Source organism: Streptomyces sp. NPDC111606 (assembly GCF_055656945.1).
This window is the reverse complement of record NZ_JBVKBY010000001.1, coordinates 903,126-1,013,494: the sequence shown is the minus strand read 5'-3', so window position 1 is coordinate 1,013,494 and position 110,369 is coordinate 903,126. Positions and strand designations below refer to the sequence as shown.

General features: G+C 70.2%; 106 protein-coding genes (2 of these 106 cut by a window edge). 54 read left to right on the top strand and 52 right to left on the bottom strand.

The window, feature by feature from the left end; genetic code table 11:
* From ACZ7M7_RS04690 to ACZ7M7_RS04675, 4 genes are all read left to right on the top strand, one after another.
* On the top strand, positions 1–77 hold the 3' portion of the coding sequence (locus tag ACZ7M7_RS04690) for a DegT/DnrJ/EryC1/StrS family aminotransferase (RefSeq protein ID WP_472112775.1). 1,027 nt of this gene lie to the left of the window's left edge; 77 of the gene's 1,104 nt are visible here — the last part of the coding sequence; the start codon falls outside the window, past its left edge; its stop codon occupies positions 75–77.
* 61 nt (positions 78–138) lie between these two features.
* Entirely contained in the window at positions 139–1,158 is a 1,020-nt protein-coding gene (locus ACZ7M7_RS04685; protein WP_472112772.1) for a methyltransferase, read from the top strand.
* Between the two features lie 35 nt (positions 1,159–1,193).
* The gene (locus ACZ7M7_RS04680; RefSeq protein ID WP_383624591.1) at positions 1,194–1,889 is read left to right on the top strand and encodes an antibiotic biosynthesis monooxygenase family protein; all 696 of its coding nucleotides are present in this window, start codon (positions 1,194–1,196) and stop codon (positions 1,887–1,889) included.
* A complete protein-coding gene (locus ACZ7M7_RS04675) occupies positions 1,886–4,210 on the top strand; it encodes a methyltransferase domain-containing protein (protein WP_472112768.1) in 2,325 nt (774 codons plus the stop codon). The genes ACZ7M7_RS04680 and ACZ7M7_RS04675 overlap by 4 nt, the downstream gene beginning before the upstream one ends.
* 126 nt (positions 4,211–4,336) lie before the next feature.
* On the opposite strand, the gene ACZ7M7_RS04670 is transcribed toward ACZ7M7_RS04675, so the two are convergent.
* Positions 4,337–6,625, bottom strand: coding sequence for an ATP-binding cassette domain-containing protein (locus ACZ7M7_RS04670; protein ID WP_472112765.1), 2,289 nt, complete (start codon positions 6,623–6,625; stop codon positions 4,337–4,339).
* Between the two features lie 167 nt (positions 6,626–6,792).
* A complete protein-coding gene (locus ACZ7M7_RS04665; RefSeq protein ID WP_472112762.1) occupies positions 6,793–7,320 on the bottom strand; it encodes a MarR family winged helix-turn-helix transcriptional regulator in 528 nt (175 codons plus the stop codon).
* Positions 7,321–7,559: 239 nt separating this feature from the next.
* On the opposite strand from ACZ7M7_RS04665, the gene ACZ7M7_RS04660 reads away from it, so the two are divergent.
* The 4 genes from ACZ7M7_RS04660 to ACZ7M7_RS04645 all read left to right on the top strand — a co-directional run bounded on the left by ACZ7M7_RS04660 (position 7,560) and on the right by ACZ7M7_RS04645 (position 11,548).
* Positions 7,560–8,627 carry a glucose-1-phosphate thymidylyltransferase gene (locus ACZ7M7_RS04660; protein WP_383610923.1) on the top strand — a complete coding sequence of 356 codons (1,068 nt, stop codon included), beginning with the start codon at positions 7,560–7,562 and terminating at the stop codon, positions 8,625–8,627.
* The gene (gene rfbB, locus ACZ7M7_RS04655; RefSeq protein WP_383610920.1) at positions 8,624–9,613 is read left to right on the top strand and encodes a dTDP-glucose 4,6-dehydratase; all 990 of its coding nucleotides are present in this window, start codon (positions 8,624–8,626) and stop codon (positions 9,611–9,613) included. The genes ACZ7M7_RS04660 and rfbB overlap by 4 nt, the downstream gene beginning before the upstream one ends.
* Positions 9,614–9,836: 223 nt before the next feature.
* Positions 9,837–10,442, top strand: a complete 606-nt coding sequence (locus tag ACZ7M7_RS04650; protein WP_383610918.1) for a response regulator transcription factor — start codon at positions 9,837–9,839, stop codon at positions 10,440–10,442.
* A 491-nt stretch (positions 10,443–10,933) separates the two neighbouring features.
* Positions 10,934–11,548 (top strand): hypothetical protein, encoded by a 615-nt coding sequence (locus ACZ7M7_RS04645; RefSeq protein WP_472112757.1) that lies wholly within the window; start codon positions 10,934–10,936, stop codon positions 11,546–11,548.
* Between the two features lie 62 nt (positions 11,549–11,610).
* Here the strand turns inward: ACZ7M7_RS04645 and ACZ7M7_RS04640 are convergent, their stop codons facing one another.
* The 15 genes from ACZ7M7_RS04640 to ACZ7M7_RS04570 all read right to left on the bottom strand — a co-directional run bounded on the left by ACZ7M7_RS04640 (position 11,611) and on the right by ACZ7M7_RS04570 (position 24,407).
* Positions 11,611–12,591 (bottom strand): acyltransferase domain-containing protein, encoded by a 981-nt coding sequence (locus ACZ7M7_RS04640; protein ID WP_472112755.1) that lies wholly within the window; start codon positions 12,589–12,591, stop codon positions 11,611–11,613.
* Positions 12,588–13,559, bottom strand: coding sequence for an ACP S-malonyltransferase (gene fabD / locus ACZ7M7_RS04635; protein WP_383610909.1), 972 nt, complete (start codon positions 13,557–13,559; stop codon positions 12,588–12,590). Before fabD ends, ACZ7M7_RS04640 begins: the two co-directional genes overlap by 4 nt.
* Before the next feature lie 36 nt (positions 13,560–13,595).
* A complete protein-coding gene (locus ACZ7M7_RS04630; protein WP_383610906.1) occupies positions 13,596–13,784 on the bottom strand; it encodes a ferredoxin in 189 nt (62 codons plus the stop codon).
* A 25-nt stretch (positions 13,785–13,809) separates the two neighbouring features.
* Positions 13,810–14,994 (bottom strand): cytochrome P450, encoded by a 1,185-nt coding sequence (locus ACZ7M7_RS04625; RefSeq protein WP_383624574.1) that lies wholly within the window; start codon positions 14,992–14,994, stop codon positions 13,810–13,812.
* 15 nt (positions 14,995–15,009) lie between these two features.
* The gene (locus ACZ7M7_RS04620) at positions 15,010–15,273 is read right to left on the bottom strand and encodes an acyl carrier protein (RefSeq protein WP_383610900.1); all 264 of its coding nucleotides are present in this window, start codon (positions 15,271–15,273) and stop codon (positions 15,010–15,012) included.
* An 85-nt stretch (positions 15,274–15,358) separates the two neighbouring features.
* Complete coding sequence (locus tag ACZ7M7_RS04615) at positions 15,359–16,567, bottom strand: ketosynthase chain-length factor (RefSeq protein WP_472112751.1); 1,209 nt, start codon at positions 16,565–16,567, stop codon at positions 15,359–15,361.
* On the bottom strand, positions 16,564–17,832 hold the full coding sequence (locus ACZ7M7_RS04610) for a beta-ketoacyl-[acyl-carrier-protein] synthase family protein (protein ID WP_383624569.1): 1,269 nt from the start codon (positions 17,830–17,832) through the stop codon (positions 16,564–16,566). The genes ACZ7M7_RS04615 and ACZ7M7_RS04610 overlap by 4 nt, the downstream gene beginning before the upstream one ends.
* Before the next feature lie 84 nt (positions 17,833–17,916).
* Positions 17,917–19,419 carry an FAD-dependent monooxygenase gene (locus tag ACZ7M7_RS04605; protein WP_472112749.1) on the bottom strand — a complete coding sequence of 501 codons (1,503 nt, stop codon included), beginning with the start codon at positions 19,417–19,419 and terminating at the stop codon, positions 17,917–17,919.
* Positions 19,420–19,450: 31 nt separating this feature from the next.
* Positions 19,451–20,395 (bottom strand): aromatase/cyclase, encoded by a 945-nt coding sequence (locus ACZ7M7_RS04600; RefSeq protein ID WP_383610888.1) that lies wholly within the window; start codon positions 20,393–20,395, stop codon positions 19,451–19,453.
* A gap of 47 nt (positions 20,396–20,442) precedes the next feature.
* On the bottom strand, positions 20,443–20,691 hold the full coding sequence (locus ACZ7M7_RS04595) for an acyl carrier protein (RefSeq protein WP_383610884.1): 249 nt from the start codon (positions 20,689–20,691) through the stop codon (positions 20,443–20,445).
* A gap of 14 nt (positions 20,692–20,705) precedes the next feature.
* Positions 20,706–21,035 carry a TcmI family type II polyketide cyclase gene (locus ACZ7M7_RS04590; protein WP_383610881.1) on the bottom strand — a complete coding sequence of 110 codons (330 nt, stop codon included), beginning with the start codon at positions 21,033–21,035 and terminating at the stop codon, positions 20,706–20,708.
* Between the two features lie 60 nt (positions 21,036–21,095).
* Positions 21,096–22,580 (bottom strand): FAD-dependent monooxygenase, encoded by a 1,485-nt coding sequence (locus tag ACZ7M7_RS04585; RefSeq protein WP_472112746.1) that lies wholly within the window; start codon positions 22,578–22,580, stop codon positions 21,096–21,098.
* Complete coding sequence (locus ACZ7M7_RS04580) at positions 22,577–23,152, bottom strand: NADPH-dependent FMN reductase (protein ID WP_472112744.1); 576 nt, start codon at positions 23,150–23,152, stop codon at positions 22,577–22,579. The genes ACZ7M7_RS04585 and ACZ7M7_RS04580 overlap by 4 nt, the downstream gene beginning before the upstream one ends.
* A gap of 37 nt (positions 23,153–23,189) precedes the next feature.
* Complete coding sequence (locus tag ACZ7M7_RS04575; protein WP_383610871.1) at positions 23,190–23,513, bottom strand: darcynin family protein; 324 nt, start codon at positions 23,511–23,513, stop codon at positions 23,190–23,192.
* 108 nt (positions 23,514–23,621) lie between these two features.
* A complete protein-coding gene (locus tag ACZ7M7_RS04570) occupies positions 23,622–24,407 on the bottom strand; it encodes an SDR family NAD(P)-dependent oxidoreductase (RefSeq protein ID WP_383610868.1) in 786 nt (261 codons plus the stop codon).
* Between the two features lie 474 nt (positions 24,408–24,881).
* Between ACZ7M7_RS04570 and ACZ7M7_RS04565 the strand changes: the two genes are divergently transcribed.
* Genes ACZ7M7_RS04565 through ACZ7M7_RS04550 form a run of 4 tightly spaced genes read left to right on the top strand, consistent with a single transcriptional unit; the run spans position 24,882 to position 30,161 of the window.
* Positions 24,882–26,981: an MMPL family transporter gene (locus ACZ7M7_RS04565; RefSeq protein ID WP_472112741.1), complete on the top strand. Its 2,100-nt coding sequence runs from the start codon at positions 24,882–24,884 to the stop codon at positions 26,979–26,981.
* A gap of 46 nt (positions 26,982–27,027) precedes the next feature.
* A complete protein-coding gene (locus tag ACZ7M7_RS04560; RefSeq protein WP_472112739.1) occupies positions 27,028–28,269 on the top strand; it encodes a sensor histidine kinase in 1,242 nt (413 codons plus the stop codon).
* Complete coding sequence (locus ACZ7M7_RS04555; RefSeq protein ID WP_383610859.1) at positions 28,266–28,925, top strand: response regulator; 660 nt, start codon at positions 28,266–28,268, stop codon at positions 28,923–28,925. Before ACZ7M7_RS04560 ends, ACZ7M7_RS04555 begins: the two co-directional genes overlap by 4 nt.
* 39 nt (positions 28,926–28,964) lie before the next feature.
* On the top strand, positions 28,965–30,161 hold the full coding sequence (locus ACZ7M7_RS04550) for a sialidase family protein (RefSeq protein ID WP_383610856.1): 1,197 nt from the start codon (positions 28,965–28,967) through the stop codon (positions 30,159–30,161).
* Positions 30,162–30,190: 29 nt separating this feature from the next.
* On the opposite strand, the gene ACZ7M7_RS04545 is transcribed toward ACZ7M7_RS04550, so the two are convergent.
* The 5 genes from ACZ7M7_RS04545 to ACZ7M7_RS04525 are packed head-to-tail and all read right to left on the bottom strand — an operon-like array spanning position 30,191 to position 36,800.
* Positions 30,191–31,126: a dihydrodipicolinate synthase family protein gene (locus ACZ7M7_RS04545; protein ID WP_383624952.1), complete on the bottom strand. Its 936-nt coding sequence runs from the start codon at positions 31,124–31,126 to the stop codon at positions 30,191–30,193.
* Positions 31,126–32,145, bottom strand: a complete 1,020-nt coding sequence (locus ACZ7M7_RS04540) for an oligopeptide/dipeptide ABC transporter ATP-binding protein (protein WP_383611156.1) — start codon at positions 32,143–32,145, stop codon at positions 31,126–31,128. The genes ACZ7M7_RS04545 and ACZ7M7_RS04540 overlap by 1 nt, the downstream gene beginning before the upstream one ends.
* Positions 32,146–32,174: 29 nt before the next feature.
* Positions 32,175–34,205 (bottom strand): dipeptide/oligopeptide/nickel ABC transporter permease/ATP-binding protein, encoded by a 2,031-nt coding sequence (locus tag ACZ7M7_RS04535; protein WP_383610853.1) that lies wholly within the window; start codon positions 34,203–34,205, stop codon positions 32,175–32,177.
* The gene (locus tag ACZ7M7_RS04530) at positions 34,202–35,161 is read right to left on the bottom strand and encodes an ABC transporter permease (RefSeq protein WP_383610850.1); all 960 of its coding nucleotides are present in this window, start codon (positions 35,159–35,161) and stop codon (positions 34,202–34,204) included. The genes ACZ7M7_RS04535 and ACZ7M7_RS04530 overlap by 4 nt, the downstream gene beginning before the upstream one ends.
* A gap of 10 nt (positions 35,162–35,171) precedes the next feature.
* The gene (locus tag ACZ7M7_RS04525; RefSeq protein ID WP_472112734.1) at positions 35,172–36,800 is read right to left on the bottom strand and encodes an ABC transporter substrate-binding protein; all 1,629 of its coding nucleotides are present in this window, start codon (positions 36,798–36,800) and stop codon (positions 35,172–35,174) included.
* Between the two features lie 218 nt (positions 36,801–37,018).
* On the opposite strand from ACZ7M7_RS04525, the gene ACZ7M7_RS04520 reads away from it, so the two are divergent.
* The 4 genes from ACZ7M7_RS04520 (at position 37,019) to ACZ7M7_RS04505 (ending at position 41,260) form a co-directional block, all read left to right on the top strand.
* Positions 37,019–37,798 carry a FadR/GntR family transcriptional regulator gene (locus ACZ7M7_RS04520; protein WP_472112731.1) on the top strand — a complete coding sequence of 260 codons (780 nt, stop codon included), beginning with the start codon at positions 37,019–37,021 and terminating at the stop codon, positions 37,796–37,798.
* Between the two features lie 53 nt (positions 37,799–37,851).
* Positions 37,852–38,262 (top strand): VOC family protein, encoded by a 411-nt coding sequence (locus tag ACZ7M7_RS04515; RefSeq protein WP_328427750.1) that lies wholly within the window; start codon positions 37,852–37,854, stop codon positions 38,260–38,262.
* A gap of 85 nt (positions 38,263–38,347) precedes the next feature.
* Complete coding sequence (locus tag ACZ7M7_RS04510) at positions 38,348–40,711, top strand: ATP-binding cassette domain-containing protein (RefSeq protein WP_453822024.1); 2,364 nt, start codon at positions 38,348–38,350, stop codon at positions 40,709–40,711.
* Positions 40,712–40,834: 123 nt separating this feature from the next.
* Positions 40,835–41,260 (top strand): helix-turn-helix transcriptional regulator, encoded by a 426-nt coding sequence (locus ACZ7M7_RS04505; RefSeq protein WP_383611153.1) that lies wholly within the window; start codon positions 40,835–40,837, stop codon positions 41,258–41,260.
* Between the two features lie 63 nt (positions 41,261–41,323).
* Here ACZ7M7_RS04505 and bla read toward each other — a convergent pair whose 3' ends face one another.
* Positions 41,324–42,205 carry a class A beta-lactamase gene (bla, locus tag ACZ7M7_RS04500; protein WP_472112728.1) on the bottom strand — a complete coding sequence of 294 codons (882 nt, stop codon included), beginning with the start codon at positions 42,203–42,205 and terminating at the stop codon, positions 41,324–41,326.
* 153 nt (positions 42,206–42,358) lie between these two features.
* Here bla and ACZ7M7_RS04495 point away from each other — a divergent pair, with 153 nt between their 5' ends.
* Positions 42,359–43,519, top strand: a complete 1,161-nt coding sequence (locus tag ACZ7M7_RS04495) for an abortive phage infection protein (RefSeq protein WP_472112725.1) — start codon at positions 42,359–42,361, stop codon at positions 43,517–43,519.
* 12 nt (positions 43,520–43,531) lie between these two features.
* A complete protein-coding gene (locus ACZ7M7_RS04490; RefSeq protein WP_383595347.1) occupies positions 43,532–43,966 on the top strand; it encodes a VOC family protein in 435 nt (144 codons plus the stop codon).
* 1 nt (position 43,967) lies between these two features.
* Here the strand turns inward: ACZ7M7_RS04490 and ACZ7M7_RS04485 are convergent, their stop codons facing one another.
* Both ACZ7M7_RS04485 and ACZ7M7_RS04480 read right to left on the bottom strand, forming a co-directional pair.
* On the bottom strand, positions 43,968–45,449 hold the full coding sequence (locus ACZ7M7_RS04485) for an alpha/beta hydrolase (protein ID WP_472112722.1): 1,482 nt from the start codon (positions 45,447–45,449) through the stop codon (positions 43,968–43,970).
* Between the two features lie 82 nt (positions 45,450–45,531).
* Positions 45,532–46,059: a GNAT family N-acetyltransferase gene (locus ACZ7M7_RS04480; RefSeq protein ID WP_472112719.1), complete on the bottom strand. Its 528-nt coding sequence runs from the start codon at positions 46,057–46,059 to the stop codon at positions 45,532–45,534.
* A 180-nt stretch (positions 46,060–46,239) separates the two neighbouring features.
* Here ACZ7M7_RS04480 and ACZ7M7_RS04475 point away from each other — a divergent pair, with 180 nt between their 5' ends.
* The 6 genes from ACZ7M7_RS04475 to ACZ7M7_RS04450 all read left to right on the top strand — a co-directional run bounded on the left by ACZ7M7_RS04475 (position 46,240) and on the right by ACZ7M7_RS04450 (position 52,805).
* Positions 46,240–47,031, top strand: a complete 792-nt coding sequence (locus tag ACZ7M7_RS04475) for an SCO2525 family SAM-dependent methyltransferase (RefSeq protein WP_472112716.1) — start codon at positions 46,240–46,242, stop codon at positions 47,029–47,031.
* Positions 47,032–47,103: 72 nt separating this feature from the next.
* A complete protein-coding gene (locus tag ACZ7M7_RS04470; protein WP_383624542.1) occupies positions 47,104–48,954 on the top strand; it encodes an SCO2524 family protein in 1,851 nt (616 codons plus the stop codon).
* A gap of 4 nt (positions 48,955–48,958) precedes the next feature.
* A complete protein-coding gene (locus ACZ7M7_RS04465; protein WP_472112713.1) occupies positions 48,959–49,876 on the top strand; it encodes an SCO2523 family variant P-loop protein in 918 nt (305 codons plus the stop codon).
* Positions 49,873–50,853, top strand: a complete 981-nt coding sequence (locus ACZ7M7_RS04460; protein ID WP_383595366.1) for an SCO2522 family protein — start codon at positions 49,873–49,875, stop codon at positions 50,851–50,853. The genes ACZ7M7_RS04465 and ACZ7M7_RS04460 overlap by 4 nt, the downstream gene beginning before the upstream one ends.
* Before the next feature lies 1 nt (position 50,854).
* Complete coding sequence (locus ACZ7M7_RS04455) at positions 50,855–51,826, top strand: SCO2521 family protein (RefSeq protein ID WP_472112710.1); 972 nt, start codon at positions 50,855–50,857, stop codon at positions 51,824–51,826.
* 106 nt (positions 51,827–51,932) lie between these two features.
* Positions 51,933–52,805 (top strand): DUF6879 family protein, encoded by an 873-nt coding sequence (locus tag ACZ7M7_RS04450; protein ID WP_383595371.1) that lies wholly within the window; start codon positions 51,933–51,935, stop codon positions 52,803–52,805.
* On the opposite strand, the gene ACZ7M7_RS04445 is transcribed toward ACZ7M7_RS04450, so the two are convergent.
* Both ACZ7M7_RS04445 and ACZ7M7_RS04440 read right to left on the bottom strand, forming a co-directional pair.
* The gene (locus tag ACZ7M7_RS04445) at positions 52,789–52,986 is read right to left on the bottom strand and encodes a DUF397 domain-containing protein (RefSeq protein ID WP_472112707.1); all 198 of its coding nucleotides are present in this window, start codon (positions 52,984–52,986) and stop codon (positions 52,789–52,791) included. The genes ACZ7M7_RS04450 and ACZ7M7_RS04445 overlap by 17 nt on opposite strands.
* Positions 52,968–53,801, bottom strand: a complete 834-nt coding sequence (locus tag ACZ7M7_RS04440; protein ID WP_472112703.1) for a helix-turn-helix domain-containing protein — start codon at positions 53,799–53,801, stop codon at positions 52,968–52,970. Before ACZ7M7_RS04440 ends, ACZ7M7_RS04445 begins: the two co-directional genes overlap by 19 nt.
* 114 nt (positions 53,802–53,915) lie before the next feature.
* Between ACZ7M7_RS04440 and ACZ7M7_RS04435 the strand changes: the two genes are divergently transcribed.
* From ACZ7M7_RS04435 to ACZ7M7_RS04415, 5 genes are all read left to right on the top strand, one after another.
* Positions 53,916–54,122, top strand: coding sequence for a hypothetical protein (locus tag ACZ7M7_RS04435; protein ID WP_472112700.1), 207 nt, complete (start codon positions 53,916–53,918; stop codon positions 54,120–54,122).
* The gene (locus ACZ7M7_RS04430; RefSeq protein WP_328427765.1) at positions 54,119–54,334 is read left to right on the top strand and encodes a hypothetical protein; all 216 of its coding nucleotides are present in this window, start codon (positions 54,119–54,121) and stop codon (positions 54,332–54,334) included. The genes ACZ7M7_RS04435 and ACZ7M7_RS04430 overlap by 4 nt, the downstream gene beginning before the upstream one ends.
* A 30-nt stretch (positions 54,335–54,364) precedes the next feature.
* Positions 54,365–54,994, top strand: a complete 630-nt coding sequence (locus ACZ7M7_RS04425; RefSeq protein WP_472112697.1) for a DUF1266 domain-containing protein — start codon at positions 54,365–54,367, stop codon at positions 54,992–54,994.
* 67 nt (positions 54,995–55,061) lie between these two features.
* Positions 55,062–55,808, top strand: coding sequence for a DNA repair protein RecO (gene recO / locus ACZ7M7_RS04420; RefSeq protein WP_369270916.1), 747 nt, complete (start codon positions 55,062–55,064; stop codon positions 55,806–55,808).
* 16 nt (positions 55,809–55,824) lie between these two features.
* Entirely contained in the window at positions 55,825–56,661 is an 837-nt protein-coding gene (locus ACZ7M7_RS04415) for an isoprenyl transferase (RefSeq protein WP_383595388.1), read from the top strand.
* Positions 56,662–56,785: 124 nt separating this feature from the next.
* Here ACZ7M7_RS04415 and ACZ7M7_RS04410 read toward each other — a convergent pair whose 3' ends face one another.
* From ACZ7M7_RS04410 to ACZ7M7_RS04395, 4 genes are all read right to left on the bottom strand, one after another.
* Positions 56,786–57,196, bottom strand: a complete 411-nt coding sequence (locus ACZ7M7_RS04410; RefSeq protein WP_093909474.1) for a Fur family transcriptional regulator — start codon at positions 57,194–57,196, stop codon at positions 56,786–56,788.
* A 148-nt stretch (positions 57,197–57,344) separates the two neighbouring features.
* Complete coding sequence (locus tag ACZ7M7_RS04405) at positions 57,345–58,247, bottom strand: metal ABC transporter permease (protein WP_383624529.1); 903 nt, start codon at positions 58,245–58,247, stop codon at positions 57,345–57,347.
* Positions 58,247–59,014, bottom strand: a complete 768-nt coding sequence (locus ACZ7M7_RS04400; protein WP_383595394.1) for a metal ABC transporter ATP-binding protein — start codon at positions 59,012–59,014, stop codon at positions 58,247–58,249. Before ACZ7M7_RS04400 ends, ACZ7M7_RS04405 begins: the two co-directional genes overlap by 1 nt.
* A 19-nt stretch (positions 59,015–59,033) precedes the next feature.
* Entirely contained in the window at positions 59,034–59,999 is a 966-nt protein-coding gene (locus ACZ7M7_RS04395) for a metal ABC transporter substrate-binding protein (protein WP_472112692.1), read from the bottom strand.
* A gap of 162 nt (positions 60,000–60,161) precedes the next feature.
* Here ACZ7M7_RS04395 and ACZ7M7_RS04390 point away from each other — a divergent pair, with 162 nt between their 5' ends.
* Positions 60,162–61,544, top strand: a complete 1,383-nt coding sequence (locus ACZ7M7_RS04390; protein WP_383595400.1) for a glycine--tRNA ligase — start codon at positions 60,162–60,164, stop codon at positions 61,542–61,544.
* Between the two features lie 208 nt (positions 61,545–61,752).
* Positions 61,753–62,364 (top strand): LysE family translocator, encoded by a 612-nt coding sequence (locus tag ACZ7M7_RS04385; protein WP_472112689.1) that lies wholly within the window; start codon positions 61,753–61,755, stop codon positions 62,362–62,364.
* A 3-nt stretch (positions 62,365–62,367) separates the two neighbouring features.
* On the opposite strand, the gene ACZ7M7_RS04380 is transcribed toward ACZ7M7_RS04385, so the two are convergent.
* Positions 62,368–63,414 carry a chitinase gene (locus ACZ7M7_RS04380; RefSeq protein ID WP_472112686.1) on the bottom strand — a complete coding sequence of 349 codons (1,047 nt, stop codon included), beginning with the start codon at positions 63,412–63,414 and terminating at the stop codon, positions 62,368–62,370.
* A 148-nt stretch (positions 63,415–63,562) separates the two neighbouring features.
* Here ACZ7M7_RS04380 and ACZ7M7_RS04375 point away from each other — a divergent pair, with 148 nt between their 5' ends.
* Genes ACZ7M7_RS04375 through ACZ7M7_RS04365 form a run of 3 tightly spaced genes read left to right on the top strand, consistent with a single transcriptional unit; the run spans position 63,563 to position 65,494 of the window.
* Positions 63,563–64,570 carry an aldo/keto reductase gene (locus ACZ7M7_RS04375; RefSeq protein ID WP_472112683.1) on the top strand — a complete coding sequence of 336 codons (1,008 nt, stop codon included), beginning with the start codon at positions 63,563–63,565 and terminating at the stop codon, positions 64,568–64,570.
* A 41-nt stretch (positions 64,571–64,611) separates the two neighbouring features.
* Positions 64,612–65,211, top strand: coding sequence for a TetR/AcrR family transcriptional regulator (locus ACZ7M7_RS04370; RefSeq protein ID WP_383624521.1), 600 nt, complete (start codon positions 64,612–64,614; stop codon positions 65,209–65,211).
* A gap of 55 nt (positions 65,212–65,266) precedes the next feature.
* On the top strand, positions 65,267–65,494 hold the full coding sequence (locus ACZ7M7_RS04365; RefSeq protein ID WP_472112680.1) for a hypothetical protein: 228 nt from the start codon (positions 65,267–65,269) through the stop codon (positions 65,492–65,494).
* Here the strand turns inward: ACZ7M7_RS04365 and ACZ7M7_RS04360 are convergent.
* From ACZ7M7_RS04360 to ACZ7M7_RS04350, 3 genes are all read right to left on the bottom strand, one after another.
* Positions 65,428–66,078, bottom strand: a complete 651-nt coding sequence (locus tag ACZ7M7_RS04360; protein ID WP_472112677.1) for a GNAT family N-acetyltransferase — start codon at positions 66,076–66,078, stop codon at positions 65,428–65,430. The genes ACZ7M7_RS04365 and ACZ7M7_RS04360 overlap by 67 nt on opposite strands.
* Before the next feature lie 10 nt (positions 66,079–66,088).
* Positions 66,089–66,307 carry a hypothetical protein gene (locus ACZ7M7_RS04355; protein WP_383595421.1) on the bottom strand — a complete coding sequence of 73 codons (219 nt, stop codon included), beginning with the start codon at positions 66,305–66,307 and terminating at the stop codon, positions 66,089–66,091.
* 158 nt (positions 66,308–66,465) lie between these two features.
* Positions 66,466–67,893, bottom strand: coding sequence for an MFS transporter (locus tag ACZ7M7_RS04350; RefSeq protein ID WP_472112674.1), 1,428 nt, complete (start codon positions 67,891–67,893; stop codon positions 66,466–66,468).
* Positions 67,894–67,994: 101 nt separating this feature from the next.
* Here ACZ7M7_RS04350 and ACZ7M7_RS04345 point away from each other — a divergent pair, with 101 nt between their 5' ends.
* Complete coding sequence (locus ACZ7M7_RS04345; RefSeq protein WP_472112672.1) at positions 67,995–68,915, top strand: helix-turn-helix transcriptional regulator; 921 nt, start codon at positions 67,995–67,997, stop codon at positions 68,913–68,915.
* Here ACZ7M7_RS04345 and ACZ7M7_RS04340 read toward each other — a convergent pair.
* On the bottom strand, positions 68,912–70,369 hold the full coding sequence (locus tag ACZ7M7_RS04340) for an MFS transporter (protein ID WP_472112669.1): 1,458 nt from the start codon (positions 70,367–70,369) through the stop codon (positions 68,912–68,914). The genes ACZ7M7_RS04345 and ACZ7M7_RS04340 overlap by 4 nt on opposite strands.
* A gap of 64 nt (positions 70,370–70,433) precedes the next feature.
* Between ACZ7M7_RS04340 and dusB the strand changes: the two genes are divergently transcribed.
* A complete protein-coding gene (gene dusB / locus ACZ7M7_RS04335; RefSeq protein WP_472112667.1) occupies positions 70,434–71,600 on the top strand; it encodes a tRNA dihydrouridine synthase DusB in 1,167 nt (388 codons plus the stop codon).
* Between the two features lie 3 nt (positions 71,601–71,603).
* Here the strand turns inward: dusB and ACZ7M7_RS04330 are convergent, their stop codons facing one another.
* The 3 genes from ACZ7M7_RS04330 to ACZ7M7_RS04320 all read right to left on the bottom strand — a co-directional run bounded on the left by ACZ7M7_RS04330 (position 71,604) and on the right by ACZ7M7_RS04320 (position 77,441).
* Entirely contained in the window at positions 71,604–73,229 is a 1,626-nt protein-coding gene (locus tag ACZ7M7_RS04330) for an alkaline phosphatase family protein (RefSeq protein WP_472113922.1), read from the bottom strand.
* An 814-nt stretch (positions 73,230–74,043) separates the two neighbouring features.
* The gene (locus ACZ7M7_RS04325; RefSeq protein WP_472112665.1) at positions 74,044–75,981 is read right to left on the bottom strand and encodes an amylo-alpha-1,6-glucosidase; all 1,938 of its coding nucleotides are present in this window, start codon (positions 75,979–75,981) and stop codon (positions 74,044–74,046) included.
* Positions 75,978–77,441: an MGH1-like glycoside hydrolase domain-containing protein gene (locus ACZ7M7_RS04320; RefSeq protein ID WP_472112663.1), complete on the bottom strand. Its 1,464-nt coding sequence runs from the start codon at positions 77,439–77,441 to the stop codon at positions 75,978–75,980. Before ACZ7M7_RS04320 ends, ACZ7M7_RS04325 begins: the two co-directional genes overlap by 4 nt.
* Positions 77,442–77,561: 120 nt before the next feature.
* Between ACZ7M7_RS04320 and ACZ7M7_RS04315 the strand changes: the two genes are divergently transcribed.
* The 4 genes from ACZ7M7_RS04315 to ACZ7M7_RS04300 all read left to right on the top strand — a co-directional run bounded on the left by ACZ7M7_RS04315 (position 77,562) and on the right by ACZ7M7_RS04300 (position 84,249).
* Positions 77,562–78,764, top strand: a complete 1,203-nt coding sequence (locus tag ACZ7M7_RS04315) for an ROK family transcriptional regulator (RefSeq protein WP_472112659.1) — start codon at positions 77,562–77,564, stop codon at positions 78,762–78,764.
* A 406-nt stretch (positions 78,765–79,170) separates the two neighbouring features.
* Positions 79,171–81,891, top strand: a complete 2,721-nt coding sequence (gene ppdK / locus ACZ7M7_RS04310; RefSeq protein WP_383595444.1) for a pyruvate, phosphate dikinase — start codon at positions 79,171–79,173, stop codon at positions 81,889–81,891.
* Between the two features lie 1,556 nt (positions 81,892–83,447).
* Positions 83,448–83,696, top strand: coding sequence for a DUF6959 family protein (locus tag ACZ7M7_RS04305; protein ID WP_472112656.1), 249 nt, complete (start codon positions 83,448–83,450; stop codon positions 83,694–83,696).
* A gap of 70 nt (positions 83,697–83,766) precedes the next feature.
* Complete coding sequence (locus tag ACZ7M7_RS04300; RefSeq protein ID WP_472112653.1) at positions 83,767–84,249, top strand: hypothetical protein; 483 nt, start codon at positions 83,767–83,769, stop codon at positions 84,247–84,249.
* Positions 84,250–84,441: 192 nt separating this feature from the next.
* On the opposite strand, the gene ACZ7M7_RS04295 is transcribed toward ACZ7M7_RS04300, so the two are convergent.
* Positions 84,442–85,008: a hypothetical protein gene (locus ACZ7M7_RS04295; RefSeq protein WP_472112650.1), complete on the bottom strand. Its 567-nt coding sequence runs from the start codon at positions 85,006–85,008 to the stop codon at positions 84,442–84,444.
* Positions 85,009–85,417: 409 nt separating this feature from the next.
* Here ACZ7M7_RS04295 and ACZ7M7_RS04290 point away from each other — a divergent pair, with 409 nt between their 5' ends.
* The 7 genes from ACZ7M7_RS04290 to ACZ7M7_RS04260 all read left to right on the top strand — a co-directional run bounded on the left by ACZ7M7_RS04290 (position 85,418) and on the right by ACZ7M7_RS04260 (position 89,801).
* Positions 85,418–85,951: a hypothetical protein gene (locus ACZ7M7_RS04290; protein ID WP_472112647.1), complete on the top strand. Its 534-nt coding sequence runs from the start codon at positions 85,418–85,420 to the stop codon at positions 85,949–85,951.
* Positions 85,952–86,086: 135 nt separating this feature from the next.
* A complete protein-coding gene (locus tag ACZ7M7_RS04285) occupies positions 86,087–86,827 on the top strand; it encodes a DUF6879 family protein (protein ID WP_472112644.1) in 741 nt (246 codons plus the stop codon).
* Positions 86,824–87,672: a helix-turn-helix domain-containing protein gene (locus ACZ7M7_RS04280; RefSeq protein ID WP_472112641.1), complete on the top strand. Its 849-nt coding sequence runs from the start codon at positions 86,824–86,826 to the stop codon at positions 87,670–87,672. Before ACZ7M7_RS04285 ends, ACZ7M7_RS04280 begins: the two co-directional genes overlap by 4 nt.
* 87 nt (positions 87,673–87,759) lie before the next feature.
* Complete coding sequence (locus tag ACZ7M7_RS04275; RefSeq protein ID WP_472112638.1) at positions 87,760–88,221, top strand: hypothetical protein; 462 nt, start codon at positions 87,760–87,762, stop codon at positions 88,219–88,221.
* Positions 88,218–88,622 carry a hypothetical protein gene (locus ACZ7M7_RS04270; protein ID WP_472112635.1) on the top strand — a complete coding sequence of 135 codons (405 nt, stop codon included), beginning with the start codon at positions 88,218–88,220 and terminating at the stop codon, positions 88,620–88,622. Before ACZ7M7_RS04275 ends, ACZ7M7_RS04270 begins: the two co-directional genes overlap by 4 nt.
* Positions 88,623–88,830: 208 nt before the next feature.
* Positions 88,831–89,403: a hypothetical protein gene (locus ACZ7M7_RS04265; protein WP_472112632.1), complete on the top strand. Its 573-nt coding sequence runs from the start codon at positions 88,831–88,833 to the stop codon at positions 89,401–89,403.
* Between the two features lie 38 nt (positions 89,404–89,441).
* A complete protein-coding gene (locus ACZ7M7_RS04260; protein WP_472112628.1) occupies positions 89,442–89,801 on the top strand; it encodes a hypothetical protein in 360 nt (119 codons plus the stop codon).
* 207 nt (positions 89,802–90,008) lie between these two features.
* Here ACZ7M7_RS04260 and ACZ7M7_RS04255 read toward each other — a convergent pair whose 3' ends face one another.
* From ACZ7M7_RS04255 to ACZ7M7_RS04245, 3 genes are all read right to left on the bottom strand, one after another.
* Complete coding sequence (locus ACZ7M7_RS04255) at positions 90,009–91,169, bottom strand: alkaline phosphatase PhoX (protein ID WP_472112625.1); 1,161 nt, start codon at positions 91,167–91,169, stop codon at positions 90,009–90,011.
* A gap of 155 nt (positions 91,170–91,324) precedes the next feature.
* Positions 91,325–92,809: a sensor histidine kinase gene (locus tag ACZ7M7_RS04250; RefSeq protein ID WP_383595453.1), complete on the bottom strand. Its 1,485-nt coding sequence runs from the start codon at positions 92,807–92,809 to the stop codon at positions 91,325–91,327.
* The gene (locus ACZ7M7_RS04245) at positions 92,806–93,735 is read right to left on the bottom strand and encodes a winged helix-turn-helix domain-containing protein (protein ID WP_472112622.1); all 930 of its coding nucleotides are present in this window, start codon (positions 93,733–93,735) and stop codon (positions 92,806–92,808) included. The genes ACZ7M7_RS04250 and ACZ7M7_RS04245 overlap by 4 nt, the downstream gene beginning before the upstream one ends.
* Positions 93,736–93,927: 192 nt before the next feature.
* Between ACZ7M7_RS04245 and ACZ7M7_RS04240 the strand changes: the two genes are divergently transcribed.
* The 4 genes from ACZ7M7_RS04240 to ACZ7M7_RS04225 all read left to right on the top strand — a co-directional run bounded on the left by ACZ7M7_RS04240 (position 93,928) and on the right by ACZ7M7_RS04225 (position 97,857).
* Positions 93,928–94,533, top strand: a complete 606-nt coding sequence (locus tag ACZ7M7_RS04240; RefSeq protein WP_472113919.1) for a carbonic anhydrase — start codon at positions 93,928–93,930, stop codon at positions 94,531–94,533.
* Positions 94,534–94,574: 41 nt separating this feature from the next.
* A complete protein-coding gene (locus tag ACZ7M7_RS04235; RefSeq protein ID WP_472112620.1) occupies positions 94,575–96,278 on the top strand; it encodes a SulP family inorganic anion transporter in 1,704 nt (567 codons plus the stop codon).
* 173 nt (positions 96,279–96,451) lie between these two features.
* Positions 96,452–96,889 (top strand): excalibur calcium-binding domain-containing protein, encoded by a 438-nt coding sequence (locus ACZ7M7_RS04230; RefSeq protein WP_472112617.1) that lies wholly within the window; start codon positions 96,452–96,454, stop codon positions 96,887–96,889.
* A gap of 38 nt (positions 96,890–96,927) precedes the next feature.
* On the top strand, positions 96,928–97,857 hold the full coding sequence (locus ACZ7M7_RS04225) for an oxidoreductase (protein ID WP_472112614.1): 930 nt from the start codon (positions 96,928–96,930) through the stop codon (positions 97,855–97,857).
* Between the two features lie 39 nt (positions 97,858–97,896).
* On the opposite strand, the gene nirD is transcribed toward ACZ7M7_RS04225, so the two are convergent.
* Genes nirD through ACZ7M7_RS04210 form a run of 3 tightly spaced genes read right to left on the bottom strand, consistent with a single transcriptional unit; the run spans position 97,897 to position 102,064 of the window.
* Positions 97,897–98,250, bottom strand: a complete 354-nt coding sequence (gene nirD / locus ACZ7M7_RS04220; protein ID WP_383595466.1) for a nitrite reductase small subunit NirD — start codon at positions 98,248–98,250, stop codon at positions 97,897–97,899.
* Positions 98,247–100,853, bottom strand: a complete 2,607-nt coding sequence (nirB, locus tag ACZ7M7_RS04215; protein WP_383624497.1) for a nitrite reductase large subunit NirB — start codon at positions 100,851–100,853, stop codon at positions 98,247–98,249. Before nirB ends, nirD begins: the two co-directional genes overlap by 4 nt.
* Positions 100,853–102,064, bottom strand: a complete 1,212-nt coding sequence (locus ACZ7M7_RS04210) for an NAD(P)/FAD-dependent oxidoreductase (RefSeq protein WP_383595472.1) — start codon at positions 102,062–102,064, stop codon at positions 100,853–100,855. Before ACZ7M7_RS04210 ends, nirB begins: the two co-directional genes overlap by 1 nt.
* Before the next feature lie 211 nt (positions 102,065–102,275).
* Between ACZ7M7_RS04210 and ACZ7M7_RS04205 the strand changes: the two genes are divergently transcribed.
* Positions 102,276–103,058 (top strand): sulfite exporter TauE/SafE family protein, encoded by a 783-nt coding sequence (locus ACZ7M7_RS04205; protein ID WP_472112610.1) that lies wholly within the window; start codon positions 102,276–102,278, stop codon positions 103,056–103,058.
* Positions 103,059–103,092: 34 nt separating this feature from the next.
* On the opposite strand, the gene ACZ7M7_RS04200 is transcribed toward ACZ7M7_RS04205, so the two are convergent.
* A complete protein-coding gene (locus ACZ7M7_RS04200; RefSeq protein ID WP_472112607.1) occupies positions 103,093–104,001 on the bottom strand; it encodes an NAD(P)-dependent oxidoreductase in 909 nt (302 codons plus the stop codon).
* A 97-nt stretch (positions 104,002–104,098) separates the two neighbouring features.
* Between ACZ7M7_RS04200 and ACZ7M7_RS04195 the strand changes: the two genes are divergently transcribed.
* The gene (locus tag ACZ7M7_RS04195; RefSeq protein WP_451166934.1) at positions 104,099–104,545 is read left to right on the top strand and encodes a winged helix-turn-helix transcriptional regulator; all 447 of its coding nucleotides are present in this window, start codon (positions 104,099–104,101) and stop codon (positions 104,543–104,545) included.
* On the opposite strand, the gene ACZ7M7_RS04190 is transcribed toward ACZ7M7_RS04195, so the two are convergent.
* From ACZ7M7_RS04190 to ACZ7M7_RS04175, 4 genes are all read right to left on the bottom strand, one after another.
* A complete protein-coding gene (locus tag ACZ7M7_RS04190) occupies positions 104,483–105,187 on the bottom strand; it encodes a class F sortase (protein WP_472112604.1) in 705 nt (234 codons plus the stop codon). The two genes, ACZ7M7_RS04195 and ACZ7M7_RS04190, sit on opposite strands and share 63 nt — an antisense overlap.
* Before the next feature lie 117 nt (positions 105,188–105,304).
* Entirely contained in the window at positions 105,305–105,823 is a 519-nt protein-coding gene (locus tag ACZ7M7_RS04185) for a hypothetical protein (RefSeq protein ID WP_472112601.1), read from the bottom strand.
* 24 nt (positions 105,824–105,847) lie between these two features.
* Positions 105,848–106,414: a phosphotransferase gene (locus ACZ7M7_RS04180; protein WP_472113916.1), complete on the bottom strand. Its 567-nt coding sequence runs from the start codon at positions 106,412–106,414 to the stop codon at positions 105,848–105,850.
* Between the two features lie 308 nt (positions 106,415–106,722).
* A complete protein-coding gene (locus tag ACZ7M7_RS04175) occupies positions 106,723–108,369 on the bottom strand; it encodes a M4 family metallopeptidase (RefSeq protein ID WP_472112598.1) in 1,647 nt (548 codons plus the stop codon).
* A gap of 283 nt (positions 108,370–108,652) precedes the next feature.
* On the opposite strand from ACZ7M7_RS04175, the gene ACZ7M7_RS04170 reads away from it, so the two are divergent.
* Positions 108,653–109,087, top strand: coding sequence for a gamma-glutamylcyclotransferase family protein (locus ACZ7M7_RS04170; protein ID WP_383595492.1), 435 nt, complete (start codon positions 108,653–108,655; stop codon positions 109,085–109,087).
* A gap of 389 nt (positions 109,088–109,476) precedes the next feature.
* On the opposite strand, the gene ACZ7M7_RS04165 is transcribed toward ACZ7M7_RS04170, so the two are convergent.
* On the bottom strand, positions 109,477–110,369 hold the 3' end of the coding sequence (locus ACZ7M7_RS04165; RefSeq protein WP_472112594.1) for a molybdopterin oxidoreductase family protein. It continues 1,306 nt past the right edge of the window; only the last 893 of its 2,199 coding nucleotides appear in the window; the start codon falls outside the window, past its right edge; it ends in the stop codon at positions 109,477–109,479.

The following is a 110,369-nucleotide window of genomic DNA, read 5'->3' as shown; positions in this document are numbered from 1 at the left end:
TCAGCCTGCCGATGGGACCGCATCTGGACGACCGGGACGTGTCCGACGTCATCGCCGCAGTTCGTGCCGCGCTCTGAGACCGGCCGCTCGTCCCCTTCGCTTCCTTCCCGTACCCCGCGACCGAAAGGTTCCGCCGTCATGCAGACCCCACCGCAGCTGCCGCCCTCCGTCCGCGTGCTGCAACTCGCCACGGCGAGCTGGATGGCCGCCGCCGTGAGCGCCCTCGCCGAACTGGGGGTCGCCGACGCACTGTCCGACGGCGCCCGACCCGTGGACGAGATCGCCGAGGCCGTCGGCGCCCACGGACCGACGCTCTACCGGCTGCTGCGCGCCGGCGCCGACTTCGGGCTGCTCGAGGAGCGCGCGGGCGAGGTGTTCGCCCTGACCGAGGTCGGGGAGGCGCTGCGCAGCGATTCACCCACCTCGATGCGGAACTTCGCCCGGTGGGTCGGGCTCGCCGCCGACCGGAACACCTGGGCCGGTCTCGCCGACAGTGTCCGGACCGGCGAACCCGCCTTCGAGCGGGTGCACGGCCAGAACGTCTGGGACTTCATGCGCGAGAGGGCGGATGTCTCCAGCGTGTTCAACAACGCCATGAGCGAGGCCTCGCGCCAGCTGATCGCCCCGGTGGTCGGTGCGTTCGACTTCAGCGGCATCGGCACCCTGGTCGACGTCGCAGGCGGCCACGGTGCGCTGCTCGCCGCGGTGCTCGCCGCCAACCCGGACGTCCGCGGCGTGCTGTACGACCAGCCGGACGTGGTCGCGGGTGCGGGCCGGGCGTTCAAGGACTCCGGCACGGACGGCCGGGCAGAGGTCGTCGGGGGCGACTTCTTCGACTCCGTACCGCCGGGCGCCGACGCGTACCTGCTCTCCAACGTCATCCACGACTGGGACGACGCGCACTCGCTCACCATCCTGCGCAACTGCCGGGAGGCGCTCGCCGAGGGCGGCCGGGTCCTGCTGGTCGAGGCGGTCATGCCGGACCGGAGCGAGCCGGCGCCGACGGTCACCCTCATGGACCTCAACATGCTCGTGCTCTGCGGCGGCCGCCAGCGCACCGAGGCCGAGTTCGCCGACCTCTTCGAGCGGGCCGGCCTCAAGCTCACCCGGATCGTCCGGGCCGGGCTGCACAGCGTCGTCGAAGCCGTCCGCGCCTGAGCCCGGACCCGAACCGAAGCGAAGGACTGGAACCCATGCCGTTCATCACACCGGACAACGGATCGCTCACGGTGTTCAACCTGTTCGACACCACGAGCCCCGATGCGCAGAAGATCCTGCTCGACACCATGGAAGGGATCATCAACGGGGCGAACTACCCGGGCTGGCGGTCCTCCACCCTGCACGGCGGGCTGGACCGGCCGTGCGCCGCGAACTACATCCAGTGGCGCAGCGTGGCGGACCTCCAGGAGCGCTACGAGGGCGAGAACTTCAAGCACAACACGGTGCCCCACTTCACCGAACTGACCACCTCGGTCCACCTGCTCAAGACGGAGGTGGTCGCCACCCGGCTGCACGCTTCGCTGGAGCACATCGAGATATCGCCCGACCGGGACGACTTCACCGTCATCGTCATCATGGGGGTCGAACCGTCGAACCAGGCCCGCCTGGTGGAGCTGTTCACGGAGCCCGACGCGTGGCTGCAGGAGGTGCCGGGCTTCCGCTCCAACTCGATCCTGCGCGGGCTGGACGGCGACTACGTCGTCAACTACGCCCAGTGGGACGACCGCGAGTCCTACGAGCGGTTCCACAAGCTGCCCGAGGAGGACCGCCCGGCACACTCCCGGGAGATGCGGGCCAAGGCCCGGCCGCTGGTGACGTCCCGGTCGTCGAACACGTACGAGGTCGTGTACTCCCGGTCGGCCTCCGACCAGCCGGCAGGTGGCCGGTGACCACCACGATCCACCCGTCCGCCCACGACGGGACCTCCGGTTCGCGGCCCGTCCCCGCCCCGGTCGTCGTCGGACCCGGGGACCACCGCTACGCGGAATTGGCGCGGGGTGACAACTACCGGTTCGTCGGGCAGCCCGACCGGGTCGAACTGGTGCGCACCACCGAGCAGGTCGTCGACGCGCTGCGGCGGGCCCGGGCGGAGGGCCTGCGGGTGGCCGTCCGCAGCGGCGGGCACTGCGGGGAGGCCTTCGTCGCCGACCCCGGCGTGCGGGTCGTCCTGGACCTGTCGCTGATGGCGGAGGTGTACCACGACCCGGACCGCGACGCCATCGCGATCGAGACGGGGGCGACCGTCGGGCACGTCTACAAGACGCTCTACCGGAACTGGGGCGTGACCCTTCCCGCCGGCGTGTGCACCGCGGTGGGTGCGGGCGGCCACATCAGCGGCGGCGGGTACGGTCCGCTGTCCCGGCTGCACGGGTTGGTCGCCGACCACCTGTACGCCGTCGAGGTCGTGCACGTCGACGCCGACGGTGACGTGGCCGTCACGGTCGCCACCCGCGAACCCGACGACCCGCACCGGGAGTTGTGGTGGGCGCACACCGGCGGGGGTGGTGGCAACTTCGGCATCGTGACGCGGTTCTGGATGCGCTCTCCCGGGGCCACCGGCACCGACCCCGCCGAGTTGCTGCCCAAGCCGCCGCCCTCGTTGCTGCTCGCGATGGTCAACTGGTCGTGGGAGCAGGTGGACCTGCCGGCGTTCACCCGGATCATCCGGAACTTCATGGCCTGGCACGTGGAGCACAGCGGCCCCGACTCGCCGTACGCGGGCCTGTTCGCCTCGCTGTGGGTCCGGCACCGGTCCGGCGGCGACCTGACGATGTTCGTCCAGATGGACCCCACGGCACCGGACGCCGATGCCGCCATGGGGTCCTTCCTCGCCGCCGTGGACGAGGGCGTCGGGGTGGAGCCGTTCGCGATCCGCTACGAGCTGCCGTGGCTGACCGCGGCCCGGCACATGGGCCAGGGCGACTCCGGTCCGGTGCTGGGCGCGCGCACCAAGTCCAAGGCCGCGTATCTGCGGGGCGTCCACACCGACGAGCAGATCGCCGGGCTCTACCGTCACTTCACCAGCGAGAGCTACTTCGGCCGTGAGTCGCTGATGATGCTCAACGGATACGGCGGCGCGATCAACACGGTGGAGCCCGGGGACACCGCGTCCGCCCAGCGCGACTCGGTGATCAAGGCCGCCTACTCGGCCGCCTGGAACGACCCGGGCGAGGACGAGCTCCACATCGCCTGGCTGCGCGGCCTGTACGGGGAGCTGTTCGGCGCCACCGGCGGCGCTCCGGTCTCCGACGAACTGAGCGACGGCTCGTACATCAACTACCCCGACATCGACCTGGCCGACCCGGAGTTCAACACCTCGGGCGTGCCGTGGCATCGGCTCTACTACAAGGACAACTACGTCCGGTTGCAGGCCGTGAAGGCCGCCTTCGACCCGCTCGACGTGTTCCACCACCAGCTGTCCGTGCGGCTCCCGTCGTCCGGCACGACGACGTCCCCGTCCACACCTCGCACGCGGGAGGACCCGATGACCTACGCCTCCGATCACATTCCCGACCGGTACGACTTCGAGGACATGTACACCGGCGCGGCGGACACTCAGCCCGTCCAGCCCTGGGACATCGGCAGGCCGCAGCCGGCCCTGGTCGCGGTCGAGGAGGCCGGGCTGATCACCGGGAGCGTCCTGGACGTCGGCTGCGGACTTGGCGACAACGCCGCGTTCCTCGCCTCCCGGGGCCATGCCGTCACCGCGGTCGACGTGTCCGCGACAGCGGTGACCGAGGCACGCCGGCGGGCCGGGGCCAAGGGCGTGGAGGTGGAGTTCGTCGTCGGGGACGCCACCCGGTTGCAGGGCTTCGAGGGCCGCTTCGACACGGTTGTCGACAGCGCGTGCTTCCACGCGTTGGCCGAGGACGAGCGGCAGCGCTATCTCACGGTGCTGCACGACGCCTGCCGACCGGGGGCCCGGTTGCACATGTTCTGCTTCGCCGAGGAACTGGACGCGCCCTTCCCCGGCCCGCACCGTCACAGTGCGGTGAACCTCCGCCGGATGGTCGGGAGCGTCTGGGACGTCGTGGCCGTCGAGGCCGTGGCGTACGCCAGCTCGCTACGGCCCGAGGACATCGCGGCCATGATCAAGGAGGAGTATCCGGACGCCGAGGTCACCGCGGACCAGCTGCAGGGTCTGGCACTGGACGAGACGGGCCGGGCGACGATGCCGGTCTGGCACGTGACGGCCGAGCGCCGGGGCTGAATCCGCCACAGGTCCCGGCTGTGCCGGGCAAGGATCCGGTCCCGGTCGAGGACGGCAGGCGAGGGCCTCCGTGCGGTGAAGACTCGGCACCTCCACCTGCACGCAGGCCCTCGCCATGCTCGCGATCTACTTCCGGGAGGCGTGCAGGAAGCGGCCGGTCATCGATTTCCCGGTCCGCGGCATCAGGCCGGGAGGACCTTCGTAGACGATGCGGCCACCCTCGTCACCGGCGCCGGGGCCCAGGTCGACGACCCAGTCGGCGCGGGCGATGACGTCCAGGTTGTGCTCGATCACGATGACCGAGGCGCCGCCGTCGACGAGCCCGTCCAGCAGCCGGATCAGGTTGTCGACATCGGCCAGGTGCAGCCCGGTGGACGGCTCGTCGAGGATGTAGGTCTTCGCGTTCTTGCGCATCTCGATGGCCAGCCGCAGGCGCTGACGTTCCCCGCCGGACAGCGTGGTGAGCGGCTGCCCGAGGCTGATGTATCCGAGGCCGACGTCCTGCAGCGCGGTGAGCACCGGGGTGACGGACTTCTCCGTGAAGAAGTCCGCCGCGGTGTCGACGGACAACGCCAGCACGTCGGCGATGCTCCTGCCGCGCAGCTCGTAGGAGAGCACCTCGTCGGTGAACCGGCGCCCCTGGCACTTCTCGCATGTGGTCGGCACAGCGGTGATGTAGCCGAGGTCCGTGTAGGTGACGCCGAGCCCCTTGCACGTCGGGCAGGCACCCTCGGAGTTCGCGCTGAAGAGCGCGGCCTTGACGCCGTTGGCGGCGGCGAAGGCTTCGCGGATGCCGTCGAGCATGCCGGTGTACGTGGCCGGGTTGGACCGGCGGGACCCCTTGATGGGCGACTGGTCGACGATCGAGGCCTCCGTCTCCTTCGGCAGGGAACCGAGGACGAGGGAGCTCTTGCCCGCCCCGGCCACCCCGGTGACCGCCGTGAGGACGCGGAGCGGGATGCTGACGCTGACGTCGCGCAGGTTGTGCAGGGACGCCGACTTGATGTCGAGCGAGCCGATGGGTTCGCGCACCTCGGTCTTGAGGGGCTGACGGACCGTGAGGTGGGCCCCGGTCGGGGTCCCCGACTTCTTCAAGCCGGCCACGTCGCCCTCGTAGACGACGTGTCCTCCGTTCAGCCCCGCGCCCGGACCGATGTCGATGATGTGGTCGGCGGCGGCGATGACCTCGGGGTTGTGCTCGACGACCAGCACGGTGTTGCCCTTGTCCCGCAGGCGCTCGAGCAGGCCGATCACGCGCTTGGTGTCATGGGCGTGCAGACCCGCGGTGGGTTCGTCGAAGACGTAGGTGAGCTCGGTGAGACTGGAGTCGAGGTGGCGGACCATCTTGATGCGTTGTGCCTCACCGCCGGACAGGGTGCCGGCGGCGCGGTCGAGACTGAGGTAGCCGAGCCCGATCTCCACCAGATTGCCGAGGATGGAGACCAGAGCGGCCTTCAGCGGGGCGATGTCGCCGGCCGGCAACGTGGCGGCCCACCGGCTCAGTTCGGTGATCTGCATGGCGTTGCAGTCGGCGATGCTCACGCCGTCGATCCGGCAGGCGCGGGCGGCCTCGTTGAGCCGGGTGCCGGAGCACCCGGAGCACGGGCCGGTGGTACCGATCGCCTCGACGGCCCGCCGTACGTGCGGGCGCAGCGAGTCGGCGTCCTTGGAGAGGTAGAGGCGCCTGATCTTGTCCAGGACGCCTTCGTACGCCATGTTGTAGCCGCCGGTTTTCACGACGTCACCGGTCCCGGTGAGCAGTTGCTCCCAGTCCGCCTCGGTGAACTTCCCCAACGGCAGGTCGTTGTCGAAGAACCCGGACTCTGTGTAGATCTTCCAGAAGACGGAGCCGACGGCGAAGTTGGGGAAGGTGATCGCCCCTTCGTTGAGTGACAGCGAACGGTCGAAGATCCCCTCGACGTCGATGGCGGAGGTGCGCCCGACGCCCCCGCACTCCGGGCACATACCGGACGGATCGTTGAACGAGAGAGCGCTGGGACTCGGCACGGCCGGAGTTCCCACCCGGGCGAAGACGATACGGAGCATCGTCCAGGTGTCGGTCACGGTCCCCACCGTGGAACGGGAGTTGGCTCCGATCCGTTCCTGGTCGACGACGATGGCGGCGTTGAGGTTCTCCAGGCTGTCGACGTTCGGGCGGGGCAGCGTCGGCATCTGCGACTGGAGGAACGCCGGGTAGGTCTCGTTGATCAGACGCTGCGACTCTGCGGCGATCGTGTCGAAGGCGAGAGAGGACTTGCCCGAGCCGGAGACTCCGGTGAAGACGACGAGGTTCCTCTTGGGGATGTCGAGGTCGACGCCGGTGAGGTTGTTCTCACGGGCTCCCCGGACCCGGATCACCTGGACTAAGTCCGCCGAGGTGCCGGCCGCGGGTGCTGATGCTTTCGATGAGCTCACTCTGTCATCCCGTTCCTCGTGCAGGTGTGTGACTCGTGCAGGTCGGTGATCGGCACGGCGCCGTTCCCGTCCCCGGGCAGGGGAGGGGAGCGCCGAGAGTGGTTCGCCCCGGGGCGCTGTGTGATGTGGCCCTGCCGCTGCGCGGGTGCGAGGGCAAGGGGCCGGGGTCAGGCCTTGCCGTGCAGGCGGGACCCGTTCGGGCGGCGCTGGTCGTACTCGTTGGCGAGCAGGTCGTCCATGGTGCCGCGGAGTTGGGCGATGAAGTCCTCGAACTGCTGGAGCTGTGCGGGGGTGTACTGCGCCATGGCCGCGGCCATGCGTTCGGCGTACGGGCCGAAGAACTCCTCGGCCCGTGGCCTGACATCGGGGCTGCTGCGCAGTGTCACGATCCGGCGGTCGGTGTGCTCCCGGGTACGGATGATGTGTCCGGCCGTCTCGAGACGGTTCAGCAGGGTCGCGGTCGCGCCGGAGGAGAGGGAGATGCGCTCGCTCAGCCGGGCGGGCGACAGCGGAGCACCCTGGTCCTCCGCATAGAGGATCTCGGTCAGGGCGGCGGCGTCGGTGGAGTAGAGCCCGAGCCAGGTCGCGAAACGCTGCGTGAACTCGGTGTAGTTCGCGCCGAACGCTCGGAGCCCGTCCATGAGGCGGTCACGCTGGGCCTCAAGGGCGCCGGACTCCGGTTCCTCCATCGACATGCTCCACTTCCCGATCTGCCTGGGTGACCCGTTCCGTCACAGGGTTTGACAACTTACCCGAGGGCGAAATATCTTCATCGTAAAGATACACCATCAGGGAGGTAGCCGGGGACCGGGTGGCCCGACTCAGGCACGTGCACTGCAAAGGTGATCGTCGCGGAGGCTGGCATCGACCGCAGCTGAAGCTTGGGGGACTGAATGTCGTTGCATACATCCGAGACACACGCAGCGGGGGCGTCATGAAGGCGCTCGTTCTGGCCGGGGGCTCCGGCACCCGCATGCTCCCGCTCACCCACACCACCGCGAAGCAGCTGGTGCCCGTCGCCAACAAGCCGGTTCTCTTCTTCGGTCTGGAGGCCATCGCCGAGGCGGGCATCAAGGAAGTCGGCGTCATCGTCGGTGACACCGCGGCCGAGATCCGCGAAGCCGTCGGCGACGGTTCGAAATTCGGCCTCGACATCACTTACATTCCCCAGCACAAACCGCTCGGCCTGGCCCACGCGGTCGTGATCGCCCGTGAATTCCTCGGCGACTCCGACTTCGTGATGTACCTCGGTGACAACTTCATCGTCGGCGGCATCACGGACCTCGTGGCGAACTTCCGCCGCGAGCGGCCGGACGCGCAGATCCTGCTGACCCGGGTCTCCGACCCCACCGTCTTCGGCGTGGCCGAGCTGGACGGGGCGGGACGCGTCGTGTCCCTGGAGGAGAAGCCGACGGTGCCCCGGAGCGACCTTGCGGTCGTCGGCGTCTACCTCTTCACACCGGCCGTCCACGAGGCCGTCCGCGCGATCGAACCGTCGGTGCGCGGGGAGTTGGAGATCACCCACGCCCTCCAGTGGCTCATCGACGAGCAGCGGGACGTGCGTTCGACGACGGTGCCCGGTTACTGGAAGGACACCGGCAACGTCATGGACATGCTGGAGGTCAACCGGTTGGTACTGGAGACCCTGGAACTCCGCATCGAGGGCGACGTCGACGAGGAGAGCCAGATCATCGGCCGGGTCCGGATCGAGGAAGGGGCGCAGGTGCGCAGGTCGCGCATCGTCGGCCCGGCCGTGATCGGTCGGTCCACGGTGATCACCGACTCCTATGTCGGCGCCTATACCTCGGTGTCGGAGGACTGCCGGATCGAGCACAGCGAGATCGAGTTCTCCATCGTGCTGCGGGGCTCGTCGATCATGGGAGTCGGACGGGTCGAGGCATCCATGATCGGACGCAACGTCACCGTCGTCCCGGCCCCGCCGGTTCCGCACGCCCACCGACTAGTCCTCGGCGACCACAGCCGAGTGCAGATCTCCTCATGAACCCCACCGAGGTCCTGGTGACCGGAGGCGCGGGCTTCATCGGCTCCCATTACGTCCGCACACTGCTGGGCGCCGGGGGGCCGGGCGATGTCACGGTGACCGTGCTGGACAAGCTGACCTACGCGGGGAACCCGGCCAACCTGCACGCGGTCCGCGACGACGCCCGCTTCTCCTTCGTCCAGGGCGACATCTGCGACGAGCAGCTCGTCGCCCGGCTGACCGAGCGGGCCGGCCATGTGGTGCACTTCGCCGCCGAGTCCCATGTGGACCGCTCCATTCTCGGGTCGGCCGCGTTCGTACGGACCAATGTGCTGGGCACTCAGGTCCTGCTCGACGCGGCACTGCGCGCCGGCACCCGGACCTTCGTCCATGTCTCCACGGACGAGGTCTACGGGTCGATCAGCGAGGGTTCCTGGGCGGAGGACCACCCCCTGGGTCCCACCTCTCCGTACTCCGCGTCCAAGGCGTCGAGCGATCTGCTGGCCCTGAGCTACCACCGCACGCACGGCATGGACGTACGTGTGACCCGCTGCTCCAACAACTACGGTCACCACCACTTCCCGGAGAAGGTCATCCCGTTGTTCGTGACCAACCTGCTCGACGGGAAGAAGGTCCCCCTCTACGGCGACGGGCGCAACGTCCGCGACTGGCTGCACATCGATGATCACGTGCGGGGGATCGAGCTGGTGCGGACCGCGGGACGTCCGGGCGAGGTGTACAACATCGGCGGCGGCACCGAGCTGCCCAACATCGAACTACTGCAGCTGCTGTTGGCGGAGTGCGGGGCGGGCTGGGAAATGGTGGAGTGGGTCGCCGACCGCAAGGGGCACGACCGGCGTTACTCCGTCGACTGGACGAAAATCCGCACCGAGTTGGGGTACCGGCCAGAAAAGGATTTCGCCACGGGCCTCGCCGAGACAGTTTCCTGGTATCGAGAGAATCGGGGATGGTGGGAGCCGCTGAAGGATCGTGCGGCGCTGCGATGATTAAACTTTGAACCGTGGCCTGAATTGATCGGACATTCGCTCGATCACGCGGAGGTGTGCCGGTCAGTGATGGGCCGACGGTGCATCCTAGGCGCCCTCCGGGCGTACGTATACAGCCGTCAGGTAAAGAATCCTTTAAAAGTTACCCATTAGCAGATAGAATCCTGTCCGACCAGTGTAGCGGGGGGTCTCCAGCTCCTTGCGTTCCACCTCTGGAGGGCATGTGATCAAGGTTCTGCTCGCCGAAGAAGTGCATATGGTACGGGGGGCATTTATCGCGCTGCTGACGCGGGAGAATGATATCGATGTTGTGGCCGAATTGGGGGACGGCTCGAAGATATTGCCTATGGCTCGTCTGCATCGGCCGGATGTCGCGGTGATCGACATCGATATGCCCGGCCAGGACGATCTGATGACGATAGAGCAGGTTCATGCCGAGCTGCCGAAGACGCAAGCCCTGATCCTCACTCATCGCTGGCGGCCGGCAACGGTACGCAGGGCCTTGAACATGGGGGTCGGCGGATTCCTGCTGAAGGACTCACCGCCGGAGAATCTCGTCAGCGCGGTCCGCGAACTCGCGGACGGGCGACGGGTGATAGACGCGGATCTGGCCGTGTCCGCCTGGAAGGCACCGGCGCCTCCCCTCACCGACCGCGAGATGGAAGTGTTGCGTCTGGCCGCCGAGGGCGAAGGCGTGACGGAGATAGCGGCACGTCTCCACCTCTCGCCCGGCACCATACGCAACTACCTCACCACCGTGGCGACAAAACTCAACGCGCGCACGCGCGTGGACGCCGTCCGTATCGCCGTTGACGCCGGCTGGCTCTGATCGACCCGCGGGAATCATCCGGAGAGTTAATTCGGCCCCCGTCGCCGGATGATTCCCGTCCAGATGTCGAAGGTTCCGTCGTATCGGCCCTGCGGGTGCCTGGTATTAGATTACTCTAAATTCCCTGAAAGGGGGTGTGAATTTCACACGGAACCAGCATGAATTTACCATGATCGAATCGGAAGTTTTCCCGGTGCGCTCATGACAGATGCACTCCCGATCGGACTTGTTGTCGAATACCTTTGAAGTGAGAAAAGGTAATCGGTACATGCCGGAGCCGGGGGAAGTGAAACACTGCTATGGGATGCTCACCGCCAGTCAATGAGAAACACGAAACGCAGTACGGTTCGCACGACTGCTCCACAGAGAACACCAATGCAGTTCTGTGCGAAAGGTGCACGGACCGGCTTTCCGGCTTCCTGCGTGGGCTGCCCGCCCTCTATCTTCATTGCGGGGCCCTGCTGGGAGGCACACACGCACCGCGGGAAAAGGTGTCGAATTCCGCTCGCGGGCAGGGGATACCCTTCAACACGGCGGCGTCCGACGTACGCGCTCACATCATCACGCTGCTTGCGTCCTGGGCGTCTCTCGTCGCGGACGAGCGCGCCGTCGAAGCGCCCCCACGCAGGGTGGACCTGCTGGCCGGCTTCATCCGGGCAAACCTGAAGTGGCTGACCAGTCACAGCGCGGCCCTCGACGCGGTCGAGGAATTCGGTGCCCTCACCCGGGCCGCACGCCGGGTCTGCGAGGCGCAGCCGGTGCGCACCGTCCCGGTCGGCAACTGCGTCCGGTCCGGTTGCCCCGGAAAACTCCGGGCCGTGGTGCAGACCGCTTCGGGCATCGGCCGGCGGCCTTCGGAGATCCGGTGCAGCGCCGACGAAGCGCATTGGTGGGCGTACGAGGAGTGGACGGCCCTGGAAATAGGGATGCAGAGGCGTTCGGCCCCCGGCCGCACCTGGTACAGCGTCTCGGACATCGGGCTTTTGCGCGACATCCCGGCCGGAAGCATCTACCGGCTCGCCAATCAGCACCAGTGGCGTCGCCAGAAAGTCTCCGGCAAGGTCTATTACCACCACGCGGACGTCACCGCCGCGTTGGGCGGATGACCTGACGCAGACAGGGGGTGGGTGGGGTACGGGCCGTACCCCACCCACCCCCCGGTCGTGTCTCAGGCAGCCGCTTCCAGCTGGGCCAGTCCCTGTGTCCAGCCCTCCCAGGCATCGCGGCCCGGGGGCGCCAGCAGCGGAACCACCGTGCTGCGCCCCTCCACCACCGAGGGGTGCCGGCGGGCCAGGGTCGCGAGCGCCGCGGCGGGGCCGCCGTCCACCACCACGTGGCCGCTCTCCCCGTCCAGCAGAGATTTCAGCGCCGGCCAGAACAGCACCGGCGCGGCCATCTGCCCCGCCCAGAACTCCGGACGGGTCGCCTCCGCCTCCGTGACGTACCGTCCGGTGCGGGTCGACAGGACCGGGATGCCCGGCGGACGCAGTGTCTCCGCCGCGATCGCCTCGCCGAAGGCCCGGGAAGCCCGGTCCATCGCCGGTGAGTGCCACGGTTCGAGCGCCCGCACCCGACGCACGATCATGCCCGCCTCACCCAGGGCGCTCGCGGCCTCGGACAGCTGGGGCTCGGGCCCCGCGAGTATCGTCTGGCGCGGGCCGTTGTGGGCGCCCAGCACCACGTCCTGCCGCAGTGACTTGTTCCGGAGGCGGTCGAGCACCTCCTCCGGTGCGCCCGCCACCGCCAGCATCCCGCCGGGCGGGGCCTCGGCGAGCGCGGCGCAGCGGCCCGCGATGATCCGGACGGCGGCCTGCGGGTCGAACACCCCGGCCAGCGTGGCGGCGGCCAGCTCTCCCACGCTGTGGCCGATCAGCGCGGCGGGGTGGATCCCGCGGTCGGCCAGTACCCGGCCGATGCCGTATCCGATCATGAAAAGCAAGGGCTGCGCGGTCGTGCCCCGGTCCGCCGGTGCGCCGTCCACGCAAGCCAGCCAGTCGTCGCGGACGACGGTCCCCCGTGGCCCGAGAGCTTCGAGGAACGCGTCGGCCACGGCGGTGAAGACCGGCTCCCGCTTGTAGAGCTCGACGGCCATACCCGCGTGCTGGAAGCCCTGCCCCGGCAGCATCAGGACGAAGGGCCGCCCCCTCATGCCGACCCCGCCTTCAGCCGGTCCGGCACCGCGAAGGCCTTGAGCACCTGGTCCAGGTGGTCGCCCTCGGAGGTCCTGAAGGTCTCGGCGTCCGGGCACAGCCGACCGCACAACGTACTCAGCGTCTTGCCCGGTCCGACCTCCACGAACCGGTCGATGCCCTCCTTCGCCAGTGCCTCGGCGGTGTCGGCCCACAGCACCCGGCCGGTGAACTGCCGTCGTAGGCAGTCGGCGGCCTCCCGGGCGGTGCGCACCGGCGCGGCGGTGACCGCCGAGAACACCGGGATCACCGGGTCACGCAGAGGCAACGCCGCCAATTCCCGGCCGAACTCCACCTCGATGCCGGAGAGCAGGCTGCAGTGTGCCGCGCCGCCCACCTCCAGGGTCAACGCCCTTCGCGCGCCTGCCTGTTCGGCGAGTTCGAGCAGGCGGGCCACTGCGCCCCGGTGACCGGAGACCACGATCTGCCGGTGGTCATTGCGGTTGGCGATCTCGACCACCTCGCCGGCCTCGGCGGCTGCCCGGACACAGAGCTCCTCGACCTCGTCCAGCGTCAGGCCGATGACCGCGCCCATGCTGCCCGGGACGCTGCGGTTGACCGACTCCATCAACTCCCCGCGCAGCCGGACCAGGCGCAGGCCGACGGTCCAGTCGAGCACGCCCGCCGCGACCATCGCGGCGAACTCGCCCAGGCTGTGCCCGGCCACGGCGTCGGGCTCGACCCCGTACGTCCGGAGTATTTCGAGAGCCACGACGCTGGTCAGGAAGACGGCCGGCTGGGTCACCGGCATGGCGCGCAGTTCCTCTGCCGGTCCCTGCCGGCACAGCTCGCTCAGCGGAATCCCCAGGATCTCGTCGGCGACCCGGTAGTGGGACGCGAGAAATTCGGGGTGGCGCTCGGCCAGCGCGCGGCCCATGCCGACGCGCTGCGAACCCTGCCCCGGAAACACGAAGGCTGTCCTGCTCATGTTCGATACCACTTCCCTTCTGCGGAACCGCGGCGCTCAGGTCACCCTGAGCGCCGCGATGGGGCACACCCGAACCGCACGTGTGGCGGCGGCCTGCTGATCCGCCGGCACCTCGCCCTCGAAGAGGAGCTCGGCGTAGCCTTCGTCGGCCTGCAACAGAGCGGGGGCCGCGCCTTCGCACAGCCCGTGCCCCTCGCAACGGCTCCGGTCGACGGTGATCCTCATCTCGGCGGCCTTCCGTCGACGCGGATCAGGGGTGGAGCGTCACGGGCAGGGACGCGATGCCTCGGATCGTGTTGTGCAGGCGCCAGGTCGGCTCACCGATCTCGATCGAACGCACCTTGCCGGTCAGTGACTTCAGAAGGCTGTGGCCCTCCAGGCGGGAGAGCGCCTGACCGACGCAGCCGTGGATGCCATGGCCGAAGCCGACGTGCTGGGCGACGCCGGGCCGCTGGACGTCGAACTTCTCCGGGTCGGTCCACTGCCGCTCGTCGCGGTTGGCGGAGCCGTACAGGAAGAGCACCCGTGAGCCCTCGGCCACCGGTGCGCCCCCCAGCTCCCGGTCGCGGGTGGCCAGCCGGGTGAAGCCGCGCAGAGGGGATTCGATGCGGATGATCTCGTTGAACGCCGACGGGATGAGTGACTCGTCGCCGCGCAGCAGATCCCACTGGTCCGGGTGTGATCCGAACAGCCACATCATGCTGGACAGCGCACTGACGGAGGTGTCCATCGAGGGGGCCAGGAAGTCGCCCAGGAGCCCGGGCAGGAGGTACTCCTCGATCTTGCCCTCCTTGGCGTCGCTCACCAGTTGGGCGCCCCAGCTGCCCGGCCGCAGATTGCCCGGGACCGACATCCGCTGCAGGAATTCCGACATCTCCTGGAGCAGCGGGAACCCGGCCATGGTGCGTTCGTTGAGCGGGCCGAAGGCGTTGAACCCGGCGGTCGCCCACTCGAGGAGCCGCTCCTTGCCCTCCTCGACGGGCCAGCCGAGCAGGTCGGGCACGACGGCGAGCGGGAACGCCTGCGCGAAGTCGGTGACCGCGTCGAAGGTGCCCTTCTCGATGAGCTGGTCGACGAGGGTGTCGGCCCAGCCCGCGATGTAGTCCCGGAACTCCTCCAGCGCCTTGGGCTTGAGGTGCCGGGCCACCAGGCCGCGCACATATCCGTGGTAGGGCGGATCGCTGGTGAAACTGCTGCCCTTCTGGGCCTTGTTGAGCGTCTCGGTGAGCCCGACGCCGGAGGCCGACGAGAAGGTCGTCGGGTCGTGGAGCGCGTCGTAGACCTCCCGGTAGCGGGCGGCCGCGAAGACCTGATGGGCCTCCAGCCAGACCACCGGGCCCAGCTCGCGCAGCCGCCGGTAGTCCTCGTAGGGCGAGAGGATCGACTCGTCGGAGTAGGGGTCGATGTCGGTATGGGGAATCGTGAGCGTCGTCATGCGGATCTCCTCAGGTCAGCTGTGGGCGGAGTGATCCAGAAGGTGGGCGTTGACGACCCGGACGAGGTCGCGAGGGGTGTCGACGTCGACGAGCGCCGAGTCCTCGAACTCCAGGCCGTACTCCCGGCCGATCCGGCTGCCGGTCTCCAGCAGGGCGAGCGAGTCGTATCCGAGATCCGCGAAGGCGATGTCCAGGATGTCGGCTTCGAGTACGCTGCCGCCGCCCGCGCCCTCCCGGAGAATGCGCTTGAGATCCTCAATGCCGAACTGGTTGCTCATGCGTCCGTCCTGTTCGAAGGGGGATGGGGCCGGCCGCCGGACGGGGCACCCGGTGCCGGAATGAGCTGTGCGCGGCGCGGTGGGGTCACTTGTCCGTTCCCCGCACCACGACCGCGGAGTTGAACCCGCCCTGGCCCCGAGCCAGGACCACGGCGGTACGCACCGAGGTCCAGCGGGCCTCGGTGACCAGGTCGAGGTCGTACTCGTCCGCGCAGGCGACGTTGACGGTCGGGGGGATGACGCCGTCACGGATCGACAGGAGCGCCGCCGCGACGTCGAGCGAGGCGGCTCCGCCCGCCAGGCGTCCGGTCATCGTCTTCGGAGCGGTGACGGCCACCCCGCCCGGGCCGAAGAGGGCGCTCAGCACGTCGGCCTCGATCCGGTCGAGTTCGGGCACCGCGGCGGCGTCCGCGAAGACCACGTCGACCTCGGCGGGGGTGATCCCCGCGTCGTCGAGCGCCGCCGTGACGGCCCTGCGCAGCCCGGGCTCGCGCCCACTGCCCGGCCGCGGGTCCATCGTCGCGGCGTACCCGGCGATCTCTCCGTACACCTCAGCGCCCCGCTGCCGTGCGGATTCCGCGTTCTCCAGCACGAGCAGGGCGCCGCCCTCGCCCGGCACATGGCCGGCTGCCCGCGCGTCGAAGGGGAGGTAGGCGCCCTCGGGGTCCCGGGAGGTGCTCATGCGGTCGCCCGCCATCTGTGCCACCCAGCCCCACGGGCAGAGCGAGCCGTCGACGCCGCCCGAGATGATCAGCTGCGTGCCCTTGCGGATCTGCCGACGGGACTGGGCGATGGCGTCGAGCCCACCCGCCTGCTCGCTCACGACGACCCCGCTGGGTCCCCGCATCCCGTGCTGGATGGAGATCTGGCCGGTGTTGACGGCGTAGAACCAGGCGTAGGACTGGTACGCGCTGACGTACTTGGGGCCCTTGCTCCACAGGTTCTCCAGCTCGCGCTGGCCGAACTCGAACCCGCCGGCCGTCGCCGCGGTGATCACGCCCGCACTGAAGTCGGGCAGGTCCGACGGCGCGACGCCCGCGTCCGCGAGGGCCCAGTCGGCGGCGGCGAGGGCGAGCCACGTCATGCGGTCGCTCTGCGGGATGAGGCGGCTCGACAGATGCGCGGCGGCGTCGAACCGCACCTCGCCGGCCAGCTTCGCCGGATAGTCGGCGACATCGAACCTGGTGAGCTCGCCGATGCCGCTGACCCCGGCGAGAGTCGACTTCCAATAGGCCTCGGTTCCTTCGCCGTTGGGCGCGATGACACCCAGTCCGGTCACTGCTGTGGCCGTCATGCGGCCCCCCTCTCCGGGTCGGTCAGGACCATGGCGCTCTGGAATCCGCCGAACCCGCTGCCGACCGTGAGCACCCGGTCGGTGCGCCAGTCGCGTGCGGTCAACGGGACGTAGTCCAGGTCCAGTTCGGGGTCCTGGTGGTGCAGGTTGGCGGTGGGCGGTACGACGTTCTCCTTGATCGCCAGCGCGGACGCGGCGATCTCGACGGAGCCGATCGCCCCGAGGGAGTGGCCCACCATCGACTTGATGGAGCTCACCGGGACCCGGTGGGCGTGCTCGCCGAGGCTGCGCTTGAAGGCCGCCGTCTCGTGCCGGTCGTTCTGCTTGGTGCCCGAGCCGTGGGCGTTGACGTAGTCGAGGTCGGCCGGGTTGAGCCGGGACTCGTCGAGCGCGGCGGTGATCGCCTCGGCCATCTCGACGCCGTCCGCCCGTAGTCCGGTCATGTGGTAGGCGTTGCTGCGGCCCGCGTAGCCGGTGATCTCCGCGTAGACGGTCGCCCCGCGCCTGCGTGCGCTGGTGTACTCCTCCAGTACAAAACCCGCGGCCCCTTCCCCGAGGACGAAGCCGTTGCGCGTGCTGTCGTACGGGCGGGAAGCGTGCTCGGGGTCGTCGTTGAAGACGCTGGTGGCCTTGATCGCGTCGAAGCAGGCAACGGTGATGGGCGAGATGGGCGCCTCCGTGGCACCGGTGATCATCACGTCGGCCGCTCCGTCGCGGATCAGCTCGACGGCGTGCCCCACGGCGTCGATCCCCGAGGTGCAGCCGGTGGACACGACCGTGCCCGGCCCCTCCGCGCCGATCGACCACGCGACCTCGGTCGCGATCGAGCTCGGGATCAGGTAGTCGTACAGGTGCGGTGTCGCATAGGTGTGGTCGACCAGGTACCTTGCCCCGTCGTCGCTCACCACCCGGTACTCGTCCTCCAGGCTGGTGGTGGCTCCGACGGCGTTGCCGATCGTGACGCCGATCCGGTGCGGGTCGATCGCCGACAGCTCCAGTCCGCTGTCGAGGAGCGCCTCGTTGGTGGAGACCACGGCGAACTGGGTGGCCCGGTCCATCCGACGGATCTCCTGGGCACGCAGGCCGTGTTCCCGCGGGTCGAAGTCGATCTCGGCGGCGACCCGGGAGCGGTAGGGCGCCGGGTCGAAGCGCGACAGTTTTCTGGTCGCCGTGCGCCCTTCACTGATCAGAGCCCAGAAGTTCTTGGTGCCGACCCCTCCCGGTGCCAGCACCCCTATGCCGGTGATGACGACTCGTCGCCTCATGATTCTTCCTTCCGGAAATACGTCAGGAATGCGATGCCGAACGTGCTGGGGACCTCCCAGCAAGGCTGTTGTGCGGATGCGTGCTCAGACCCGGGGGACGGTTGCTGCGGCGCCGAACCAGCGGTCCAGGGCGTGGTGCAGGGACGTCTGCGCCCGGTCGGTCCAGACGACGTGCCCATCGGGGCGTACGAGGAGCGCGGTGGCTCCGCCGAGGTCCGCCGGGCTCGCGCCGTCGACCACGCGCACTCGGTCGGCCCGGCCGCGGGCCGCTTCCCGGGCCGCTCCGGCGGTAGTCCGCCGCCCGTCGCGGGTCAGGGTGAGCAGGACGCCCCGGCCGTCGCCGAGGAGCCGGGTGGCCGTGGTGGGTTCACCGTCCACGGTGAGATCGATGTCGGGGAGCCTCTCGCCCAGCAGTGGGGCGTCGCCGGCGCCCACGTCGTAGCGGACGTCCAGGCCGCTGACCATGGAGTCCAGGAGGGCGCGGGCCCCGGGCTCGGCGAGGAGTTCGGCGAGCACCCGGCGGACCGGCTCCGTCCCGGCGCCGCCGAACAGGAGCAGGCCCTGGGCCCGTACGTTTTCCAGCACCCGGCGTCCGACGGGGTGACGTTCGGTGTGGTAGCTGTCGAGCAGCCCGGCCGGAGCCCGGCCGTACACCTGCGCCGCGAGCTTCCAGGCGAGGTTCGCCGCGTCCTGGAGGCCGAGGTTGAGCGCCTGGCCGCCGACCGGCATGTGCGCGTGTGCGGCGTCACCGGCGATCAGTACCCGGCCCCGCCGGTAGCACGTCGCCTGCACACAGCCGTCGTCGAACGCGTCGGTCCAACTCGCCGACGCGCTCGCGATGCTGTGGCCGGTGACCTCCTCCCACACCGCCGCGATCTCGTCGAACGGAGGCGGTCCGGTCCGCCCTCCCGGGAGCCGGCCAAAGGCATGCACCATGACCCGGGTCACCCCGTCGGGCCGTCTCGCCGAGGTGGCGAAGCCGCGCACGAACCGTTCGAAGCGGTAGGCGGGTACGTCCACACCGGCGATGTCCGCGCGCAGGAGTTCCCGCGTCGCCGCGTTGCCGTCGAGGTCGAGCCCCGCCAGGCGTCGTACCGTGCTGCCGGCGCCGTCGCACCCCACCACGTAGGCGGCCTGCAGGGTCCGGGGCCCGTCGGGCGTGCGGAACGCGGCAACCACGCCCTCGTCCCTGACGGTGAGGTCATGGAGTTCGTGCTCCCGGTGGAGGTCCACGCCCAGTGCGCGGGCCCGGTCCCCCAGCACCGCCTCGGTGCGGAACTGGGGCACCTTCCAGTTGCCGGTGTACCGGCTTCCGCCCCCGTCGGCCCGGAACGACTGGCCGCCGAAGTGGCTGAGCGGTTCGTGCGTCAGCTCACCGAACGCCTCCAGCAGCCCGCGCTGGTCCAGGAGTTCCATGGTGCGGGCGTTCAGCTGGGAGGCCCGCGACTCCGTCATCGGCGCGGCCAGCCTGTCGACGAGCGTCACACGTACTCCGTGCAGCCGCAGGTCACCCGCCAGCAGCAGCCCGACCGGACCGGCCCCGACCACCAGGACGTGGGCGGCTTCGGCCGGATCCGGTGGCGTCATCGCCCGGGCCCCGGGGGACCCCCTCGTGGGGTCATGCGCCGCTGCCCTCGATATGCGCCTTGGCGTGGGCGAGGGTGCTCAGGCTGTTGGTCCCCAGCGCCTTGCGCACCATCGCCCGGGCGTCGTCGAGCCCCGCGTCCGGGCCGAGGACCGCCGCGATGTTGGCCTCGTTGACGGAGACGGTGTGCTGCGAGGTGGCCAGCACGCCGTCGGCGTTCTCCTCGAACCGCCACTGCCCGGTGTGCAGCGTCATCAGCGCGGGCAGCTGGGTCTGCTTGTAGTGGATGCGGTCCGGAGCCAGGCACACCCGTACCGAGGTGGTGGTGTGGGTGGTCCCGTCGACGGCGCGGGTGTCCATCTCCAGCAGCTGGAGTCCGCCGTCGTCCTGGAGGTTCACCCGCGCGACGTGCGGGAGGCGTTGCGGCCACAGGTGGGCCGCGTCGATGAACTGGTAGACATCCTCGGCCCGCCCTGCGATCTGGGTGGTGTCCTCGAACGTGAGGCGTACCTGGGCGCCGCGGAGCGCGGCTTCGGCCTCGGTCTTGAGCGCGCCCAGCTCCGCCCGGCTGTTGCGGTCGACGGCGGTGGCGATCCACTCCAGTGCCTCGGGGTCGTCGTCCACCGCCCGGTAGTCGTGCAGCAGTCGCACCCGGCAGCGGTCCTCGCCCCGAGCCTCGACGAGCCAGGCGCCGCCCATCGCGGCGACCGGCGGGCTGGACACCTCCTGGCGGAACTCGATCCGGCCCTCGGCCGGCACCAGCCGCCGCCGGGAGGTCCAGGTCTTCGCAGCTCCGTTGGCCGTCGCCCAGATCCGGATCCGCTCGTACTCACCCTTCCGCTCGATGCGCTCGACGTGGACGCTCGGCGGGAAGATCTGTGGCCAGTTCTCCACCTCTTCCAGCAGTTGGTAGACGGCCTTGGCCGAGGCGTCGACCGTGATCTCGTGTTCGACTTCGTGGACGTGGGGTCCGTACATGATGCCTCCCGGCTCGTTCGGGAACGGGGTGCCTCGGGCGGCCGCGCTCATGCGGAGGTGATCAGCGCGATGAGTTCGCGCGGGGTGGTGACGGCGGTGACGGCATCGTCCTCCAGGCTGATGCCGTGCTCCCGGGAGATGAGCGCCGCGGTCTCCAGCAGCGCGAGCGAGTCGTAACCGAGCTCGGAGAACGACCGGTCCAGGATGTCGCCCTCCATGTCGATGCCCTCGTCCGCACCGGCGGCACTGAACAGCGCCTTCTTGAGGTCGTCGACGGTGAACGCTGTGATGGTCATCCGTTTTCGTCCTTTCAGGATTCCTGCTCCCAGTGGTAGAAGCGCTGTGCCATCGCGTCCGCGGGCGAGCGCCAGGTCGCGGGGTCGTATGCGGTGATGTGCTGCTTGAGGTCGTCGCTGATCCCCGTGAACAGGGGGTGCGACCGGGCTTCGGCGATCCGCTCCGAGCCGTCCTGCGAGGCGAAGTCCTGGAGGTGGAAGTACAGCCCCTGGTAACTGAACAACTGCCGGCGCAGGGTTCCCATGCGGTGCGGCATCTCCGTGCGGTCGAACGCCTCGAAGAGGCCCCCTACGGCGTCGATCGACTTCGGGTCCAGGCGGGCGACGATCAGAGTGGTGTGCATGGCCTTCCTCGTCTCTTTGCGGCCCCGTCGGAGCCGACTGCGATGTCCCGGTGCCGGTCCTCAGGCGCGCGCGGCGGGCCCCGGGCCGAACCAGGTGTGGAGCGCCGCGGTGAGCTCTCCGCCGTCGGGCGCCGCCCAGGCCACATGGCCGTCGGGGCGCAGCAGCACCGCGCTCGTGCCCGCGAGCCGCTCGTCCGCCGAGGTCGCCGTGGCGACGTCGACCTGGGGCGCCCAGCCCTCGGCCGTACGGCGCACCGCGGGATCGCCGGCCAGGTCGAGCAGCACCCCGCGCCCCGTGTGCAGCAGCCGTGTGGTGGTCGTGGGGCCGTCCGAGGTGAGCAGTTCGCAGGGCGGCATCCGCAGCCCGAGGAGAGGGTGGCCGCCCCCGGCTGGTTCGTAGCGGACGTCGAAGCCGGTGACCATCCCGGCCAGGTGCCGGGCGACGTCGTCGTTCCGCATCAGTTCGCCGAAGACGGCGCGCAGCGGCTCCACCTCCGTCCCGCCGAGGTAGAGCAGTCCCTGCGCGCGGGTGTTGGTCAGTACCCGGGCCCCCACCGGATGCCGCTCCTCGTGATACGTGTCGAGGAGTTCGGGGCCGCTGCGACCGGTGACGACCGCGGCGAGCTTCCAGCCGAGGTTGACCGCGTCCTGCACCCCGACGCTGAGCCCCTGACCGCCTGCGGGCAGGTGGATGTGGGCCGCGTCGCCCGCCAGCAGGACCCGCCCGACGCGGTACTGAGCGGCCAGCCGGGAGGCGTCGGTGAAGGAGCTGATCCACCGTGCCTCGCCGTGGCTGATGTCCTCCCCGGTGAGCCGCTGCCAGGCGCCGGCCACCTCGTCGAACGTCGGCGGGGTGCTGCGTTCGCCGGGCCGGGTGCCGCGTTCGCAGACGATGATCCGGTCCAGGTCGTCGCCCAGCCGGGCGGCCATGACCATGCCGCCGGGCACCCGTTCGCCGAGGAAGCGCGAACGGATGGCGGCTCCGGCGACATCGGCGAGGAACATCTCGCAGGTCGCGTCCTGGCCGGGGAAGTCGATGCCCACGGCCTGGCGTACGGTGCTGCGCCCCCCGTCGGCACCGACGAGGTAGGAGCAGCGCAGCACGTGCCGGCCGTCCGGTCCGGAGACCTCGACCGAGACGAAGTCGTCCTCCTGGGTCACGGCGAGGATCTCGTGGCTGCGCAGGAGCCTGGCGCCCAGACCGACGGCCCAGCGGGTCAGCACCGCTTCGGTCTCGGTCTGTTCGACGTTGCGCACGCCGAAGTGGCCGTCGGGCAGTACGGAGTAGTCCAGTTCGATGCCGCCGAAGTGGCCCTTGGCGCTGATCTCGGGGTTGTCGAACTCCGCCAACAGGCCGCGCTGGTCCAGTACTTCGGTGGCCCGTGCGGTGAAGCCGAGTCCGCGGGACTCGCTGACCGGCTCCGCCAGTTTGTCGAGGACGATCACGTCGGCTCCACCGAGCCGCAGTTCGCCCGCCGCCATGAGACCGGTCGGTCCGGCTCCGGCCACGATCACCTGCGCGTCGGGTTCCGGGGTGGCGGTCACCGGTCCTGCCCCGCCTTCCGCCGTACCGGCTCCAGCGCCTGGCTCCAGGAGACGACCTGGTCGAGCACCAGCTCGACCGTCGCCCTGCTCCCCTCGGCGGGCCGGAACGTCGCGTAGTCGGCGAAGTCGGCGGCGAAGGTGAGCGCCGCCTGGGCGCGCACGGTGGCGACCTGGAGTTCGGACATGATGAGCCGGAGGTGCTCGACGGCACGGATGGCCCCGGTGGGCCCGTATCCGACGAATCCGGCCGCCTTGTTGCCCCACTCCGCGAACAGGAAGTCGATCGCGTTCTTGAGCGCTCCCGGCACCGAGTGGTTGTACTCGGGCGTCACGAAGACGAACCCGTCCAGCCGCCCGATGCGTTCGGCCCAGGCGAGGGTGTGCGGGTGGCTGTAGGAGCCGGCCAGCGGCGGGATCGGCTCGTCGAAGTGGGGGAGTGCCTGTTCGGCGATGTCGATGAGTTCGTACTCCGCGTCGTCGCGGCGGCCGGCGAGGTCGAGGACCCACCGGGCCACCCCTTCACCGCTGCGTCCGGGCCGGGTGCTGCCGAGAATGATGCCGATTCTGGTCATGCTTGCTCCCGTAGAGGTATGAGCACGTAACGGCGGACTACTCGTCGCGATCGGCCTGATACTTCTCCTCGATGCCGATGTGGTTGTCGGTGATGGTGACGTAACGCCGGCTCATCATCGGGCTTTCGCTCAGCGACTCGATGAGCCCGCTGTAGTCGTCGACATCGTCGAATTGGACGAGGAAGAAGTTTGTGTGCCGGGCCCCGAAAGCCGCGGCTCGGAACGGTCGGATCTCAAGAAACTGCGCGTGTTTCCCGAGAACGGGAAAGAGGTGTTCCGCTTCGAACGTGTCGCGTTCGGAGGGGCTCATGACGAACCACTCCGGTTCGAACCGGACGCCGAGAAACGCCGTGTACTTCATGGGACTTCTCCTTGAGGTGCCGTGCTGTACGCCGAGTCGGTCGTGGGCAGCGCGCTCCTGCGGCGCGCCGGCCCTGCGCGCATGTCCTGCGCGCATGTCCTGCGGCGCTCAGAAGTTGCCGAGGCCGCCGCAGACGTTGATGGCCTGTGCCGTCACCGAGGCGGCGGTGTCGCTGACCAGGTAGCCGACCATGCCCGCCACCTCGTCCACACTGGAGTAGCGGCCGAGCGGAATCTTGGCCTGGAACCTTTCGAGGATGTCGTCCTCGGTGGTCTCCCACGCCGCCGCGTATCCGCTGCGCACGCGTTCGGCCATCGGCGTCTCCACGTACCCCGGACATACGGCGTTCACGGTGATGCCGGTCTTCGCCAGCTCGTTGCCGAGGGACTTCGTGAACCCGACGACGCCGTGCTTGGACGCCGAGTAGGGGGCGGCCAGGACGACCCCCTGCTTCCCGGCGGTGGAGGCGATGTTGACGATCCGTCCCCAGCTCTTGTCCCGCAGGCCGCCGATGGAGAGCACGTCCCGGGTGACCCGGAAGACGCTGTTGAGGTTCGTGTCGATGACGGTGTGCCAGGCCTCGTCGGTGAGGTCTGCGGTCACCCCGCCGCCTCCGGTGCCCGCGTTGTTGACGAGCACGTCGATGGTGCCGAAGCGCTCGACGGCGGCGGTCACCATGGCGCGCACCTGCTCGGAGGAGCGGACGTCGCAGTCGATGCCGTCGGCGTCGTGGCCCGCGGCCCGCAACTGCTCCACCGTCAGTTTCACGGAGTCGGCGCTGCGCGCGCAGAGGAAGACGCGATATCCGATGCTGCCGAGATGGTGCGCGACGGCCAGACCGATACCGCTGGTCGCCCCGGTGACGATTGCTGTCTTCCCGTTGGCCTGCGTCATTCCTTCTCCTCACGTGAGGTCAAAAGCGCATGCGGGCAACACCGTTCGCGGGCATGGCCCGTGGCGTCGCAAAGAAAAAGGCCCGGAGACGTCCGGGCCCTTCTGGAAAGTCCTCACTCGCGGGGATCGAGCTCGATCCCGCTTGGAATCGGCTGAGCGCCAGGATTCGAGGCGAGTGCTCAATTGGCACAGAATTGCCAATGTGATGTATATGTTCTTCACTCCAGGTCGAGTTGTCAAGGGGGGTCTTCGGCACTTGGCCCGAAGGCGCTCCACCTCACACCTGGACACTCCGGCGATCCGGCGCTCGACGTCCCCGAAGACCGGTCCGCCGTTACTCCCCAGGGAGTAGGCGCTCCCTTCCGCCACCCCCGGCAGTACCCCCGAACTCGCCCTCGCGCCCGACGAACCGGCCCCTTCGCGCCGGGAGTCTGGAATCGACCCAGACATCCGGACCGGAGGGAGGCCCGTCAGATGGGGGCCGCAAGGACAAGTACACGGCGACGACGGGCCGTTCCCTGGCTCGTGCTGGGGCTGTGGATCGCCGTACTGGCACTCGCCTCGCCGTTCGCGTCGAAGCTGGCGGATGTGCAGCGGGATCGTGCCGTCGACTATCTGCCGGCGAGCGCCGACTCCACGCAGGTGGCGAAGATCGAGGACCGGCTGCCGGGTGGCGAGGCCACCGAGATGGTCGTCGTCTATCACCGGGACGGCGGGCTGAGCGCGGGGGACAGGGCGACCGCCGCCGAACAGATCGAGCGGATCGCGGGGGCGCACCGGCTCACCGGGAAACCCGAAGGCATTCCGTCCCAGGACGGCACCACCCTGATGTACCCGGTCGCCAGTACCGAGCCGGGGCAGGACGAGAAGGCCCGTGACGAACTCGTCAACGACGTACGGGACATCGCGCGCGGCGGTGACGGGCTGAGCGTCGACGTGGGCGGGGCCGGCGCGCTCGCGACCGACGCGAGCGAGGTCTACAACTCGCTCGACGGGCCGCTGCTGTACACCACCGCCGCCGTGGTCGCGCTGCTGCTGATCCTCATCTACCGCAGCCCGTTCCTGTGGCTCGTCCCGCTCGCCGTCGCGGGCATGGCCGACTATCTGTCGATGGGCGTCGCCTACGGCCTCAACCAGGGGTTCGGAACGTCCGTTTCCGGCCAGAGCTCCGGCATCATGACGATCCTCGTGTTCGGCGCGGGCACCGACTACGCGCTGCTGCTCGTCTCCCGGTACCGGGAGGAACTACGGCGGATCGAGCGGCCGTACGACGCCATGGCCGCCGCGCTCAAGGGCTGCGGGCCCGCCGTGCTCGCCTCCTCCGGCACCGTCGCCGCCGGACTGCTGTGCCTGCTCGCCGCCGACCTCAACTCCAGCCGGGGCATGGGCCCGCTCGGCACCGTCGGCGTGCTGTGCGCACTGGCCGCGATGCTGACCCTGCTGCCCGCGATCCTCGTGCTGCTCGGCCGGCGCGTGTTCTGGCCGCTCGTGCCCCGCTACGGCAGCACACCCAAGGCCCGCCGGTCCCTGTTCACGGCGATGGGCAGCTCCGCCGGACGCCGGCCCCTGACCGTCCTCGCGGGCGGCGCGGTCCTGCTCGGCGCGCTCGCGCTCGGCGCCCTGAACCTGCCCGGCAACCTCAAGCAGGAGGACTCCTTCACCAGCAAGCCCGACGCGGTCGCCGCCATGGAGACGCTCGCCGAGGCCTACCCCGAGCGCGGCACCCAGCCCATCACCGTCATCGCGCGGGAGGGCCGCGCCGCCGAGACGCTCGCGTCGATCCGCGGCACCGACGGCGTCGACAGCGCGCAGGAAGGCCGTTCCGGAAACGGCTGGACGGAGATCTCCGTCCTCGCCACCGCGGCACCCCAGTCCGCCGGGGAGACCGCCACCATCGAGGCCCTGCGCGACAAGCTCGACGGCTCCTACGTCGGCGGGCCGAGCGCCGAGCAGATCGACCTGAAGGACACCAACGCCCGCGACCGCCTGGTCGTCGTACCGATCGTGCTGCTGTCCGTGCTGCTGATCCTCGTCGCCCTGCTGCGCTCGCTCGTCGCGCCGCTGATCCTGGTGGCGGCCGTGGTCGCCGTGTGGGGCGCGGCGCTCGGCATCGGCGGGCTCGTCTTCGAGCCGCTCTTCGGCTTCGAGGGCACGGACCCGGGGCTGGGACTGCTCTCCTTCGTGTTCCTGGTGGCCCTCGGCGTCGACTACGGCATCTTCCTGATGCACCGGATGCGCGAGGAGTGCCTGAACGGCGCCGAACCGGCGTCGGCCGCGCTCACCGCGCTGCGCACCACGGGCGGCGTCATCGCCTCCGCCGGGCTCGTCCTCGCCGCCACCTTCGCGGTGCTCACCAGCATGCCGCTCGTCCCCCTCGTCGAGCTGGGCTTCGTCATCGCCGTCGGCGTGCTGCTGGACACCTTCCTGGTCCGCACCTACCTGGTCACCAGCGCGAGCGTGGCACTGAGGCGCAGGATGTGGTGGCCGGGCCCCCTCTCCCGCGCAGCACCCGAGGGACCCCGACCGCCGGCCCCGCCGAAGGAACCGGAGCCCGTGGCCGTCTCCGTGTCCTGACCGACCGGCGCCCCTCCCTCCCGGAGGGGCGCCCCCGTCCCGGAAGATGAACTCCGTGCAGGCAACCACGAAGGCGGCGCGGTCCCGCCCCGGCGAGCGGATCATGGCGGCGATCAACCGCGACCCCCTCACCGCCCCGCACCGCACACGCAACGACGCGCTGCTGGCCGTGGCCTGGGCCGTTCTCGCCACGGCCATGGCCCTGCTCGGCGGCAAGGAAGTGCGCCCCGACGCGCTCGGCTGGACCCTGCTGCTCGCCGCCCACGTGCCCCTGGTGTGGCGGCGCCACCGTCCGCTGCTGGTCCTGCTCGTGGCGATGGTCTGCATCGCCCCGTACCACGCCCTCGAGAACAACCACGCCGCGCCCATCTTCGCGACCATGGTGGTGCTGTACACGATCGCGGCGACCGGCACGGTGCGCCGCACGCTGCTCACCGGCGCCGCCGTCCTCGGCGTGACACTGATCCTCAACGCCCTCACCAACCCCGACGGGACGGTGGAGCTCCTGCGGATCTCCGGCTGGGTCTTCGCGTTCCTGTTCTGCGGCATCGACGTGCGCTACTACCGCCAGTACGTCGCCGCCATCGTCGAACGCGCCGAGCGCGCCGAACGCACCCGCGAGGAGGAGGCCCGCCGCCGGGTCGCCGAGGAGCGCCTGCGCATCGCCCGTGACCTGCACGACCTGCTCGCCCACAGCATCACACTCATCGGCGTGCAGACATCGGTGGCCGCGCACGTCCTGGCCGCCGACCCCGAGCGGCTGAACCGCGAGGCGATCGCCAAGTCGCTCGACGACATCGCCGGGACCTGCCGCACGGCGCGCGGCGAGCTGCGTACGACGCTGGAACTCCTGCGCGAGCAGGGCGCGGTGGGCGAGGCACGCGGACCGCTGCCCGGGCTGGACGGGGTGCCGGACCTGGTGGCGGCGGCGCGGCTGGCCGGCGCGCGGGTGGCGTCGGAGGTGCGGGTGCGGGAGACACCGCCCGCCGTCGGGGCGGCCGCGTACCGGATCGTGCAGGAAGCGCTGACGAACGTCGTACGGCACGCCGGGCCCGAACCTGCCGTACGGGTGGAGCTGTACGAGGAGCAGGGCGCCCTGCGCGTGTCGGTCACCGACGACGGCAGTTGCCCCGCCCCCCGGGCTCCCGTCCCCGGCTACGGCCTCGTCGGCATGCGGGAGCGGGCCCGCAGCGTGGGTGGCACACTCGACGCCGGACCGGGCGACGAGGGGGGATTCCGGGTGAGCGCCGTACTGCCTGTCGGAACCGACGGGGGAGGACAGAGATGATCCGCGTCCTGCTCGCGGACGACCAGACGCTCGTGCGGGAGGCGTTCGCCATGCTGGTCGAGTCGGCCCCCGACATGGAGGTCGTCGGCCAGGCGGCCACCGGCCGGGAGGCCGCGGAACTGGCCCGTGGCACCCGCGCCGACCTCGTCGTGATGGACATCCGCATGCCCGACCTCGACGGCATCGAGGCGACCCGCCTGATCGCGGCCGACGAGGACCTGGCCGGGGTGCGGGTGCTGGTCCTCACCACCTACGACACCGACGAGAACATCGTGGACGCGCTGCGCGCCGGCGCCTCCGGATTCCTCGTCAAGGACACCCGCCCGGCGGAACTCCTCGACGCCATCCGCACGGTGGCCGCGGGGGAGGCACTCCTGTCGCCGGGGCCGACCGCACGGCTGATCGAGCGGTTCCTGCGCAGCCCCTCCGCACCCACGGCCGGCGGGCCCGAATGCCTGTCCGGGCGTGAACGCGAAGTGCTGACGCTGGTCGCCCGCGGGCTCAACAACACGGAAATCGCGGAAGCATTGGGGCTCAGCCCGCTGACGGCGAAGACACACGTCAGCCGCATCATGGGGAAGCTGGGAGCCCGCGACCGGGCGCAGTTGGTCATCGTGGCCTATGAGTCAGGGATGGTGACACCGGGGATCCTGTGACGGACAGGGCACTGTCCGACCCTCCGTCAAAGGAGCTCGATGACCATCCTGAGGCGCTCACTCAGTCGTACGTACCTAGTCACCGCAGTACTCCTGACCACCCCCCTGGTCGCGACCGGCAACGCCTCGGCGGGGGAAGCCGGCTGCACGTCCTCCGTGCCGTACGTCTCGGGCGAGGGCGGCTACGACACCTACCGCATCCCGGCGACGATCACGACCCCGCGCGGCACGGTGCTGGCCTTCGCCGAGGGCCGGCACGACGGGGCGGGCGACACCGGCGACATCGATGTCGTCCTCAGACGCTCCCTCGATGGCGGCTGCACCTGGGGCCCGCAGTCCGTGGTCGCCTCGGGAGACGGGGACACCCGGGGCAACCCGGCCCCCGTGGTGGACCCGCGCACCGGCGCGGTCGTGCTGGTCACCTCCTACAACAGCGGGGATGTGACGGAGGCGCAGATCATGCGGGGCGAGGCGACGCCGGAGCAGAGCCGGCGGGTGTTCGTCCAGCGGAGCGCGGACGACGGCCGCCACTTCTCGTCGCCGCGGGACATCACGGGCCAGGTGAAGCCGTCGAACTGGCGCTGGTACGCCACCGGCCCCGGTCACGCCATCGCGCTGCGGCGCGGTCCGCATGCCGGGCGGCTGGTCGTCGCGTCGAACCACTCGGCCGCGCCGGCGCCGGGGTCCGGGGACACCGGGCAGGAGTCCAAGTACTACGGCGCCCATGCCATCTACAGCGACGACGGCGGGCGTTCCTGGCGGATGGGTTTCGTCGACGACTCGTACGACGGTTTCAGCAACGCGAATGAGTCCACTGCGGCCGAACTCCCCGACGGCAGGCTGTACTTCAACTCCCGGGACCAGAACGGCACGAGTGCGGGGAACCGGCTCGACAGCCACTCCGGTGACGGCGGTGAGACGCTGGACCGGCCGTACACGGTTCAGCCGGCGTTGAACGAGGTACCGGTGGTGGAGGGGAGCGTCCTCCAACTCCCCGGTGTTCGTGGCGCGTTGCTCTTCTCCGGGCCTTCCGTGCCCACCGCGCGTCAGTCGATGGCGGTGTGGCGGAGTACGGACGGTGGGGCGACCTTCACGAAGGCGCTGACGCTGTCTCAGCAGCGGGCGGCGTACTCGGATCTGGTGCCGCTGGGGCGGGGCGTGGTGGGGATTCTGTACGAGACGGGGGTGGAGGGGACGTACGAGACGATCGAGTTCCGCAGGTTGCCGATGAGCTGAAAACCAGCCCCTCCGGCGTGAAACAACGCCTACAACAACCCCGCCCCCGCCAAGAACTTCCCCACCCGCTCAACCTCCTCCGTCGACAACGCCACCTGCGGTTCCGCCGTGGCCGCGCAGTCGATGACCCCCCGCAGATGCAGCGCCGCCTTGAAGGCCCCCAATGCCGACGAGCTACCCCCCATCCGCCCGGGATCCCCGACAGTCACCATTCCGAACAGCCCGCACAACCGCTCCTGCTCGGCCCGGGCCAACTCCCGGTCCCCGGCCCGGCACAGCTCGAAGAGCCGCACGTACCCCCGCGGGTCGACGTTCGCGAGCCCCGGCACCGCCCCGTCCGCCCCCACCGCAAGCGCGGCGTCGGCGATGAGTTCGGAGCCGGTCAGGACGCTGAAGCCGGTGATGTCGGACCGGGTGCGGGCGCCGATGACGACCTCGCGGAAGGCGGCGAGGTCGCCGCTGGAGTCCTTGAGGCCGGCCAGGGCGCCCTCGGCGGCCAGGTCGAGGATCACCTGGGCGGGGAGTTTGACGTGGACGGCGGCCGGGAGGTCGTACGCCACCACCGGGACGGGGCACGCGGCCGCGATCAGGCGGTAGTGGCGGGCGATCTCGGCGGGGTGGGTCCGGGCGTAGAAGGGCGCTGTGGCGACCACCGCGTCCGCACCCGCCCGGGTGACCTCGCGTACATGGTCCAGCACCCTCGGCGTGGTCATGTCGATCACTCCGGCCAGCACCGGGAGCCGGCCCCCGACGTGCCCGGCCACCGCCTCCACCACCACCCGTCGCTGCGCGTCCGTCAGATACGCCACCTCCGACGTCGAGCCGAGCACGAACAGGCCGTGCACCCCGGCCTCCACCAGGTGGTCGACCAGCCTGAGCAGGGACGGGACGTCCACCTCGCGGTCCGGTGTCAGGGGCGTGCAGACGGGCGGGATGACACCGGTGAGCGGGGTGGGGATCATGATCAAGGCTCCCTGGAACTGTGGCTCTGTCGTACGAGGTCGCGCGTGGCCTCGCCCTCCTCCACCGGATGGTGACACCTGTAACGGTGCTCGGGCGTTGACGCGGCCGAGAAGTCCGGCATCGCCTCGGCGCACACCTCGTCCGCCTTCCAGCATCGCGTCCGGAAGGGGCACCCGCTCGGCGGCCGGGTCGCGGAGGGGACCGGGCCGACGAGCGGGATCGGGTCGATGGGGTCGAGCAGGCCGGGGGTCGCGGAGAAGAGGGCGCGGGTGTACGGGTGCCGGGAGCCGTCGGTGACCCCGCTCGCCCGGGCCTCCTCGACGATCCGGCCCAGGTACATCGTGATCACGCGGTCGCTCATCCGGCGTACCGTCTGGATGTCGTGCGAGACGAAGACCAGGGCGAGGCCCAGCCGCTCCTTCAGGTCGAGGAGGAGGTTCAGGATCTGGGCCCGCACCGAGACGTCCAGCGCGCTCGTCGGCTCGTCCGCCACCACCAGATCGGGGTCCAGGGCCAGTGCGCGGGCGATGGCCACGCGTTGGCGCTGGCCGCCGGAGAGCTGGCCGGGAAGGGCGTCCGTCAGGGCGCGCGGGAGGCCGACCAAGGACATCAGCTCCCTGACCCGGTCCTCGCGCTCGCTCCTCGTGCCCCGGTCGTGCACGTCCATCGGGTCCCGCAGTATCTGCCGGACCGTCAGGCGCCTGTTCAGTGCCGTCGACGGGTCCTGGAAGATCATCCCGATGCCGGCGCCCACCGCCGTCCTGCGCTCGGCCGGCGCCATCGTCCACAGGTCGCGCCCCCGCAGGGCCACCGTGCCCGACGTCGGGCGCTGCACTCCCACCAGGACCTTCGCCAGCGTCGACTTGCCGCACCCCGACTCGCCGACCACGCCCACCGTCTCGCCGGGCGCGATGACGAGATCGGCGCCGGTCAGGGCGTACACCTTGTCCCGGGTGAACAGCCCGCCGCTGCGCGCCCTGTGCACGACGTGCGCGTCCGAGAGCTCCACCAGCGCGTTCACATGGGCATGCGTCGCGAAGTTCGCGCCGGTCATTCCAGCTGACCTGCCTTTCTGCTGGGGGTCCGGGGGTTATCCCCCGGGAGAATGCAGCCCGAGCGGTCTGTCGGCGCCAGCACGATCGCCGGATGATGGCAGGCCGCCGTGTGCGTGGCCGTCCCCACCAGGTCGGGCGGCGTCGTCCGGCACACCTCGCTCGCCAGCGGGCAGCGGTCCGCGAAACGGCAGCCGGCCGGGAAGTCGGCGGGGGAGGGCACGACGCCCTTGATCTGCGTCATCCGCTCCTGTGCCGACTCAAGCGACAGCACGCTGCCGAGCAGGCCCCGCGTGTAGTGATGCGCCGGCGCCTCCACCAGGTCGGCGGTCACGCCGGTCTCGACGATCTGGCCGCCGTACATCACGACCACCCGGTCGGTGACGTCCGCGATCAGCGCGAGGTCGTGCGAGACGAGGATCAGGGCGAAGCCCAGTTCCTCCCGCAGCCTCAGCAGCAGCTCTATGATCTGCGCCTGCACGGTGACGTCCAGGGCGGTCGTCGGCTCGTCGGCGACGATCAGTTTGGGGTCGCGGGACAGGGCCATGGCGATCAGGACGCGCTGGCGCTGCCCGCCGGAGAGTTCGTGCGGGTAGCTGCGCAGCGTGCGGTCGGGGTCGAGGCCGACCAGCCCCAGGAGTTCGTGGGGGCTGCGGTGGCCTCCGCGGCGGACGACCTGCTTGAGCTGGGAGCGGATCGTCATCGCCGGGTTCAGGGAGGACAGGGCGTCCTGGTAGATCATCGCCATCTCGTGGCCCAGCAGCTTGCGGCGCACCCGCATCGGCTCACCCACCAACTGCCGCTGGTTGAAACGGACATGGCCGCGCACCCGGGCGCCCTTGGGCTCCAGGCCCATCACCGCGAGGGCGGTGAGCGACTTGCCGCAGCCCGACTCGCCGACCAGGCCCAGGACCTCACCCGGCTGCACCTCGAAGCTGATGCCGTCGACGATGTCCACGCCGCTGTGCCGGCCCTCGAACCCGATCGCCAGGTGCTCCACCGCGAGCACCGGCAGCTGCCCCTGGGGCAACGGCCGCGCCCGTGCCCGCAGCCGCGCCGCCGCCTCCGTCAGCCCCGGCAGCTGCAGCACCTCACCGCTGCCCGGCTCCGGCGCCTCGAGGCGGTCGTCGTGCTTGCGTACGTCGACCTCGCGGGCCGTGGGCGCCGCCCACGCGTCCGACACGCCCTCGGAGAGGATGTTCAGCGAGAGCACCGTCACCAGCATCAGCAGGCCGGGGAAGACGGTCGCCCACCAGCCGCCGGTGAGCACCATGTTCTTGCCGTCCGCGATGACGCTGCCCCAGGAGGGGTCGGGGGGACGGACGCCGGCTCCGATGAAGGACAGCGACGCCTCGAAGACGATCGCCTCCGCCACCTGGACCGTGCAGAACACCAGCACCGGGGCGGCACAGTTGATCGCCACGTGCTTGATGACGATGTGCGGGGTGCGGGCGCCGATGACCCGTTCCGCCGTCACATAGTCCTCGCCGTACTGGTCGAGGACGTTCGCCCGGACGACTCGGGCCACCGGCGGCGTGAACAGGAACGCGATCGCGCAGATCAGGACGGTGATCCCGCCGCCGAAGACCGCGACGAGCACGGCGGCCAGCGCGATGCCGGGGAACGCCATCACCACGTCCAGGCAGCGCATCAGCGTCTCGTCGACCGCCTTGCGGGAGGTCGCCGCGATCGCGCCGATCAGGGCGCCCACGACGAGCGCGAGCCCGGTCGCGCCGAGCCCGATCGCGAGCGACCAGCGGGCGCCGTACATCAGCCGGCTGAGGATGTCCCGGCCGAGGCTGTCCTGGCCCATCCAGTGCTCGGCGGACGGATGCCCGGTGCCGTCGATGGGCGGCTGCTGGTCGAGCGGGTCGTGCGGGGCGAGGAGCGGGGCGAGCAGGGCCGTCAGGACCACGACCGCCAGGAAGCAGACGGCGACCTTCGACAGCAGGGGCAGCCGGCGCCAGCCGCGCAGCCGGATGCCGGGCCGGGACAGCGCCTCGGCGAGACGCTTGCGGTTGAACGTCATGTCGCCTCCCGCAGGCGCGGGTTGACCAGCAGGTACAGGATGTCGATGACGAGGTTGACGACCACGAAGCCGGTCGCCGTGGTCAGGACGACGCCCTGGACGACCGCCGGGTCACCGTTCTTCACCGCGTCGATCATCAGCTTCCCCATCCCGGGGAGGGAGAAGATCGTCTCGATGACCACCGCGCCGCCCAGCAGGTAGCCGACGCGCAGGCCGAGCACCGTCAGCGGGTTGATGAGCGCGTTGCGCAGGACGTTGCGCCCGACGACCACCCGCGGCGGCAGCCCGCTGCCGATCGCCGTGCGGACGTAGTCCTTGTCCAGCTCCTCCACCACCGACGTCCGCACGATCCGCGTCAGCTGCGCCGCCACCGGCAGCGAGAGGGCGAGCGCCGGGAGCGTCATGGTCTTGAGCCAGCCCGTGAAGGAGTCCGCCGGGTTGATGTAGCCGCCGGTCGGGAACCAGCCGAGGTCGACGGCCAGGTACTGGATCATCAGCAGCGCCAGCCAGAAGCCGGGAGCGGCGACTCCGGTGAGGGAGACGACCCGGATGATCTGGTCGGGGAGCCGGTCGCGGTAGATGGCGGCCGTCACGCCGCCGACCAGGGACAGGACGACCGCGATGCCGAGGCCCAGGAAGGTGAGCTGGAGGGTCAGCGGCAGCGCGGTCATGACCTGGTCGACGACCGGCGCCCGGGTCAGGGCGCTGATGCCCATGTCGCCGTGGAGCAGGTCGCCGATGAAGACGACGTAGCGGACGGGGAGGGGGTCCAGCAGGCCGTTCTCCTCGCGGAAGTCGTGCAGTTGCTGGGCGGTGGGGTTCGCGCCCTGGAAGAACGCGGACGCCGGGTCGACGTCCGAGAACCGCATCACCAGGAACACGAACAGCACGATGCCCAGCATCAGCGGCACGAGCAGCGCGACGCGGCGGGCCAGGATCCTTACGACGGTGATCACAGAAGGGCTCCTAGGCCCACTTGGCCTGGAGGAGGTTGATGCCGGGATACGGCTGTGCCCTTATCCCGCTGAGCTGCTTGGGGTTCCAGGCCGTCATCAGCTCGTTGTGGACGACCGGGTAGAGCACGGCCTGCTCGGCGACGACGTCGATGTAGTCCTGCACGATCGTCTTCTTCTTCTCGGCGTCCGGCTCCCGGGTCGCCCGGTCCATGTCCTTGAAGAGCGCCTTGGCGATCGAGTTGTCGGCCCACCGCGTGTACTGCATCCACAGGTTCTCGGGGCCGTAGTTGTAGTGCATGATCAGGTCGGCGTCGAGGCCGAACTGGTTGGGGTTCGAGGCCGCGGCGACCACCTGGTAGTCCTGCTTCTGGTCCATCTTGGTGAAGACGGCCGTCGTCTCCTGCGGGGAGAGGGTGGTCTTGACGCCGATCGCGTCCCAGGACGCCTTGATGGTCGGCAGACAGTCGACGATCCAGCTCACGTTGACGGCCAGGATCTCGATCTTCAGCCCGCTGACCCCGGCTTCCTTCAGCAGCGCCTTCGCCTTGTCGGGGTCGTAGTCGTAGACGCTCTTCGCGCGCCGGTATGTGGGGTTGGCCTCGTTGAGGAAGGACGACGCCGGCTTCCCGTGCCCCTTGAGGGCGACCTCGATCATCTTCCCGGTGTCGATGGCGTAGTGGAGCGCCTGGCGGACGCGTACGTCGTCGAAGGGCTTGTGCTTGGTGTTGAACATCAGGAAGAGGTTGTTCATCCCGGCGCCGCCCGCCACCGTCAGCCCGCCGCCCTCCAGCTGCCCGATGTTGGCGTACGGGATGTTGTCGGCGATCTGCGCACCGGCACTCGCGCCCGAGATCCTGGCCACGCGCGGCGCCGCGTCCACGATCGTCAGCCAGTTCATCTTCTTGAAGGCGGCCTTGCGCGGGCCGTTGTAGTCGGCGAACGCCTCGAAGGTGGTGTTGGACTTCGGGTGGTGCGCGGTCTGCCGGTACGGCCCCGAGCCGATCGCCTTGCCCGCGATGGCGTCCTCCCAGCCGCCCGGCTGGGAGAAGACGTGCTTCGGCATGATCTTGGCCAGGGTCAGCCGTGAAATCCCGTCCGGGAAGGGGAACTTGAGGACCAGCTCGACGTTCTGCGCGTCGATCTTGCGGACTTCCTTCAGCCAGCTCGCGAAGAAGCCCTTGGCGAGGGTCTGGGTCTTCGGGTCGAGGATCCGGTCGAAGACGAAGACGACGTCGTCGGCCGTGACCGGCTTGCCGTCGTGGAACTTCGCGCCCGCGCGCAGGGTGAACCTCCAGGTCGTGGCGTTCGGGTCGGCCGGCACCTGGGTCGCGAGCGCGGCGTACGGCTCCCGCGAGATCGGGTCGGTGTCCAGCAGCCCCTCGTAGATGTGGTTGTTGGCGGCCATGCAGAAGGCGGACGCGGTCTGGGTCGGGTCCCAGCTGCCGTCGTTGCCGTAGCCGATGACCGCCGTCAGCGTCCGGTTCCGGCCACCGCCCCCGCCGGTCTCGTTCGTGGACTGGGGCCCCGACGAACAGGCCGACAGTGACGCGGAGACGGCGGCGGCCGCACTCAGCGCGCCGGTGTACTTCAGGAACGACCGGCGGTGCAGCGCCGGCACGTCGTGGGTCACGTCGCGCACGGGTCCTCCAGCGGTGGGTTGTGTGAGGAGATACGACGTCCTACGTCCTGACGGTCAGCGCGACCATAGGTGGGGTGGTGGGGGCGGTCAAGGGATCTCACACGAATGGCGCATCTGCCACAGGTCGGACCAATGACGCTGTGAAATGGCGCGAGTTGACCCCCCGTCAGGGACCGTTCGGGCGGACATGGGACGTGGGACGTCCAGGTGCGCGTACGATGCGCCGCATGCCCGGGCAGCCCAGGAACAGTCGTACGTCCGAGGAGTCCAGGAACAGCCGGATCCAGCGTCAGGTCATGCAGCTGATCATCGACCGCAGGCTCCAGGCGGGCGCGCTGCTGCCCACGGAGGCCGAGCTGATGGAGGACCTCGGCGTCAGCCGCAACTCCGTCCGTGAGGCGCTCAAGGCGCTCCAGGCCCTCGACATCGTGGAGATCCGGCACGGCTACGGGACGTATGTCGGCCAGGCCTCGCTCACTCCGCTGATCGACGGTCTGACGTTTCGCACGCTCGCCCGGCACGACCATGACGACTCGGGGGCGCTGGCGGAGATCCTTCAGGTGCGGGAGGTGCTGGAGGAGGGCCTGATCCGGCGGGTGGCGGCGACGGTGACGGAGGCCGAGCTGGACCGGCTGGAGGCGGTCGTGGCGCGGATGGAGGCGGCGGGGCGGGCGGGGCGCGCCTTTCCCGACCTGGACCGCGAGTTCCATGAGCTGCTGTACGCGTCGCTCGGCAACGACCTGGTGCCGCAGCTGCTTGCCGCGTTCTGGACGGTCTTCCGGCGGGTGTCCGGCGCCCGCGGCCGCGCCGACGACCCCTCACCCGACGTCACGGCCGGCCGGCACCGGGACATCGTGACGGCGCTGCGGGCCCGTGATGTGGAGGGGGCGCAGCGGGCGATGGCGGTGCATTTCCGGGGGATCGCGGCGCGGGCGGCGCAGGGGCGTCTCGGGCTGGAATGCCCGGACCGGCATCGAGAGGCAGAGCCCCCCGGCTGAGGCGGTCAGGAATCGAGAAGCGCCCGCACCTGCGCGCCGCTAGCGTGACCGCCATGGACATCAGCATTCACGCCAGTTTTCTCCCGCACGACGACCCCGAGGCCTCCCTCGCCTTCTACCGCGACGCGCTCGGTTTCGAGGTCCGTACCGATGTCGGTCAGGACAAGATGCGCTGGATCACGGTCGGCCCCGCCGGCCAGCCCGGTACGTCCATCCTCCTCGCGCCCCCCACCGCCGACCCCGGCATCACCGAGGACGAGCGCCGCGTCATCGCCGAGATGATGGCCAAGGGCACCTACGGCTGGATCCTGCTCGCCACCTCGAACGTCGACGACACTTTCGAGAAGGTGCAGGCGAGCGGCGCCGAGGTCGTCCAGGAGCCGACCGACCAGCCGTACGGCATCCGCGACTGCGCGTTCCGCGACCCGGCGGGCAACCTGATCCGTATCCAGGAGCGGGGCTGAGACCCAGCCCGTCCAACCCGCCCCGGCCTCCACCCCCGCCCTTGCCGGCAGCGTTCCCGACCGAGTTGCAGATGGAGACTTCACGATGACCGAGCCGCACGTTGCCGACAGCCATGACCTGATCCGCGTGCACGGCGCGCGCGAGAACAACCTCAAGGACGTCAGCATCGAGATTCCGAAGCGCCGCCTGACGGTGTTCACCGGCGTCTCCGGCTCGGGCAAGAGCTCGCTGGTGTTCGACACGATCGCCGCCGAGTCGCAGCGGCTGATCAACGAGACCTACAGCGCGTTCCTGCAGGGCTTCATGCCCAACAACGCGAGGCCCGAGGTCGACGTCCTCGACGGGCTGACCACCGCGATCACCGTCGACCAGCAGCGCATGGGCTCCGACCCCCGCTCCACCGTCGGCACCGCCACCGACGCCAACGCGATGCTGCGTATCCTCTTCAGCCGGCTCGGCAAGCCGCACATCGGCCCGCCCGCCGCGTACTCCTTCAACGTCGCCTCGGTCTCCGCGAGCGGCGGGTTCACGATCGACCGGGGTGCCGACAAGACGAAGACCGAGAAGGTCAGCTTCAGCCGCACGGGCGGCATGTGCACGCACTGCGAGGGCCGGGGCACGGTCTCCGACATCGACCTCACGCAGCTGTTCGACGACTCGAAGTCGCTCTCCGAGGACCCGTTCACCATCCCCACCTACACCGGGGACGGATGGGTGGTCCGGGTCATCGCCGAGTCGGGGTTCTTCGACAAGGAGAAGCCGATCCGGAAGTACACCAAGAAGGAGCGGCACGACTTCCTCTACCGCGAGCCGACCAAGGTCAAGATCAACGGGGTCAACCTCACCTATGAAGGGCTGATCCCGAAGCTCCAGAAGACCTTCCTGTCCAAGGACCGCGAGTCGATGCAGCCGCACATCCGGGCCTTCGTGGACCGGGCGGTCACCTTCGCCCGGTGCCCCGACTGCGACGGCACCCGCCTCAGCGAGCTGGCCCGCTCCTCGAAGATCGGCAAGATCAACATCGCCGACGCCTGCGCCATGGAGATCCGTGACCTGGCCGAATGGGCCCGCGGGCTCAAGGAGCCGTCGGTGGCGCCGCTGCTCGCCAAGCTCCGGCACACCCTGGACTCGTTCGTGGAGATCGGCCTCGGCTACCTCTCGCTCGACCGCGCCTCCGGCACCCTCTCCGGCGGCGAGGCACAGCGCACCAAGATGATCCGTCACCTCGGCTCCTCGCTCACCGACGTCACGTACGTCTTCGACGAGCCGACGATCGGCCTGCACCCGCACGACATCCAGCGCATGAACAACCTGCTCCTGCGCCTGCGGGACAAGGGCAACACCGTGCTCGTCGTCGAGCACAAGCCGGAGACCATCGCCATCGCCGACCACGTCGTCGACCTCGGCCCCGGCGCCGGCACGGCGGGCGGCACCGTCTGCTTCGAGGGCACGCTGGAGGGGCTGCGCAAGAGTGACACGGTCACCGGGCGGCATCTCGACGACCGGGCCACCCTGAAGGACACGGTCCGCAAGCCCACCGGCACGCTCCCGATCCGCGGCGCGGGCGCGAACAACCTCCAGGACGTCGACGTCGACATCCCGCTCGGCGTGCTCACCGTCGTCACCGGCGTCGCAGGCTCCGGCAAGAGCTCGCTCGTGCACGGCTCGATCCCCTCCGACGAGGGCGTGGTGTCGGTCGACCAGACCCCGATCCGCGGCTCCAGGCGCAGCAACCCGGCGACGTACACCGGAGTGGCCGACCCGATCCGCAAGGCTTTCGCCAAGGCCAACGGTGTGAAGCCGGCCCTGTTCAGCGCCAACTCCGAGGGCGCCTGCCCCACCTGCAACGGCGCCGGTGTCATCTACACCGACCTGGCGATCATGCAGAGCGTCGCCACCACCTGCGAGGACTGCGAGGGCAAGCGGTTCGACGCGTCGGTGCTGGAGTACCACCTCGGCGGCCGCGACATCAGCGAGGTGCTCGCGATGTCGGTGACCGACGCCGAGGAGTTCTTCCGCGCGGGCGAGGCGCGGATTCCCGCCGCGCACAAGATCGTCGAGCGGATGGCGGATGTCGGCCTCGGCTACCTCACCCTCGGCCAGCCGCTGACCACGCTGTCCGGCGGTGAGCGGCAGCGGCTGAAACTGGCCACGCACATGGGGGACAAGGGCGGCGTCTACGTCCTCGACGAGCCGACCACCGGCCTCCACCTCGCCGACGTCCAGCAGCTGCTCGGTCTGCTCGACCGGCTCGTCGACTCCGGCAAGTCGGTCATCGTGATCGAGCATCACCAGGCCGTCATGGCGCATGCCGACTGGATCATCGACCTCGGCCCCGGCGCCGGTCACGACGGTGGCCGGATCGTCTTCGAGGGCACCCCCGCCGACCTGGTCGCCGACGGCTCCACCCTCACGGGCGAGCACCTCGCGGCCTACGTCGGCGGCTGACCCGCGATGTGCTTCTGGACGGGCCGGGACCTGGCCCGCGAGAATGTGGGTGTGCGATCCAACTCGACGTCCGAGGAACAGCGGCTGCGGAACCTCGCGCTGCTGCGCCGGGTCCGTGACCGGATGGACCGGGAGTACGCCCAGCCGCTGGACGTCGAGGCGCTCGCGCGCGGCGTGCACATGTCGGCCGGGCACCTCAGCCGCGAGTTCAAGCTCGCCTATGGTGAGTCGCCGTACGGCTACCTGATGACGCGGCGGATCGAGCGCGCCATGGCGCTGCTGCGCCGCGGCGACCTCAGTGTCACCGAGGTCTGCTTCGAGGTCGGCTGCTCGTCGCTGGGCACCTTCAGCACGCGCTTCACGGAGCTGGTCGGCATGACGCCCAGCGCCTACCGGCGGCAGGCGGCGGACGCTACGGCGGGGATTCCGTCGTGCGTGGCGAAACAGGTGACCAGGCCGCTGCGGAACCGGGAAGTGCCGTTCAGCCGGGCGGCGGCGGTCGCCGGTGAGGCGCCGGTCGGCAGCTCGGCGCAGCCGCAGGCATCGTGACGGGCCGGGGGCGCCGTCCCCGGGACGGCGCCCCCGGCTTGTCACCCGCACAAGCGCGACGCCTCAGGTGAGCGCCTGAGCCAGCAGCCTGGCCGACTCGGCGACCAGGGCGTCGTCCCACTCCGCGTCCCGGTCGGGCTTCGTGGACAGGACGGCGAGGACGAGGGGGGTGCCCTCGGGGGTCCAGGCGAGGCCGACGTTGTTGGTGGTGCCGTAGGAACCCGAACCCGTCTTGTCGGCGATCGTCCAGGTCGGGGGCAGGCCCGCGCGGAAGCGTTTGCCGCTGGTCGTGTTGCTCAGCAGCCAGTGCGTGAGGAGCTCGCGGTCGGCGCGGTTCAGGGCGTCGTCGCCGAGGACCAGGCGGGCGTAGGTGCGGCCGATCGCGCGGGGGCTCGTGGTGTCCGTGACCCGCCACGGCTCGGCCGAGTTCAGCTCCGGCTCCCAGCGGTCGAGGCGCGTCACCGGGTCGCCGAGGGAGCGGGCGAAGCGGGTGACGGCGGTGGGGCCGCCCAGTTCGCGCAGGAGGAGATTGGCGGCGCCGTTGTCGCTGTAGGTGATGGCGACCTCGCACAGTTCGGCGACCGTCATCCCCGTGGCGAGGTTCTCCCTGGTTTTGTCGGAGCCCTCCTTCGGCAGGTCGGCCTCCGTGTAGTGGATGCGGTGGCGCAGGAACTCGCCGTCGCGGTCGAGGTCGCGCACGACGGCCGCGGACGACAGGGTCTTGAACACCGAGCACATCGGGAAGAGCTCGTCGGCGCGGTGCCGGACGGTCCGCCTGGTGGCGAGGTTGTGCCCGAACACGCCCAGGCGGGCGCCGTGTTGACGCTCCAGCGCGCGGAGCCGGGCGGTCACGTCGGTGCCGCCGGTGGCGTGGGCCGGGGTGCTCGCGAGGAGGGCGGCCGCGGTGGCGGTGGTGCCGGCCGTGAGGAGGGTGCGGCGGGTCATCGGGGACTTGGCGGAGACTCGGATCTTGCTCTCCTTCGCTCGGGGGTCGTCGACGATCTCTTCATTGATCGACGCCGCCCGTCATCCCTTGGTTGCGGCGCCGTAGACCATCGGCCGACGGCGCGCCCGGCCCGCGCTCGCCACAGTGGCCGTATGGAGAACACCAAGGGGATCAGCAGGGCACGGTTTCTGGCGGGGGCGGCGGCCGTCGGACTGGCGGGAGCGGCACTGCCCGCCGGGCGGGCCGCGGCGACCGGGCGAGGGCACGAGCACCGGGGTCTGAAGCACCGGGGCGTCGTCTACACCGTCGGCGCCGGCGAGACACCCGGCACCGCGTGGAGCGCCGCCCGGATGCGCAGGGATGTCCGGGTGATCCGCGACGACCTGCACGCCGACACCATCGACGTCACCGGCGACGGCGTCGAGCGCCTCACCGCCACGGCCGCCGAGGCCGCCGAACGCGGGCTGCACGTCTGGCTCCAGCCGACCCTGGGCGATGTGCCCGAGCGGGAGATCCTGGACGGCATCGCGGAGTGCGGCCGGTTCGCGGAGCGGCTGCGCCGGCAGGGCGCGAGCGTCGACTTCAGTGTGGGCTGCGAGTTCTGGCTGTTCGTGCCGGGGATCATCCCCGGCGCGACGGTCCTGGAGCGCGTCGACAACCTCCAGAAGGGCAATGTCGACATGGCGAAGATGCAGCGCCGCCTGGCCCGCTTCACCACGCAGGCGGCCGCCGTCGGCCGCTCCGTCTTCCACGGCCGCCTCAGCTACGCCGCCGCCCAGGACGAGGAGTTCGAACCGGTCGACTGGAACCTCTTCGACGTCGTCGGCATCGACTACTACTCGTTCTTCTCCCAACCGGCCGACTACGTCCGCGAGTTGCGCCGCCATCTGCGCTGGGGCAAGCCCTTGGCCATCACCGAGTTCGGCACGTGCGCGTACGTCGGGGCGCCCGAGGCGGGCGGCATGGGCTGGGACATCGTCGACTACACGAAGGAGCCCCACGAGATCAAGGGCGACCTGGTGCGCAGCGAGCGCACCCAGGCCGCCTACCTGGTCGATCTGCTGGAGGTCTTCGAGTCGATGGGCCTGTACGCGGCGATGGCCTTCGAGTTCGTCACCGCGGACGCCCCGCACCGCGCCGACAACCCCCGCTACGACCTTGACCTGGCGAGCTACGGCATCACCAAGGCCATCAAGGACCGCCCCGACGACCCGTCGTCGGGCTGGCACTGGGAACCGAAGGAGGCGTTCCACGCGGTGGCCCGCCAGTACGGCCGACGGGCGGGGACCGGCCCTCGGGGTGACCATGGCTGAGGAGGTGCGTCCATGGACTGGACCCTTGAGCTGATCGGTGTGCCGGTCACAGACCTGGACCGGGCCAAGAGCTTCTACAAGGACAAGTGCGGTTTCCGCGTCGACATCGACGCGCCGTTCTACAACGGCGCACGCTTCGTCCAGCTCACCCCGCCCGGTTCCCGCTGCTCCATCGTGCTGGAGTCCGGCATGCCGGACGCACCGGGCCAGTCCCGGATGGCGCCCGGCTCCCTCCAGGGCCTTCAGCTGTGCGTCACGGACATCGAGGCGGCAAGGGCAGAGCTGGTGGAGCGCGGGATCGACGTGAGCCCGGTGACGCATGTGGGCGCGTCCGGCTGGGCGGAGGGCCGAGGCGAGGAGAGCTGGACCTCCTTCCTCTTCTTCCAGGACCCCGACGGCAACGGCTGGGCGGTCCAGGAGTCCCCGGCACCCCTGACCGAACGCTGACCTACTCGCAGTACGTGTCCCGGGCCGGCCGCTCGCCCGTCGCCAGGAAGCGGGAGACGGTCGCGTCGCCGCACGCGTTGCCGTTCTCCAGGTAGGCGCCATGGCCGGTGGAGTTCACGGTGACCATCACGGCACGCCGGCCGAGGGCCTCACGCATCTTCAGGGCGCCGCTCAGCGGTGTGGCCACGTCCCGCTCGTTCTGGATCAGCAGGACGTTGGACCGGCCGCGGTCGGTCACCCGGGGCGGCGCCTCCTTCGGCTGCCACGGCCACGCGGCGCACACCATCGCGTTCCTCGGCATACCCGCGGTGAGCGGATACTTCGCGCGGCTCTCGGCGACACCCTTCTCGTACACCGCGGCCGACCGAGGCCAGGCGGCGTCGTTGCAGATGGTCGCGGCGCCGACGGCGGTGTAGTTCTGCACCAGCGCCTCCGGCGGGTTCTCCGGCGCGGGCGGCAGCGTGCCCTTGCCGACGGCCAGCATCAGCTTGGCCAGCACCGGGTAGTCCTCGGGGTCGTACAGGCTGTCCAGCATCGTCTGGCGCAGGCCGTTGCCGTCCAGCTGCGCCGGGTTGGCGCCGGGCCAGGGAAGGGGCTCGCGGTCCAGGCGGGCGGCGAGGGCGAGGAACCGCAAGCGGACCTCGGCCGGTGTCCCGGCGACACGGTCCGGGTTGCCCGGCCGGGACGCCCACTTGGCGAAGACGGGGAAGTTGTCCTCCACGCCCGCCTCGAACGACTCCAGCCAGGCGCGCTCTGCTCGCACGGGGTCGGGGTTGTCGTTGCTGTCCAGCACGATGCGGTCCGTGCGGTGCGGGAACAGCTCGGCGAAGGTGGCGCCGATGTAGGTGCCGTACGAGTCGCCCCAGGCGGACAGCTTGCGCTCGCCGAGCGCGGCTCGAATGCTGTCGATGTCGCGGGCGTTGTTCCTGGTGCTGATGTGCTTCATCAGCTTGCCGCCGTTACGGGCGCAGGCGTCCGAGATGCGCCGTGCGGTGGCCATGTTCTCGGTGACGGACCCGTCCGGGGCCGGCCAGGGGCGCAGCGCCGTGCGCGCGAGGTCACGATGCTCGACCTCGCAGCTCACCGCTGTCGAGGGGGCGTTGCCGCGCGGGGCGAACCCGATCAGGTCGTAGGTGTCGCGCACCTTCTGCGGCAGCCTCTGCCCCTTGTCCGAGGGTTCGCCCAGGCTGTCGCCGCCCGGGCCGCCGGCGATCAGCAGCAGGGCGCCACGGCGTGCGGACGGCTTCTCGCTGGGGATGCGCGACACGGCGATGTCGATCTCCGGGCCGCCGGGGTCGGCGTAGTCCATCGGGACGGCGAGGGTCGCGCACTGCTGGCGCGGATCGAGCCCCTCGCCCTCGCACTTGGTCCACTTCAGCGGCGTGGGCGAGCCGGTGGCGTTCGCGGTCAGCGGGGTGACGAGCCCGAAGACGACTCCGGAGGCGGCTGCCATCAGGGCGGCACTCTTCGTGATCTGCTTCATGCACAGCAGCCTGACGGACCTTCACGGAGCGTCACATCCGGGCAACTCCCGTATCTCCCCGGGGGATTACCCCCATACGGCCCTATGCCAGCCCCAGCACCATGATGAGCCGGTCCTCCCCGGGCCCCAGATAGTCCCTGCGCACCCCGCCCTCGGCCGAGAACCCCAGGGTCCGGTACAGCATGATCGCCGCCGCGTTCGTCGGCTCCACGGTCAGCCGTACCTCGTGCACCCGCTCGCGGCGCAACTGCCGCAGCACCTCCAGCATCAGCCGTTTGCCCAGCCCCCGGCCGCGCTGGTCGGCGCTGACGGCCAGGCTCAGGACCCAGCACACATAGCCGTCCGACGTGGTGACGAACAGGACGTAGCCGTGCAGGCAGTCCCCGTCGTCGAGGACGAGGATGCGGTCGCCGTGGACGTCGAAGTGCTGGCGCAGTACGAAGTAGGGGTACGGCTCCTCGGGGAACACCTCCCGGTCCACCCGCAGGAGCTCGGGCAGGTCTGCCTCGGTGACTCCTCGTGTCGTCAGGGGCCGATCGCTGCTGCCGGCGAAGAACGCCTGGTCGGAGCGGCGGCCCAGAACAGGGAAACGTTCCTCCGGCATAGCCATCGACTGCCCCCTATGTGATGGATTGGAGTCACTCATGCGGGTGAGCACCTGTTGCCTGCCGTTTCGGGCGCTCGGTTCGAGATCCGCCCATCTTGAGCAGGGCAATCCCTTGGTTCAAGAGTGCGAGATGCTTATGCCTCGACGCGCTCCCAGTGCGCCTTCTTTTGGTACCGTGAGTGAATGACCCAGAGATCGTCGGGGGACGTCCAGTTGAAGAACAAAGACGTGCGCTGGGCGGCGTTCGACCCGATCGCCTACGTTGATCACAACTACCGCGACTTACAGGCAGAGGACGCGGAGATCCTGCACATGATCCGGGATCATTTTGGTGATCATTTCCGGAAGCAGGGCTTCGGCCCGGTTTCCGGTATCGACGTAGGTGCCGGTGCCAATCTCTATCCCGCACTCGCCATGATGCCGTGGTGCGAGGAGATCACCCTCTTCGAGCGCTCGCCGTCGAACGTCCGGTACCTCGCCCGCCAGGCCGAGTCCTACGACCGGAACTGGGACCAGTTCTGGGAGGCCCTGTGCGAGCACGAGGCGTACAACTCCCTTGGTGCGGACCCGCGTGAGAGATTCCGCAAGGTCGTCTCCGTCGAGCAGGGCGACCTCTTCGACCTGGCGCGGTACGAGCGCCGGTGGTCCATGGGGACCATGTTCTTCGTCGCCGAGTCGATGACCACGTCCCACCAGGAGTTCTCGCTCGGCGTCGAGCGTTTCCTGCGTGCCCTGGTCCCCGGCGCCCCCTTCGCGGCCGCCTTCATGGAGCATTCCGCGGGCTATCACGCCGGTGAGCATTTCTTCCCGGCCTGTGACGTGGGAGAATCCGAGGTGCGCGCGAGCCTTGAGCCATTCGCGGGTGACTTCAAGGTGCAGCGACTCGAATCCGCGGCCGAGGTGCGCGACGGATATTCGGGAATGATCGTCGCCTATGGCTGGCGAAATTCGGACGCGCTCATTCCGATCGGCTGATCGGTGGAGCTTCACAACAGCACAGCGATATTCCTCTAGTGATGGCAGTGCGGTCTGTGTGAGGGGCAGGGAATGCAGATCAAGCCACGCCAGCATCTGCTGGACATCTGGCAGGCGGTAGCCCGCCACTCCTTCGACGGGGGAGAGTGGGAGTGGGGCGACTGGGGCAACGAGAGCAGCGTGGCCGACGCCGAGCGGCTGCTCTGCCTGCTGTACCCGGCCACCGAGATCCCCGCCTTCCGGCTGGACGACCCGGACACCACACAGGAGGACGTCCAGCAGGTCCTCAAGCGGGCCGGCGGACGGCTGGAGGTCCCGGCCAACCTCGTCACGGCCATGGCCGACTTCATGCGGGCGCACACCGGCGAGGACAAGAGGCCGACCTTCGCCGGGGGTTACTACTTCGGGTCCGCCGACAAGACCAAGGAAGTCACCGAGGAACAGCGCCAACTCGGCGTCGTCGACTCGTTCTCCATGTCGATCACCCTGTGCCTCGCCACACTCGGCTTCCTCAAGGTCTACGAGACCAGGACCCGGCGCAGCGACGTCAAGGAGACGATCGCCGAGCTGCGCCTGGCCACCAGCAACCGGCTCACCGCCGCCATGGTGAGCCTGCTGCGCTCCTTCACCGTCAACGTCTTCGACGTCGACGCCTCCCAGGGCCGTACGCTCTGCGAACTCCTCGGCCAGGGGCGGCTGTCGCAGCGGCAGGTGCTGAGCAAGTTCCAGAACCGCTTCCGTTCGCTGCGCGCGGCGATCAACGAGAGCGTGTTCCTCGGCATCGACGTCCAGGAAGGCCTCAAGGACGAGAACCAGCTCTTCGAGTGCGGCTGGGCGTGGAGCATGGTGAGGGACGCTCCCGAGGTCGAGACCGACGAGCCCATCGGGCCGCAGCCCGAGGGCGTCGCCAACGCGGTGCCGTATCTGTACTTCACCGTGGTCGCCCTCGACGGTATCCAGGACCTGTTCTCCGACCGCACCCTCACCCTCGGCCTGCTCAACACCGAGCAGCAGAAGCTCGCCGAGGCGCTGCGGCTGCGGTGGGAGCTGACCCAGCAGTACTGGTCCCGCATCGCCCGCTTCGACGACGAGCGCTGGCCCCTGGAGGACATTCCCTGGCGTACGACGGGACAGAAGCTGGAGTCCGAGTACTTCTCCCTGTCCGTCGCCGCCATCCTCGTGCACGACCTGATGCGGCGCCGGGCCACCGACGACGACCTGACCCGCACCGTCGGCATCATGGAGCGCCTCGCCGAGCGCGGCCGTATCACCAGCCGGATGACGCGCGACGACCCCATGGTCCAGGAGCTGCACAACCTGGGCGTCGCGCTGCCGTTGCAGGGCAGCGAGCGGCTCGGCCCGGCGATGACGTGGTCGATGACCGACTTCTCGGCACAGCTGCTGAAGCGGACCGTCCAGCTGTGCACGCTGTCGCGCAGCCTCGCCTCGCACGACCGGCTGCTCAGGCTGGCCGAGGACATCTTCGACCACATGTGGGCGCGCCGGATCCGCGACGGTGAGGGCGTGGGCCTCTGGGACAACGTCCACGCCGCCTATCCCCAAGCGGAGATCAGCAAGCGGCGCGTACCGGTGTCGTGGAGCATCACCGAGCGGGTCACCGAGGTGATGGTCCAGGCCCACGACATGTACCGGCAGCCCCCGATCCGCAGCCTCGAACTGACCGAGCTGGCAAGGGCGTTGCTCAGCGAGTCCGCCCATCTGCTGGGCAACGAACAGATGGAACCCGCGCCCACGGACTCCGGCCGGCACGGGATGGAACTGCGGAACATCGAGGTCAAGTTGCGCCGGGCCCGCAGCCTCGTGGACGAACAGCCGGGTACGGCCTACGCGTTGACGCTCGACGTGCTGGGACAGCTCGACTCGCTCGCCCGGGCCCGCGAAGCCGCGGACCGGGGAGTGTGACACGGTGCTGATCTTCGCCGCCTCCGACAAAGGAGGCACCGGGCGCTCCGTCACGAGCGCCAACCTCGCCTACCACCGGGCGATGGCCGGGGACGACGTCTGCTATCTGGACTTCGACTTCGGCTCGCCGACCGCGGCGGCCGTCTTCGACGTGGGCGACGCCCGCCAGGCCACCGAGGACCGCGGCCTGCACGCCTACCTGATAGGGGAGGTCAGCGAACCGGCCCGGATCGACGTGTGGGCCGAGACCGAGCACCAGGTGCTGCGCTTCCCGCCGCCCGGCTGCGGCCGGCTGGTCCTGATGCCCGGCGACGTCAGTGGCGGCGAGTTCGCGACCAGCGACGACAACCTGCGCCGCTGCGTCGACCTGCTGATGAACCTGTACTACGAGTTCGACCTGGTCGTCGTCGACCTCAGCGCCGGCCGCTCCTACGCCGTCGACATGGTCCTGGAGGCCACCGCACAGCCCGAGATGAGCGAGGTCACGGCCCGCTGGCTGGTCTTCCACCGCTGGACCCGCCAGCATGTCGCCGCCGCCGCGAGCCTGGTCTTCGGCAAGCGCGGCATCGTCGCGGGCGGCGCCGACCGCGGCCACGACGAGGAGACGCTTCGCAACGCGATCCGCTTCGTACGGGCCGCCGTACCCGACCCCGAATCGCCGCTGTGGTCGCAGGTCTCGCCCACGCAGTCGGCGTGGATGCGCAAGACCGACGGCGACCTCAAGCAGCTCGCCTCCACCCACGGCATCGGCTACAGCCAGGTCCTCGGCTCGGTGCCGCTCGAACCGGTCCTCCAGTGGCGTGAGCAGCTCATCACCGACGAGGACGTGCTCGACAGCCAGATCGCCAACCAGGAGACCTGGCAGGCGCTGAGCCGGCTCGCCGCACGCCTGACCGACGACAAGTACTGGGAGCAGGCGTGAGCGAAGCCGTGTTCCAGGAGACCACCGCCGAGCTGCGCACCCAGTCCGTGCCGCTGTCCCACCTCTCCCTGGAGCTGGGCCACCTCTACATGGAGGACTTCGAGGCGGGCCCCAAGCGGCTGGGCGAGCACTTCGCGGAGGTACGGGTGTGGGCGGACGCGGTGCGCGCCTCGGCCGCCCGCCGCAGCAAGCGGCCCCGCATCAGCACCTGCTTCCTGATCGACGACTACTTCACCCGCTTCTCCACCCCGGCCGAGCTGATCCCGATGGTGCTGAAGGAGGCCGAGAAGGCGGGCCTAGTCATCGACTACCTCGCCCGCGAGTCGGCATGCGCGGTCGCCGACCGGATCGAGCTCGCCGAGTCCGTCATGCACCGCCTCGTCGAGTCGCCGCCGCCCGGCAGCTACGGCTCCCGCCCGCCCGTCAGCCAGACCGGCTGGCTCGCCAACGGCCAGCGCACGCCCTCGACGTCCCGCAGCGCCCTGGGCGCGGTCAAGGGCTGGGAGCCGCCCCAGGAGACCGCCGCCCGCAACCACTCGGTCTTCATGGACGTCGAGCTGTGGTCCGAGAAGGACGGCAAGCGCCTGTGGTCCTGCCCTTTCCTGGCCGCCGTATGGCAACTGGCCCGGCTGGGGCTGTTACGCCACCTCGGTGAGCCCGTGCTGGAGCCCAGGGACTGGCAGGGCGAGGACTTCCCGCACGACTGGGACCGGCTGCCGCCGCTGGTCAGGCTCACCGACACCAAGGCGGCCTTCAGCGCCTACCGCACCTGCACCCTCATGCCGAACCGCTTCCTCGCCGTCGAGGACGCCGTCCGGCTCATCCTGGACCAGACGGACGTCGACGCGGGCGCGCTGCAGCAGGTCGCCAAGCGGTCCGCCGACGAGGGGATGGCGGTCCCGGCAGCGGTCGCCCAGCGTGCCACGTACGTCTTCTACGAGGAGCCCGGCGACTCCTCCCGGCCCGAGGAGACCTGAGATGACGGCGGCCACCGGACAACCGGCGCGTTCGGTCCTCGCCTGCGGTGAGGTGCGCACCTGTCTGCTGCCGTCGTTCCAGGCGCTCGACGCCCGGGCCGCCGCCCAGCTGCTCAGGCTGCGCGCCGACGTCCATGTCCGGGTCTCGGAACGGCCCAGCATGTACGTCCTTTCCCCCGAGGTCCTGACCGGCGTGGACTGCCGGCTGCCCGCCGCCAACGGCACCAGGATCCGGGGCGTCGGCACGGTGGCCGCCCGCGCGGCGCTGACCGAGGGCCGGCTGCTCCAGTCGACCGCGTACTTCAGCCTCCCGGCCGCCGGCCCCGACATGCGGCGCCCCTGGGGGCAGTACCTCGTACGGCCGGGCCTGGTCGAGCCGTTCGGCAAGCTGCCCCAACAGGCCACTGCAGAGGGCGTGTTGCGGGGTGCGGGGCGTGGCGAACTCGACCTGGGGATGATCTCCGAGGGCCTGCTCGCCCAGCTCCGCCGCCATGCGCTGCTGGACCGCCGGGTGCCGTTCAAGTCGGCTCCGACGCGGCTGCGCTGGGTTGCGCGGCGGACCCCGGCCGGCGAGCGGGCCTCCCTGGCGAACTTCACCGTCGCCGAGGGCGGGCTGCGGACCGTGGAGCTGCGGCTGCCGGAGGACGTCCCGGCCTCCGCCGCGGCCGGTCTGTGCGAGGATCTCGCCCTGCACGACTGGCTTTTGACGACTGTTCAGCACATGCTGGACAACAACCGGATCGGCGCCATAGACGGACCCTCGGTGGTCGAGGCACTGCATCCGGTCGTGGTTCATCTGCTCCATCTGTGGATGCCTCGCGCACACGTGGACCCCGCGCTGGGTCACCTGTGGGACGTGCTCGAAGACAAACCGGGATTCTCCCGCCAGTGGGAGAACCTGAGCCGGCGCATCAGAGATCGACTGGCCCTCCAGGCCGTGGCGGTGCCCCACCAGGCGCTCAGCACGCGCTGAGGGGCGCTACCGGAACCAGATACCCGACGGGGGAAGAGAAATGAGCGGAGCGTCATCGTTAGGAGCAGGTAGCAACGGGCAAGTGGTACCGCGCCAGGAACCGCGTATGCCCAAGATGTTCTGGCGGATCGTGATCACCGCCGGCGCGGCCGCCGGGGCCTTCCTTCTGACCAGCATCCTCAGCGAGGACGACGGGAACATCTGGCAGTGGGTGGCGTCCATCGTCATCGGCAGCGCGGCCCTGATCGTGCAGTACCTGATCGACTTCGGCGAGCGGTTCGAGAAGGTCGACCGGCGCTTCAACGAGATCCTCGCCGCGACGACGCTGTTCAGCCAGGTCGACGGTTCGGTGCTGCGGTCCGACGAGGTGACCCGGCTGGTCCTCGGCTACACCAAGGTCCGTGAGCAGGGCGGCGACATCATGCAGGCCTTCGCCGAGAAGGAACTGGGCCGGCTCGCCAAGATGATGGAAGGCCTCGGCAGCGGCAGCGCGGACTGCCCCGGCGAGAACCACGAGTGGCTCATCGACATCACCGACTGCGTCAAGATGACCCTCGACGCCACCAGCACCTCGGTGGACCGGGAGTTCTGGAGCAGCGGGCCCGCCGAGCGGTATCTCGCCGCGCAGGAGAAGGCGATCAAGCGGCGGGGTGTGGAGATCCGGCGTCTGTTCGTGGTGCGGGACGAGTACGAGGTCACGCCGGAGCTCAGAGGGCTGTGCGAGGACCACCGCAGGCGGGGCATCGACGCGCGCATCGTGGTGCGGTCGCTGATGGAGTCGAACCCCAGGGTGAGCGACTTCATCGTCTTCGACGGCGAACTCTGCTACGAGACCAAGCCGGACCAGGAGTCCAACCCGGACGGCACGCTGCTGAGCGCCGAGCCGGACCACATCGAGGACCACGTCACCCAGTTCACCGACCTCTGGGCGGAGGCGGAGCGTCAGCAGACGGCTCCGCGGGTCACCTCAGAGACGTGAGGAACCCGCGCCAGGCGTGGGCGGGGATGAGGAGTACGGGGCTGTCCGAGGCGAGTTTGGAGTCTCGGACGGGGACGACACCGGGGACTCCGTCGGCGACCTCGACGCAGTCTTCCCCGCCGCTACCGCCGCTGTAGCTGCTCTTGCGCCAGCATGCGTTGCTCAGGTCGTACTCGCCCATCGTCCGAAGTCCTCCGCTGCCGACTCGATCAGGGCCAGGGACGCCTCCCGCGACAACGCGGTGGCCCTGAGCAGATCGTAAGACGACCGGACCCGCTTCGCCACAGCCGGGTCATCCAGCAGACTCCCCGAAAGCACGCCCTCTGTATAGACAGTTGGCGGGGCGTCCTCGAAGTCCATGAGCTTCATCAGCTTGCCCATCTCCGGGTGCGCCCCAGCCGCGAACGGCAGCACCTGCACCATCACCTTGCGCTCCCGCATCAGCTGCGTCACGTGGTCCAGCTGACGTGCCATGACCCCCGGGTCGCCGACCGGGATATGCAGTGCCGTCTCGTGCAGAACTGCCCAATACACGGGCCGTGTAGCGTCCTTGAGGAGCTGCGTCCGGTCCATGCGGCCTCTCAGCAACTCCTCGATGTACTCGTCGGCGGCGAAGGGGTTGCTCGCCAGGAAGACCGCTCGTGCGTACTCCCGCGTCTGAAGAAGCCCTGGGATCACCGCCGGCGCGTACTCGCAGATCTCCGTCGCCAGGCGCTCCAGTTCTGCCACGTGAGCGAAGTACTCCGTATACGGCTGCTCCTTGATGAGCTTTCGCCAAAGGCGCTCGAAAATACCGTCGGTTTGCAGGGCCTCATCAATCCGCTGCGCGACATCCCGCTGAGGCTTCCGAATGGCCTGTTCGAATTGGCCGATGTATCCGCCCGAGACGAATACCCGAGCTCCTAACTCCACCTGGGTGAGTCCGGCGTCCTCCCTTCGCCGTTTCAACTCCGCGCCGAAGAACTCCCAGGCCGCCTGCCGCGAACCGTTGGCCATGGCCAACCCCCTTGCACTGCCCTGCACTTGTAGGGCACAGACTCCTGCCGAGTGTAGGCCTCGCAGGTCACCATGGAGATGAAATGCGTGAAACCCAAATAGGAGGGGAGCAAGGTGTCGGCACGACACTCGGCGCGCTGCGTCGAAGAAGCGGAGGAAGTAGTGAAGGAATTGCGGGCGGTGCTGGAGAAGGCAGGAATTACGCTTCCGACACTCCGGATCGATCCGGCGAGTCTTGCGCGTGAAGCCCCTTGCCCGCTCGTCGAATTGGGCCGTTGTTCGGTCGAGACCGCGCAGCGCCTCACGGCGGTGTTGCGTTGAAGCCACCGATCGGGTCGTACGTCGTGGACACACGCAGGGGGAGGATCGGCGTCGTGATGGGACATGAGGGGCCGTACGTACAGCTGAGACCGTACGGAGGCGGGAAGGAGTGGGACGCCGAGCCGGGCGCCGTACGGACGGCCACCCCCGCCGAGCGGCTGCGCGCGGCGACGGCGTACGCCAACGCACGCAGCCGGGGTGAGGTTCCTTGACGTAGGGGTGGGCCCGTAAGGTGCGGCGGCATGGGCTTGTGGAAGAGATGGCGGAGGCGAGGGGCGAAGACGTCCCGGCGCTACCCCGTGCCGCTCAGCACGCACCAGCTGTGGATGGTGTCGCTGAGCGCGCCGGTGAGCCGGGACAGCGGCGCCTCGCGGAAGACCCTCTACCCGTACACGCGGATCGACGACGACAGCGCCCGGCGCTGGCTGGCCGAGCAGTGGGAGATCACCTCGCGTGAGGAGCTGGTCGACCGGCTCGACGACCTGGCCCGCAGCGGGTACCGGGCGAGGGCGCTGCGGGTCACGGGCGTCGCGCCGCTGGCCTGGGACGCCGCGCTGTACGTCGACATCACCCGCCGTGGTTTCGCCTGCGGGCTGATCGACGAGCCGGACGCCTGGACCGCGCTGAAGAACATCGTGCCGACGGTGGTGGGGACGTACGGCTCCTGGCAGGAGTACGCCGATCACTATCTGCTCGGCCGGCAGGTCTGGCGGGACGGGCTGCGGGGCAGGGCGGAGTCCGCCTCGGACCTCCCGGCTCCGCAGGCGACCGCCGACGCGCATCTGCGGGCGCTGCTGGACCCTGCGAATCGTTCCAGCCCCTGGAACCTCGCGCCCTGGGACACCATCAGCCACCCCGACCGCACCCGCTGACTCCGGGCGTACGAGAGAATGACCCCATGAGTCTGTTCCCTCGGCCGGAAGCCCGTGGAGGCCCGCGATGAGCCTCTTCCGGGATGACGGCATCGTCCTGCGCACCCAGAAGCTGGGCGAAGCGGACCGGATCATCACCCTGCTCACCCGCGGACACGGGCGGGTGCGGGCCGTGGCCCGGGGTGTGCGGCGGACCAAGTCGAAGTTCGGGGCGCGGCTCGAGCCCTTCTCCCACGTCGACGTGCAGTTCTTCGCGCGGGGGAGCGAGCTGATCGGGCGCGGGCTGCCGCTGTGCACGCAGAGCGAGACCATCGCTCCGTACGGCGGCGGGATCGTCAGCGACTACGCGCGCTACACCGCCGGGACGGCCATGCTGGAGACCGCCGAGCGGTTCACCGATCACGAGGGCGAGCCTGCCGTGCAGCAGTACCTGCTGCTCGTCGGGGCCCTGCGCACCCTCTCCCGCGGCGAGCACGCCCCGCACCTCGTTCTCGACGCCTTCCTGCTGCGGTCGCTCGCCGTCAACGGCTACGCCCCCAGCTTCAGCGACTGTGCGAAGTGCGGTATGCCCGGTCCGAACCGTTTCTTCTCCGTGGGCTCCGGGGGCTCGGTCTGTGTCGACTGCCGGGTGCCCGGTAGCGTCGTACCGTCGCCGCAGACACTCGAACTGCTCGCCGCGCTCCTTACGGGAGACTGGGAGACGGCGGACGCCTGCGAGTCGCGGTACGTCCGGGAGGGCAGCGGGATCGTGTCCGCCTATCTGCACTGGCACCTGGAGCGCGGGCTGCGCTCGCTTCGGTACGTGGAAAAGTAAGGGAGACGGAAAGCACATGGTTGTGAGTGGGTTCCTGGGGCGCCGGCGCCGCGAGTACAGGGCACCGGAGCCGCATCCGTCCGGTGCCCGTGCGCCGAAGCTCCCCGGCGAGCTGGTCGCCAACCATGTGGCGATCGTCATGGACGGCAACGGCCGCTGGGCCAAGGAGCGCGGGCTGCCGCGCACCGAGGGCCACAAGGTCGGTGCAGAGCGGGTCCTCGACGTCCTCCAGGGGGCGATCGAGATGGGCGTCGGCGCGATCTCCCTGTACGCGTTCTCCACCGAGAACTGGAAGCGCTCGCCGGACGAGGTGCGCTTCCTCATGAACTTCAACCGCGACTTCATCCGCAAGACCCGCGACCAGCTCGACGAGCTGGGGATCCGGGTGCGGTGGGTCGGGCGGATGCCGAAGCTGTGGAAGTCCGTCGCCAAGGAGCTCCAGATCGCCCAGGAGCAGACCAAGGACAACGACAAGCTGACGCTGTACTTCTGCATGAACTACGGCGGCCGGGCCGAGATCGCGGACGCCGCGCAGGCCCTCGCGGCGGACGTGAAGGCGGGGCGGCTGGACCCGTCCAAGGTCAACGAGAAGACCTTCGCCAAGTACCTGTACTACCCGGACATGCCGGACGTGGACCTGTTCCTGCGCCCGAGCGGTGAGCAGCGCACCTCCAACTACCTTCTCTGGCAGAGCGCTTACGCCGAGATGGTCTTCCAGGACGTGCTGTGGCCGGACTTCGACCGGCGTGACCTGTGGCGCGCGTGCGTGGAGTTCGCGTCGCGCGACCGGCGGTTCGGCGGGGCGATCCCGAACGAGGAGCTGCTGGCGATGGAGGGCCGACCGGAGGAGTGACGGTCCGCTGGGGCGCGCCAGGGGGTTCTCGCCCCCGCCGCCCCTACCCGTCCCATCCTTCTGGGGCTCCGCCCCAGACCCCGCTCCTCAAACGCCGGAGGGGCTGATCTTCAGCCCCTCCCGCTCAACCCGCGGCGCACTCCGCGCATGTGCCGAAGATCTCCACCGTGTGTGCCACGTTCACGAAGCCGTGTTCGGCAGCGATGGCGTCCGCCCACTTCTCCACCGCCGGGCCCTCGACCTCCACGGCCTTGCCGCAGACGCGGCAGACGAGGTGGTGGTGGTGTTCGCCGGTCGAGCAGCGGCGGTAGACCGACTCGCCGTCGGAGGTGCGCAGCACGTCGACCTCGCCGGCGTCGGCGAGGGACTGCAGGGTGCGGTAGACCGTGGTGAGCCCGACCGAGTCGCCCTTGTGCTTCAGCATGTCGTGGAGATCCTGCGCACTGCGGAACTCGTCGACCTCGTCCAGGGCCGCCGCCACAGCGGCCCGCTGCCGAGTCGCGCGGCCCTTAACGGGCGGTCCAGCGGTCGTCACCGGTTCCTCCTTCGATGGCTCGATCGCCTACGGGGCGCTTTGTGCCGGTGTCGAGGACTCGCGCCCTCGATACCGGCGCGCCCTTCGGCTCCCTCGCGCCTCACGTCTGCACTTGCCGGGCCATTGTGCCAGCCCGGACTGTCAGCAGTCAGACGCCGACCTTGCCCGTGGCATCCCGGCTGGCCGGAATCGCGCACTCCGCTGGATCGCCTTCGGGCTGTGCCGCCGCCAGGGCGCGGGCCCTGCGGCGGGCCAGTGGCGCCGCCAGGGCGGTGAGCGCGATGAACGCGCCGATGGTCAGCAGCACGATCGTCGCGCCGGGCGGGACGTCCTGGTAGTACGACGTGACCGTGCCGCCGATCGTCACCGTGACACCGATCGCGACGGCGATCGCGAACGTCGCCGCGAAGCTCCGGGTGAGCTGCTGGGCGGCCGCCACCGGCACCACCATCAGCGCGCTCACCAGGAGGAGACCGACCACGCGCATCGCCACCGTCACGGTCACCGCCGCGGTGATCGCCGTCAGCAGGTTCAGGGCGCGCACCGGAAGGCCCGTGACCCTCGCGAACTCCTCGTCCTGGCTCACCGCGAACAGCTGGCGGCGCAGGCCGAGGGTGACCAGCACCACGAACGCGGCGAGCAGGATGATCGCCGTCACGTCCGACTCGCTCACCGTGGACAGGGAGCCGAAGAGGTACGACGTCAGGTTGGCGTTGGAGCCGTTCGGCGCGAGGTTGATGAGCATCACGCCGCCGGCCATGCCGCCGTAGAAGAGCATCGCGAGGGCGATGTCGCCGCGGGTGCGGCCGTACCAGCGGATCAGCTCCATCAGGACCGCGCCGAGGACGGAGACCAGCGTGGCCATCCACACCGGCGACCAGGAGAGCAGGAAGCCGAGGCCGACGCCGGTCATCGCCACGTGGCCGATTCCGTCGCCCATCAGGGCCTGGCGGCGCTGGACGAGGTAGATGCCGACGGCGGGCGCGGTGATGCCGACCAGGACCGCGGCGAGCAGCGCCCGCTGCATGAAGTCGTAGTTCAGGAAGTCCATCAGCTCAGCAGCCCCGTCCGGATCGGTTCGGCGTCGTGAGCCGCGTGCGGGTGTACGTGGTCGTGGCCGGGCAGCGCGTGCTGGCCGAGGGCCTTCGGGGGCGGGCCGTCGTGCGTCACGCAGCCGTCGCGCAGGACGACCGCCCGGTCGATCAGGGGCTCCAGCGGGCCGAGTTCGTGCAGGACCAGCAGGACGGTCGAGCCGGCGGCGACCTGTTCCCTGAGTGTCTGCGCGAGCACCTCCTGGCTGGCCAGGTCCACGCCCGCCATCGGCTCGTCCATGATCAGCAGTTCCGGCTCGGAGGCCAGGGCGCGGGCGATGAGCACCCGCTGGTGCTGGCCGCCGGACAGGGCGCCCACCGAGTCCTTCACCCGGTCCGTCATGCCGACGAGGTCCAGGGCGCGGCGTACGGCTGCGTGGTCGGCCTTGCGGAAGACGCCGAAGCGGGTGCGCGACAGGCGGCCCGAGGAGACGACCTCGCCGACCGTGGCGGGCACGCCGCCCGCGGCCGTCGTGCGCTGCGGGACGTAACCCACCCGCGCCCAGTCGCGGAACCGGGCCCGCGGGGTCCCGAACAGCTCGATCTCGCCGGCGCTGACCGGCACCTGGCCGATGATGCTGCGCACCGCGGTCGACTTGCCCGACCCGTTGGCCCCGAGCAGGGCGACGACCTCACCGCGGCCCACGGTGAGGTCGATGCCGCGCAGGACGGGGCGCGAGCCCAGCTCGGCGCGGACTTCGCGCAGCGAAATGACGGGCTCGGTCATGCCGTCCTCCGTAGGTTGGTCACTTGGCCCCCAGCGCGGTCTGCAGCGCCTTGAGGTTGGCCTCCATGACCTGGAAGTAGTCGTCGCCCTTGGACTTGTCGGTGATGCCCTCGAGCGGGTCGAGGACGTCCGTCCTGAGGCCCGCGTCGTCGGCGAGGGTCTTCGCGGTCTTGTCGGACACCAGTGTCTCGTAGAACACGGTGGTCACGCCGTCGGCCTTGGCCTCCTGCTGGAGCTCCTTGATCCGGGCCGGGCTGGGCTCGCTGTCCGGGTCGACGCCGGAGATGGCCTCCTGGGTCAGGCCGTAGCGCTCCGCGAAGTAGCCGAAGGAGGCGTGGTTGGTGAAGAAGACCTTGGTCCCGGTGTTCCTGAGCCCGTCCGCGACCCGGGTGTTGAGGGCGTCGAGCTTCTTGACCAGCGCGGCGGTGTTCTTCTTGTAGTCGGCCGCGTGATCCGGGTCGGCCTTCTCGAAGGCCGCGCCGACGCCCTTGGCGATCTCGGCGTACTTCACCGGGTCGAGCCAGACGTGCGGGTCGAGGGCGTGGCCCTCCTCCTCGGAGTGCTCCTCCTCGGCGTGCTCGCCCGCGTGCTCGTGCTCCACGTCGCCGTGGTCCTCGAGCTTGGTCAGCGAGGCGGCGTCGATCTTCGTGTCCAGGCCCGCCTGCCCGATGGCCTCGTCGACGGACGGCTGGAGGCCCTTGAGGTAGAGCGCCGCGTCGGAGTCCTCCAGCTGGGCCCGCTGCTGTGCGCTGATCTCCAGGTCGTGCGGCTCCTGGCCGGGTTCGGTCAGACTGGAGACGTTGACATGGTCGCCGCCGATCTGCTCGGCGAGGAAGGCCATGGGGTAGAACGACGCGACGACGTCGAACTTGTCCGTGTTGCCCGCGGCCGCGCTGTCCGAGGAGCAGGCGGAGAGCGTGCCGATACCGAGTGCGGTGACGGCCGCCAGGGCAAGCCCGGATATGTGATGTCGTCGTACGTTCATGACAGTCATTTTCAGCAAAGGTGGAAACGATTGTCAACAAGCGTGAGGGGCTGTCCACAGAGGGCTACCGATTTGGTTGAGGGGGAGGCCCCGCCGGTACCCTGAAGCATTCGCTGTGAAGCGCCTCGCTTCGTCGCCCGTCGTCGTAATGAAGAGAGCACCGTGGCCGCCGACAAGATCGACACCATCGTCAGCCTGAGCAAGCGCCGTGGCTTCGTATTTCCCTGCAGTGAGATCTACGGCGGTCAGCGTGCCGCATGGGATTACGGGCCGCTGGGTGTCGAGCTCAAGGAGAACCTCAAGCGCCAGTGGTGGCGCTACATGGTGACGTCGCGCGAGGACGTGGTCGGTATCGACTCGTCCGTGATCCTGGCCCCCGAGGTCTGGGTCGCCTCCGGCCACGTCGCCACCTTCACGGACCCGCTCACCGAGTGCACCTCCTGCCACAAGCGGTTCCGCGCGGACCACCTGGAAGAGGCGTACGAGGAGAAGAAGGGCCGCGCCCCGGAGAACGGCCTCGCCGACATCAACTGCCCCAACTGCGGCAACAAGGGCCAGTTCACCGAGCCCAAGCAGTTCTCGGGTCTGCTGTCGACGCACCTCGGCCCGACCCAGGACTCCGGCTCGATCGCCTACTTGCGCCCCGAGACCGCCCAGGGCATCTTCACCAATTTCGGTCAGGTGCAGACCACCTCGCGCCGCAAGCCGCCGTTCGGCATCGCGCAGATGGGCAAGTCCTTCCGCAACGAGATCACGCCCGGCAACTTCATCTTCCGCACCCGCGAGTTCGAGCAGATGGAGATGGAGTTCTTCGTCAAGCCGGGCGAGGACGAGAAGTGGCAGGAGTACTGGATGCAGGAGCGCTGGAACTGGTACACCGGCCTGGGTCTCCGTGAGGAGAACATGCGCTGGTACGAGCACCCGGCGGAGAAGCTCTCCCACTACTCCAAGCGCACCGCCGACATCGAGTACCGCTTCTCCTTCGGCGGCAGCGAGTGGGGCGAGCTGGAGGGTGTCGCCAACCGCACCGACTACGACCTGAACGCCCACTCCAAGGCTTCCGGCCAGGACCTCTCCTACTTCGACCAGGAGGCCGGCGAGCGCTGGACGCCGTACGTCATCGAGCCCGCGGCCGGTGTCGGCCGCGCGATGCTGGCGTTCCTGCTCGACGCGTACGTCGAGGACGAGGCGCCGAACGCCAAGGGCAAGATGGAGAAGCGCACGGTGCTGCGGCTCGACCCGCGTCTGGCGCCGGTGAAGGTCGCGGTGCTGCCGCTCTCGCGCAACCCGGAGCTCTCCCCGAAGGCCAAGGGCCTCGCGCAGGCGCTGCGGCAGAACTGGAACATCGAGTTCGACGACGCCGGTGCGATCGGGCGGCGCTACCGTCGCCAGGACGAGATCGGTACGCCGTACTGCGTGACCGTCGACTTCGACACGCTGGACGACAACGCGGTCACGGTGCGTGAGCGGGACTCGATGAAGCAGGAGCGCGTGTCGCTGGACCAGATCGAGGGGTACCTCGCCGCGAGGCTCGTCGGTTGCTAGGTCTTTGCTAGATCGCTGAGTGGGGCTGCGTCTGCCTTGCTCGGGTGAGTTGCCGGCCGCGGGTTCGTCGTGGCTTGTCGCGCAGTTCCCCGCGCCCCTGAGGGGGTGCGGGGAACTCTGCGTTTGTGGGGTGGCCGGGGATTGGTCCTCTTCGGGCGTGGGGGATTGGACCTGTTGGCGGGGTGCCCGCGGCCGGAAGGTGGCGGGCATGAGCATCGCCTTCTTGCTGACCACCCTTGTTGTCGTCGCCACGCCCGGCACCGGTGTCGTCTACACCCTTGCCGCCGGGCTCTCCCGTGGGCGGCGGGCCAGTGTTGTTGCCGCGCTCGGGTGCACGCTCGGGATCGTGCCGCATGTGCTGGCCACGGTGACCGGTCTGGCGGCGCTGCTGAATGCCAGCGCCGCTGCCTTCCAGGTCCTCAAGTACGCCGGTGTCGCCTATCTCCTCTACATGGCGTGGGCGACCGTGCGGGACAAGGACGCTGTCGCCGTCGAGGAGGGCACCACGCCGGAGTCGGCGCGGCAGGTGATCGTCCGGGCCGTGCTGATCAACATCCTCAATCCGAAGCTGACGATCTTCTTCTTCGCGTTCCTGCCGCAGTTCGTGAGCCCGCACGAGCCGCATGCGCTGATGCGGATGCTGGCGCTGAGCGGGGTGTTCATGCTGGCGACGTTCCTGGTCTTCGCGGTGTACGGCGTCCTGGCCGCGTCCGTGCGCAGCCACGTCACCTCCCGGCCGAGGGTGATGACGTGGCTGCGGCGGAGCTTCGCGGGGTCGTTCGTGGCGCTGGGGGCGAAACTCGCCCTCACGACCAGGTGAGCCTCAACGGCCCTGCAGGGACTTCACGTTGTCGCCGAACGTCCAGTTCTTCGAGCCGTCCCAGTTGAGCGACCAGGTCATCAGGCCCTTGAGGGACGTGCCGTAGTGGCGCCAGGCCTGCGCGACCAGGGACGGGGACATGTAGCCGCCGCCCGCGCCGGACTGGGCGGGCAGGCCCGGGACCTGCTTGTCGTACGGGACCTTGATGGTCGTGCCCTGAATGACCAGGCCCTTGTTGAGGCAGTCGGTCTGGGCGGTGAAGCCCTGGACGGTGCCGGCGGAGTAGGAGTCGCCGGAGCAGCCGTACATGCTGCCGTTGTAGTACTGCATGTTCAGCCACCACAGGCGGCCGTTGTCGGCGTACTTCTTGATGATCGGCAGGTAGGCGCCCCAGATCGAGCCGTAGGTGACGCTGCCGCCGGTGACGTACGCCGTCTCGGGGGCCATGGTCAGGCCGAAGTTGGACGGCATCCGGGCCAGCACCCCGTCGATGATGCGGATCAGGTTGGCCTGTGACGGGGAGAGTTGGCTGATGGTGCCGCTGCCGACCAGGCCCGTCTCGATGTCTATGTCGATGCCGTCGAAGTTGTACTTCTTCAGGATCGGGACGATCGTCGCGACGAAACGGTCCGCAACGGCGGTCGAGCTCAGGTCGATGCCGGCCGTCGCGCCGCCGATCGACAGCAGGATCGTCTGGCCGGACGCCTTCGCCGCGCACATCTCCGCGGGGGTGGCCACCTTCACCCCGCTGTCCATGCCGTCCTCCCACAGCGCCGTCCCGTCGGAGCGGATGACCGGGAAGGCCGCGTTGATCACGTTGTAGCCGTGGGCCGCGATGCGGGAGTCGGTGATCGGGGTCCAGCCGAAGGGCGGGTGGACGCCGTTGGCGGCGCCGTCCCAGTTCTCCCAGTAGCCCTGGAGGACCTTGCCGGACGGCTTCGACTTCACGGCGCAGGTGTCGGCGGCCGAGGCGGGGGTGGCGACGGGGAGCTGGGTCAGACAGGCGGTCGCCAGGGCGGTGGCGAGCAGGCGCAGGGCGCGGCGGAGCATACGGGGCCTCCCGGTGGGGGTGCGGTGAGGTGTCGTAGGCATGACAGTGCTCGTGGTCCAGACCTCTCGTCAATAGGTCTGGACCACGTTGGACAAGTATGGAATGACAGATATTGAAATCTGTCAGCTGTTAGGGCATGGTGGAGGCATGACGATGCAAACTCGCTCCCTCGGAACCACCGGCCCCCAGGTCTCCGCCCTCGGCCTCGGCTGCATGGGCATGTCCGCGCTGTACGGCGACGCGGACCGGGCCGAGTCGATCGCCACCGTGCACGCCGCCCTGGAGGCCGGCGTGACTCTGCTCGACACCGGCGACTTCTACGGCATGGGCCACAACGAGATGCTGATCGGCGAGGCCCTGCGCACCGCGCCCGCCGGCCTGCGTGAACAGGCCCTGGTCAGCGTGAAGTTCGGCGCGCTGCGCGACCCGGAGGGCGGCTGGGTCGGTTACGACGGCCGGCCCGCCGCGGTGAAGAACTTCGCCGCTTACTCACTGCAGCGCCTCGGCGTGGACCACATCGACGTGTACCGGATCGCCCGGCTCGACCCCGACGTACCGATCGAGGAGACGGTCGGCGCGATCGCGGAACTGATCGAGAAGGGGTACGTCCGGCACGTAGGCCTCAGTGAGGTCGGCGCCGACACCATCCGCCGGGCCGCCGCGACCGCGCCGATCGCCGACCTCCAGATCGAGTACTCCCTGATCTCCCGCGGCATCGAGGAGTCGGTACTGCCGACCACCCGTGAGCTCGGGATCTCCATCACGGCGTACGGCGTGCTGTCCCGCGGTCTGATCTCCGGCCACTTCGCCCCGGACCGGCAGCTCGCCGCGAACGACTTCCGCGCCTTCTCGCCCCGCTTCCAGGGCGAGAACCTCCAGCACAACCTGACCCTGGTGGAGGCGCTGCGGAAGATCGCCGAGCAGAAGGGTGTCTCGGTCGCCCAGATCGCCATCGCCTGGGTGCTCTCCCGCGGCGACGACATCGTGCCGCTCGTCGGCGCCCGCACCCGGGAGCGGCTCACCGAGTCGCTGGGCGCGCTGGACGTCACGCTGGACGCGGCCGACCTGACGGCGATCGAGGAGGCGGTGCCGGCGGACGCGGCGGCGGGTGACCGCTACCCGGCCGCGCAGATGGCGCACCTCGGCAGCAAGTAGTGGCCGCGGTGCCGGGTCCTGGGCCGGGTACGGTCTAGGACATGTCGCAGACGCCCACGACCCTGACCGCCGAGCGCATCCTCGAAGCCACCGAGGAGGTGCTGCGCCGCCACGGCCCGGCCAAGGCCACCGTGGTCGACGTGGCCCGCGCGCTCGGCGTCAGCCATGGCAGCGTCTACCGGCACTTCCGTACCAAGGCGGCGCTGCGGGAGGCGGTGACGAAGCGGTGGCTGGACCGGACGACGGGGGTCCTGGCGGCCATCGTCGCCGCCCCGGACCTGGACCCGGAGACCCGGGTGCGCGAGTGGCTCGCGGCGCTCTTCGCCGCCAAGCGCCGCAAGGCCTTCGACGATCCGGAGCTCTTCGCCACCTACTCGGTGCTGACCACCGAGACCGTCGAGACGGTCGTCGGCGAGCACATCGCCGAGCTCACCGGCCAGCTGACCGAGATCGTCCGCACGGGCGCCGAAGCGGGCGCCTTCACCGCCGACACCCCCGCCACCACAGCTCTCGCCCTCTTCCGGGCGACCGACCGTTTCCACGATCCGCATTACGCGGGGGAGTGGGAACAGCCCGGGGTGGAGGCGGAGTTCGAGGCGGTCCTGGATCTGCTGATGCGCGGGCTGCGGGCTCGGGGCTGAGCCGGGGCGTGGGCGGGGCGATGGGCGGTGCCTTGCGGGGTGCGGACGCGGGTGAGTGGTCGGCATCGGTCGGGTTCGCCGGCGCCATCAGGGAACTCGCCGGTCGGCTGACCGAGGTCGTCGGTGCGGCGCGGGAGCTGGGCGCGTTCACGGCAGAGGCCCCGCTGCCACGGCTCTCGCCCTCTTGGGGGCGACCGACCGCTTTCACGACCCGCATTACGCGGGGGAGTGGGAACAGCCCGGGGTGGAGACGGAGTTCGGGGCAGTCGTGCGTCCGAGGTAGGTGACCGGGCCCGGATCCGGGACGTCGATCTCGTGGAAGCCGAGGCGGTCGTAGAAGGCCCTGGCGGGGGTGTTGGCCGTGACCATGGAGAGATGGACGGCCGGGACCTCCTGGTCGTGGAGGGCCCGCAGCAGGGTGCGCATGAGTGCGCGGCCGTGGCCCCGGCCCTGCCACGCCGGAAGCAGGTCGATGTGCAGGTGGGCCGGGTAGGCCGCGACCTCCGGGACGAGCATGCGCTCCGGGTGGTGCAGCAGGCCGAGCAGCCGCTCGTCCGGGGTGGTCGGGGGATCGGGCGGCTCGGGGTGGCGGCGGGCGGCCACGGGCAGCCACTTCGTGCGGAAGGCCGTCACGAAGCGCGGAGTGTCCGCGGCGCCCAGGATGTAGCCGACCGCCCGGCCGGCCCCGTCGTCCAGGACGAACGCGAGATCCGGTTCCAGGACGACGTACGGGAGCGCGAAGGCCGCCGGGAAGATGCCGGGATCCCGGTAGTGCGGCCGGCTGTCGCCGCCCTCGTGGGCCGTGCGGACGCAGATGTCCTCGACGGCCGCCCGGTCCCCGGGGCGGTACCGGCGGATGCCCGTCATGGGGCGTGGGTCATCGGTCGGACTGGGTGTCCGTCGGGTCCACCGTCGCCTGGTGTTCCTCGGCCAGGTGTTCCTCCGCCTTCAGCCACGGCAGGAACTGGGCGCTCTTGCGCCAGCCGCAGGTGTCGCATCTGATCGAGCGCTGCGCGCCTTTGCGCTGTACTCGCACGACGTGCTCGCGTCCGTGGTGGTCCCAGCGGCTCACCTTGCTCGTGTTGATCTCCAGCATGACGCCTCCAGCGTCCGAGGACATCGAGTCCGCGTGCCCGGCCGGGAGCAGCCGTGCGCAGCAAGGAGTGTGCAGCAAGACCAACATCAACAGGGACTTTTCCCCGGCGAGTTGACCAACCTGTGGCCACACCCTCACCGGATGATCTCAACGTACGGTCAACCGATCGTGCGCGGCAGACGCAGGCTGAGCAGGCCTGTCAGCGCCACTCCGGCCAACTGGACCACGAGCGTGATGACCAGGGCGTCGCCCATGCCCATCGTGGCGGCCAGGGAGAGGAAGAGCGTGCCCAGCGTCGCCACACCCAGGGCCAGCGACGACTGCTGGGTCGTGATCATCACCCCGCTGCCGACACCCGCCCTCGCGGCCGGCACCTCGGAGAGCACGATCCGGAAGATGACGGGGAGTTGGAGGGCCTGCCCCGCACCGGCGATCGCCGCGCCCGGCAGCAGCTCGACGAAGCCGAAGTCCGGCCAGAAGCGCCAGGCGGCCAGCGCCATCAGGGCCACGCCCACTCCCTGGATCACCGCACCGGCGGTCACGACCCGGGTGCCGTGGCGGGCGACCAGCCGGGGTCCGGCCAGCGAGACGAAGAAGAACACGACCGCCATCGGCACGAGTGCCACTCCCGCCGCGACCGGGCCGAGGCCCGCGCCCTGCTGCAACGCCACCGCGATCACGAACATGAAGCCGCTGAAGCCGATCGAGAACGGAACGATCATCACCAGCCCGCGCCGCAGGGACGTGAGCGCGAAGAGGCTCGGCGGTACGAGCGGAGTGCGCCCTGCCCGGTCGGCCCGGCGCTCCACCGCGTAGAACGCCCCCGCCACGAACGGGAACGCCGCCAGCGACAGCCACGTCCACAGCGGCCAGCCCGCCGCCCGGCCCTCGGTGAGCGGGGCCAGCAGCGCAAGGAGGGAGACGGCGAGCAGGACCGTGCCGGCCCCGTCCAGCGGCTCGGGGCGCTGGGAGCGGGTCTCCGGGACCGCGCGGGCGGCCAGGAAGAGGCCGACGAGGACGACGGGGACGTTGACCAGGAAGACCGAGCGCCAGCCGGTGCCCGCGATGTCCGCGGCGACGAGCACGCCGCCGAGGATCTGCCCGGCCACCATCGACAGGCCGGCGGTGGCGCCGTAGAGGCCCATGGCCTTCGCGCGGCGCTGACCGCTGGTGGCTGCCTGAATGGTGGCCAGCACCTGCGGCAGCATCGCCGCCGACGCCGCGCCCTGCGCGACCCGCGCCGCGACGAGCGTCCACGCGCTGGGCGCGAGCCCGCACGCCAGCGAGGTCAGCCCGAACGCCGCCATACCGCCCAGGAAGAGCCGCCGCCGGCCGAACAGGTCGCCGAGCCGCCCGCCGAGGACGAGCAGCACGGCGTACGCCAACCCGTAGCCCGCGACGACGAGTTCGAGCACGGCCTCGCTCGCCGCGAGGTCGTGGCCGATGGTGGGCAGGGCCACGTTGACGATGAAGAAGTCGATGAGCGGAAGTGCCGCGCCCAGCAGCACCGTGAAGAGCCCGAGGCCGCCGAGCGAGGGTGGTGCCGCGATGGCCGGGGCCTTGCGTGAAGTGATGGTTTCGGTCACGGTCACGAGCCTGCTCCCGCTCCGAGGCGGGTACCAGAGTGTCCTTATCCTGGTAGCGGAAGCACCTGGAAACAGGATCCGGGGAGCGGCAGGCTGGAGGAATGACGACCATGGCCCAGGAAACGGCGACCGAAGCTCCCCGCCCCGTCGTCGCGTCGGAGATCCGGCGCCACGAACTGGCCGCCTTCCTGCGCCACCGCCGCGAGCACATCACCCCCGAGCAGGTCGGCCTGCCCCGCGGCAGCCGACGCCGCACACCGGGCCTGCGCCGCGAGGAGGTCGCCCAGCTCTCGGCGGTCGGCGTGACCTGGTACACGTGGCTGGAGCAGGCCCGGGACATCCAGGTCTCCGTCCAGGTCCTGGACGCCCTCGCTCGCACCCTGATGCTCGACCCCAGCGAGCGTTCCCACCTCTTCCAGCTGGCCGGGGCGGTGGATCCGACGCCGGCGACGACCTGTCCGTCGGTGACCCCCGCGATGCGTGCCGTCCTGGAGCAACTGGAGCCGTACCCCGCCTGTCTGCAGAACAGCCGCTACGACATCCTCGCCCACAACCGCACCTACGGTCTGCTGCTGTGCGACCTGGAGGCGGTGCCGCCCGAGGACCGCAACTGCTTGATCCTGTCGTACACGCACGAGGAGTGGCAGTCGTCGATCGTGCACCTGGGGGAGGCCCAACGCCTCATGGCCGCCCGCTTCCGCGCCGCGATGGCCGGCCACCTGGCCGAGCCCGTCTGGAAGATGCTGCTGAAGAGGCTGCGCGCGGAGTCCCCGCAGTTCTGCGAGGCCTGGGACCGCCACGAGGTGGTGTCTCACCGCAGCAAGCGCAAGGAGTTCCTCAACCGGCACGTGGGGCGGGTGGTCGTCGACCACACGGACCTGTGGCTGAGCCCTGAGGTGGGGCCGAGAATGGTGACGTACGTGCCGGCGGACGAGGAGTCGCGGGAACGCCTGGAGAAGCTGCACGACATCGCCCTCTCAGGGGCGCGGGGAACCGCACGACCAGCCCCCGCCGGCCGTTAGCCGCCGAACTGCGCACTGACCCGGGACGCGTCGCGGACCTCCGCCGACTCCAGCCGCTCAGCCGTACGTTCAGCGGTGCGCCGAGCCCACGGCCCACTGGTGACAGCCCCCACCACCAGGACCATGAGCCCGCAGCAGGTGAGGATCCACCAGCCGGGCACGGCGGCGTCGACGAACGTCTCCCGGTACGACGACACCGACACCCCGGCCGCCAGCACGGCCCCGACCACGGCCACCCCCAGCGTCTGCCCCAACTGCCGGCTCGTGGAGGCGACGGCCGCCGCGACCCCGGCCTGCGCACGCGGCATACCGGAGACCGCCGTGTTGGTGATCGGCGCGTTGACGAATCCGAAGCCGATACCGAACACCGCGTACCCGAGGATCAGCGTGGCGTTGGACGTCTCGGCGTCGAAGACGGCGAACAGGGCCGCGCTCAGGGTCATCGCGGTGCCGGCGATCAGCAACGACAGCCGCGGCCCCCGGGTGCCCACCAGCCGCCCCGACAGAGGTGCGCACAGGAACATCGGTATCGCCATCGGCAGCATCCACAGCCCCGCGTGCAGCGCGTCCAGTCCGCGCACGTTCTGGAGGTACAGCGTCGACAGGAACAGGAACCCGCCCAGCGCCGCGAACGCGCTGATCGCGATCACCGTGGCCCCACTGAACGGCGCCGAACGGAAGAACCGCAGGTCGATGAGGGGCTCGGTGCGGCGGGGTTCGAAGATCAGGAGGGCGATCAGCGCGGCCAGGGCCACGCTGCCGAGGAGCAGGGTCTCGGACGCGGGTGCCGTCGGTGCCGCGATGATCGAGTACGTCAGTGCCCCGAACAGTGCGATGACCAGCACCTGGCCGACCGGATCGGGGCGGCGGGCCCGCGCGGCGCGGGACTCGGGGACGTAGCGGAGGGTGAGGAGGAGCGCCGCCAGGCCCACCGGCAGGTTGACCCAGAAGATCGACCGCCAGCCGACCGACTCGACCAGCAGCCCGCCGACCAGCGGGCCCGCGGCCATCGAGATGCCGACCACGCCACCCCACACCCCGATCGCCCGCGCCCGCTCGCGCGGGTCGGTGAAGGTGTTGGTGATGATCGACATCGCTACCGGGTTGAGCATCGAACCGCCCACCGCCTGCACCATCCGGAAGGCGATCAGGGCGTCGAGGTTCGGTGCGAGGGAGCACAGGGCCGAGCCGATGGTGAAGACGACCAGGCCCGCCATGAAGACCCGCTTGCGGCCGATCCGGTCCGCCGTGGAGCCGGCCAGCATCAGCAGCGAGGCGAGGACGAGGGTGTACGCGTCGATCGTCCACTGCAGGCCCGACGTGCTCGCATCGAGATCGCGCTGCAGGGCGGGCAGGGCGACATTGAGCACGGTGTTGTCGAGGCTCACGATCAGCAGGCTCATGCAGCAGATCGCGAGTACCAGCAGTCGGCGGCGAGGGCTGAGCTCCGGCATCCTTGAATAGTACGCCTAACTAATGAATTTCGCCGCACCCGGTCCGGTACGTGAGAATGGGTGGATGTCCATGACCGCCCCGCCCGTTGTCACGCCCGTCGTCCCGCCCCTGCCGATCGGTCCGCACACCGTGCAGCCGCCCGTCGTCCTGGCCCCGATGGCCGGGATCACGAACGCGCCCTTCCGCACGCTGTGCAGGGAGTTCAGCGGTGGCAAGGGGCTGTTCGTCAGCGAGATGATCACGACCCGGGCGCTGGTCGAGCGCAACGAGAAGACCATGCAGCTGATCCACTTCGACGCGACCGAGAAGCCGCGCTCGATCCAGCTGTACGGCGTCGACCCGGCCACCGTCGGCAAGGCCGTCCGCATGATCGCGGAGGAGGGCCTGGCCGACCACATCGACCTGAACTTCGGGTGCCCGGTGCCGAAGGTGACCCGCAAGGGCGGCGGCTCCGCGCTGCCGTACAAGCGGAACCTGCTGCGGGCGATCCTGCGGGAGGCGGTCAGCGGGGCGGATGACCTGCCGGTCACGATGAAGATGCGCAAGGGCATCGACGACGACCACATCACCTACCTCGACGCCGGCCGCATCGCCGTCGAGGAGGGCGTCACGGCCATCGCCCTGCACGGCCGTACGGCCGCCCAGCACTACGGCGGCACCGCCGACTGGGACGCCATCGCGCGGCTGAGGGAGCACGTCCCGGAGATCCCCGTGCTCGGCAACGGCGACATCTGGTCGGCCGAGGACGCGGTGCGGATGGTGCGGGAGACCGGGTGCGACGGGGTGGTCGTCGGGCGTGGGTGCCTGGGGCGGCCTTGGCTGTTCGCCGATCTGGTCGCGGCCTTCGAGGGGCGTACGGAGGCCGTCGCGCGGCCCGGCCTGCGCGAGGTCGCCGACGTCATGGTCCGGCATGCCACGCTGCTGGGTGAGTGGATCGGGGACGAGGCGCGTGGCGTCATCGACTTCCGCAAGCACGTCGCCTGGTATCTGAAGGGCTTCGCGGTCGGCTCCGAGATGCGCAAGCGGCTCGCTGTCACCTCCTCGCTCGAGGAACTCCGGTCCGGGCTGGACGAGCTGGACCTCGACCAGCCGTGGCCGACCGGTGCCGACGGGCCCCGTGGCCGTACGTCCGGCAACAACCGGGTGGTGCTGCCGGACGGCTGGCTGAAGGACCCGTACGACTGCGCGGGCGTGGGCGAGGACGCGGAGCTGGATACGTCCGGGGGCTGAGCGCTAGTTCGACGCGTGCGGTGTCGAGCCGTACGCCGTCAGGAAGCGGTCCCGGAAGGCGCTCATCCGCCAGACCGGGGCGTCCTCGGCGGGCTTCAGGCCCTCCGTCCAGTTCCAGTCGGCGATCTTGTCGAGGACCTTCGGGTCCTTGGCGACGATGGAGATCGGCACGTCACGGCTCGCGTGGTTGCCGCTGACCCGGGCCATCGGCTGGTGGTCGCCGAGGAAGACGAGGACGGTGTCGTCGGTGCCGTAGCGCTCCATCCACTGGGTGAGGCTGGTCAGCGAGTACTCGACGGACTTGCCGTACTCCTCGCGGGACTTCGTGGTGTCGGTGAGGACGTCCCCCGCCTTCTTCCCGGCCTTCTGGATCGGGCCGAAGACCGAGCCGTCGCCCAGGTCGTCCCAGCCGACCATCTTCGGCAGCGGGGCCCAGGGCTGGTGGCTGGAGGTCAGGATGACGAAGGACATCAGCGGCTTGTCGCGCTTCTTGCCGTGGATCCGGCGCTGGAAGGCCTCCAGGGCGTACTGGTCGGGCATCGTCGACCAGCTGAACTTCGGGCCCTTGTAGCCCAGTTGCCAGGCGTTGTACATCCTGTCGAGGCCGTACCACTGCGACTCCGGCCAGCCCTTCTGTACGCCGGGCATGACCCCGACCGTGTCCCAGGCGCCGGTCTTCTGGAACGCCTTGGTGAGGGTGAGATGCTCGCCGGCGGTGACGGTGCGGTAGCGCCGCTGGTTGTCGATCCACAGGCCCGACATGGTCGTGGAGTGGCCCAGCCAGCTGCTGCCGCCGAAGGTCGCCGAGGTCAGCCACCCGCTCCTCGCGTGAAAGCCCGCCTCGGCCAGGGCCGCGTTGCTCGCGTCGAGGGTTCTGCCCACGCCGGGGGCCGTGATCGGGTCCTCGATGGCGGTGCGGCCGTAGCTCTCGATGAACGTGAAGACGACGTCCTTGCCGCGCAGGTCCGGCAGCAGTTGGTCGGGGGGCGTGTTGCCGAAGGTGTCCGCCTTGGCCTCCTTGGCGAACCGGGCCTCGTCCTCGAGGGAGTCCACCGTCCGCTGCGCGTGGGTCCGGAAGGCGCCGGCGGCGTGGTCGGAGGCGATCGGCATGCCGAAGGCCTGGAGGTTGAGCGCGGTGCAGGTGATCCACACCGTGCCGGCCATGAGCGCGCCCTGGGTGGCCCTCGCCTTGTGTCGGGCGAGCAGGGTGCTGAGGTGGATCGTTGCGGCTGCCATGAGGGCCATCAGCAGCAGGATCAGGATCACGCCGCCCACTGCGGCACCGGTGGCCACGGCTCCGCCCATCGTGTCGGCGACGTACGACTGGGCGTCGGGGAGGAGGTCCCAGTCGAGGGCGGCGTTGAAGCCGCGGCCGAGGTATTCGTTGAAGCCCATGTCGAGGAGGTTCAGCACGGTGAGTACGGCCAGGCCGATGCCGTAGAGCGCTGCCGCGACCATGCGTGGGCGGCGGGGGAGGGCGAGCATCACGACTGCGCCGATGATCGCCTCCGCGGGGATGCGGGTGAATCTGTTCGGCTGCAGGGCGGGGAGGGTGTTGGGGAGGAGGAGGGCGCCGAGAATCAGGGCGGCGGCCAAGGCGGTGGTCGTCCAGCGGAGGGTGCGCCTGATTCTGAGGGCGCGGGGGGTCGGGGGCTGCGGTTCGGGCGCGGCTTCGCCTTCGCCCGGGTTGTTCCCACCCGCACCACCGGTGCTGCTTTCGTCGCCGGCTGCCGGTGGCCCCTGAGCCACGTCCTCGCCGTCGCCGGCCGCGGGTTCGGGGTGGCGGGGTGCGGCTTGGTCGGAGAGCGCGGGGGGCTCCTGTAGTGCGTCCTGGTTGTCGGTGGCCGCGGTCTCGTCGGAGGGCGAGAGGGGTTTCTGCGGTGCGTCCTTGGCGTCGGTGGCCGCGGCCTCATCGCGAGGTGGTGCGGTTGTTTCGTCGGACGGCGCGGGCGGTTCCTGTGGTGCGTCCTCGTCGGAGGGGGCGGGGGGCTCCCGCAGTGCGTCCTCGCTGACGGTGGCCGCGGTCTCGTCGGAGGAGGCGGGGGGCTCCTGTGGTGCGTCCTTGCCGTTGGTGGTCGGGTTCTTGTCGGCAGGGGCTGGGAGCTTCTCGTCCTCGCCGTCGGTGTCGGCCGATTCGTCGGCGGATGCAGGCGGGACCTGCGGGGAGTCCCCGTCCGCTGACGCTGCGGGGGGCTCGCTGGAGGCCGTCTCGTCGGGCAAGTTGTTCTTCTTGCCGGGTAGTTGACGTAGGCGCGTGAAGACAGGCACCCGAAGGTCCTTCCGTGCGAGGCCCCTGGTGGAGTGGTGCGGCGGGCCTCGCTGGGGAGGCTGGGGGCCCGCCGTCATCCCGTACGGTCGGCCCCCGGCCGGTGTTCAGCTCCGGTGCCCCAGCGCTCGGCAAACGCTGGGCAAACGGCAGGCCAACAGGCCCGTGGTCGTCCCCCTACGCCCCGCCCACCGCCGTCAGCAGCGCCAGCGGGGCCGCCGCCGAGCGGGACTCGCGTACGCAGGCGTGCGGGTACGGCACCGGTTCCGCGTGGGTGTCGCGGCCGTAGCCCGCGAGGACCTCCGGGAGGCGGTGGCCGGTGGTCGTCGCCGCGTCGACCAGGGCGTGGGCGACCGTGCGGGCCTCGTCGTGCAGTCCGTAGCGGGCCAGGCCCAGGGTGATCAGCGCGTTGTCGTGCGGCCAGACCGAGCCCCGGTGGTAGGAGAGGGGGTGGTAGGCAGGCTGGCCGGAGGCCAGGGTGCGCACTCCCCAGCCCGAGAAGAAGTCCGGCTCCAGGAGGCGCCGGCCCACCGCCTCGCCGTACTCCTTGTCCAGCAGGCCGGACCACAGGAGATGCCCCGCGTCCGACGCCAGCGCGTCGACCTGACGGCCCCCGCCGTCCAGCGCCAGGGCGGGGAATGAGTGCTCCGGCATCCAGAAGTCCCGCTGGAAACGGTCACGGAGGTCGCCCGCCGCCTGCTCCAGGAGGGCCCCGTAGGTCTCGTCCTGCCATGCCGTGCGGGCCAGCCACGCCGTGCGGCGCAGGGCGTCGTACGCATAACCCTGGGCGCCCGCCGCCATCACGGGGCCGCCGGGACGGGTGCCGTCGGCGGAGCAGATGGCGCCGGGGGAGTCCTTCCAGTTCTGGTTGGCGAGGCCGCCCTGGTCGGCGCGGTAGACCAGGTAGCCGCGGGAGGTCAGCCCGCCGTGGTCCAGCATCCAGCCGATCGCCGCGCGGGCGTTGGGCTCCAGGGCGCGGGCGAGGGCTGCGTCGCCGGTCTGTTCCACGTACGCGCCAAGCAGGATCAGGAACAGCGGCGTCGCGTCCACCGAGCCGTAGTAACGGCCGTACGGCACCTGCCCGAAGTGCGCCAGCTCGCCGTGCCGGACCTCGTGCACGATCTTGCCGGGCTGGGCGACGGACTCGGGGACCATCTCCGTGGCCTGGGTCGCGGCCAGCGCGGGGAGGGTGGCGGCGGCGAGGCGGGGGCGGTAGGGGAGGGCGAAGAGCGAGGTGAGGAGGGCGTCGCGGCCGAGGAGGGTCAGGAACCAGGGGGCGCCTGCCGCGGGCACGCGCAGCTCCTCGCCGTCCGGGCCCGTCGCCGGGACCTGGAGCGCGGCCAGGTCGGCCAGGCCCCGGGCACAGGCGGCGGCCAGCTCGGGCCAACCGGTCGGGAAGGCCACGCCCTCCACGAACTCGCCCTCCTGGGAGAGGAGTTGGGAGGACAGGGCCGCGGGGGAGCGGGGGACGCGCAGCGCGCGTTTGTCGCCGTGGGGGCGGGCCATCACCCGGAGGGTCAGCTCCGCCGTGCCGTGCGGGTCGAGATCGAGGGCCCACACCAGGCGGCGGGCGCCGGTGCCGGTCTCCTCCACGCCGTCGGGGGCGGGGTCGGCCGTCACGGTCGTGATCGAACGCCATTCGCCTCGCTGGTACGCGAACTCCACCCCGTGGTCCAGGACCTGACGGGAGCGGGTGGCGCCGGTCTTGGCGTATGTGCGGTGGTCGGAGCGCAGCTCGAACTGGTCGGTGAAGTCGGCGTCCGCGGTGATCGCCAGGCGGATCGTCGTCGGCACCGGGCGGTTGCTCGTCACCCGCAGGGACTCGATGAACGCCCCGTCCCCGACGGCCTGTTCACGGAAGAGCGTGTATGCCGGAGGCTCGTTGCGGCCGCCGCGCGGGACCAGGACACAGCGGGCCGTGTCCCCGTCGGCGACCGGGGAGAGCGCCTCGGGCACCGCGCCGTCCACGGTGAGCTGCCAGCGGCTCAGATGCCGGGCATCGCGTACGAATAACCCCTCCGGGGAGCCGGCGGCCCGTACGCCGCTGATGTCCCCGCCGTCGCCCACGGCGGCGAACGTCCCCCCGTACACGAGCAGATGATGGCGGTCCGTCATCCCCGGTCCCCTCCCTTGAGTTCCCTGACGGCGGTCGTGTCCCGCGCGGGGTGGTCGTGCAGCAGGTCGAGCGTGAGCGCGGCGGTCCAGCTGAAGCCGGTGGCTCCGCAGGCGTCGCCGGTGTACGGGCTGACGTACTCGGCGAACCCGGAGGCGTCGGCGGTGTGCAGGATCGCCCTGCGCAGGGCGTCGGCCCGGCCGCGCTCGCCGTGCAGCCGGAGCCCGCGCTCCAGCAGCCAGCTCGTGTTGAACCAGGCCGGGCCCCGCCAGTAGCGGTGCGGTTCGAAGGCCTCGCCGAGGAGGTCGTAGCTCGGCACGAGGCGGGTCGTGCCGCCGAGGCCGAAGTGCGGTCCGCCCAGCGTCCGTACCAGGGCGGCGGCGATGTCGCGGGGGAGAGCGGGGAGGAGGAGCGGGACGAGGCCGGAGACGCTGCGCTCGGGGATCAGCTCCCCGGCCGCCGGTCCGCCGGTCCGCCCCTCGCCCGGTCCGTCGCTCCGCCCCTCGCTGCGCACGTCCCGGCAGAAGAACATGCCCTCCGCCGGGTCCCACAGCCGCTCGATCAGCGCCGCCGTCAGCCGCTCGGCGCGCGCGTGCCGGGCCGTGCCCGTCGCCCCCAGCTCGCGGGCGATCTCGGCCAGCGCGTGTTCGGAGGCGATGAGCAGGGCGTTGAACGCCGGGTCCTCGACGGCGAAGTCACCGCGGCCATCGGCGTACCCTCCGTCCCGGTAGTCCGTCGCCAGCCGCACATACCGCCCGTAGTCCAGATCCGTCGGCCGGTCCTCCGCCGCCCCGTGGTCGAGGTCGGCGCGGCGGAAGGAGCGGGCCGGGGCCGGGGTGACGCGGGAGAGCGGGGAGTCCCAGCAGGGGCTGTTGTCCATGCCCTGTTCCCAGGGGTGCACGACGGACGCGAGGCCGCCTGCGCCGAGGTCGCGCCGGTGCAGCAGATAGCGGTGCCAGGCGGCGAGGCGGGGATACATCCGGGTGAGGAAGCCGCGTGCCCGGGACAGCCCCGGGTCGGCGCGGTGCACCAGCCAGGCCGCCAGCGCGTGCACAGGTGGCTGCACGATGCCGGAGGTCTGTACGGTGCGCGGGGCGCCCGCGGCGCGCCCCGCGGTCGAGGAGCGCCAGAAGTCGGGGCTCGGGAAGTAGGCGTCGAGCGGCACGGAGGGGTTGAAGACGATGTGCGGGACCCGCCCGTCACCCCATTGGGCGTCGAGCAGCGTCTCCAGCTCCGTCTGCGCCCGCAGTGGCGAGACGTGCCTCAGGCCGATCGCGATGAACGCCGAGTCCCAGGACCACTGGTGCGGATACAGACTGCACGAGGGCACCGTCGAGGTGCCGGTCCAGTTGTCCTCCAGCACCCGGGCGGCTTTGACGTGCAGCGAATCCGCCGCGGGCGGCGGATCGTATGCAATGTCACGCGCCACGGGACGGGCTGTGAGCTGGGCAGTGCGATCCACTCGGGGCTCCCCGAAAGACGTCCGGCCGACCGGTTCGGTCATGGCTACCGTAGGGTTACGTCTATTTAACACGCAAAACCCAATATGTAATGCAGAGTTGAGAAGCACAAGGGGGTGTGCATGAGCGCACGGGGTCAGGCGAGTGCCGGGGAACTGCTCGAACTGGTGCGGAGCGGGCGAGCCGTCACGCGCGGAGCGCTCCAGCAGGCCACCGGTCTTTCCCGGGCCACCGTCGGCCAGCGCCTCGACCGCCTCTTCCGCGCCGGCTGGCTGCGCGAGGGGGCCGGCGGCCCCGTGGGCTCCCCGCTGGGCGGCCGACCCTCCATCACCCTGGAGTTCGACGACGCCCACGCCGTGGTCCTGGCCGCCGACCTGGAGACCCGGCACGCGCGTGCCGCCGTGCTCTCCCTGACCGGCGAGATCCTCGCCGAGCACACCGGCACGCTGGTCATCGAGGACGGGCCGGACGTGGTGCTGGGCGAGCTCGGGCGCTGGTTCGCCGAGCTGCTGGAGAAGACCGGGCGCCGGGCCGGCGAGGTGGGCGGCATCGGGCTCGCGGTGCCGGGGCCGGTGGACAGCGGGACCGGCCGGGTCGTCCAGCCGCCGATCATGCCCGGCTGGGACGGCTACGACATAACGGGCCGCCTGGCCAGGGCCTTCACCGAAGCCACCGGCGCCGCGCCGGTCCCGGTACTGGTCGACAACGACGCCAACCTCATGGCGTACGGCGAGCAGCGCACGGGTTTCCCCGGCTGCTCGGCGTTCGTCCTGGTCAAGGTGTCGACCGGCATCGGCGCCGGGGTCGTGGTCGACGGCTCGATCTACCGGGGCATCGACGGGGGCGCCGGCGACATCGGCCACATCCGGGTGCCGGCGGGCGCGGACGCGCTGTGCCGGTGTGGTTCGTACGGCTGCCTCGCGGCCGTCGCCAGTGGCGGTGCCGTGGCCCGGCGGCTGGCCGAGGCGGGGGTGCCCGCGGCGTCCGGTTCGGATGTGCGGGACGTGCTGGCGTCGGGGCATCCGGGGGCGGCCGCGCTGGCACGGGAGGCCGGGCGCCACGTCGGGGACGTACTGGCGACTGTCGTGACGCTGCTCAACCCCGGGGTGCTGATGATCGCCGGGGATCTGGCCGGGACGCCCTTCCTCACCGGCGTACGCGAGTTGCTGTACCAGCGGGCGCTGCCGCGCTCCACCGCTCATCTGAACGTCGTGACCTCCCGGCTGGGGGACCGGGCGGGGCTCGTGGGTGCCGGGGCGCTGGTCGTGGAGCATCTGTACGCGCCCTCGCGGGTGGAGGAACGGCTGCTCGCACTGGGGGTGTGACGTCCGTGTTTCCGTCTCGAGGCACGTCCGCATGGTGAAATCTGGTCGGCTGTGGCAGCGTGATTCTCGCCACCCTTGATAAGGGTTGCGCTCAGATGAGCGGATCTTGAGCGGCTGCACTTCTCCAAGGGGTGGCACTCGGTGCCACCCCTTGATCGTTCATCGATCGAAATCAAACGTGCGGGATGGCTGCTCATCTGAGCGATATACCGCACCTGTGGACCCTCTTGCGTTCAAGAAGTGAAAACATCCGGCCGTCACGGCTTGCCAAGCCTTGACTTTCGATCCACTGGCGGACGGGTGGTTACAGGCGCATGACGCGTGAGTAGACGTACCCAGGCGCCTTCGATCTGGGTATGTTCCTCGCCGTCAGGGCAGCCACCGCGTCCTCGAGGGAGTCGAGACCGTGTCGGAAAACAAAGAACCCCACGTAGCGAAGTTCGTTTACGACTTCACCGAGGGAAACAAGGACCTCAAGGACCTCCTGGGTGGCAAGGGTGCGAACCTCGCCGAGATGACCAACCTGGGGCTTCCCGTTCCCCCTGGCTTCACGATCACGACGGAAGCCTGCAAGGTCTACCTCGACAGTGGCGAGGAGCCCGCGGCACTGCGTGACGAGGTGAGTGCGCACCTCGACGCTCTTGAGTCCCGGATGGGCAAGAAGCTCGGCCAGGCCGACAACCCTCTGCTCGTCTCGGTCCGTTCCGGCGCCAAGTTCTCCATGCCCGGAATGATGGACACGGTCCTCAACATCGGACTCTCCGACAAGTCCGTGAAGGGCCTCGCCGAGCAGGCGGGCGACGAGCGGTTCGCCTGGGACTCCTACCGGCGCCTCATCCAGATGTTCGGCAAGACGGTCCTCGGTGTCGACGGTGAGCTCTTCGAGGAGGCCCTCGACAAGGCCAAGGAGGTCAAGAAGGTCACGGTCGACACCGACCTGGAGGCCGCCGACCTCAAGAAGCTGGTCACCTCCTTCAAGAAGATCGTGAAGAAGGAGGCCGGCCGGGACTTCCCGCAGGACCCGCGCGAGCAGATGGACCTCGCCATCCACGCGGTCTTCGACTCCTGGAACACCGACCGGGCCAAGCTGTACCGCCGCCAGGAGCGCATCCCCGGCGACCTCGGCACGGCCGTCAACGTCTGCTCGATGGTCTTCGGCAACCTGGGCCCGGACTCCGGCACGGGTGTCGCCTTCACCCGTGACCCCGCCTCCGGCCACCAGGGCGTCTACGGCGACTACCTGCAGAACGCCCAGGGCGAGGACGTGGTCGCGGGCATCCGCAACACCGTCCCGCTCGCGGAGCTGGAGACGATCGACAAGAAGTCGTACGACCAGCTGATGCAGATCATGGAGACGCTGGAGAACCACTACAAGGACCTCTGCGACATCGAGTTCACGATCGAGCGCGGTCAGCTGTGGATGCTCCAGACGCGCGTCGGCAAGCGCACGGCGGGCGCCGCCTTCCGGATCGCGACCCAGCTCGTGGACCAGGGCCTCATCGACGAGGCGGAGGCGCTCCAGCGCGTCAACGGCGCCCAGCTCGCGCAGCTGATGTTCCCGAAGTTCGACGAGGAGGCGAAGGTCGAGCAGGTCGGCCGGGGCATCGCGGCGTCGCCGGGTGCGGCGGTCGGCAAGGCCGTCTTCGACTCGTACACCGCGGTGAAGTGGTCGCGTTCGGGCGAGAAGGTCATCCTGGTCCGCCGGGAGACCAACCCCGACGACCTGGACGGCATGATCGCGGCCGAGGGCATCCTGACCTCCCGCGGCGGCAAGACCTCCCACGCGGCCGTCGTCGCGCGCGGCATGGGCAAGACCTGTGTCTGCGGCGCGGAGGAGCTGGAGGTCGACACCAAGCGCCGCCGGATGACGGTCCCGGGCGGACACGTCGTCGAGGAGGGCGACGTCATCTCGATCGACGGGTCGTCCGGCAAGGTCTACCTGGGCGAGGTCCCGGTGGTCCCCTCTCCCGTCGTGGAGTACTTCGAGGGCCGGATGCACGCGGGCGCCAACGACGCCGACGAGCTGGTCGAGGCCGTGCACCGGATCATGGCGTTCGCCGACCGCAAGCGCAGCCTGCGGGTGCGCGCCAACGCGGACAACGCCGAGGACGCGCTGCGTGCCCGTCGCTTCGGCGCCCAGGGCATCGGCCTGTGCCGCACCGAGCACATGTTCCTCGGTGAGCGCCGCGAGATGGTCGAGAAGCTGATCCTCGCCGACACCGAGGAGGTCCGCGAGGCCGCCCTCGCGGAGCTGCTGCCGCTGCAGAAGAAGGACTTCGTCGAGCTGTTCTCGGCGATGGACGGCCTCCCGGTGACGGTCCGTCTCCTCGACCCGCCGCTGCACGAGTTCCTCCCCGACATCACTGAACTCTCGGTCCGCGTGGCCCTGGCGGAGTCCCGCCAGGAGCCCCACGAGAACGAGCTCCGCCTCCTCCAGGCCGTGCACCGTCTGCACGAGCAGAACCCGATGCTGGGCCTGCGCGGCGTACGCCTGGGCCTGGTCATCCCCGGCCTGTTCACGATGCAGGTCCGCGCGATCGCGGAGGCGGCCGCCGCGCGCAAGAACGCCAAGGGCGACCCGCGTGCCGAGATCATGATCCCGCTCGTCGGCACCGTCCAGGAGCTGGAGATCGTCCGCGAGGAGGCCGACCAGGTCATCGCGGAGGTCGAGGCGGCGACGGGTACGAAGCTGAAGCTCTCGATCGGCACGATGATCGAGCTCCCGCGCGCTGCCCTCACGGCCGGTCAGATCGCCGAGGCGGCGGAGTTCTTCTCCTTCGGCACGAACGACCTCACCCAGACGGTGTGGGGCTTCAGCCGGGACGACGTGGAGGCCTCGTTCTTCACGGCCTACCTGGAGAAGGGCATCTTCGGCGTATCCCCGTTCGAGACGATCGACAAGGACGGCGTCGGCTCGCTGGTCGCCGCCGCGGCGAAGGCCGGCCGGGAGACCCGCCCCGACCTCAAGCTCGGCGTCTGCGGCGAGCATGGCGGCGACCCCGAGTCGGTCCACTTCTTCCACGAGGTCGGCCTCGACTACGTCTCCTGCTCCCCGTTCCGCATCCCGGTCGCCCGCCTCGAGGCCGGCCGCGCGGCGTCCCAGTCGGTGGGCAGCGACCACCGCTAGGCCGTACGGCCACTCAACTCCGGAGTCGTCTCCTGTCCCCGACCCTCAAGACCGATGGGCGGCGACTCCGGTGCACCAAGGAGGGCGGCACCCTGTGCGGGGGTGCCGCCCTCGTCTGCATCGTCTGTGGAGACTGCCAAGTCACCTCGCTGACGAGGGAAAATGGCGGTTGATGGCGTTGGTTGCCGTTGAACCTGCGGGAAGTCGTTGTGCCCTGGTTGTGCCCTCCACACGCGGCTGAGCCGGTCACGAGCCGTCACCGCAGAGGCCCCGCGCCGATTGGGCATCTTCCAGGGCGGGCCTGTCGTTTTGCTGGTTGATGCGGCGGTGGAGGATTCCAGACCTCGCCTCGCGAAGCGTTGCCCCCGACATGCTTTCCAACTGTCCGCCGCCCGGGTGTTGGTCTCGGTGCAGCTGTCGCTGCCCTGGTGCGGCCCTAGATCATGAGTGGGCCCGCTCCTCAGCTTGGGAAGCTGCGATCACTTGCGGGCAGTTGAGGTGCTGACCTGGGCGAACGTCCGGCCCGTGCGCCTTGTGGGTTGGACCGCTTTCACCGGGATTCCCCGCTGCTCCCCACTCGTTCTGGTGCGGTAGTGGTGCAGCAGGTGATCGACAACGACCCCGTGCTGTCGTTCATGCTGGCGTCTGAGCGATCGATCGGAGCCGCGAGGTCTTCCGGTGTTGACGGCGCACATGCTCGCCTCGTTGGCTAAGCCAACGCGCAAGGTACGGACGGACGTTGAGGTGTGGGCTGCTTCCGAAGGCGGTCGGCTTGCGACAAGATTGCACAGGACCGGCAAGGTCGAAGTCGGGTTACCCGCGACCTTCCAGGGAAAGATCTCGAGTGCACTCAGTGAGTCGGAGGGGGCTGCTCATGAGCGGTACATCACGGTCGCGTCACGACGGGACAGAGCCGGGGCCGCCGCCCGAGCGCGGCTCCGATCGCTTCGGCGACGATCCACCTGATCCCCTCGCCTCGCTGCTGGCCAAGGTCAACAAGGGGGAACACATTTCGACTCCTGGAGACAACGCGGGTGGCGAAGACCGCGACCCCCATGACGAGGAATGGCGTGAACATGATCGCCACGGCCCCTATGCGCAGGGGCGTCGCCGGAGGAACTAACGCACAAGGTGGAGTCCCCGTCTGCGGTAGCGCAGGCGGGGACTTGGCGCGAGGGCTGCTCACACGGGCCAGAGCGGGCGGCTTGCAAATCGACGAGCAAGACGGCGCGCGCCGGGCGACAGTTCGCCGCTGTGCGGCCACCTGTGGCCCGACTGTCCCCACGCGGTGGCCGACGCTCTCGACGTGAAGCGTCAGTTCATACCCGCGACTGAGGAACTCGTGTCGTTCACCGGACCGTTGCGCGGGCTGCTTGATCAGTGCGCAATCGAGGTGGCGGCCGCGCTGACCATCGTCGGGAGGGTGTACACAATGTGTACGGCCCGCCTGGGCAGTCCCAGGCCGTCACGAAACGCCCTCTGAATAGGCGTTTCCCTTGGTCCCCCGCGGCAGGAGCCGAACCTGCGACACGGGTGATGTCAGGTTGGGTGATCCGATGGATCACGTTGAGGCAGAGCTGTTCACTGATGGTGGGAACGATGCCGTGGTTCGCCTGCCCGGTCGCCGATTCCCCGGGGTACTGATTCAGGGCGACTCTCTTCACATTCTCCGCAGCGACGTGGTCGAGGTGGTCGAGGCCTGCGAGCCCGGTCGCCTGGCCGAGGCTGCGGAGTCCGCCGGCACCGTACTGGCGAGCCTCGATGCCTTGCTGACGCGGTACGCCACCGCGCTGGAGCGGCACTAGATCGAGCGGCCGACTGAGTGGATCAGTAGCATCGTCTGCCCGAAAGTCAGCACATCGAATGCATGGGGGCATGATGCTGGAAGGTCTGGTGACCACGGTCGCTGGCGCTCTCCTCGCCACCGCGGGAGTGTTGGTCGGCGGCGTCGTCACACGCCGCGCTCAGGATCAGCAGTGGATACGTGATCAGCAACTTGCCTCCTACCAAGACCTGTTCAGCCACTACGCCAAGTTCACGATGGAGCTCAGGCGGGCACATGGCGATGAGCGAGGTTGGGACTACGACTGGGGCGAATGGAGTGCAACCTTGATGCGGGTGAGCTTGGTTGCCCCTACGGAAGTCGCCGAGGAGATCGACAACTTCGGGCGCGCTATCGACTCTTTCCTGGACCAGGTAGAACGAGGGGACCACACCCCGCTGCGCAATCCACTCGGTCCGGAGGAGTTCGAAGCAGCCCGCCAGGAGTCTGTCGTTGCACAGGTGAGACTGGTTAATGCAATTCGTCGCTCTCTCAGCGGCGATAGCAAGGGGTTGCCCTTCGGGATCGGAGGGTAAAGCGTGTTGACACTGGCCCCCGGCCGCTTCCAAGCATCACCGCTTTAGGAGCGAGGCCGTCGATCGCACGCGTGACCTGCGATTCCCCCGCCTTGAGCGGGGTTGATGACGGCACGCGCCTCTGCGTACCCCGACTCCCCGTGAGTAACCGCCTCATCTGGCACGGCTGTGGCACTGCTCCGCCCCTCCGCTTCAGCGTCGACGGTTTGAGCGCCCGCGTCGGCGCCCCAGCAGCCTTGCCTGCTCGCTCTTCAGGTGAGTGAACCGGTCGCGGGTGTACTCCCTTAGCTCCCGGCCAGGGAACGGTATGAGTGATAGGTGTTCTTCGTAATTGCCCTCGGCCCACTGCGCGGCGGTGATCTCGTATCCAGCGACATGCGCGCAGAGCTGGAGCAGGGCCGAAGGCATCTCCTCCTCGATCAGGAGATCGGCCTTGGTGACCACCACGTCGCGCATTGCCTGAATGTTGGGGATGAAGACGGTAGTGGCCCATGTGCGCCACCGCGCGAGCTCCTGCTCGGTGGGAGGTATGTCATGGCGGAAGGGATCGCGCCCATCGGGGCGGGCGTACATCTCGGAGAAGGTGTCGTAGGCGCGGCTGTTGGCTTCCATCAGCGCGAACAGAGGACCGTAGAAGTCGCTCAACTGGACGTTGACCCGCGTCAGTCGGGCCTGTCTCTGCGCCAGTCGGAGTCCGTTGAGATAGGTCGCCAGGTAGCCGATGAACGCCAGCCCGACGGTCAAGATCACTGTGGCCATGAGAGGTGATGGTAAGGCGCTCCGATCGGATCACTCGATCGCCAGTCCCGTTCCCCTGCATGTCCTCGAACTCAGCGTCGGCGGAGTCTCAGTAGCGAGTCAAGCCGGCGGGGCGCCGGCCATCGGTTGATGGTGACACCCCGCGTGGTAGCCAACCTTTCTCCCCGGGGGCTGCCCAGTTGCCTTCCCGACGGACGTCATGGATCTTGACGCTGCGCTGTTCCTGGCGATCGGTACCTACCCAGCCAGCTACATCGCCTCAGCCTGTCGCCATGGCCCGCAGCGTAGCCGTTGTGTGCTGAGGGGCCTCGGTTGCATCAAACCGGGGCGAGCGCCCTGGGGCCCAGACCGCTGAGGCGAGGTCATATTCGCCTGCACTGTTCTGGTCGGCGGCCCTAGCATCCCCGCCATGACCTCGAACGCCGCCACGCCAGAGCGCAATCTGTTCCTTGAAGCAGTCGGCAGGGTGACCGTTGCCGGCGCCAACCTCGACTTCAGCCTTCACAATCTCCTCGGACAGCTCGCCTTCGAACCCACGCTCCTCCAGCTGGCCAACGCCGAGGGCACGGCACGGCTCATCGAACTGTGCGAGCTGGCTCTGAAGACGTACGACGTTGACATGCCCGCCGAGGACGTGGCCGAGGTTCAGCGGTGCCTCGTCCGAGCGAAGGTACTCAAGGACAAGCGGAACTTGATCGTGCACTCGCTCTACATGCAGGCAGAAGACGGTAACGGCATGGAGGCCGCGAAGCCTCTCAGGCGGAGGCTCGGGCAGAGAGTCACCAAGATCACCGTCGCCGAGATGGAAGCCACGGCTACAGAGATGGAGGCGCTGCAGCACGATCTCTTTCGCACAGGATGGAACGCACGCGCGAGACAGACAGGCATGTCGCGGATCCCTCCTCAGTCATCGCCCGCTGATGAGCCTGCAGCCGAGCACTGAGAGCGGCCGTCGGAACCTCGATTGCGAGCAATCCGTGGCTGACGCTCTCGGCCAGCAATCTGCCGCAAGCCGCGAGCGGTACCGTGCGGCCACCTCGCATCCTGGACCTTCAACCCACTAGGACTCGGAGGCGACATGGCGCTCAGGTTCCTCGGCACGACCAGCGAAGAGGGCGACTGCCCCACCCTGTACGAGATCGAGGGCACAGACGAGATCCTCGTCCAAGGGGATCGGGAGACCGATCCCGCCCACCTCGTGCAGCTGCGCGACGTGAAGCCCTCTGAGACGTTCGTACGCGTGCCCCGCAGCCTTCTCACGCGCTACGCCCCGCGCGCCGATGCCCTCGAGCTCCAGCCGTTCGCGTCGATCACACATCTCTTCCGCGAGTTCCGGCACACGGCCTGGCGGCTGGAGACCCGCCGCGGATACGCCTCCGACCGCTCCAGCGCCAACTGGTCCAAGTTCCGCGACGGGGAGACCTTCGGCTTCAACCCGGACAGCCCGTGGCATGCCAACGTCCGCGCCCAGACCGAGGCGGGGAAACGGTTCGAGCGAGTTCGCCTTGTCGACGAGCCGCTGGCCGAAGGGCAGCAGTTCCTGCTGGCGACCGGCCTCGGCAACGCAGCCGCAGGTGAGGACATCCGCAACCTGCCCCGGGCCGAGGCGGTGCGGTTGCGCCTGCCTGACTTCGACTTCTGGCTGTTCGACTCCAAGATCCTGGCCCGGTTCGCGTTCGACGAAGACGACACCACCCTCGGCGTGTACGTCACCGAAGACCCGGCCGAGGTCCTGGCCGCCTGCCAGGCCCGCGATGCCGCCTGGCACTACGCCACGCCTACTACGGAGTTCGCCCGGCGGGTACGTTCAACCGTGTGACCACCGACTTCCAGACCGCACGAGAATCCCTCGGCGCGCGCCTGCGGGAGCTGCGCGTCGAGGCCGGCCTGGAAGGCAAAGACGTCGCCGCGAGGCTGGGCTGGCAGTCCTCGAAGGTCTCCCGGCTCCAGAACGGCAAGCAGACTCCCACCCGCGATGACCTCACCGCGTGGGCTGACGCCGTCGGTCAGCCGAGCGTCAAGGCCGAGCTTTACGGCCTGCTTGCGGGGCTGGACATGAAGCAGCAGCACCGGTCTTGGCGGCGCCAGCTGGCCGGCGGGCATAGGGGGCGCCAGGAAATCGCCGTCCGGCAGACCGAGGCGACGAAACTGATCCGCGGCCTCGAAGTGGTTCGGGTGCCGGGCCTCTTCCAGACTCCGGAGTACGCCCGGGTACTGTTCGATGCCAACGCGGAGTTCCGCGGTATCGCCTCGACTACGGAGGCTGCCGTCGAGGCGCGCATGCGGCGCCAGGAAGCCCTGTACGACCCGGAGAAGAGCTTCCGCTTCCTCGTGTGCGAGGCCGCCCTGTATCACCGTTCCTGCCCGGTGGACGTGATGGCTGAGCAGCTGGACCGGCTGTACAATCTCGTCGGCCAGCGCCGCATCGAGCTCGGCATCCTGCCCTTCGGCGCTCAGCTGCGCCGCACTGCTCCGCACGCGTTCTGGATCTACGATCGGCGGCTGGTCATCGTCGAGACGATCAGCGAGGAGCTGTGGCTGACCGGCGACGAGGACATCTCGCTGTACGAACGGGCTTGGGACTGGCTGTCTGAGACCGCGGAGTACGGCCCGCCGGCCCGCCGCCTGATTGGCCGAGCACGGGCTTCTCTGGACCTCGCGTAAGCAATCCGCGGCAAGCCACCGACCCTCGCGCGCAATCGCATGCAATCGGCGCACAGGCCCGCAATCGCCTTGCCTACGGTCCTGGCCATGGCCCTTCCGAACTTCGTCCGGCGGTACGAGGCCGGGGATGCATGGCTCGCCAACTCCTGCGCGCACCCCGACCTCGTGCGAGACGTGTGGGACTCAGACGCACTCGCCCCCATCCCCTCAGGCGAGAAATGGCTCGTCGCCGAGGCACGGCTCGCCACCGGATATCCGAGGTTGGCCCGCATCCACGCCGAGCAGCGTGGGCCAGCCCTTGCTGACCCTGTGATGGACGCGCTGTGGTGGCTGGTCCCGCTCGACGCAGCCGAGGAACTGGCAGACGTGCGTCAGCTGGCGGTGAAGCCGGCGGGCTCGTCCCTGCACTGTCCGCCGACGGACCGGCAGATCGAGGGCCGTATGTGGATCACACGTCCCGACGGATCAGGGCTGCTGACCGATCCGGCCGTACTCGCATCCGCGTTCGGCCCGGGCGGCTACCGACGTCCCGCGGAGGCAACACGATGACGACGACCGACACCAGAGAAGAGCAGGCTGAGGACGTCGGTATCCCGTCGCTCGGGCAGCTGCTCATCGAGTCGGCTCAGAGCGGCCGGGACCGCGCTGCCGCGCAGGCCCTTGCCGAAGAGGGCACGCTCCTCGCCCGCGACAACGTGCGCGCCGCCCTGGTCATCAAGGACGCCGGCCGCATGAGGGCGAACTGGGAGGGCCTCATGGGTCGCGTCTACACGCTCAGCCTCGACGAGCAGGAACGGGCGTTCCTGGGTCTCGTGCTTTCGATGCTCGGCATTGGCATCACGCCGCTGATTGCCCTGGAGAACCTGGATGAGCGCCGTCTGCTGATCCTCATGAGGGCACTGCCGCTGCTCGCCGACAACGAGAGGACTGCGGTTGCCACCCGCATGTAGAGCGCCGTCGCCGGGATGGTGCGGGCGCCCCCCGTCACCCCCGTTGGGAACGCCCGCCGCAAATCGCCTGCCGGTCGCCGAGCACCCCAGGCACAACGAGGGCGATCGGATCATCGGCCGTTAAAGGTCACAACAGAGACACATGCCCTTCACGTAGTGCACACCGCCGCGCATGATGCATTTCCGCACAACGAAGTCTGGGGGGACCATGACTGACGCCACGCCACCACCCATGCCCGACTTCCCGCCGCCCCCGCCGCCAGCCCCGAAACGAGGGCGAAGCAACGCCGTCATCGTCGGTTCCACAGCCGCAGTCGTCGCCGCCATCGTCATCGCAGGGGCGGCCGTTGCAAGAAGCAACAGCAGCGCTGAGGCGAAGCCGGCACCGACGGTCACAGTCACCCACACCACCGCGATGACCGACCAGGAAGTCATCGACAAAGCGATGGAGATCCTGGACTCCGCCGAGTCCGACATCGACGCGGGTATCGAGCCGGACGTCACGGTGCCCGCGATCGAGGAATCCGAGGAGGAGCCGTCCGGGCCGCTCACCTCAATCGATCAGGGTACGTACCTGGTTGGCGAGGACGTGAAGGCCGGGTCGTACAGGACGGCGGGCCCGGCGAGCAGCATGTGTTATTGGTCGCGGAACAAAGACGACTCGGGCGAGTTTGCGTCGATCATCGCGAACGACATTCTTCAGGGTCCGGGCCGGGTGACGTTGAGCAAGGGTGAGATCTTCGAGACGAACGGGTGCGAGACGTGGGAGCTGGCGAAGTAAGGGCTTCAGGGCGACGGCGCGTCTGCGGGATGCACGCCATGCGCCGTGCCACCTTCCTGGTTACCGCCGTCTGTCTCGCGCTGGCCGGCTGTTCGTCCGGCGGGGAGCCGGAGAAGAGGACCGTCACCGTCACCGTCACGGCCACCGCCACAGCCACCGCGTCACCCTCGCTCAGTCAGGCCGAGACGAAGCGCCAGTGCACCGTCACCGTTGCCGAAGCCGCCCCGTCGTGGGAGGACTGGAACTATTCGGTCGGTGAGTGGCAGGACGACCCGCGGACGCCCGAGGTATGCCTGGGGCTGGCGGATGACTTGAATCCGCCTGCTGGGAATCGGGCGTTCATGGACGCGTTAATCGATGGCCTGAACATGGCGGATGATCCGCGTGCGGATCAGTAGCTGAGGTGGACGTAGCACGGCCCCGCTCCCGGGTTCGGGGGTGGGGCCTTCGTCATGCGGTGGCTACTCCCGGCGCGTCCTACACGTCTTCCGAATGTGCCCTGAGGACGTGACCGACGGCCGGCTTCCCAGGTCAGGAAGCCAGCCGTCACCCTGTGCGGGGGTGCCGCCCTTTCGCTCTGTGTCGCTGATCCAGGCTGCGCCCGGCTATGACCGGAACGGCCCCTTCACCTCATACGTGATCCCGCCCGACGAACTCCCGCTCGTGCCCCGCTGGCTGGAGAAGTACAGGCGGGTGCCGTCGGGGGAGAAGGCCGGGCCCGTGATTTCCGAGCCGGACTGGCCGTCGATGCGGAGGAACGGGGCGATGACGTCGGCCGGGGTGATGACGCAGATCTCCATGTTGCCGCCGTCCTCGGCGACGAAGAGGTCGCCGGAGGAGGAGCCGGTGATGTTGTCGACGCCGGTGAGGGGGGCCGTGCCGGAGGTGACGAGGGAGTCGTCGTAGGCCAGCTCGTAGGTGTTCGAGGTCAGGTTGAGCTGCCAGACCCGGTTGTCGCCCTTCGTGGTGAACCAGACGGTGTCGTCGGCGTAGTGGCAGCCCTCGCCGCCGTTGAAGGACTTGGAGCCCGAGACCTGGGAGCGGGTGGCCGTCGGGGAGCCGTCCGGGTCGGGGACGTCGGCCCAGGTGAAGGAGCCCGAGGTGGCGCTGCCCGCGACCATGACCTGGAGGGTGCCGGAGGACAGGTTGCCCCAGGTGGAGGGGATGAAGCGGTAGAAGCGGCCGTTGGTCTCGTCCTCGGTCAGGTAGATCACCTGGCGCACCGGGTCCGCGGCCGCCGCCTCGTGCTTGAAGCGGCCCATCGCGGCACGGCGGACCGCCGCCTGAACGCCCCACGGGTCCGTCTCGTAGACGTAGCCGAGGGACACCTCCTCGCAGGACAGCCAGGTGTTCCACGGCGTCTTGCCGCCCGCGCAGTTCTGGCGGGTGGAGGAGAGGATGCGGTACGCGGACGTGATCGCGCCCGCCGACGAGAACTTCACCGCGCTCGCGCCGCCGGAGGGGTTGATCTCGGAGTTGGAGACGTAGATCCAGCCACTGCCGTCCGTGTAACACGCGCCGCCGTCAGGGGCGTTGTGCCAGGTGTACGACGTACCGGAGACCGTCTGCCCGGAGCGGGCGATCACGCGGCTGGTGAAGCCGCTGGGGAGTCTGATGCCGTTGGCGTCGGGGGAGCCCAGCGCCCCGTAGGGGCCGGTGCCGGGCTGGGCCGGGGCCGCATACGCGGCGCCGCGCCACAGGGTTCCGCCGAACACGGCGGCCGAGCCGCCGAGGACGGCCGCGCGCAGGAGGCTACGACGTTCCACTCTCACTCCAAGAGGTGCCGTACCGCCCCGCCGCCGGTCGACGACGGGGTCGTGCCAGAGGGAGCGGCATGGAACCTAAGGGAGCATGGTGGACGGACCGTGGCCAGTTGGTGGCCGTCGGACGGCGTACCTGGGAGCTGCCCATGGGGGCCGGGTCATGCGCGCAGCGCCGGCACCCCCCGCCTCCGCTGCCCCGGCCGCTCGACACCCGGCCCGTGCGCCTCGCGCGGCGGTTCCGCCGACGGCAGCCGGACCACCGCGTCCAGACCGCCCGCCGCCGAGGCATGCAGGCTCGCCTCACCGCCGCTCGCGTGCGCGAGCCGATGCACCAGCGATAGGCCCAGCCCCGTACCGCCCTTGGGGGCACCCGGCGCGCGCCAGAAGCGGTCGAAGGCGCGGGCACGCTGCTCCGAGGTCATGCCGGGCCCCTCGTCGGTGATGTGCAGGTCGACCCAGGCGGGGCGGGCGTCGCGCAGGGCGCGGCGGAGCGGCACATGGAGCCGTAGCTCGATGGCGACGGTGCTGTCGGGCGGGGAGGCGCGCAGGGCGTTGGAGAGCAGGTTGTCCACGATCTGCTCGACCCCGCCCGGCACCGCGAGGACCGGCCCCACACTGCCCGCGAACAGGACGAGGGAGACCCGTTGCTGCTCGAACAGCGGCAGCCAGGTGCGGTGCCGTTCCGCGCAGACCGCGCCCACGTCGACCGGGGCGGGCGTCGCGGAGTCCTCCTCCAGGCGGGCCATCGCCAGCAGCCCCTCGACCATCCGCGCGAGCCGGTCCGTCTCCGTCACGGCGGCGGTGAGGCTGCCGATGCCGCGGTCCGACACGTTCGGCTCCAGGTTCTCCAGCCGCAGCCGCAACGCCGCGAGCGGGGTCTTCAGCTGATGCGACGCCTCGCCCGCGAACGCCCGCTGGGCGGCGAGGAGATGGGCGAGCCGGGCCGCCGTACGGTTGAACGCGGCGGCCAGCCGGCGGACCTCGGGCGGACCCTTCGTCATCGTCACCGGACGGGCCCGCCCGCCCTCCGCCAACTCATGCGTAGCGCGCTCCAGTTCACGGATGGGACGGCCCGCCCAGCAGGCGATGGCGAACCCGACCACCGCGACCGCGGTGAGGACCCCGAGTCCGCCGAGGGCCAGCAACAGCCAGACGTGATGGACGCGTTCGTGCACCGTCCGCGTCGGCAGCGTCAGCCACACGGCACCCTGCATCCGCTCGTCGCGCATGACCGGCCCGGCGACCGACAGGTACTCGACGCCTCCGATGGTCGAGGTACGGACGTCCACGGTGGACGTGCCGCGCAGGGCGGCCGCGATACCGGGGCGGGAGGCGAGGTTGGACGACATCACCGCGGCCCGCGGATGCGAGGTGGCGAGCAGGGCGCCCGAGGCGTCCACGATCACCACCTGCCCGCCGACGCGCTCGGCACAGCGCACCACCCGGCGCGGCAGATCCCGCTCGGCACGTCCCGCGCTGAGGGACAGCGAGGCGTACGCGGACACCGACTCCGCCTCGTCCTTCGCCGCGCTCACCACCCGCTCCCGCTCGCTGCGCGAGTAGACGAAGCCCAGTGGGATCTCCAGGCAGACCAGGACGAGCGCGGCGAGACTGAGGTAGCTGAGCAGCAGCCGGCGGGTCATGGCGAGGACACCTGCGGCCCGCCCGGCTCGGTCTGCACCGCCAGCCGGAAACCGACCCCGCGCAGGGTCTGGATCCACGCCGGATGCCCCAACTTCTTCCGCAGCGCCGCGACATGGACGTCCAGCGTCTTGGTCGGGCCCTCGTAGTGCGGGTCCCACACGCGGTCCAGGATCTGCTGCCGTGAGTAGACCGCGCCGGGATCCTCGGTCAGCAGCGCCAGCAGCTCGAACTCCTTCGGGGTGAGGGTGACGGGGATCTCGCCGACCCAGACCTGACGGGTTCGGCGGTCGACGACGAGGGGGCCGGGGGCGTACGAGGGTGAGGGGGCGGATTCCTCGTACGACGGGCCCGGCGCGGTCTCGCGCGACAGGGGAGCGGATGGCGGGGGGACCGCCGACGAGGCCGCCGCCTCCGCGCGCAGCCGCTCCACCAGCGCTTCGGTACGTCCACGCTCGACCGACGCCGCCCTGTCCACCGGCGCCGCCCTGTCGACCGACCTCGCCCTGTCCACCGACGTCGCCATATCCATCGGCGCCGCCATGGCGACCGGCTCCGCCACCGCCTCCTTGCGTTGCGTCCGCCGGGTCACCGCCCGCACCCGCGCCACCAACTCCCGCACGCTGAACGGCTTCGCCAGATAGTCGTCCGCCCCCAGCTCCAGTCCGAGGACCCGGTCGGCCTCCTCACCCCGCGCACTCAGGATGATGACCGGCACGTCCGAGACCCGCCGGATGCCCCGGCACACATCGATGCCGTCCATGTCCGGCAACCCGAGGTCGAGCAGGACGACATCGCCGTACGGCCTTCTCAGTCCCTCGGCGCCGGTGGTCACGTGATCCACCGTCAGGCCGAAGTGGCCGAGGCCCTCGGCGAGCGGTTCGGCGATCGTCTCGTCGTCCTCGATGAGCAGCACTCGTATGCCCATGCGTCCTGTCTCTCCGTGAATTTGCATTCTCTGCCCTGACGTCGACACGCTACAAGAAACAAGCGCTTGCAGGGAGTTGCGACAAAGAATGTCCAATTGCTGGACGCGCTCTGGCCTTTACTTAACCTTCCTCTGGTGCGGGCTCCTCTACGGTGCTGTGAACTGGCCGAACTCCCCACCACGGAGGCATCGTTGAAGGCGTTGCTGGACCGAGCCCGTTCGTTCAAGCGACGGGTCGATTTCGAGACCGTTGAATACCGGAAACTGGCCGAAGGGCAATATCCCGAGGCGCTCTTCATTACCTGCTCGGACTCACGGGTCATACCCGCGCTGATTACCGGCGCACGGCCCGGAGAGATATTCGAGCTGCGAAACGCGGGCAATATCGTGCCGCCGTACGGCAGCCCTGGTGCCTCCGGCGAGGCGGCCACCATCGAGTACGCACTGGAGGTGCTCGGGGTTCAGGACATCATCGTGTGCGGTCACTCACACTGCGGCGCGATGGGCGCGCTGAAGTCCGGCGACGACCTGTCCGCGCTGCCGGGGGTGGACGCGTGGCTGCAGCTGGCCCGGCCGGAACTGGCGCAGGTCCTCACGGCCGCCTCCGACGACCCGTCGCTGCCGGACGTGGCCCAGGGCAACGTCGTCAACCAGCTTGCGGTCCTGCGGACTTACCCGGTGGTGCGGCAGCGGCTGGACGGGGGGCGGCTGCGGCTGCACGGCTGGTACTACGAGGTCGACACCGGGCGGGTGCACGAGCTGGAGGACGACGGCCGGTTCCGGGTGCATGCCGGATGAGCGGGGCGCATGCGCGCGGGCGTACGCGCACGAAGGTGAGCATGCCGGGGATCGGGGGCGCCGCGAAGTCGCCGCCGGACAACGGGGTGAGCGGGGGTGGCGCCAAGTCCTCGGGCAACGGGGCCGCCGGGGGCGCGAAGCTCGACCTCGCCAACGAGATCACCGCTTCCCTCGTCGTCTTCCTCGTCGCCCTCCCTCTCTGCATCGGCGTGGCCGTCGCCTCCGGGGTCCCCGCCGAACTCGGGATCATCTCCGGGGTGATCGGCGGCCTGGTCGTCGGCGCGGTCCGGGGCAGCACACTCCAGGTCAGCGGGCCGGCCGCCGGGCTCGCCGCGCTGGTCGCGGAGACGGTGCTGGAGCTCGGCGTGGCGATGCTCGGCGTGATCGTGCTGTTCTCGGGCATCCTGCAGATCGTCCTCGGCGTCGTACGCCTCGGCCGGATGTTCCAGGCGATCTCCCTCGCAGTGGTCCAGGGCATGCTGGCCGGCATCGGACTGCCGCTGATGTTCAGCCAGGCCTACCCGATGGCCGACGCCAAGGCCCCCGGCACGCCGATCGAGAACATGGCGGGCATCCCGGGCCTGTTCGCGGACATCCTCACCAATTCCCAGGCGATGATCGCCACGCTGCTCGGCGTCGCCACGATCGTGCTGAGCTTCCTGTGGAAGAAGGTGCCGGGCCCGGCGAAGAAGATCCCGGCCGCGCTCGTGGCGGTCGGCATCGGCATCGCGGTCGCCGCGCTGCCCGGCGTGGACGTGAAGACGCTCCAGGTCGGCAATCTGCTGGCGTCGGTGCAGGTGCCGGGAGCCGAGCAGTTCGCGGGCCTCGCGGACCCCGCGGTCATCTCGGCCATCCTCACCTTCACGGTCATCGCCTCGGCGGAGAGCCTGTTCACCGCGGCCGCCGTGGACCGTATGCACAGCGGCCCGCGCACCCGCTACAACACCGAACTCATCGCCCAGGGCGCCGGCAACACCGTCGCCGGCATCCTCGGCGCCCTCCCGATCACCGCGGTCGTCGCCCGCAGCTCGGCGAACGTCCAGGCCGGTGCCAAGACCCGCATCTCCCGAACCCTGCACGGCCTGTGGCTGCTGGCGTTCGCGCTGCTGCTGCCGCAGGTTCTGGCCCTGATCCCGATCTCGGTGCTCGCGGGCGTCCTCGTGCACAGCGGCTGGAAGCTGTTCGCGCCGGACGAGTTCCCGAAGATGTGGCGGCAGGACCGGGGCGAGTTCTTCGTGATGACGACGACAACGCTGGTCATCGTGGCGACCGCGCTGCTGGAGGGCGTCCTCATCGGCCTCGCGGCCGGGATCGTACTGGCCGCCCTGCGGATGTCCCAGACCGTGATCCGGCAGCACGTCGAGGACGACACGGCGAAGGTCGTCATGGCCGGCAACGCCACCTTCCTACGGCTGCCGCAGGTCATCGAGGCGCTGGAGAGCGCAGCCGCCTCCGGCAAGCCCCGCATCCGCCTCGACCTGACCGGCGTGACCCATCTGGACCACGCCTGCCGCAGCCAGGTGGAGGAGTTCACGGCGCAGCAGCGGGGGCTGGGGCTGCGGGTGGAGCTGCTGATGCCGGGACCGGCGCGGCCGGAAGTGCCGGCGTCCGTCCCGCCCCGGCCGACGGCCACCGTCGACACGGCCCCGCTGCCGGGGCCCGGGGCCGAATGGTTCTACCTGGACACCCGGCCCGTGCCCGACGGCTACGGCGACCATGCCGAGCGCTCGCCTCTCGTGCGCTGAGCACGGGCCTGCGGTGGCCCTGCATGCGATGCCCCGGCATGCGGTGATCCCACATACGGAGAGCTACCTTCCGGTCACGTCACGTTCGCATCACGGGTCCTTCGTAACTCCTCCGCAACTGCGGCCCCTGGCTACGTTCGTCACCTCACGCACGACCAGGGAAGGACCCTCCCGTGAACCTGCTCCGCAAGCCCGGCGCCATCGTCGTCGCCGCGCTGGCGCTGGCCGCTCTGCCGGCCACCGCCGCTGCCCATGACGGTGACCACCCGTTCAAGAACTGCACCGAGGCCTACGCCAGCGGGTACTCCGACATCCCGGAGGGCGACAAGCACTACGGCTCCCACCTCGACCGGGACGGCGACGGCATCGGCTGCGACAACCCGCCCTCGGACTTCGTCCCCGCCGACGACGAGGAGTCGGAGGGCGGCGCGGCTCCGTCCGCCGGCGACACCTCCGACGAGACCACGGGGCAGGACGGCACCGACCTCGCCGCGACCGGCGGCGACGACAGCACCCCGTACCTGGCGGCGGGCGGCGTGGCCGCTCTGCTCGCCGGTGGCGGGGTGCTGGTGGCGGTGCGCAGGCTGCGCCGGACGGACGCCCGCTCGTAGGCTGGGCCGGAGCCGTCCACATCCAAAAGGAGCTCCTCATGCCCGGCTGGAGCGCACAGCACATCCCCGACCAGGGCGGCCGCGTCGCCGTCGTCACCGGTGCCAACAGCGGACTCGGGTACGTCACGGCGCGGGAGCTGGCTCGGAAGGGCGCCCGGGTGGTGCTCGCGTGCCGGAGCGAGGTGCGGGGCGCGGCTGCCGAGGCACGGATGGTCTCCGAAGTGCCGGAGGCGCACGTCGAGTTGCGGCGGCTGGATCTCGGGGACCTGGACTCCGTGCGGGAGTTCGCCGCGTCCTTCCCGTACGACCGTCTCGACCTGCTCGTGAACAACGCCGGCGTGATGGCGCTGCCGTACGGCACCACGGCGGACGGCTTCGAGACGCAGTTCGGGGTCAACCACCTGGGGCACTTCGCGCTCACCGGGCTGTTGCTGCCCGCGCTGCTGGGTGTGCCCGGCGCGCGGGTGGTGACCGTCTCCAGTCCGCTGCACGCGCTGTCCAACATCGACATCGACGACCTCAACAGCGAGCACCGGTACCGGCGCTGGATCGCCTACGGCCGGTCCAAGACCGCCAACCTGCTGTTCACGCATGAGCTGGCGCGCAGGCTGGAGGCGCAGGGGGCGGACGTGGTGGCGGCCGCCGCTCATCCCGGGTACGCGGACACCAACCTCCAGACGGCAGGGCCGCGGATGGCCGGGAGCCGGGCGAGCGAGTGGTTCGCCCGCCTCGCTAACCGTGTCTTCGCCCAGCCCGCCGAGGCCGGCGCCCTGCCCACGCTGTACGCCGCCACCGCCCCCGGTGTCCGCCCCGACTCCTTCACCGGCCCGTCGTCCTTCGGCGGCTGGCGCGGCTCACCCGCCCCGTCCCGGCGGGCGCCCTGGACCCGCAACGACCGTGCGGGCGAGCTGCTGTGGGAGGCTTCGGAGCGGCTGACCGGGGTGGTGTACGACGACCTGAAGGTGTGAGCGCGAGGCCACCTTCACGAGGCCACCGCCACGAGCCCGCTACCCGGCAGCCCGCACCTCGTACGCAGTCACCCGCACTCCCTCGTCGTCCAGACACTGCCCGGTCTCCAGGTCGAAGCGCTGCTTCAGGAGCGGCGAGGCCACGAACGACCGGCCCTGGTGGGTGCCGGTCAGGCCGCGGGAGAGGACCGCGGCGCCGCCGAACGGGTCGCGGTTGTCGATGGCGTACAGCCGCCCGGCACGGTCGCGGAACAGGGCCACCTGGCCGCCGTTCGGGAGCAGGGCAGCCACGCCGCGGCCGGGGAGCAGGTGGGCGAGGTCGCAGACCGTCAACCAGTCCGTGTCCAGGCGTACTTGGACCTTCAGGTCGGTCGTCTCGGGTGCCAGGGTCATCGCTGGGCGCTTCCTTCCAGGGGGCGGTGGCCGATGGTCAGCAGCGGCAGGTCGGGCTTGATCTGGTCGCGCTCGGGGACGAAGCCGACGACCGGGTCGGGGGTGTCGGGGGCGTTCACGAAGGACACGAACCGGGCCAGCTTCTCGGGGTCGTTGATGGTCTCCGACCACTCGTCGCGGTAGTTCGCGACATGGGCCGTCATCAGGGACTCCAGTTCCTCGCAGATGCCGAGGGAGTCCTCCACGACCACGTCACGTACGTGGTCCAGGCCGCCGGGGATCCGCTCCAGCCACACGCTCGTGCGCTCCAGGCGGTCCGCGGTGCGGATGTAGAACATCAGGAAGCGGTCGATCAGGCGGATCAGCTCCGCGTCCGACAGGTCCTGGGCCAGCAGGTCGGCATGACGCGGGGTCGCGCCGCCGTTGCCGCCGACGTAGAGGTTCCAGCCGTTGGCGGTGGCGATCACGCCGAAGTCCTTCGACTGGGCCTCCGCGCACTCGCGCTGGCAGCCGGAGACCGCCGACTTCAGCTTGTGCGGCGAGCGCAGGCCCCGGTAGCGCAGCTCCAGGTCGATCGCCATCCGGACGGAGTCCTGGACGCCGTAGCGGCACCAGGTCTGCCCGACGCAGGACTTCACCGTGCGCAGCGACTTGCCGTAGGCGTGGCCGGACTCGAAGCCGGCGTCCACCAACCGGGCCCAGATGAGAGGGAGTTGCTCCACCCTTGCGCCGAACATGTCGATACGCTGGCCGCCGGTGATCTTCGTGTAGAGACCGAAGTCACGGGCGATCTCGCCGATCACGATCAGCCCCTCCGGGGTGATCTCACCACCGGCGATACGCGGTACGACCGAGTACGAGCCGTTCTTCTGGATGTTGGCGAGGAAGTGGTCGTTGCTGTCCTGCAGCGCCGCCTGCTCGCTGTCCAGGACATAGCCGCTCGCGCCGATCGTCGGAGCGAGCGAGGCGATGATCGAGCCGACCGCCGGCTTGCAGATCTCGCAGCCGTCGCCGCCCCGGGCGCCGTCGCGGCCGTAGCGGTCCAGCAGGTCCTGGTAGGTGTTGACGCGCAGGGCGAGGACGATCTCGTACAGCTCCTCGCGGGTCTGCGAGAAGCAGCCGCACAGGCCCTTGTCGACCTCGACGCCGGACGCCTCCAGCTCGGCGGTGACCAGCTGGCCGAGGACCTTGACGCAGGAGCCGCAGCCCGTTCCGGCCTTGGTGCACTTCTTCACCTCGGGCACGGTCGTGCAGGAGTGCTCCGTCACCGCACCGCGGATCGTGCCCTTGGTGACGTTGTGGCAGGAGCAGATCACCGCCTCGTCCGGCAGCGCGGACGGGCCGAGCTGGGCGGGGGCGCCGGCACCGGCGGGCAGGACCAGCGACTCGGGCGAGACCGGCGGCACCGAGCCGGTGAACGCCTTCAGCGTGCCGTACGCGTCCGCGTCACCGACCAGGATGCCGCCGAGCAGCGTGCCGTCGCGGCCGATGACCAGCTTCTTGTACAGACCGGCGCGGGAGTCGGAGTACACGACGTCCAGACAGTCGTCGGTGGTGCCGTGCGCGTCACCGAACGAGGCGACATCCACACCGAGCAGCTTCAGCTTTGTCGACAAGTCGGCGCCGACGAAGGCGGCTTCGTCGGAGGCGATCGTCGCCGCCGCCGTCTCCGCCTGCTCGTAACCGGGGGCCACCAGGCCGTACACCCGGCCGTCCGACGCCAGCGCGCACTCGCCGATCGCGAACACATGCGGGTCGGCGACCGTACGGCACTGCTCGTCGACCGTGATGCCGCCGCGCTCGCCGACGGTGAGGCCGCAGTCGCGGGCCAGCTGGTCGCGGGGGCGGACACCGGCGCTGAACACCACCATGTCGGTGGCGAGTTCGGAACCGTCGGACAGCTTCATGCCGGTGACGGCACCGTCCGCGTCGACGACGATCTCCTGCGTGCCGACGCCGGTGTGGACGCTCAGGCCCATGTCCTCGATGGTGCGCAGCAGCGCCGCGCCACCGCCCTCGTCGACCTGCACCGGCATCAGCCGCGGCGCGAACTCCACGATGTGCGCCTCGACACCGAGTCCCTTCAGCGCACCGGCGGCCTCCAGGCCCAGCAGACCGCCGCCGACCACGGCACCGGTCGTGGCCTTCGTCTTCGCGTACTCCTCGATCGCGAGCAGGTCCTCGATCGTGCGGTAGACGAAACAGCCGGCGGCGTCCTTGTTCGGCACCGGCGGCACGAACGGGTACGAGCCGGTGGCGAGGACGAGGGCGTCGTACGCGAAGACCTGGCCGGACGCGGCCGTGACCTGCCGGGCCTCGCGGTCCACGGAGAGCGCCGGGTCACCGACGTACAGCTCGATGCCGTGGTCCTTGATGAACTCCATGTCGGTCATGGAGAGGTCCTCGGGCGTCTTGCCGGAGAAGTAGGAGGTGAGCGCGACGCGGTCGTACGCCGGACGCGGCTCCTCGCACAGCACGACCACGCGGTGCGTGGCGGTCAGGCCGCGCTCGGCGAGCGCCTCCAGGAAACGCTGGCCGACCATGCCGTGGCCGACGAGCACGATCGTGGGGGTGGCCTCCGTGGCCTCCGGGGTGGCGGTCATCAGGAGCCTCCATCGTTGGTGAGCAGGTGGAGCAGCGGGGCGTCGTCGGGGAGCGGCTCTGCTCCCTCCCAGGCGCGGGCGAGCGCGCCGACGGTGCCGAGTTCGCCGACGAGAACCCCGCCGACCAGGCGGTCGTCGCGGACGACGACCTTGCGGTAGGTGCCGCGGGTGGCGTCGGTCAGCTGGACGACGTCGTCGCCGGGCCGGGCCTCCGTCTCGCCGAACGCGGCGAGGTCGAAGAACCCCTCACCGGCAAGCGTCAGCCGGGTCAGCGCCCGGGTGCCGGTGTAACGGGCGGTGCCGTCGCCCGCCAGCAACTCGGCCAGGACGTCGGCCTGTTCGAGCGCGGGTGCTGCCAGTCCGTACACGGTCCCGTCGTGCTGCGCGCAGTCGCCGACGGCCCGGATGTGCGGGTCGGACGTACGGAGCTCGTCGTCGACGACGATCCCCTTGCGGACGTCCAGTCCCGCGAGCTGCGCGAGGCCCGCGCGCGGGTGCACCCCGCAGGCCAGGACCACGAGGTCGGCGTCGAGGGTGTATCCGTCGGCCATCTCCACCGAGCGGACCGCGCCGCCGACGCAGCGCACGTCACGCACGCGCAGGTCGGTGTGCACCTCCACGCCGAGGTCGACGAGATGGCGGCGGACCAGCTTCGAGGCGACCGGGTCGAGTTGCCGCTCCATCAGCCGCTCGGACTGCTGGGCGAGTACGACCTGCGCGCCGCGCAGCGCGAGGGCACGAGCGGCGGAGACCCCGAGGAGCCCGCCGCCGATCACGACCGCCCGGACACCGGGACGTACGGCCTTGGACAGGCCCAGGCAGTCGTCCATGGTCCGGAACGCGTGCACACCCTCCGGCAGCACGTGGTCCGGCGTGAACAGACCGCGCAGGGGCGGCAGCACCGGGTTCGAACCGGTGGCCAGGACCAGCGTGTCGTATGCGATCTCCGACCCGTCCGCGAGGTGTACGGCTCGCACCTCGCGGTCGATGCCGGTGACCCGGCCACGCGTGAGCTCGGCCGGCGCCGGGAGGGCGATCACGTCGGGGCTGTACCGTCCGGCCAGCACCTCGGCGAGCAGCACCCGGTTGTACGGGCGGTGCTCCTCGTCGCCGACGAGCGTCACGGGCGTGCCGAGCTCGCCGAGCCGCCGGGCGAGTCGTACGCCCGCGAGGCCGGCGCCGATCACCACCACACGCGTATTCGAGGTCATGGCGTCGAGCGTGCGGTGCGGGTGTTTCCCGACCGCATCACGTCTGTTTCCCACGAGGAACGCTGCCCTCAGCGGGGGCGCGGGGGCGGTGTGAGGGTTCGGGGGGCACGAAGGGGGCGGGCTGTGAGATCGGTCCGGTGCCGTTGCCCGAACCTCAGATGCTCCTCATGTACATGGACGGCACACGCATCGTCTGCCTAGGGTCGCGATCATGCCCGACATATCGCTGACCATGGTCGTCGTCCTGTGCCTCGCGGCCCTCGCGGCCGGCTGGATCGACGCCGTGGTCGGTGGCGGCGGCCTCCTGCTGCTCCCGGCCCTGCTGCTCGGCCTCCCGGCGAGCACCCCGGCCGCGTACGCGCTCGGCACCAACAAGGCGGTCGCGATCGTCGGCACCTCGGGCGCCGCGGTGACGTACGCCCGCAAGGCACCCGTGGACGTACGGCTCGCCGTACGCATCGGTCTCGCGGCGCTCGCGGGCTCCTCCGGCGGCGCCTTCTTCGCGGCCGGCATGAGCACCGAGGTGCTGAAGCCCGTGATCATGGTGGTGCTGCTCGCCGTGGCCGCCTTCGTGATCCTGCGCCCGGCGTTCGGCACGGCACCGGCGACGGGCCCGGCCTCCCGCCGCCGGACCCTCGCCGCGATCGGCCTGGCCGGCCTGGGCATCGGCTTCTACGACGGGCTGATCGGCCCCGGCACCGGCACGTTCCTGGTCCTCTCCCTCACCGCGATGCTCCACCTCGACCTCGTCACCGCCTCCGCCACCGCGAAGATCGTCAATTGCTGCACCAACGCCGGTGCGCTCGCCACCTTCGCCTGGCAGGGCACGGTCCTGTGGCAGCTCGCCGCGGTGATGGCCGTCTTCAACCTGGCGGGCGGCACGCTGGGAGCCCGTACGGCACTGAAGCAGGGCAGTGGATTCGTGCGGGCGGTGCTGCTGACCGTGGTGTTCGCGCTGGTGGCGAAGCTGGCGTACGAGCAGTGGCTGGCGTAGGCCGAGCTCCTTGGAGCCCCGGGAACCCTGGGGACTACTTCTGCCGCAGGTCGAGCAGTTCGACCATGCCGGTGGTGTCCTCGTCGCCATGGCCCGCGGCGAGCCACCGCTCCATGAGGGTCGTGTACGGCGTCAGCAGCTCGGCGCTCACGCCCTGCTCCTCGGCCGTGGCCAGCAGCGTGGCGTTGCCCGCGACCTGCATGGCGAGGTTGGACACGACGTCCTTGCCGTAGTCGCCGCTCTCCAGCTGCTCGGCGGCCTGGTGCGCGGCGGGCGCCATCGCGCCGAGCCACGACACCAGCAGCGGCGCGAAGTCCGTCGGGGCGATGTCCTCGCGGCGGATCAGCGCGAACGCGTGCAGCACGCCCGCGAACATGCCGTCCATCGCGCTCAGCAGCGCCACGTCGTGCAGCGCGGCGAAGCCGACGTCCGCGCCGACGTAACGGGTGCCGGCCGGGACGGCGAGGGTCGCGCCGTGCTCCTCGAACAGCTCGGGGGAGCCGCTGTAGAAGACGTACGCCCCTGACTCCGCGTCCCCGATCATCGGCGGTACGGCCATGATCCCGGCGTCCAGGAAACGGGCGCCGCGCGCTGTTGCCCACGCGGCGCGGGAGCGGCCCTGAGCGGGGGTGCCGGTGGTGAGGTTCACCAGGTCACGGCCGGACAGGTCGGCACCGTCGAGGGCCTCGCCGACCGAGGCGTCGTCGAGGAGGCAGACGACGACCAGCCGGTTCGCGGCCACCGCGTCGGCGGCGCTCGCGGCGACGGTCGCGCCCTCGGCGGCCAGGGGTTCGGCCCGGGCGGGCGTGCGGTTCCAGACGGTGACCGGATGGCCGGCGGCGAGCCAGGCGCGGGCCAGGGCGGTGCCCATGGCACCGGTGCCGAGAAGGGTGAGCGGGGCGGGGGTCGGGATCCTGCTGGGCGCAGGGGCGTTGTCAGTCATGGCGTTTAGGCTCGTGGTAGGGGAATCGCCTGCTCAAGTACGCACTTTGGAGTGGGTGGTTACCACGGGGAATGAGTCCAGGCAGGAGGACGGCAGCATGGGGATCGGAAGGCGGCCGGGGGCGTACGTCTGCGGGATCGACGCGGCTATGGACGTGGTCGGGGGCAAGTGGAAGGTGCTCATTCTCTGGGCGCTCCATCAGCGGCCGTACCGCTTCGGGGAGCTGCGGCGCGAGCTGCCCGGCGTGACGGAGAAGGTGCTCGCGGCCCAGCTGCGGGAGCTGGAGGCGGACGGGATCGTGCACCGGGAGGCGTACGACGAGGTGCCGCCGCGGGTGGAGTACTCGCTGACGCCGCTCGGGGTCTCGCTCAACGTGGCGCTGGGCCCGCTCGGGGCCTGGGGCCGGGAGAACATCCTGGGCGGCGCAGGGGAGCCGGCCCGGAAGTCGGCCGAGGAGGCGCACGGGTCCGCGACGCCGGATTCAGCGACTGCCGGTGAGATGCGCGAACACGACGACGTTGCCCTGATACCCGGTCCTCCGTGAGTAACCGCCACCGCAGGTGATCACCCGCAGCTCGGGGCGCGGTGCCGGGCCGTACACCTTCTCGTCGGGGAAGGCCTCGGCGTCGTAGACCTCGACGGCGTCCACCGAGAACAGCGCCGTGCCGCCGTCGCGCCGCTCCACCTCGATCGTGCTGCCCTTCTTCAGGGCGCCGAGGCGGTAGAAGACAGCGGGCCCTTCGGCGTTGTCGACGTGGCCGGCGACGATCGCGGTGCCGGTCTCACCGGGCGTGGTGCCGGCCTCGTACCACCCGGCGAGGTTCTTCCGCTCGGCGGGCGGCACATCGAGGCTGCCCGTCTTCGTCAGCCCGAGGCCCATGAGGGGAGCGGAGACGCGGATCGAGGGGATGCGGATGTGGTCCGGAGGGGACGGGGGGAGTGCGGGGGCGGCGGTGTGGTCGGCTCGTGGGGTCTCGTCAGCGGCAGCGGTCTCGCGGGCCTCTGCGTGGGCCCTCGCGTCGGCACCCTTCCTGGCACCTGCCTGCGCGGCCGACGGCTGCGGCGGGGCGTGCGTCTCGGTGCCGTTGGTCAGGAGCCAGGCCCCGGAGCACAGGGCGAGGGCGGTGGCGGCGGCTATGGCGGCGTTGCCGACGCTCCTGCGACCGCGACGACTGCGACTGCGCACGTGAGCCTCCTGGGACTCTCCTCGGTTCGCCCTCGTCCCCCTCCGGGCCGCGAGGGGCGTCGGACCCGGAGGGGGAGGGGACGTGCGGTACCGGCGACGGACAGCGGAGGGTGTCCGTCAGATCCCGTCGCCTCTCGCCCGGCGATGCAGGAGCCAGGTACCGCCCGCGGCGGCGACGGCGAGAGCCGTCACGCCGGCCGCGGTCTGCACGGGGTCGCGGCCGAACGCGCCGCCGACCCCCGTCTTCACACTTCCTTTCGGATGCACCTGCCCGCTCGCGGCCGTCAGCGTGACGACCAGGTCGCCCGTCACCTTCCGCCCGCCGTCGGCGCAGGTCGCGACGATCTCGTAGGTCCCCGGCTGCGCGCTCGGCGGCACCCGGAACTGCCCGGTCGCGTCCTGATCGTCCGTGCCCGGCGCCAGCGAGAAGGAACCGGCACCGACCGCGCTCGCGTCGCCCGCCGCACCGCCGTTCCGGCAGGCGGCCGTGTCCACGGTGACCTGCCCGCCCGGTACGACCGAGGCCGGGGAGACCTTCAGGTCACCATCGTCGCCGCCGTACGCGGGTGCGACGACGAGACCGACGGCGCCGACCGCCAGCGCGGTCCCGGTCAGCAGACGGGCGGTACGTCGCATCGAAGCTCCTCCGAGCGCACGGACTCACGACCCGCGGCACCCCCAAGTGCCGCCGCCTCGGCCGAGCCCTGCCCTTCCGAGCAAAGGGCCACCACGCCACGAGCGCTTCCCGAGAAGGCGCCGGAATGGGGTGAACGGGTGTCGTGCGGGAGGGGGACAAGGTTGGGGCCGGCACTGTTTCAGCAGGTCAGTGCCGGGTTCGGGGTGGGTTGGGGGAAGAGAATGGGTTGGGTGGGGGAGGGGGGTGTGAACGGGTGACTCGGTGTCGGCCGGTTCAGCCGGACGCGTCCCCAGAAGCCCACTCCGCCGGCACCTCGGCCACCGCTCGGCGCCCAACCCCGCCAGCACCGGATTCGTGCCGTTCCCGCAGACCTCGCCGTAGTGGTGCTCCGCCGTCAGCCCGAAGCGCAGCGCCCACCCCCGCCCCCGCGCCCACGTCGCCTCGCCGAAGTCGATGACCGAGGTGAGGCGGCCGGAGGAGGTCAGGAGGCTGCCCGGGAGGAGGTCGCCGTGGAGCCGGACGGGGGCGGCGTCCCACTGCGGAAGGCGCAGGACGTACTCCCGGGCTGCCCTCGCCGCCGCCGCGTCCAGCGTGCCCGCGGCACCCAGGTCACGGTCGCGGCCCGGACGTCGGCGTCATCTGCGCCGACCGGTCCGCCTCGGTAGGACGGCGGGCCCTCACCCACGTCCACGCTCCGTAGCGCCGCAGTGAAACGCCCCAACTCCCCGGCAGCATCCCGCAGTTCGGTCAGCGGCGCGTCGTACGCGTCGGGGCAGCCGTACGGCCATGTCGTCGCCCAGCCGGTACATGGCGTTGTCCGTCCCGGCGGGGGGGGGGGGGGGGAGGAGGGCCGGACGGCAGCGGGGGCGTATCCGACCCCGCTGCCGGACCCGACAACTCAGCCCACGTTCACGGCCTTCCAGGCCGCCCCGACCGCGGAGTACTCCGCACTCCCGGCCCCGTAGAGGTCCTTCGCCGCACTGAGCGTCGCAGACCGCGCCCCCGCGTAGTTCGTCGATGACGTCATGTACACCGTCAACGCCCGGTACCAGATCTTGCCGAGCTTCCCCCGGCCGATCCCCGTCACCGAAGAACCGTCACAGGTGGGCGAGTTGTAGCTGACCCCGTTGACCGTCCTCGCCCCGCTGCCCTCGGCCAGCAGATACGCGAAGTGGTTGCCGATGCCCGACGAGTAGTGGACGTCGAGGTCCGCCGTCCCCGTGCTCCAGCAGTCGACCGAGACGCCGTCCTTCGACGGCTTGTCCATGTACCGCAGGGCGCTCCGGCCGAGCCCCGACCGGACGACCTTCTCGCCGATCAGATAGTCGCCCGGGTCCGCGGAGTTGCCCGCGTGGAACTCCACGAGCGACCCGAAGATGTCCGACGTCGCCTCGTTCAGGCCACCGGACTCGCCCGAGTACGTCAGCGCGGCCGTCTTCGACGTCACGCCGTGCGTCATCTCGTGGCCGGCCACGTCCAGCGACACCAGCGGTCCGAGCTGGGTGCCGTCACCGTCGCCGTACGTCATGCAGAAGCAACTGTCGTCCCAGAAGGCGTTGTTGTAGTCGTTCCCGTAGTGCACACGGTTGAACGAGCCCTTGCCGTCACCGGCGATGCCGTTACGGCCGTGGACGTCCTTGTAGTAGTCCCACGTCACGTCCGTGCCGTACTGGGCGTCCACCGCGGCCGTCGCACGGTCGCTCGCCGCGCCGGTGCCCCAGCGGTTGTCGGTGTCCGTGAAGACCGTCGACGGGGCGCGGCTCAGGCAGATGGTCAGGATGCACAGGTCGGTCTTGTTGGCCGCGTCCCCGGTGTACGTGCCTCCGCGCGTGGCGTCCTTCAACTGGTACGCCGACCCCGACGCCGTCGTCTCCAGCGGCACCGTGCCCGCGTACAGCGACTTCCCGTCGCCGGACGCCTTCTCGATGCTGTCCCACGCGTCGATCCGCGCCCCGGTGCGGGCGTCGGTCAGTACCGTGTGGGCGACCGGGTTGCCGGCGGAGTCCTGGGCGACGGCGTCGGTCCGCCAGGCCAGCTTCGGGGCGCTGTGCAGGGCGTCGACCACCAGCTCGGGCTTGGACGTGAGCCTCCTCAGCGTCTCGCCGACGTTGGCCGCGCGCAGCACGGTCGCCGCGAGGTCGGCCGCCTTCGGCGCCGAGACCTTGGGCGTCACGCTCGACAGGGAGAGCGCGTCCCCGGTCGCGCGGGTGGCGCTGCGATACGTACCGTCCTTCGCCAGGTGCACGACGAAGTCGCCGCCCAGGACGGGGAGTTGGCGGTAGGTGCGGTCGTAGCGGACGTGCTGGGCGCCGTCCGCGTCCACGATCACGTCCCGCACGGTGGTGTCCTGCGCGGCCGTCAGCCCCAGGCTCCCCGCCTCCTCCTTCAGGGCCGCCGCCGCGTTCTTCAGCGCGGTGGCCCGGGTCGGACTGTCGTCCGCGCCGGCGTTGGGGGAGAGCGTGGTGGCCATCAGGGTTGCGGTGGCGGCGACGATGCCGGCCGTGGCGAGTCGGGAACCACTCAGGTGCGGCCGTATTCGGCTCATCGGTCTCCTTCGAGCGGGCGGGAGCACAGAAGATGACCAAGATTCAAGGGGCCGTGCGCATGCCGTGGACAGGGTGAGTACGTGCAGGTGTGTGAGGGGAGAGGACCGTTTCTGCGAAGGCGGTGATCCTGGTGTGCGCACCTGTGCCCACCGCGCCGCCGAGGCCGGTACCCCGACCGCGCGCCCCCGGCCGGTACGCTGCGCCTCGGCCGGCCGCCCAGGCCCCCGGCCACCCGCCCAGCCCCAGCCCTGCGCCGCGCCGGCGCCGAGGAGACGGCCCGAAGTGACCCCGCCGCCCCTGCCCTTCTTCGTCTACGGCACCCTCCGCCCCGGCGAGCCCAACCACGACGCCTTCCTGCGCGGCCGCACCCTCACCGAGGAACCGGCACGACTGACCGGGGCGGTGCTGTACGACGGCCCCGGCTACCCGTACGCCGTCGAGGCCCTGGGCGGGCGCGGCACGGTGTACGGCGACCTCGTCACGGCCCGGTCCGAGGAGTACCCCGCCCTCCTCGCCGCCCTGGACCACCTGGAGGAGTACGCCCCGAACGACCCGAGCAGCCTCTACGAACGCGTCGCCCGCGAGGTGCTCCGCGACACCGACGGAACGCCCGTACAGGCGTGGGTGTATGTCGCGGCACCCCCGGTCGCGGCCCGCCTGCGTACCCGCGGCAGGCTCATCGAGAGCGGCGATTGGGCGAGACGGCCGCTTGGCTGAGGCGGAGTGCGGCACGGCTGAGTGACGGCGGTCCGGCCGTGTTGAGCGTGGGTGCTGCTGAGTCGCGTGGCCGTGTGGCCGTGTTGAGCGTAGATGTGGCTGTGTTGAGCGTCGGCGCGGCTGAGCCGGGTGTCCGCGCGGCTGTGTCCAGCGTCAGTGCTGCTGTGCTCAGTGTCCGGCTGCCGAGTCGAGCGGCCGCCCGGCTGAGCCAAGCGTGGCGGGGCTGAGGCGAGTGTCCGCCCGGCTGATCCGAGTGCCCGGCCAACCGAGTCGGGCGTGCCCACCCAACCCGAGCCGCGTGCCCGCCCAACCGGTCGGGCCCCCGACTGAGCCGGGCAGCCGCCCAGCAGCTTGGCGGCGCGCCCAACAGCCCAACACGCCCCACCCGCCTAAGATTTCACCGCCTCCACCCGTACCGCGCACGCCTTGAACTCCGGCATCCGTGACGTCGGGTCGAGTGCCGGGTTGGTCAGGGTGTTGGCGCGGCCCTCGCCCGGCCAGTGGAAGGGCATGAAGACGGTGTCCGGGCGGATGCCGGTCGTGATGCGGGCGGGGGCCACCGCACGGCCCCGGCGCGAGACCACGGCCACCGGGTCGCCCTCGGCCGCCCCGAGCCGCGCCGCCAGCCGGGGGTGCAGTTCCACGAACGGGCCCGGCGCGGCGGCGTTCAGTTCCTCGACGCGGCGGGTCTGGGCGCCGGACTGGTACTGCGCCACGACCCGGCCGGTCGTGAGGAGGACCGGGTACTCGTCGTCGGGTTCCTCGGCGGCCGCCCGGTACGACACGGGGACGAACCGCGCCCGTCCGTCCGGCGTGGCGAACCGGTCGAGGAAGAGGCGGGGCGTGCCGCGATGCACCGCGCCGGCGGCCTCGCCGTCCTGCGCCGGGTCGTCGTCACCGGCCGCTGCGGTCACGTCCAGCGAGGCGTCCTCGCAGTCCGTGGAGCCCTCGTCGCCGGCGTCGGTCACCGCAGGGCACGGCCAGAACACCCCGTTCTCCTCCGCCAGCCTGCGATACGTGATCCCCGAGTAGTCCGCCGCCCCGCCCGCACTGGCCCGCCGCAGTTCCTCGAAGACCTCCTCGGGGTCGGTCGGGAAGCCTTTCTCCGGGGCCGTTCCCTTTCCGTCACCCAGCCGCACCGCGAGCTCGTGCATGACCTCCAGGTCGCTGCGCACGCCCTCCGGCGGGCTGATCGCGCGCCGGCGCAGCAGCACCCGGCCCTCCAGGTTGGTCGTCGTGCCCGTCTCCTCCGCCCACTGGGTGACCGGAAGGACGACGTCCG

Excerpts from the sequence above, each read along its gene's own strand:
- ACZ7M7_RS04290 (WP_472112647.1), top strand. The coding sequence starts at position 85,418 with ATGACCTCGAACGCCGCCACGCCAGAGCGCAATCTGTTCCTTGAAGCA.
- ACZ7M7_RS04605 (WP_472112749.1), bottom strand. The coding sequence starts at position 19,419 with ATGACGCCACCGGATCCGGCCGAAGCCGCCCACGTCCTGGTGGTCGGG.
- ACZ7M7_RS04225 (WP_472112614.1), top strand. The coding sequence starts at position 96,928 with ATGCCCGGCTGGAGCGCACAGCACATCCCCGACCAGGGCGGCCGCGTC.
- ACZ7M7_RS04550 (WP_383610856.1), top strand. The coding sequence starts at position 28,965 with ATGACCATCCTGAGGCGCTCACTCAGTCGTACGTACCTAGTCACCGCA.
- ACZ7M7_RS04405 (WP_383624529.1), bottom strand. The coding sequence starts at position 58,247 with ATGGACTTCCTGAACTACGACTTCATGCAGCGGGCGCTGCTCGCCGCG.
- ACZ7M7_RS04400 (WP_383595394.1), bottom strand. The coding sequence starts at position 59,014 with ATGACCGAGCCCGTCATTTCGCTGCGCGAAGTCCGCGCCGAGCTGGGC.
- ACZ7M7_RS04480 (WP_472112719.1), bottom strand. The coding sequence starts at position 46,059 with ATGGCTATGCCGGAGGAACGTTTCCCTGTTCTGGGCCGCCGCTCCGAC.
- ACZ7M7_RS04250 (WP_383595453.1), bottom strand. The coding sequence starts at position 92,809 with ATGACCCGCCGGCTGCTGCTCAGCTACCTCAGTCTCGCCGCGCTCGTC.
- ACZ7M7_RS04195 (WP_451166934.1), top strand. The coding sequence starts at position 104,099 with ATGGGGATCGGAAGGCGGCCGGGGGCGTACGTCTGCGGGATCGACGCG.
- ACZ7M7_RS04245 (WP_472112622.1), bottom strand. The coding sequence starts at position 93,735 with ATGGGCATACGAGTGCTGCTCATCGAGGACGACGAGACGATCGCCGAA.
- ACZ7M7_RS04575 (WP_383610871.1), bottom strand. The coding sequence starts at position 23,513 with ATGAAGTACACGGCGTTTCTCGGCGTCCGGTTCGAACCGGAGTGGTTC.
- ACZ7M7_RS04495 (WP_472112725.1), top strand. The coding sequence starts at position 42,359 with ATGGAGAACACCAAGGGGATCAGCAGGGCACGGTTTCTGGCGGGGGCG.
- ACZ7M7_RS04375 (WP_472112683.1), top strand. The coding sequence starts at position 63,563 with ATGACGATGCAAACTCGCTCCCTCGGAACCACCGGCCCCCAGGTCTCC.
- ACZ7M7_RS04580 (WP_472112744.1), bottom strand. The coding sequence starts at position 23,152 with ATGACCAGAATCGGCATCATTCTCGGCAGCACCCGGCCCGGACGCAGC.
- ACZ7M7_RS04565 (WP_472112741.1), top strand. The coding sequence starts at position 24,882 with ATGGGGGCCGCAAGGACAAGTACACGGCGACGACGGGCCGTTCCCTGG.
- ACZ7M7_RS04395 (WP_472112692.1), bottom strand. The coding sequence starts at position 59,999 with ATGAACGTACGACGACATCACATATCCGGGCTTGCCCTGGCGGCCGTC.
- ACZ7M7_RS04570 (WP_383610868.1), bottom strand. The coding sequence starts at position 24,407 with ATGACGCAGGCCAACGGGAAGACAGCAATCGTCACCGGGGCGACCAGC.
- recO (WP_369270916.1), top strand. The coding sequence starts at position 55,062 with ATGAGCCTCTTCCGGGATGACGGCATCGTCCTGCGCACCCAGAAGCTG.
- ACZ7M7_RS04490 (WP_383595347.1), top strand. The coding sequence starts at position 43,532 with ATGGACTGGACCCTTGAGCTGATCGGTGTGCCGGTCACAGACCTGGAC.
- ACZ7M7_RS04315 (WP_472112659.1), top strand. The coding sequence starts at position 77,562 with ATGAGCGCACGGGGTCAGGCGAGTGCCGGGGAACTGCTCGAACTGGTG.
- ACZ7M7_RS04665 (WP_472112762.1), bottom strand. The coding sequence starts at position 7,320 with ATGTCGATGGAGGAACCGGAGTCCGGCGCCCTTGAGGCCCAGCGTGAC.
- ACZ7M7_RS04200 (WP_472112607.1), bottom strand. The coding sequence starts at position 104,001 with ATGACTGACAACGCCCCTGCGCCCAGCAGGATCCCGACCCCCGCCCCG.
- fabD (WP_383610909.1), bottom strand. The coding sequence starts at position 13,559 with ATGAGCAGGACAGCCTTCGTGTTTCCGGGGCAGGGTTCGCAGCGCGTC.
- ACZ7M7_RS04265 (WP_472112632.1), top strand. The coding sequence starts at position 88,831 with ATGACTGACGCCACGCCACCACCCATGCCCGACTTCCCGCCGCCCCCG.
- ACZ7M7_RS04385 (WP_472112689.1), top strand. The coding sequence starts at position 61,753 with ATGAGCATCGCCTTCTTGCTGACCACCCTTGTTGTCGTCGCCACGCCC.
- ACZ7M7_RS04505 (WP_383611153.1), top strand. The coding sequence starts at position 40,835 with ATGGACCGGGAGTACGCCCAGCCGCTGGACGTCGAGGCGCTCGCGCGC.
- ACZ7M7_RS04380 (WP_472112686.1), bottom strand. The coding sequence starts at position 63,414 with ATGCTCCGCCGCGCCCTGCGCCTGCTCGCCACCGCCCTGGCGACCGCC.
- ACZ7M7_RS04520 (WP_472112731.1), top strand. The coding sequence starts at position 37,019 with ATGCGCCGCATGCCCGGGCAGCCCAGGAACAGTCGTACGTCCGAGGAG.
- ACZ7M7_RS04515 (WP_328427750.1), top strand. The coding sequence starts at position 37,852 with ATGGACATCAGCATTCACGCCAGTTTTCTCCCGCACGACGACCCCGAG.
- ACZ7M7_RS04345 (WP_472112672.1), top strand. The coding sequence starts at position 67,995 with ATGACGACCATGGCCCAGGAAACGGCGACCGAAGCTCCCCGCCCCGTC.
- ACZ7M7_RS04485 (WP_472112722.1), bottom strand. The coding sequence starts at position 45,449 with ATGAAGCAGATCACGAAGAGTGCCGCCCTGATGGCAGCCGCCTCCGGA.
- ACZ7M7_RS04325 (WP_472112665.1), bottom strand. The coding sequence starts at position 75,981 with ATGACGGACCGCCATCATCTGCTCGTGTACGGGGGGACGTTCGCCGCC.
- ACZ7M7_RS04445 (WP_472112707.1), bottom strand. The coding sequence starts at position 52,986 with ATGGGCGAGTACGACCTGAGCAACGCATGCTGGCGCAAGAGCAGCTAC.
- ACZ7M7_RS04415 (WP_383595388.1), top strand. The coding sequence starts at position 55,825 with ATGGTTGTGAGTGGGTTCCTGGGGCGCCGGCGCCGCGAGTACAGGGCA.
- ACZ7M7_RS04590 (WP_383610881.1), bottom strand. The coding sequence starts at position 21,035 with ATGCACACCACTCTGATCGTCGCCCGCCTGGACCCGAAGTCGATCGAC.
- ACZ7M7_RS04355 (WP_383595421.1), bottom strand. The coding sequence starts at position 66,307 with ATGCTGGAGATCAACACGAGCAAGGTGAGCCGCTGGGACCACCACGGA.
- ACZ7M7_RS04305 (WP_472112656.1), top strand. The coding sequence starts at position 83,448 with ATGGATCACGTTGAGGCAGAGCTGTTCACTGATGGTGGGAACGATGCC.
- ACZ7M7_RS04630 (WP_383610906.1), bottom strand. The coding sequence starts at position 13,784 with ATGAGGATCACCGTCGACCGGAGCCGTTGCGAGGGGCACGGGCTGTGC.
- ACZ7M7_RS04475 (WP_472112716.1), top strand. The coding sequence starts at position 46,240 with ATGACCCAGAGATCGTCGGGGGACGTCCAGTTGAAGAACAAAGACGTG.
- rfbB (WP_383610920.1), top strand. The coding sequence starts at position 8,624 with ATGAACCCCACCGAGGTCCTGGTGACCGGAGGCGCGGGCTTCATCGGC.
- ACZ7M7_RS04205 (WP_472112610.1), top strand. The coding sequence starts at position 102,276 with ATGCCCGACATATCGCTGACCATGGTCGTCGTCCTGTGCCTCGCGGCC.
- ACZ7M7_RS04340 (WP_472112669.1), bottom strand. The coding sequence starts at position 70,369 with ATGCCGGAGCTCAGCCCTCGCCGCCGACTGCTGGTACTCGCGATCTGC.
- ACZ7M7_RS04235 (WP_472112620.1), top strand. The coding sequence starts at position 94,575 with ATGCCGGGGATCGGGGGCGCCGCGAAGTCGCCGCCGGACAACGGGGTG.
- ACZ7M7_RS04510 (WP_453822024.1), top strand. The coding sequence starts at position 38,348 with ATGACCGAGCCGCACGTTGCCGACAGCCATGACCTGATCCGCGTGCAC.
- ACZ7M7_RS04425 (WP_472112697.1), top strand. The coding sequence starts at position 54,365 with ATGGGCTTGTGGAAGAGATGGCGGAGGCGAGGGGCGAAGACGTCCCGG.
- ACZ7M7_RS04640 (WP_472112755.1), bottom strand. The coding sequence starts at position 12,591 with ATGAGGGGGCGGCCCTTCGTCCTGATGCTGCCGGGGCAGGGCTTCCAG.
- ACZ7M7_RS04360 (WP_472112677.1), bottom strand. The coding sequence starts at position 66,078 with ATGACGGGCATCCGCCGGTACCGCCCCGGGGACCGGGCGGCCGTCGAG.
- bla (WP_472112728.1), bottom strand. The coding sequence starts at position 42,205 with ATGACCCGCCGCACCCTCCTCACGGCCGGCACCACCGCCACCGCGGCC.
- ACZ7M7_RS04685 (WP_472112772.1), top strand. The coding sequence starts at position 139 with ATGCAGACCCCACCGCAGCTGCCGCCCTCCGTCCGCGTGCTGCAACTC.
- ACZ7M7_RS04555 (WP_383610859.1), top strand. The coding sequence starts at position 28,266 with ATGATCCGCGTCCTGCTCGCGGACGACCAGACGCTCGTGCGGGAGGCG.
- ACZ7M7_RS04620 (WP_383610900.1), bottom strand. The coding sequence starts at position 15,273 with ATGAGCAACCAGTTCGGCATTGAGGATCTCAAGCGCATTCTCCGGGAG.
- ACZ7M7_RS04560 (WP_472112739.1), top strand. The coding sequence starts at position 27,028 with ATGAACTCCGTGCAGGCAACCACGAAGGCGGCGCGGTCCCGCCCCGGC.
- ACZ7M7_RS04450 (WP_383595371.1), top strand. The coding sequence starts at position 51,933 with ATGCCCAAGATGTTCTGGCGGATCGTGATCACCGCCGGCGCGGCCGCC.
- ACZ7M7_RS04260 (WP_472112628.1), top strand. The coding sequence starts at position 89,442 with ATGCGCCGTGCCACCTTCCTGGTTACCGCCGTCTGTCTCGCGCTGGCC.
- ACZ7M7_RS04440 (WP_472112703.1), bottom strand. The coding sequence starts at position 53,801 with ATGGCCAACGGTTCGCGGCAGGCGGCCTGGGAGTTCTTCGGCGCGGAG.
- ACZ7M7_RS04600 (WP_383610888.1), bottom strand. The coding sequence starts at position 20,395 with ATGTACGGACCCCACGTCCACGAAGTCGAACACGAGATCACGGTCGAC.
- ACZ7M7_RS04370 (WP_383624521.1), top strand. The coding sequence starts at position 64,612 with ATGTCGCAGACGCCCACGACCCTGACCGCCGAGCGCATCCTCGAAGCC.
- ACZ7M7_RS04210 (WP_383595472.1), bottom strand. The coding sequence starts at position 102,064 with ATGACCTCGAATACGCGTGTGGTGGTGATCGGCGCCGGCCTCGCGGGC.
- ACZ7M7_RS04455 (WP_472112710.1), top strand. The coding sequence starts at position 50,855 with ATGACGGCGGCCACCGGACAACCGGCGCGTTCGGTCCTCGCCTGCGGT.
- ACZ7M7_RS04470 (WP_383624542.1), top strand. The coding sequence starts at position 47,104 with ATGCAGATCAAGCCACGCCAGCATCTGCTGGACATCTGGCAGGCGGTA.
- ACZ7M7_RS04595 (WP_383610884.1), bottom strand. The coding sequence starts at position 20,691 with ATGACCATCACAGCGTTCACCGTCGACGACCTCAAGAAGGCGCTGTTC.
- ACZ7M7_RS04270 (WP_472112635.1), top strand. The coding sequence starts at position 88,218 with ATGACGACGACCGACACCAGAGAAGAGCAGGCTGAGGACGTCGGTATC.
- ACZ7M7_RS04285 (WP_472112644.1), top strand. The coding sequence starts at position 86,087 with ATGGCGCTCAGGTTCCTCGGCACGACCAGCGAAGAGGGCGACTGCCCC.
- nirD (WP_383595466.1), bottom strand. The coding sequence starts at position 98,250 with ATGACCCTGGCACCCGAGACGACCGACCTGAAGGTCCAAGTACGCCTG.
- dusB (WP_472112667.1), top strand. The coding sequence starts at position 70,434 with ATGTCCATGACCGCCCCGCCCGTTGTCACGCCCGTCGTCCCGCCCCTG.
- ACZ7M7_RS04625 (WP_383624574.1), bottom strand. The coding sequence starts at position 14,994 with ATGACGACGCTCACGATTCCCCATACCGACATCGACCCCTACTCCGAC.
- ACZ7M7_RS04295 (WP_472112650.1), bottom strand. The coding sequence starts at position 85,008 with ATGGCCACAGTGATCTTGACCGTCGGGCTGGCGTTCATCGGCTACCTG.
- ACZ7M7_RS04660 (WP_383610923.1), top strand. The coding sequence starts at position 7,560 with ATGAAGGCGCTCGTTCTGGCCGGGGGCTCCGGCACCCGCATGCTCCCG.
- ACZ7M7_RS04535 (WP_383610853.1), bottom strand. The coding sequence starts at position 34,205 with ATGACGTTCAACCGCAAGCGTCTCGCCGAGGCGCTGTCCCGGCCCGGC.
- ACZ7M7_RS04275 (WP_472112638.1), top strand. The coding sequence starts at position 87,760 with ATGGCCCTTCCGAACTTCGTCCGGCGGTACGAGGCCGGGGATGCATGG.
- ACZ7M7_RS04610 (WP_383624569.1), bottom strand. The coding sequence starts at position 17,832 with ATGAGGCGACGAGTCGTCATCACCGGCATAGGGGTGCTGGCACCGGGA.
- nirB (WP_383624497.1), bottom strand. The coding sequence starts at position 100,853 with ATGACCGCCACCCCGGAGGCCACGGAGGCCACCCCCACGATCGTGCTC.
- ACZ7M7_RS04680 (WP_383624591.1), top strand. The coding sequence starts at position 1,194 with ATGCCGTTCATCACACCGGACAACGGATCGCTCACGGTGTTCAACCTG.
- ACZ7M7_RS04615 (WP_472112751.1), bottom strand. The coding sequence starts at position 16,567 with ATGACGGCCACAGCAGTGACCGGACTGGGTGTCATCGCGCCCAACGGC.
- ACZ7M7_RS04300 (WP_472112653.1), top strand. The coding sequence starts at position 83,767 with ATGATGCTGGAAGGTCTGGTGACCACGGTCGCTGGCGCTCTCCTCGCC.
- ACZ7M7_RS04185 (WP_472112601.1), bottom strand. The coding sequence starts at position 105,823 with ATGCGACGTACCGCCCGTCTGCTGACCGGGACCGCGCTGGCGGTCGGC.
- ACZ7M7_RS04175 (WP_472112598.1), bottom strand. The coding sequence starts at position 108,369 with ATGAGCCGAATACGGCCGCACCTGAGTGGTTCCCGACTCGCCACGGCC.